94 protein-coding genes and 1 pseudogene (2 of these 95 running past the window's edge) are annotated in these 115,343 nt (G+C 43.4%); 64 read left to right on the top strand and 31 right to left on the bottom strand.

All coding sequences use genetic code 11. From position 1 onward, the window contains the following. Positions 1–388 carry the 3' end of a hypothetical protein gene (locus CSH93_RS02315; RefSeq protein ID WP_100641567.1) on the top strand. It extends 797 nt beyond the left edge of the window, so the window shows 388 of its 1,185 coding nt (coding positions 798–1,185); its start codon lies off the left edge, out of view; the stop codon is at positions 386–388. An 85-nt stretch (positions 389–473) separates the two neighbouring features. On the opposite strand, the gene CSH93_RS02310 is transcribed toward CSH93_RS02315, so the two are convergent. From CSH93_RS02310 to CSH93_RS02300, 3 genes are all read right to left on the bottom strand, one after another. Beyond that, positions 474–1,337: a type 2 periplasmic-binding domain-containing protein gene (locus tag CSH93_RS02310; protein WP_100641565.1), complete on the bottom strand. Its 864-nt coding sequence runs from the start codon at positions 1,335–1,337 to the stop codon at positions 474–476. A 269-nt stretch (positions 1,338–1,606) separates the two neighbouring features. Continuing rightward, positions 1,607–2,263, bottom strand: a complete 657-nt coding sequence (locus CSH93_RS02305) for a CoA transferase subunit B (RefSeq protein WP_100641563.1) — start codon at positions 2,261–2,263, stop codon at positions 1,607–1,609. Positions 2,264–2,274: 11 nt separating this feature from the next. Beyond that, positions 2,275–2,973, bottom strand: a complete 699-nt coding sequence (locus CSH93_RS02300) for a CoA transferase subunit A (protein WP_100641561.1) — start codon at positions 2,971–2,973, stop codon at positions 2,275–2,277. A 108-nt stretch (positions 2,974–3,081) separates the two neighbouring features. Here CSH93_RS02300 and CSH93_RS02295 point away from each other — a divergent pair, with 108 nt between their 5' ends. Beyond that, positions 3,082–3,957: a LysR family transcriptional regulator gene (locus CSH93_RS02295; RefSeq protein WP_100641559.1), complete on the top strand. Its 876-nt coding sequence runs from the start codon at positions 3,082–3,084 to the stop codon at positions 3,955–3,957. Between the two features lie 35 nt (positions 3,958–3,992). Here the strand turns inward: CSH93_RS02295 and CSH93_RS02290 are convergent, their stop codons facing one another. Both CSH93_RS02290 and CSH93_RS02285 read right to left on the bottom strand, forming a co-directional pair. Further along, a complete protein-coding gene (locus CSH93_RS02290) occupies positions 3,993–4,760 on the bottom strand; it encodes a hypothetical protein (RefSeq protein ID WP_100641557.1) in 768 nt (255 codons plus the stop codon). Positions 4,761–4,826: 66 nt separating this feature from the next. Further along, on the bottom strand, positions 4,827–5,510 hold the full coding sequence (locus tag CSH93_RS02285) for a sensor histidine kinase (protein ID WP_100642316.1): 684 nt from the start codon (positions 5,508–5,510) through the stop codon (positions 4,827–4,829). Between the two features lie 180 nt (positions 5,511–5,690). On the opposite strand from CSH93_RS02285, the gene cysB reads away from it, so the two are divergent. Beyond that, a complete protein-coding gene (cysB, locus tag CSH93_RS02280; RefSeq protein ID WP_100641555.1) occupies positions 5,691–6,665 on the top strand; it encodes an HTH-type transcriptional regulator CysB in 975 nt (324 codons plus the stop codon). Positions 6,666–6,674: 9 nt separating this feature from the next. On the opposite strand, the gene CSH93_RS02275 is transcribed toward cysB, so the two are convergent. The 3 genes from CSH93_RS02275 to pabB form a co-directional block, all read right to left on the bottom strand. Further along, positions 6,675–8,048, bottom strand: a complete 1,374-nt coding sequence (locus CSH93_RS02275) for an L-serine ammonia-lyase (protein ID WP_100641553.1) — start codon at positions 8,046–8,048, stop codon at positions 6,675–6,677. 129 nt (positions 8,049–8,177) lie between these two features. Beyond that, positions 8,178–8,753, bottom strand: a complete 576-nt coding sequence (locus CSH93_RS02270; RefSeq protein ID WP_100641551.1) for a CoA pyrophosphatase — start codon at positions 8,751–8,753, stop codon at positions 8,178–8,180. Next, positions 8,750–10,123: an aminodeoxychorismate synthase component I gene (pabB, locus tag CSH93_RS02265; protein WP_100641549.1), complete on the bottom strand. Its 1,374-nt coding sequence runs from the start codon at positions 10,121–10,123 to the stop codon at positions 8,750–8,752. Before pabB ends, CSH93_RS02270 begins: the two co-directional genes overlap by 4 nt. Positions 10,124–10,241: 118 nt before the next feature. Here pabB and CSH93_RS02260 point away from each other — a divergent pair, with 118 nt between their 5' ends. From CSH93_RS02260 to CSH93_RS02245, 4 genes are read left to right on the top strand one after another with little or no spacing between them, the layout of a single operon-like run. Further along, positions 10,242–11,771 carry a fumarate hydratase gene (locus tag CSH93_RS02260; protein ID WP_100641547.1) on the top strand — a complete coding sequence of 510 codons (1,530 nt, stop codon included), beginning with the start codon at positions 10,242–10,244 and terminating at the stop codon, positions 11,769–11,771. 57 nt (positions 11,772–11,828) lie between these two features. Then, complete coding sequence (locus CSH93_RS02255; protein WP_240615467.1) at positions 11,829–13,247, top strand: DNA recombination protein RmuC; 1,419 nt, start codon at positions 11,829–11,831, stop codon at positions 13,245–13,247. 41 nt (positions 13,248–13,288) lie between these two features. Then, complete coding sequence (locus tag CSH93_RS02250; protein ID WP_100641545.1) at positions 13,289–14,188, top strand: prenyltransferase; 900 nt, start codon at positions 13,289–13,291, stop codon at positions 14,186–14,188. After that, on the top strand, positions 14,173–14,898 hold the full coding sequence (locus CSH93_RS02245; protein ID WP_100641543.1) for an SOS response-associated peptidase family protein: 726 nt from the start codon (positions 14,173–14,175) through the stop codon (positions 14,896–14,898). Before CSH93_RS02250 ends, CSH93_RS02245 begins: the two co-directional genes overlap by 16 nt. Positions 14,899–14,970: 72 nt before the next feature. Here the strand turns inward: CSH93_RS02245 and CSH93_RS02240 are convergent, their stop codons facing one another. The 3 genes from CSH93_RS02240 to cysK form a co-directional block, all read right to left on the bottom strand. After that, the gene (locus CSH93_RS02240) at positions 14,971–16,146 is read right to left on the bottom strand and encodes a hydroxymethylglutaryl-CoA reductase (protein ID WP_100641541.1); all 1,176 of its coding nucleotides are present in this window, start codon (positions 16,144–16,146) and stop codon (positions 14,971–14,973) included. A gap of 109 nt (positions 16,147–16,255) precedes the next feature. Then, entirely contained in the window at positions 16,256–16,714 is a 459-nt protein-coding gene (locus CSH93_RS02235; RefSeq protein WP_100641539.1) for a nuclear transport factor 2 family protein, read from the bottom strand. Positions 16,715–16,808: 94 nt separating this feature from the next. Next, on the bottom strand, positions 16,809–17,774 hold the full coding sequence (cysK, locus tag CSH93_RS02230; RefSeq protein ID WP_100641537.1) for a cysteine synthase A: 966 nt from the start codon (positions 17,772–17,774) through the stop codon (positions 16,809–16,811). 187 nt (positions 17,775–17,961) lie between these two features. Here cysK and CSH93_RS02225 point away from each other — a divergent pair, with 187 nt between their 5' ends. The 4 genes from CSH93_RS02225 to CSH93_RS02210 all read left to right on the top strand — a co-directional run bounded on the left by CSH93_RS02225 (position 17,962) and on the right by CSH93_RS02210 (position 21,706). After that, a complete protein-coding gene (locus CSH93_RS02225) occupies positions 17,962–18,798 on the top strand; it encodes an AAA family ATPase (RefSeq protein WP_100641535.1) in 837 nt (278 codons plus the stop codon). Next, the gene (locus CSH93_RS02220; RefSeq protein ID WP_100641533.1) at positions 18,798–19,979 is read left to right on the top strand and encodes a vWA domain-containing protein; all 1,182 of its coding nucleotides are present in this window, start codon (positions 18,798–18,800) and stop codon (positions 19,977–19,979) included. The genes CSH93_RS02225 and CSH93_RS02220 overlap by 1 nt, the downstream gene beginning before the upstream one ends. A gap of 201 nt (positions 19,980–20,180) precedes the next feature. Then, positions 20,181–20,897, top strand: coding sequence for a rhomboid family intramembrane serine protease (locus tag CSH93_RS02215; RefSeq protein ID WP_100641531.1), 717 nt, complete (start codon positions 20,181–20,183; stop codon positions 20,895–20,897). Positions 20,898–20,971: 74 nt separating this feature from the next. After that, positions 20,972–21,706: a pseudouridine synthase gene (locus CSH93_RS02210; protein ID WP_100641529.1), complete on the top strand. Its 735-nt coding sequence runs from the start codon at positions 20,972–20,974 to the stop codon at positions 21,704–21,706. A 20-nt stretch (positions 21,707–21,726) separates the two neighbouring features. On the opposite strand, the gene CSH93_RS02205 is transcribed toward CSH93_RS02210, so the two are convergent. The 7 genes from CSH93_RS02205 to cmoA form a co-directional block, all read right to left on the bottom strand. Next, complete coding sequence (locus CSH93_RS02205; protein WP_420807237.1) at positions 21,727–23,091, bottom strand: MATE family efflux transporter; 1,365 nt, start codon at positions 23,089–23,091, stop codon at positions 21,727–21,729. 74 nt (positions 23,092–23,165) lie between these two features. After that, complete coding sequence (locus CSH93_RS02200; RefSeq protein WP_100641527.1) at positions 23,166–24,938, bottom strand: sugar phosphorylase; 1,773 nt, start codon at positions 24,936–24,938, stop codon at positions 23,166–23,168. A 2-nt stretch (positions 24,939–24,940) separates the two neighbouring features. Beyond that, entirely contained in the window at positions 24,941–26,164 is a 1,224-nt protein-coding gene (locus CSH93_RS02195; protein WP_100641525.1) for a glycosyltransferase family protein, read from the bottom strand. A 12-nt stretch (positions 26,165–26,176) separates the two neighbouring features. Next, positions 26,177–27,010, bottom strand: a complete 834-nt coding sequence (locus CSH93_RS02190) for an HAD-IIB family hydrolase (protein ID WP_100641523.1) — start codon at positions 27,008–27,010, stop codon at positions 26,177–26,179. Beyond that, the gene (locus CSH93_RS02185) at positions 27,007–27,888 is read right to left on the bottom strand and encodes a kinase (RefSeq protein WP_100641521.1); all 882 of its coding nucleotides are present in this window, start codon (positions 27,886–27,888) and stop codon (positions 27,007–27,009) included. Before CSH93_RS02185 ends, CSH93_RS02190 begins: the two co-directional genes overlap by 4 nt. Before the next feature lie 119 nt (positions 27,889–28,007). After that, the gene (gene cmoB, locus CSH93_RS02180; protein WP_100641519.1) at positions 28,008–28,988 is read right to left on the bottom strand and encodes a tRNA 5-methoxyuridine(34)/uridine 5-oxyacetic acid(34) synthase CmoB; all 981 of its coding nucleotides are present in this window, start codon (positions 28,986–28,988) and stop codon (positions 28,008–28,010) included. Beyond that, on the bottom strand, positions 28,985–29,713 hold the full coding sequence (cmoA, locus tag CSH93_RS02175) for a carboxy-S-adenosyl-L-methionine synthase CmoA (protein WP_100641517.1): 729 nt from the start codon (positions 29,711–29,713) through the stop codon (positions 28,985–28,987). The genes cmoB and cmoA overlap by 4 nt, the downstream gene beginning before the upstream one ends. A gap of 120 nt (positions 29,714–29,833) precedes the next feature. On the opposite strand from cmoA, the gene add reads away from it, so the two are divergent. Both add and CSH93_RS02165 read left to right on the top strand, forming a co-directional pair. Further along, positions 29,834–30,832 (top strand): adenosine deaminase, encoded by a 999-nt coding sequence (gene add, locus CSH93_RS02170; protein WP_100641515.1) that lies wholly within the window; start codon positions 29,834–29,836, stop codon positions 30,830–30,832. Positions 30,833–30,853: 21 nt separating this feature from the next. Next, positions 30,854–31,219, top strand: coding sequence for a VOC family protein (locus CSH93_RS02165; protein ID WP_100641513.1), 366 nt, complete (start codon positions 30,854–30,856; stop codon positions 31,217–31,219). A gap of 58 nt (positions 31,220–31,277) precedes the next feature. On the opposite strand, the gene CSH93_RS02160 is transcribed toward CSH93_RS02165, so the two are convergent. Together CSH93_RS02160 and CSH93_RS02155 are read right to left on the bottom strand one after the other, a co-directional pair. Next, positions 31,278–31,619 carry a hypothetical protein gene (locus tag CSH93_RS02160; protein WP_100641511.1) on the bottom strand — a complete coding sequence of 114 codons (342 nt, stop codon included), beginning with the start codon at positions 31,617–31,619 and terminating at the stop codon, positions 31,278–31,280. A 509-nt stretch (positions 31,620–32,128) separates the two neighbouring features. Then, positions 32,129–37,000, bottom strand: a complete 4,872-nt coding sequence (locus tag CSH93_RS02155) for a S8 family peptidase (protein WP_100641509.1) — start codon at positions 36,998–37,000, stop codon at positions 32,129–32,131. Between the two features lie 423 nt (positions 37,001–37,423). Here CSH93_RS02155 and CSH93_RS02150 point away from each other — a divergent pair, with 423 nt between their 5' ends. From CSH93_RS02150 to rmf, 29 genes are all read left to right on the top strand, one after another. After that, the gene (locus CSH93_RS02150) at positions 37,424–38,611 is read left to right on the top strand and encodes a thiamine pyrophosphate-dependent dehydrogenase E1 component subunit alpha (RefSeq protein ID WP_100641507.1); all 1,188 of its coding nucleotides are present in this window, start codon (positions 37,424–37,426) and stop codon (positions 38,609–38,611) included. After that, positions 38,611–39,588: an alpha-ketoacid dehydrogenase subunit beta gene (locus CSH93_RS02145; protein WP_100641505.1), complete on the top strand. Its 978-nt coding sequence runs from the start codon at positions 38,611–38,613 to the stop codon at positions 39,586–39,588. Before CSH93_RS02150 ends, CSH93_RS02145 begins: the two co-directional genes overlap by 1 nt. 10 nt (positions 39,589–39,598) lie before the next feature. After that, positions 39,599–41,194 (top strand): dihydrolipoyllysine-residue acetyltransferase, encoded by a 1,596-nt coding sequence (locus CSH93_RS02140; protein ID WP_100641503.1) that lies wholly within the window; start codon positions 39,599–39,601, stop codon positions 41,192–41,194. Positions 41,195–41,296: 102 nt separating this feature from the next. Beyond that, positions 41,297–42,139, top strand: a complete 843-nt coding sequence (locus CSH93_RS02135; RefSeq protein WP_100641501.1) for a 23S rRNA (adenine(2030)-N(6))-methyltransferase RlmJ — start codon at positions 41,297–41,299, stop codon at positions 42,137–42,139. 2 nt (positions 42,140–42,141) lie between these two features. Next, positions 42,142–43,962: a serine/threonine protein kinase gene (locus CSH93_RS02130; protein ID WP_100641485.1), complete on the top strand. Its 1,821-nt coding sequence runs from the start codon at positions 42,142–42,144 to the stop codon at positions 43,960–43,962. 13 nt (positions 43,963–43,975) lie between these two features. Continuing rightward, positions 43,976–44,842 carry an acyl-CoA thioesterase gene (locus CSH93_RS02125; protein WP_100641483.1) on the top strand — a complete coding sequence of 289 codons (867 nt, stop codon included), beginning with the start codon at positions 43,976–43,978 and terminating at the stop codon, positions 44,840–44,842. Next, complete coding sequence (locus tag CSH93_RS02120) at positions 44,839–45,363, top strand: gamma carbonic anhydrase family protein (RefSeq protein WP_100641481.1); 525 nt, start codon at positions 44,839–44,841, stop codon at positions 45,361–45,363. The genes CSH93_RS02125 and CSH93_RS02120 overlap by 4 nt, the downstream gene beginning before the upstream one ends. A gap of 399 nt (positions 45,364–45,762) precedes the next feature. Then, positions 45,763–46,896, top strand: coding sequence for a pyridoxal-phosphate-dependent aminotransferase family protein (locus CSH93_RS02115; protein WP_100641479.1), 1,134 nt, complete (start codon positions 45,763–45,765; stop codon positions 46,894–46,896). 63 nt (positions 46,897–46,959) lie between these two features. Then, positions 46,960–48,189 (top strand): nucleoside recognition domain-containing protein, encoded by a 1,230-nt coding sequence (locus CSH93_RS02110; protein ID WP_100641477.1) that lies wholly within the window; start codon positions 46,960–46,962, stop codon positions 48,187–48,189. Positions 48,190–48,280: 91 nt separating this feature from the next. Then, a complete protein-coding gene (locus CSH93_RS02105; protein ID WP_100641475.1) occupies positions 48,281–48,958 on the top strand; it encodes an SIMPL domain-containing protein in 678 nt (225 codons plus the stop codon). A 7-nt stretch (positions 48,959–48,965) separates the two neighbouring features. Beyond that, a complete protein-coding gene (locus CSH93_RS02100) occupies positions 48,966–49,418 on the top strand; it encodes a GAF domain-containing protein (RefSeq protein ID WP_100641473.1) in 453 nt (150 codons plus the stop codon). Beyond that, positions 49,415–49,702: a hypothetical protein gene (locus CSH93_RS02095; protein WP_100641471.1), complete on the top strand. Its 288-nt coding sequence runs from the start codon at positions 49,415–49,417 to the stop codon at positions 49,700–49,702. Before CSH93_RS02100 ends, CSH93_RS02095 begins: the two co-directional genes overlap by 4 nt. 20 nt (positions 49,703–49,722) lie before the next feature. Next, positions 49,723–50,376 carry an RNA chaperone ProQ gene (gene proQ / locus CSH93_RS02090; RefSeq protein ID WP_100641469.1) on the top strand — a complete coding sequence of 218 codons (654 nt, stop codon included), beginning with the start codon at positions 49,723–49,725 and terminating at the stop codon, positions 50,374–50,376. Position 50,377: 1 nt separating this feature from the next. Next, a complete protein-coding gene (gene prc / locus CSH93_RS02085; protein ID WP_100641467.1) occupies positions 50,378–52,414 on the top strand; it encodes a carboxy terminal-processing peptidase in 2,037 nt (678 codons plus the stop codon). A 112-nt stretch (positions 52,415–52,526) separates the two neighbouring features. Continuing rightward, positions 52,527–53,861: a sodium-dependent transporter gene (locus CSH93_RS02080; protein ID WP_100641465.1), complete on the top strand. Its 1,335-nt coding sequence runs from the start codon at positions 52,527–52,529 to the stop codon at positions 53,859–53,861. 12 nt (positions 53,862–53,873) lie between these two features. After that, complete coding sequence (gene nhaC / locus CSH93_RS02075) at positions 53,874–55,358, top strand: Na+/H+ antiporter NhaC (RefSeq protein ID WP_100641463.1); 1,485 nt, start codon at positions 53,874–53,876, stop codon at positions 55,356–55,358. A 9-nt stretch (positions 55,359–55,367) separates the two neighbouring features. Then, on the top strand, positions 55,368–57,917 hold the full coding sequence (gene pepN / locus CSH93_RS02070) for an aminopeptidase N (protein WP_100641461.1): 2,550 nt from the start codon (positions 55,368–55,370) through the stop codon (positions 57,915–57,917). Positions 57,918–57,921: 4 nt separating this feature from the next. After that, positions 57,922–58,161: a DUF2835 family protein gene (locus CSH93_RS02065; protein WP_100641459.1), complete on the top strand. Its 240-nt coding sequence runs from the start codon at positions 57,922–57,924 to the stop codon at positions 58,159–58,161. 168 nt (positions 58,162–58,329) lie between these two features. Continuing rightward, positions 58,330–60,426, top strand: coding sequence for a DUF1302 domain-containing protein (locus CSH93_RS02060; protein WP_100641457.1), 2,097 nt, complete (start codon positions 58,330–58,332; stop codon positions 60,424–60,426). Positions 60,427–60,437: 11 nt separating this feature from the next. Beyond that, positions 60,438–61,805: a DUF1329 domain-containing protein gene (locus CSH93_RS02055; protein ID WP_100642313.1), complete on the top strand. Its 1,368-nt coding sequence runs from the start codon at positions 60,438–60,440 to the stop codon at positions 61,803–61,805. Positions 61,806–61,874: 69 nt separating this feature from the next. After that, positions 61,875–62,900 (top strand): WD40/YVTN/BNR-like repeat-containing protein, encoded by a 1,026-nt coding sequence (locus CSH93_RS02050; RefSeq protein WP_100641455.1) that lies wholly within the window; start codon positions 61,875–61,877, stop codon positions 62,898–62,900. Positions 62,901–62,908: 8 nt separating this feature from the next. Further along, positions 62,909–65,245, top strand: a complete 2,337-nt coding sequence (locus tag CSH93_RS02045; protein WP_100641453.1) for an efflux RND transporter permease subunit — start codon at positions 62,909–62,911, stop codon at positions 65,243–65,245. A 200-nt stretch (positions 65,246–65,445) separates the two neighbouring features. Beyond that, positions 65,446–70,293, top strand: coding sequence for an NAD-glutamate dehydrogenase (locus CSH93_RS02040; protein WP_100641451.1), 4,848 nt, complete (start codon positions 65,446–65,448; stop codon positions 70,291–70,293). 69 nt (positions 70,294–70,362) lie between these two features. Then, the gene (pyrD, locus tag CSH93_RS02035; protein ID WP_100641449.1) at positions 70,363–71,370 is read left to right on the top strand and encodes a quinone-dependent dihydroorotate dehydrogenase; all 1,008 of its coding nucleotides are present in this window, start codon (positions 70,363–70,365) and stop codon (positions 71,368–71,370) included. 29 nt (positions 71,371–71,399) lie between these two features. After that, entirely contained in the window at positions 71,400–73,511 is a 2,112-nt protein-coding gene (gene rlmKL, locus CSH93_RS02030; RefSeq protein WP_100641446.1) for a bifunctional 23S rRNA (guanine(2069)-N(7))-methyltransferase RlmK/23S rRNA (guanine(2445)-N(2))-methyltransferase RlmL, read from the top strand. Beyond that, positions 73,502–73,732, top strand: a complete 231-nt coding sequence (locus tag CSH93_RS02025) for a glutaredoxin family protein (protein WP_100641444.1) — start codon at positions 73,502–73,504, stop codon at positions 73,730–73,732. The genes rlmKL and CSH93_RS02025 overlap by 10 nt, the downstream gene beginning before the upstream one ends. Continuing rightward, on the top strand, positions 73,729–75,666 hold the full coding sequence (uup, locus tag CSH93_RS02020) for an ATP-binding cassette ATPase Uup (protein ID WP_100641442.1): 1,938 nt from the start codon (positions 73,729–73,731) through the stop codon (positions 75,664–75,666). Before CSH93_RS02025 ends, uup begins: the two co-directional genes overlap by 4 nt. A 20-nt stretch (positions 75,667–75,686) precedes the next feature. Continuing rightward, the gene (locus tag CSH93_RS02015) at positions 75,687–77,396 is read left to right on the top strand and encodes a DUF3466 family protein (RefSeq protein ID WP_100641440.1); all 1,710 of its coding nucleotides are present in this window, start codon (positions 75,687–75,689) and stop codon (positions 77,394–77,396) included. A gap of 318 nt (positions 77,397–77,714) precedes the next feature. Beyond that, positions 77,715–77,888 (top strand): ribosome modulation factor, encoded by a 174-nt coding sequence (gene rmf, locus CSH93_RS02010; protein WP_100641438.1) that lies wholly within the window; start codon positions 77,715–77,717, stop codon positions 77,886–77,888. A gap of 55 nt (positions 77,889–77,943) precedes the next feature. On the opposite strand, the gene fabA is transcribed toward rmf, so the two are convergent. Continuing rightward, entirely contained in the window at positions 77,944–78,465 is a 522-nt protein-coding gene (gene fabA / locus CSH93_RS02005; RefSeq protein ID WP_100641435.1) for a 3-hydroxyacyl-[acyl-carrier-protein] dehydratase FabA, read from the bottom strand. A 161-nt stretch (positions 78,466–78,626) separates the two neighbouring features. Between fabA and CSH93_RS02000 the strand changes: the two are divergent. Beyond that, positions 78,627–78,893: pseudogene (locus CSH93_RS02000) on the top strand (hypothetical protein); the annotation flags it as partial. Between the two features lie 99 nt (positions 78,894–78,992). On the opposite strand, the gene CSH93_RS01995 reads toward CSH93_RS02000, so the two are convergent. Both CSH93_RS01995 and CSH93_RS01990 read right to left on the bottom strand, forming a co-directional pair. Continuing rightward, positions 78,993–80,513, bottom strand: coding sequence for a cryptochrome/deoxyribodipyrimidine photo-lyase family protein (locus tag CSH93_RS01995; protein WP_100641433.1), 1,521 nt, complete (start codon positions 80,511–80,513; stop codon positions 78,993–78,995). Beyond that, positions 80,510–81,808 carry a DASH family cryptochrome gene (locus tag CSH93_RS01990; RefSeq protein ID WP_100641431.1) on the bottom strand — a complete coding sequence of 433 codons (1,299 nt, stop codon included), beginning with the start codon at positions 81,806–81,808 and terminating at the stop codon, positions 80,510–80,512. The genes CSH93_RS01995 and CSH93_RS01990 overlap by 4 nt, the downstream gene beginning before the upstream one ends. Before the next feature lie 113 nt (positions 81,809–81,921). On the opposite strand from CSH93_RS01990, the gene CSH93_RS01985 reads away from it, so the two are divergent. From CSH93_RS01985 to CSH93_RS01940, 10 genes are all read left to right on the top strand, one after another. After that, positions 81,922–83,349 (top strand): cryptochrome/photolyase family protein, encoded by a 1,428-nt coding sequence (locus tag CSH93_RS01985; protein ID WP_100641429.1) that lies wholly within the window; start codon positions 81,922–81,924, stop codon positions 83,347–83,349. Between the two features lie 2 nt (positions 83,350–83,351). Then, positions 83,352–84,890 carry a cryptochrome/photolyase family protein gene (locus CSH93_RS01980; protein ID WP_100641427.1) on the top strand — a complete coding sequence of 513 codons (1,539 nt, stop codon included), beginning with the start codon at positions 83,352–83,354 and terminating at the stop codon, positions 84,888–84,890. Beyond that, the gene (locus CSH93_RS01975; protein ID WP_100641425.1) at positions 84,877–85,023 is read left to right on the top strand and encodes a DUF2256 domain-containing protein; all 147 of its coding nucleotides are present in this window, start codon (positions 84,877–84,879) and stop codon (positions 85,021–85,023) included. Before CSH93_RS01980 ends, CSH93_RS01975 begins: the two co-directional genes overlap by 14 nt. 69 nt (positions 85,024–85,092) lie before the next feature. Further along, positions 85,093–85,425 carry a zinc ribbon domain-containing protein YjdM gene (locus CSH93_RS01970; RefSeq protein WP_100641423.1) on the top strand — a complete coding sequence of 111 codons (333 nt, stop codon included), beginning with the start codon at positions 85,093–85,095 and terminating at the stop codon, positions 85,423–85,425. A 131-nt stretch (positions 85,426–85,556) separates the two neighbouring features. Then, the gene (locus CSH93_RS01965) at positions 85,557–86,213 is read left to right on the top strand and encodes a GntR family transcriptional regulator (RefSeq protein WP_420807233.1); all 657 of its coding nucleotides are present in this window, start codon (positions 85,557–85,559) and stop codon (positions 86,211–86,213) included. Between the two features lie 9 nt (positions 86,214–86,222). Further along, positions 86,223–87,101, top strand: a complete 879-nt coding sequence (gene prpB / locus CSH93_RS01960; RefSeq protein WP_100641420.1) for a methylisocitrate lyase — start codon at positions 86,223–86,225, stop codon at positions 87,099–87,101. A gap of 34 nt (positions 87,102–87,135) precedes the next feature. After that, entirely contained in the window at positions 87,136–88,260 is a 1,125-nt protein-coding gene (prpC, locus tag CSH93_RS01955) for a bifunctional 2-methylcitrate synthase/citrate synthase (RefSeq protein ID WP_100641418.1), read from the top strand. A gap of 6 nt (positions 88,261–88,266) precedes the next feature. Then, the gene (gene acnD / locus CSH93_RS01950) at positions 88,267–90,867 is read left to right on the top strand and encodes a Fe/S-dependent 2-methylisocitrate dehydratase AcnD (protein ID WP_100641416.1); all 2,601 of its coding nucleotides are present in this window, start codon (positions 88,267–88,269) and stop codon (positions 90,865–90,867) included. Then, positions 90,867–92,054 carry a 2-methylaconitate cis-trans isomerase PrpF gene (gene prpF / locus CSH93_RS01945; protein ID WP_100641414.1) on the top strand — a complete coding sequence of 396 codons (1,188 nt, stop codon included), beginning with the start codon at positions 90,867–90,869 and terminating at the stop codon, positions 92,052–92,054. Before acnD ends, prpF begins: the two co-directional genes overlap by 1 nt. Positions 92,055–92,378: 324 nt before the next feature. Next, positions 92,379–92,846: an Lrp/AsnC family transcriptional regulator gene (locus tag CSH93_RS01940; protein WP_164078271.1), complete on the top strand. Its 468-nt coding sequence runs from the start codon at positions 92,379–92,381 to the stop codon at positions 92,844–92,846. A 165-nt stretch (positions 92,847–93,011) separates the two neighbouring features. Here CSH93_RS01940 and CSH93_RS01935 read toward each other — a convergent pair whose 3' ends face one another. Then, complete coding sequence (locus CSH93_RS01935) at positions 93,012–94,460, bottom strand: methyl-accepting chemotaxis domain-containing protein (RefSeq protein ID WP_100641412.1); 1,449 nt, start codon at positions 94,458–94,460, stop codon at positions 93,012–93,014. Between the two features lie 225 nt (positions 94,461–94,685). Between CSH93_RS01935 and CSH93_RS01930 the strand changes: the two genes are divergently transcribed. After that, positions 94,686–95,633: an alpha/beta fold hydrolase gene (locus tag CSH93_RS01930; RefSeq protein WP_100641410.1), complete on the top strand. Its 948-nt coding sequence runs from the start codon at positions 94,686–94,688 to the stop codon at positions 95,631–95,633. Here the strand turns inward: CSH93_RS01930 and CSH93_RS01925 are convergent. The 3 genes from CSH93_RS01925 to CSH93_RS01915 all read right to left on the bottom strand — a co-directional run bounded on the left by CSH93_RS01925 (position 95,630) and on the right by CSH93_RS01915 (position 98,767). Then, a complete protein-coding gene (locus CSH93_RS01925) occupies positions 95,630–96,589 on the bottom strand; it encodes an alpha/beta fold hydrolase (protein ID WP_100641408.1) in 960 nt (319 codons plus the stop codon). The two genes, CSH93_RS01930 and CSH93_RS01925, sit on opposite strands and share 4 nt — an antisense overlap. A 28-nt stretch (positions 96,590–96,617) precedes the next feature. After that, positions 96,618–97,757 (bottom strand): acyl-CoA dehydrogenase family protein, encoded by a 1,140-nt coding sequence (locus CSH93_RS01920; protein ID WP_240615464.1) that lies wholly within the window; start codon positions 97,755–97,757, stop codon positions 96,618–96,620. A 311-nt stretch (positions 97,758–98,068) separates the two neighbouring features. After that, a complete protein-coding gene (locus CSH93_RS01915) occupies positions 98,069–98,767 on the bottom strand; it encodes a TMEM175 family protein (RefSeq protein WP_100641404.1) in 699 nt (232 codons plus the stop codon). Between the two features lie 252 nt (positions 98,768–99,019). Between CSH93_RS01915 and CSH93_RS01910 the strand changes: the two genes are divergently transcribed. The 4 genes from CSH93_RS01910 to CSH93_RS01895 all read left to right on the top strand — a co-directional run bounded on the left by CSH93_RS01910 (position 99,020) and on the right by CSH93_RS01895 (position 102,060). After that, positions 99,020–99,946, top strand: coding sequence for a tetratricopeptide repeat protein (locus tag CSH93_RS01910; protein WP_100641402.1), 927 nt, complete (start codon positions 99,020–99,022; stop codon positions 99,944–99,946). 107 nt (positions 99,947–100,053) lie between these two features. Then, complete coding sequence (locus CSH93_RS01905; protein ID WP_100641400.1) at positions 100,054–100,776, top strand: hypothetical protein; 723 nt, start codon at positions 100,054–100,056, stop codon at positions 100,774–100,776. 325 nt (positions 100,777–101,101) lie between these two features. Further along, positions 101,102–101,401, top strand: coding sequence for a hypothetical protein (locus CSH93_RS01900; protein WP_100641398.1), 300 nt, complete (start codon positions 101,102–101,104; stop codon positions 101,399–101,401). Positions 101,402–101,457: 56 nt separating this feature from the next. After that, a complete protein-coding gene (locus CSH93_RS01895; RefSeq protein WP_100641396.1) occupies positions 101,458–102,060 on the top strand; it encodes a CBS domain-containing protein in 603 nt (200 codons plus the stop codon). Positions 102,061–102,097: 37 nt separating this feature from the next. Here CSH93_RS01895 and CSH93_RS01890 read toward each other — a convergent pair whose 3' ends face one another. Further along, positions 102,098–104,653: a sensor domain-containing protein gene (locus CSH93_RS01890; RefSeq protein WP_100641394.1), complete on the bottom strand. Its 2,556-nt coding sequence runs from the start codon at positions 104,651–104,653 to the stop codon at positions 102,098–102,100. A 163-nt stretch (positions 104,654–104,816) separates the two neighbouring features. After that, the gene (locus CSH93_RS01885; RefSeq protein WP_124748923.1) at positions 104,817–105,236 is read right to left on the bottom strand and encodes a response regulator; all 420 of its coding nucleotides are present in this window, start codon (positions 105,234–105,236) and stop codon (positions 104,817–104,819) included. A 407-nt stretch (positions 105,237–105,643) separates the two neighbouring features. Between CSH93_RS01885 and CSH93_RS01880 the strand changes: the two genes are divergently transcribed. Beyond that, positions 105,644–107,773, top strand: coding sequence for a response regulator (locus tag CSH93_RS01880; protein WP_100641390.1), 2,130 nt, complete (start codon positions 105,644–105,646; stop codon positions 107,771–107,773). Positions 107,774–107,796: 23 nt separating this feature from the next. Here CSH93_RS01880 and CSH93_RS01875 read toward each other — a convergent pair whose 3' ends face one another. After that, the gene (locus CSH93_RS01875) at positions 107,797–108,798 is read right to left on the bottom strand and encodes a Gfo/Idh/MocA family protein (protein ID WP_100641388.1); all 1,002 of its coding nucleotides are present in this window, start codon (positions 108,796–108,798) and stop codon (positions 107,797–107,799) included. A 23-nt stretch (positions 108,799–108,821) separates the two neighbouring features. Then, complete coding sequence (locus CSH93_RS01870) at positions 108,822–110,462, bottom strand: FMN-binding glutamate synthase family protein (RefSeq protein ID WP_100641386.1); 1,641 nt, start codon at positions 110,460–110,462, stop codon at positions 108,822–108,824. 101 nt (positions 110,463–110,563) lie between these two features. Between CSH93_RS01870 and CSH93_RS01865 the strand changes: the two genes are divergently transcribed. The 5 genes from CSH93_RS01865 to bfr all read left to right on the top strand — a co-directional run. Further along, the gene (locus tag CSH93_RS01865) at positions 110,564–112,036 is read left to right on the top strand and encodes a flavin-containing monooxygenase (RefSeq protein ID WP_100641384.1); all 1,473 of its coding nucleotides are present in this window, start codon (positions 110,564–110,566) and stop codon (positions 112,034–112,036) included. A 57-nt stretch (positions 112,037–112,093) separates the two neighbouring features. Then, complete coding sequence (locus tag CSH93_RS01860; RefSeq protein ID WP_100641382.1) at positions 112,094–113,011, top strand: alpha/beta fold hydrolase; 918 nt, start codon at positions 112,094–112,096, stop codon at positions 113,009–113,011. 67 nt (positions 113,012–113,078) lie between these two features. Then, positions 113,079–113,462: a hypothetical protein gene (locus CSH93_RS01855; RefSeq protein WP_240615463.1), complete on the top strand. Its 384-nt coding sequence runs from the start codon at positions 113,079–113,081 to the stop codon at positions 113,460–113,462. 87 nt (positions 113,463–113,549) lie between these two features. Beyond that, a complete protein-coding gene (locus CSH93_RS01850; RefSeq protein WP_100641380.1) occupies positions 113,550–115,136 on the top strand; it encodes a cation:proton antiporter family protein in 1,587 nt (528 codons plus the stop codon). Between the two features lie 123 nt (positions 115,137–115,259). Continuing rightward, positions 115,260–115,343, top strand: the start of a protein-coding gene (gene bfr / locus CSH93_RS01845) for a bacterioferritin (RefSeq protein ID WP_100641378.1). 393 nt of this gene lie beyond the right edge of the window; the window shows 84 of its 477 coding nt (coding positions 1–84); its start codon is at positions 115,260–115,262; its stop codon lies beyond the right edge, outside the window.

Genomic DNA, 115,343 nt, shown 5'->3' with positions numbered 1-115,343 from the left:
CTATGAGTTTGAGTGGAAAAATAGAAAGATAGGCACTTATCATAGTTTTGAAATGCGTTATTTTGAAAAAGATGGAAAGCAGTATTGCCCTGACAATCATGTGTGTGTAACACGCTATGAAACTGACAGTTTTGGCGATTACAGTGCGCAATCTTTTCATCAAGTTGACGGTGCTTTGGTGCTAAATCCCGACGTAGGTTATGCAAAGGTGACTATAATTAGAGACGGCAGAGGGCGCAGGATCGAAAGTCGATACTTTGGTGCAGATGGTCAGTTACGAACTGCTGATGTTGCGGTTCGTCGATATGAATACAAGCCGGATGGCAGCGAAATAGTCGTCGAATACGATGCCAATATGAATCAGATCTTAACCAACGATCCCCGTTAGTTTATGTTCAATAATCATAATAGAAGTAATTAGATTGTTGGCAAAGCATAGCGAGCGAAAAGCATTGGTCGTGAACATTTCACGATTAAAAGCTTTTTAAATTGACCCAATATTTGTCGTCACCAGGAGATGAGTCGGGGAGAGTGGGATTGCGCAGTGTGAAAATACGCTTTTCTTGCCATTGCGAGATAGGGTGAAGATATTTGAGTGAAACATGGTTGTTAAAGAGGTTTTCGTAACTTCCGTCAACAATGGCTGTATTCAGCGCAATCTCTAGCTGTCGAGCAAACGCGTGATCAGACTTGCGCACAAATAAGTAGATAGGTAGCTGATAGGAAAACATTACGCCTTCTACCAGTCGCAGATCGGGGTATTTATCTGCCAGCCATTGGATTTCATTTAAACCTTCATATATTGCGCGAGGAAAGTAGTCGCATCGCTTTTTGTTAGTTAGTTTAACTAACTGAATAAACTGGTCGGTAGTCGCCACAGTGTAACCATTACTGCTGAGTATTTCTGTGTCGGGCCAAGCAGTACCCTGACATGCGACAAGCTTTTTTAATGAAGACTCGCTGATATCGTTGAACCGGTGTAGGTTGTCCTTGTGCGTTAGAAAAACACGATACCCCAATAGACCGCGAAGAAGAGGGATGCGTACAGGTTCATATTCGTCTTCTCGTTGTTTAGACGTGCCGTCCCAGAAAATATCTATGATCTCTCTGTTCAACAACGATAAGGGATTAGCTTCTCTACTGTATAGATAATGAATATTTTTGAGTTCAGTTCCTTTTAGTTGGTTGTGCTTAGTAAACGCGAGTTGCAATGCGTCGGTGACAAATAACGAAGTATCGTGATCGGCGGCAAAGTATTTGATCGTTCGAGGCGGTTGCTCTGCGACACTAAACAGTGAGGTAAATAAAAGTAGGCAGGGGCACAATCGATACAGCATGTAATTGGGCGAACAACAAAGTTGTAGAATTATTGTTTTGGTATAGACAATAAAAGGCTAATTTTCAAATTACTTTACCTGTTCCTATCGGACAGTGTGAGTGTTGGTCGCAGATAATGTGCTATTTCAAATTAAATTACCACTCCAACATTAATCCTTTAGAAAATGGTCTTTCTGTGTACTTTATTGAAAGTATTTTGAAAATATAGAAATGAAAAGTGACGGCCATAAGACTTCTAACATTACAGCCGTCGGGGACGCAGGGGAGATTAGAACTGCATTTCTGGAACGTGATCAGGCACGATCAATTTGCCCGCTGTTTTTTCTTGTATTTCTTCGATGCTGACGCCAGGCGCGCGTTCAGTTAGATGGAATGCACCATCTTCAACTTTCAAAACGGCTAAGTCAGTAATGATTCGAGTAATACAATTCACGCCAGTTAAAGGCAGTGTGCATTCAGACAGAAGTTTTGAGTTACCGTGCTTGTCAGCGTGCGTCATGGTGACAATGATATTCTTTGCGCCAGCCACTAAATCCATAGCACCACCCATCCCTTTAACTAGTTTGTTTGGGATCATCCAAGAGGCTATATTGCCATGAACATCGACCTCAAAAGCACCAAGTACGGTGAAGTCAACATGTCCGCCCCGGATCATGGCGAAACTTTCAGCTGAACTAAATATGGAAGCGCCTTTGATGGCGGTGACCGTTTCTTTGCCCGCATTGATCATGTCTGGATCAACTTGATCTTCAGTCGGGTAAGGCCCCATACCCAACAATCCATTTTCAGATTGAAGCATGACGGAAATATCATCTGGGACATAGTTTGCGGCGAGTGTAGGAATTCCAATGCCAAGGTTTACATAGTCCCCATCTTTAAATTCACTGGCGACGCGCATTGCTATTTGATCTCTGGTTAATGCCATTTGCTTATCTCCTATTTAGCCAGTACGCGGCGTTCGATACGTTTCTCAAAGTCGCCTTTGATTACGCGTTGTACATAGATCCCAGGGGTATGAATTTGCGAAGGCTCTAACTCACCCGGCTCAACAATTTCTTCCGCTTCAACAACGGTAATTCTTCCTGCAGTTGCAGCCATTGGGTTGAAGTTCTGTGCAGTATGGCGGTATATACAGTTGCCATAGCGATCGGCTTTCCATGCTCTGACAATCGCGAAATCGCCCGTAATTGATTCTTCAAGAATGTAAGGACGACCATTAAACTCTTTTACTTCTTTCCCTTCACCGACCGGTGTGCCGTAACCGGTTGCCGTGTAAAACGCCGGAATACCTGCGCCGCCAGCACGCATTTTTTCTGCCAAGGTGCCTTGTGGCGTAAGTTCAACCTCCAGTTCACCATTGAGTAACTGCTGCTCGAACAGGGCGTTTTCACCCACATATGAAGAAATCATTTTTTTGATTTGTTTATCTTCTAACAAAATACCCAAACCAAAGTCATCGACTCCGCAGTTGTTCGAAACGAAGGTAAGTCCTTTTACACCCATTTTTTTGATTTCGGTGATCAAGCCTTCTGGGATACCACACAAACCGAAACCACCGGCGATAACCGTCATGTCATCGGTAAGCCCTTGCATGGCTTCCGCGTAGCTGTTTACTACTTTATTAAATCCGGACATTGTTCTCTCAATTGTTACGATAACGTTAATGCAGTATCGAACAGCTTGTTAACAAAGTGAAATTAATTTAATGTCTCAATTAATAAATAATATTTATTAAAAGTCGATATGCTCAATTTAAAAAGTATTAATGCCTTTATTACATTGGCTGAATCCAAAACCTTTGCTGAGGCGGCTGATAAATTACATATCACGCAACCGGCGCTTTCTAGCAGTATAAAAAAACTTGAAGAGTCGCTAGGTGGAAAGTTATTTTCGCGCAATACCCGTAACGTAAGCCTAACCAATGAAGGAAAAGTTTTTCTGCCAGAGGCGAAGCGATTGTGGGGGGATTGTGATAATGCGATGGCGGATATGAAGCGTTTGTTTGCGGTCAAGCAGGGCAGTTTGACGATTGCGGCGATGCCTTCTTTTGCTGAAGGCCCTCTGCCCAAGTTACTTCAGCGTTTTAATGCCGATTACCCCAATATTCGTTTCCGTATATTAGATGTGGTTATGGAAGCTGTAATTGAGTGTGTGTTAAGTGGTAGAACTGAAATAGGGTTCAGCTTCAAACCTGAACGTGATGATGGCCTTGTGTTTAGTCCTTTATTTGAGGATAAATTTATTGCAGTCGTCGATAACTCTCACCCTCTAGCAAGTGAGTCTGAACTGAGTTGGCGAACAATACTTGCTGAACCCTTTATTGCGATGAATCGAGATTCGAGTGTTCGCTTATGGTTACATCAAATCGCTGAGCAGTTAGATATGCCACTCAATCTAGTCGCAGAAGCCAATCAGCTTAGTACGGTCGGCCAGCTGGTAACAACTGGTATGGGAGTTTCTATTGTGCCTATGCTATGTCGTCCACAGATGCTGTCGAAGGGACTTAAGTGCATAGGGTTAGAGGAAGATCTATTGGTGAAACCTGTAGGTATAATAAAAGCGAAGAGACGAACGTTATCTGTGCCAGCTCAGGAGTTCTGGCACGCTGTGCTGGATTAAGCCGTCACTATAAATTGCGGTAAAAAAGCTCAATTTTACCATTTCTTCTTAGGAGCAAAGAGTTCGTCCAGATCATCTCTTTCTTGTTCTTTCTTCTTCGCTCTGTCTTGAGCATTAACATTTTTCAGGTTGTCCTGAATTTCTCTCAGCATTTCTTTGAGTTCTGCATGACGCATTTGCATATATTCGTCAGGTTGGTTTTGAGCTTCCAATGCGCCAATGGCTTTCTCGAAATATTGGCGTGCAGAGCCCAGCATGTTTGAACTTAGTGCAGCTCGGCCTCTGCGGGCGAGAGTTTCGACATTAACCCGCAGTTGCAGGCGTTCTAATGTGCGGTCTTCATGCATATATGTTTGTGTGTCGACCTTGCCTTTGCTGTGTTCAGAGCGCAGCAATATGCGAAGTTTCTTAATGGCCTGGATCATTTGAATGATCATCTTGTCATTATCAGGCAGGTTGAAGTTACTTTGATCGGGGGCGCTTGCGTTTAGATCGATGGATTGAACCCGAGATTCTGCATCTTTAACACGTTGGCGAATTTCAGGCATGGTGGGGTTGAGTTCTAGGATGATCCTCAGCGCATTATGAACACGCTGGTGCATAACCCACACAAGCTTTGTAGAAATAGGAAAGTGAGACGACGCCATTAATACATTTTCGGTCTCATCAACAATGGCTTTCTGTTTAGCTATTTCAGTGCGCTTCTCAGATTCAAGTTTTTCTTTATGCTGCTGAAAAGCATTAATCACGATGGCTATGACCACAAGTGTGACTATTAACCCAACAATAATTCCAAACGTCATATGCTCTCGTACTTTATCATTTTAGTGCACTTACACAGCGGTGCTTTATTATTCTAATGCGACAGTTTAGGGCAATTTTACTTGAAATACACTACCCCCGAAACGTCCACCATTGCTTAATTGAATTTCACCGCGGTGCTCTTGATTTTGATGAGCGTGAGCAATCATTCTTGCGAAAAATATACCCAGTCCTGTACGTCCTTGACTAACACTCACTTTGGCTAGTTCTGAAAGGCTTTGTTCAAGCATGTTTTCAGGGTAGCCCGGCCCATCATCTTCTATGGTTACGATTAACTTGTTATCGACCACATTGGCAGATAGATGAATATGCTTGTTGCCATACCTCATCGCATTGATCAGCACATCATTTAACAATAAGAAAACTAAGTCCTTATCAAAGAACCAGGTTAATGATTCATCATACTCTGTTGTTATTTCTATTTTACGTTGCTGGCTGTAGGTTTGGTTTGCCCCCACCAGCTCAATGATGAGATCTTCAACCACATGTTCGTCGATATTTAACGGAAGGCCATTAATTTCAGCACGGTACAGCGACAACATTTGTACAAGGCCTGTGTTTAAGCGCGCAGACTCGTAGTGAACTTGCGACAAATATTCTCTCGATTCCTTGTTTTCTTTTGGAATGGTGTCATCAAGCGACTCGAGTGTCTGAATCAGAAGATTCAGAGAGTTTTTCATGTCGTGCACAGCGGCTGCGAGTACAGATGAGAAATCAATTTCTTTAGACATGGTAAGGCCTTTTGTCAGCATTGCTTATTCTAGTATCTTCCAAATTCATATGTTTGCCTAATTTTTTTGCATATAGATAGAGTTTTTAACTACAATGAATTTCTGCGCTGTTTAAAAATGCTCATTCATCGTTTTCGCCAGTGCATACAATCAAGAATAACCCAACCATGGACAATGCCGATGAAGTTGCAACAACTACGTTATATCGTTGAAGTGCAGAATAACAATTTAAACGTGTCAGCAACGGCCGAAAGTCTATTTACCTCACAACCGGGCATCAGTAAGCAAGTCAGAATGCTGGAAGATGAGCTGGGCGTACAAATATTTGGGCGCAGTGGAAAACATTTAACCCACGTTACCGACGCCGGACAGGATGTCATTGGCATTGCGCGTCAAATACTCGCTAAAGTAGAGAGTATTAAGGCGGTTGCACGTGAACATACATTACCGGATCAAGGTAAGCTGAACATCGCAACCACGCATACGCAAGCGCGTTATGCTTTGCCTGAAGTGATCCAAGGCTTTATGAACAAGTTCCCGAAGGTGTCGTTGCATATGCATCAAGGCACGCCTTCGCAAATCAGCGATTTGGCAGCAAAGGGCGAGGCTGATTTTGCTATTGCCACAGAAGCCCTTCATTTGTACAACGATCTTGTCATGCTTCCGTGTTACCACTGGAATCGCTCTGTCATTGTAAACAAAGCCCACCCACTGGCGAAAAAGGCATCTATCGGTATTGAGGATATTGCCAAATATCCTTTGGTGACCTACGTATTCGGCTTTACCGGTCGTTCAGAGTTAGACCAAGCGTTTGAACGAGCGGGTTTAACACCTAAGATTGTATTTACCGCGACTGATGCGGATGTCATCAAAACCTATGTCAGACTGGGCGTGGGGATAGGCGTCATTGCATCAATGGCGGTTAGTGAAGAGCAGGATGATGATCTGGTAAAAATAGATGCGAGCCATCTATTCCAATACAGCACCACCAAAATTGGCTTTAGGAAAGGCTCATTCTTGCGTAGTTACATGTACGACTTTATTGAGCGATTCGCGCCACACCTGACTAAAACGATGGTTGAAAAGGCAATGATGCAGAAGAATAACGATGACGTAGAAAAGTTATTCAAAGACATTACATTGCCTGTTAAATAAAGACTTGCGTTAGCACTCGATGATATTAACCGCCAGCCCACCTCTGGCAGTTTCTTTATATTTGGTTTTCATATCATTCCCGGTATCGCGCATGGTTTTGATAACCTTATCGAGTGAGACTTTGTGTTCACCCGTTCCTCTAACGGCTAGTCGTGAAGCATTTATGGCCTTAATGGCACCCATGGCATTTCGCTCAATACAAGGCACCTGAACTAATCCTCCGACCGGATCACAGGTTAAACCTAAGTTATGCTCCATTCCAATTTCGGCTGCGTTTTCTACCGCATCGACGGATCCGCCTAGTATTTCTGTTAGTGCACCTGCCGCCATCGAGCACGCAACGCCCACTTCTCCCTGACAGCCTACTTCAGCACCTGATATAGACGCGTTTTTCTTGTATAGAATACCGATGGCAGCTGCAGTTAGCAGATAACGCGCTGCTGTTTCATCATCAACGGGTTGTACAAATTTATCATAGTAGCTAAGTACTGCCGGCAATATGCCTGCTGCACCATTGGTTGGTGCTGTGACGACTCGGCCACCGGCCGCATTTTCTTCATTGACCGCCAATGCAAATAAATTGACCCAGTCCATCGCTTGCATGGGGTCTGCTGATTTTTCATTTTTTAAGCGTCGATATAGTGCTGGCGCACGACGCACTACTTTAAGACCGCCGGGTAAAATTCCCTCGGTTTCAATGCCTCGTTTTATACAAGCCTGCATTACACGCCAAATTTCAGCTAATTTGTCTTGTACTTCTTGTTTGCTGGCATGCACCATTTCATTCCGCCACATAAGTGAACTGATTGAAATGCCGTTGCTTTTCGCTTGTGTGATCAACTCTTCAGCCGTACTGAATGGATAGGGGACCGGTGTCTCATGTAGCTCTATAGCTTGTTGTTTCACTTCAACAAACTCTTCTTGAGTAACAATAAACCCCCCACCGATGCTGTAATAAGTTTGTTGGTGTAACAGTGTTTCACCACTGTAGGCAAAAAGAGTCATTGCATTGGCGTGTAAAGGTAAGGTTTTCCGGCGGTGAAATACGATAGCGCCGTTGCGCGGAAAGCTAACCGAATGTGACTCAGTCACTGGTAGGCGCTCTGTTAATTCAACTTGTTCAAGCATCGAGTCTATATTTTCTACGGGAATGCTCTCAGGCGTTTCGCCATGTAAGCCTAAAATAACAGCTTTACCTGTACCGTGACCTTTACCCGTTTGTCCCAGAGACCCATATAATTCTGCGACGATACGATCGACATTATTGATGATGCCACTTTCTGTTAGATACTGAATAAATTGATTTGCCGCGCGCATTGGTCCCACTGTGTGTGAACTAGACGGACCTATACCAATACTGAACATATCAAATACACTAATCATCGAATTGCCTGAGTCATTTAAAAATTGCCGCTATTATGCGCTCAATGGTAGCTGTCACAAATTAAAATACCTAATGCTTAAGATTAGAATGGTTAATCAATTGTAAAGAAAACTTTATGTTTTATACATTCACTCGGGATCAAAGTGATTTGAGAGGTTACGTAGAATTGCTGCTGTAGCGCCCCAAATATATATGTCTTGGTAAGGTATAAAATAAATCGGCATGCTACGTCCACGACGTTCAACCCAATGGATCAGGTAGTTATTTTTATTTAGCACGTGGCTTAAGGGTACTTCAAACGCCTCACACACTTCATTTTCATCTAGCGTCAATGACAGGTTGGGAGGTAATAGGCCAATGAAAGGTTCCATGGCATAACCGCTTATTGTTCTATAAGTCGGTAATTGACCCACTATTTCGATATGTTTGCGCTGGATACCGATTTCTTCAAAGGTTTCGCGCAAAGCCGCATCAGCGGCGGACTGATCGCTAGGTTCTTGTCTGCCGCCGGGAAAGCTTATTTGTCCAGGATGATGACGTAGGTGCAGCGCTCTTCGCGTGAGCAGCACATTCAACCCGTTGTCGTGTTTAACTAACGGAATTAAAACGCCCGCGGGCTTACCTGCATGCTTCAACGGATAATCTGCTTCCGTTTTAACTTGTTTGGCATGATGAAAGCGGGTAAGAAATTCATCTTCTGTCATAGCAATACCGGTAGGATCTTATTCACCTTATCTAAGCATTCTTGATACTCATCTCGAGCATCTGAATCAATAACAATCCCACCACCTGCCCAGCAATGAAGCTGTTTATTTTCAGCGAGGATTGTCCGGATACAAATACTGGTGTCCATGTCATTTTTAGCTCCAATATAACCCATACTACCGCAATATATATGTCTGGGCGCAATTTCAAGCTCATCAATGATTTGCATGGCCCTAATTTTAGGAGCACCCGTGATTGACCCGCCGGGGAACGCATCACGTAACAGGGTAAAAGGATCTGAGTCATCATCCAGCTCACCGGTTACGGTGGAGACCATGTGATGTACTGCTGCATAGCTCTCTAGTGCAAATGGGCTTGGTACGTTCACGCTGTTGGGGCGGCAATGTTTACTGATGTCATTTCGTAGCAGATCGACGATCATAAGGTTTTCAGCCCGATCTTTTTCAGACTCTAAGAGTTCGGCTGCTAGCTTTTTATCCAGTGTGGGGTCGGCACTGCGAGGTCGAGTGCCTTTAATCGGCTTGGTCTCGACATGTCCATTTTTGACGGACAAAAAGCGTTCTGGCGAAATACTTAAAATGCTGCAGCTCTCAAGGCGCATAAACGCGGAATAGGGCGCTCGATTTGCTTCGCTCAATGCGCGATAGGCTAAGTATTCATCACCACTGTAAGGTGCGCTGAAACGTTGGGCAAAATTAACCTGATAGCAGTCACCATCGATAAGGTATTGGCGGATCCTAGCCAATTTTTCTAAATAGGTTTGCTCACTGGTATTGGCTTGCCAACTATCGGTTAACGTAAATGGCAAAAAGGATTGGGCAGTGTCTTTTATCTTAAATGGTTTAGACGATTCCGGGCGACACTCAAATAATTGTTGATTGTGTTTATCGAAGATCAAAGAGCGATCATACAGGCCAAGCGCCATATCGGGGCAGTTAGTATCGGTATCGAAGGGCGAAGGTAAATGTTCAAAGTGCCGGCCAAGATCGTAACCAAACATTCCCGCTATACCGATCAAAAAAGGTAGCCGGTTCGCTAATTCTTTTTGCTTAAATTCGACATTATTGAGCAATTCACGATGTGTCCTTTGTGCAATCTCAATGGGATCGTCGTTTAGAATGGTTTCTTCGCCACTTAGCCTATCGGTAACAACTGAATGCTGAGGATAGGTTACGATGGTTTTGGCGGGTGAGTGCAGCAAAATATCAAACTGGTTATCTTGAGCTGAATCGCCCGCACTGTCGAAAAACAACGCCCAAGGTGTTTTAGAAAGTTCTTCGAAAATATCCTTCGCTGATAACGAGTTAGGTAGTGTTGCGGGAGTAATTGTGTAGCTTATTTTTTCCATTATCTACTTTAGTCTTAGGTCAGGTTAGTGCAAAGCGACCAATGTCGGTAGTATACTGTTACACACATGCAATACACTATGTAATTTTGTGGTTTAACCACTTTCAGCAGAGGAACACATGACTGTAATTCGTCAACAAGATTTGATCGACAGCATCGAAGACGCGCTTCAATTTATCTCTTACTACCACCCGCTAGACTACATTAAGGCCGTTGAAAAGGCCTATTTGAATGAAGAAAGTCAGGCGGCAAAAGACGCAATGGCGCAAATCCTTATAAACTCTCGTATGTCAGCTGAAGGCAAACGACCCATTTGTCAGGATACCGGCATTGTAACCTGTTTCGTTAAGATAGGTATGGGCGTTACATGGGATAAAACCGATATGACGGTACAGGAAATGGTAGATGAAGGTACTCGTCGAGCGTACATGAATCCAGACAATCCATTACGAGCGTCAATTGTGGCAGACCCGGCAGGCGCGCGTAAAAATACCAAGGATAATACGCCTGCGGTTGTACATATTGATATGGTACCTGGTGATAAAGTTGAGATCATGATCGCGGCCAAAGGTGGCGGCTCTGAGAATAAATCAAAAATGGTAATGTTAAACCCGAGCGATGACATCGCTGAATGGGTGGTTAAAACGTTACCGACCATGGGGGCCGGTTGGTGTCCGCCTGGCATGTTAGGAATAGGTATCGGCGGTACAGCAGAAAAAGCCGCGGTGTTAGCGAAAGAAAGTTTAATGGATCCGGTTGATATTCAAGAGTTGATAGATCGTGGTCCTGAAACTACAGAAGAAAAGTTACGTGTAGATATTTTCAATAAGGTAAATCAATTAGGTATCGGTGCGCAGGGTCTTGGTGGTTTAACCACGGTTGTGGATATCAAAATCAAGTCAATGCCGACGCATGCTGCCTCTAAGCCAATTGCCATGATCCCTAATTGCGCAGCTACGCGTCATGCTCATTTCACGCTTGATGGTAGCGGACCCGCAGAATTGCGCGCGCCTAAATTGGAAGAATGGCCGGAAGTTACTTGGGAAGTCAGTGAAAACACTCGACGTGTCAATCTCGATACAGTGACTAAAGATGATGTGAAGGAATGGAAAGTTGGTGAGACCATTCTATTGTCAGGTAAGATGCTTACGGGTCGAGATGCGGCGCATAAACGTATTCAAACCATGTTGGACAGTGGTGAAGGGCTTCCTGAAGGTGTCGATCTTACCAACAAGTTCATTTATTACGTCGGCCCAGTGGATGCTGTAGGCGATGAAGTGGTCGGCCCAGCAGGTCCCACGACGGCAACTCGCATGGATAAATTCACTGATATGATGCTCGATAAAACGGGTATCTTGGGCATGATTGGTAAAGCTGAACGTGGTGAAGCCACGGTTGATAGCATTGCTAAGCATGAGTCTGTTTATCTAATGGCAGTAGGTGGTGCAGCCTATCTTGTGTCAAAAGCGATCAAAAAAGCGCGCGTAGTCGCGTTTGAAGATCTGGGTATGGAAGCGATTTACGAATTTGATGTTGAAGATATGCCGGTAACCGTTGCAGTTGACAGTGCTGGTAACAATGCACATAAAACCGGCCCTGCAATTTGGAAAGCGAAAATTGCGGATTTGGACAGTAAACTAAAAGCTTAAGCAAATAAATTATTAGGGCAGGTTAATACTTGCCCTTGTTTTTTTAAGGGATTTTTCGTGCTCGAATTTACCCAAGTGCATGCACTTGTCGCTATTAGCGTAGCGTTCGTTTTATTTATCAGTTTGTTGGTTTTGTGGTTTCGCACTCGTGCGGCAAACGAGAAGGCTTCGTGGCAGATCAACAGCCTACAGACACAAATTGACCAGCTCTCACTGCAACAAGACGAACACAATAGACTTCAATTACATAGTAAGCAGCTTGAACATCAAGTGATTGAACTTGAACAACGCTGTTTGAGTTACGAGCGTATTGAAAAAGAACGTGACCAACTCGCACACCAATTACAATCGGCTAGAGAGCAAGCTGCTCAGCAACAAGCGCAGTATGAATCTCGAATAGCAACGTTGGTGGCAAACGAGAAGGCGTCTTCTGAAAAGCTTGAATTGCTTCAACAAGCCGAGCAGCGAATGCAGGTTCAATTTGAAAATCTAGCCAATAAGATTTTTGAACAAAAAAGCGAGAGTTTTGCCAAGGCAAATAAAACCGGGCTAGATGGTTTACTTGCGCCGCTGAAGGAACAAATTGAAGGCTTTAAAAAGCAAGTCTCTGATGCCTATATTAAAGAAGGTCAAGAAAGAGCATCACTGAAAACCGAAATTCTCAGCTTAAAAGCGCTGAACCAACGCATTACTGAAGAGGCCACCGCACTCACCAACGCGCTTAAAGGCGACAATAAGCAGCAGGGGAATTGGGGAGAGGTCGTGTTAGAGAAGATCCTTGAGCAAAGCGGCCTGCGCGAAGGGCATGAATTTGATACTCAGGCATCTTTGGCAAATGAAGAGGGGCGACAACGTCAGCCCGACGTCATAGTGCACCTTCCCAATGAAAAAGACATTATCATTGATTCAAAAGTGTCATTGGTGGCCTACGAGGCATATCACAACACCGATGAAGAGCAACGTAAGAAAGAGCACTTAAAGCAACATGTTAACTCCATTCGTACTCATATCAAAGGATTAGGGAAGAAGGACTATCATAATCTTAAAGGGGTTAAGACGCTCGATTATGTGTTGATGTTTATTCCGATTGAACCAGCATTTCTACTAGCTGTAGACAGTGATCCTGAAATGGTTAGTTTTGCATTAGCCAATAATATTATGTTGGTCAGCCCAACCAATCTTTTAGTGGCATTGCGTACAATCAATAATATCTGGCAGTACGAGTATCAAAATCAAAATGCGCAGGCTATCGCCGAGCGCGCGGCAAAGCTTTATGACAAATTCAGTGGTTTCGTTTCTGATATGGAAAAACTGGGGAAATCATTGGAGACAACCAGCAAAACCTACGATGCAGCGTTTAATAAACTGAGTTCCGGAAAAGGCAACCTGCTTAGACAAGTGGAACAGTTCAAAGCAATGGGGGTTCAACCGAGTAAACAGTTGCCGAAGCATTTGCTGACTGATACTGAAGAATAGGCCATGCAGCAACAGGTTAGCGTTTAAGTGGAGATAGTGTAATGGCTGCGTTCAGTACTATTGCATCGGTGAGTCGCCCGCCATTTCTCCTGCTTGTTGCAAGCGTTATGACATTGTTAGCGGGCCTCTTGTTGAATACGCAAATCACATTCGATTGGTCGAAGTTCACGCTTGTATGCGTGTCTGCGTTATTGGCACATATTGCCGTTAATGCGCATAACGAATTAAGTGATCATCGGTCAGGTTTAGATTTTCACACCGATAGAACACCATTTAGTGGCGGAAGCGGTGCGCTGCAGGCTGATCCTATTGCGGAATCTGGAGTTGCCTATTTTGTATTCGCATGTTTAACAATTACTGTTGTTATCGGATTGTATCTGGTTATCACATCAGCATTCCCGCTTGAACTTGCGGCTTTAGGTATACTGGGCTGTGCGATCATTGTGAGTTATACGCCTTTACTCAATAAATTTCCTATATTGTGCTTGCTGTCTCCCGGTATCGGCTTTGGCATCATTATGTTATACGGCGGAAGCCTTGTATTCATTTCTGAGCATTCAATCATAATTTTTATTGCGGCGCTTGGAATGACGGCTCTGGCAAATAATCTTTTGCTGTTAAACCAGTTCCCCGATCGCGAAGCCGATAAGTCACACGGCCGCTCGCATTGGGTTGTGCGCTACTCGTTATCCTCTGCACGATGGGTTTACACACTTCAGTATGGGTTAGCCGTTGTATGTTTTGCCAGTGTGATATTTCGTTTGCACCTGTCGCCTTTTTACTACCTTTCATTGTTCCCTTTAACCTTTGCTGCTGTTGTAGTGAAACGCTTGTTCGAACAACGTGATTTCAAAATTGCCGAATCCGTATTAGGAGCAAATGTAATGAGTACTGTGTTAACGCCACTATCCATGGGTATTGCGTTATGTGTGGCCGCTTAAACATTATTGATGATACTGGCGTGCAAAGCCTGTGTGAACAATTGGGGATCGATTTTTCACCACAATCCCATCCCGCGCGTTTTGTGCGCGCGACTTCTCAGGTTGGCATTTTAATTTGGGATGAGCAGGGAGCTCGATGGGTTGATGCGACTTGGTGGTTATTACTGGATAAATCCGTATTACCTGATGGGCAAATAACGTTTAGTCCATCAAAATATACGTCTTTCAATACACGTTGGGATAAAGTCAATGTAAAGCGCAGTGCTGGTTATCATAGCTTTAGACATCAACGCTGCATAGTTTTGGTTAAAGGGTTTGGAGAAAGCCAAAAGGTAGCAAAAGGAATGCAATATACTGACTTTGAAGCGCAAGAGGGCGAATGCATTGCGCTGGGTGGTTTATATCGCAAGTGGCCTAATCAGCAGTATAGTTTTTCTATTATAACAACGCCTGCACATGAAAAATTAGACCAATACCACAGCAAGGCCAGTCCGTTAATGTTAGCGCAAACGAAGAACATGATATTCGATTGGCTTAATCCGGATGTTACTGACGTTTCTCAATTTGATCAGCTTTTGCAGGAGCCGCTTTTACCACAGGACCTAAATGCTGTGCCCATAGCAAAACCAAGTTTACCTGAGCCAATAGGACAAACAGTGTTTATAGGCAAAGACGAGGTGAGGTTCAATGTGGGCGGCAATGTTCAATGAGATGGCGTCTATTATGCTTGACGCAACAAAAAGGCCGGTAAAGATACCGGCCTTTTAGATTTTAAACGAAAGTTAGGTGCGATTTCGACCGTACTTGTCGTGACTTGATACCCAGTGACCAGCAATAACCGCACAGGCTAGTGAAATATCACCGGCAAGAACAGTCGCTGCCACGATTTCCGCCAGTTTATTGGCTTTACCTTTACCGTAGCAGCCGAGTAGTTCTAAACACTCTTTCTGTGTAGGTAAGCCAGTACCACCACCGTAGGTTGCACAAATCAATGACGGTAACGTAACCGCCATATAGAAATCACCGTTGTCTAATAATTCATGTGAAAGAAGACCAGCATGAGATTCAACTACGTTTGCTTCGTCTTGTCCTGTCGCGATAAACAAAGAGGCAATACCATTAGCACTGTGAGGGCCGTTGTATGCTGCACCCGCCATCATCGCGCCAGTGTTGGCAAGAACAGACGCTTTGGCCAACGTTTTGGTATCGACTTTCATAACTCGCTCTAATACTTCTTTTTTCAGCGTGATTTCAGCAATAACACGTTTTCCACGGCTGTGTAGTACGTTTAGATGCGAATGCTTTTTGTCGGTATCCATGTTGCCTGATAACAGATATAGGCATTTGCCTGGATAGTTCGCCTTGATCCATTCACAGGCGGCTAGTGTGGCTTTACCTACCATGTTTTGACCTGCGGCATCACCTGTCGTGTAGTTAAAGCGTAAGTATCGTACGCGTGCAACGGACCATTGATGGATATGTTTGAGTTTACCAATACTGGTAGTGCTTTCAGCTGCCGCGCAAATACCGTCCATGTTGTCGCAAACCCACTGACCAAATTCGCGAGCTTCTCGCGCATCAGCGAAGATAAAAGCGGGAGCACGTTGCATAAACTGTTCAACGACAGTGGTTTTTACACCGCCACATTCGTTGATAACGCGCATACCACGGCTATAGCTTGCGACCAATGTACCTTCAGTGGTTGCAAGCGGTACATAGAATAAACCATTGGCGTGTTCACCATTGATTTGAACCGGACCGGCAACGCCCACAGGCATTTGTACGATACCAATGAAGTTCTCAATATTACCGGGTAGGGTGTCGGTACCGATCGAATATTGGCCGGTATGGGTTAGTTCCGCGCCCGTTTTTTCTTTTAGAAATTCCCGGCGTTTTTGTGCCCATTCATCACTGTAGTCGTTATCCGCACTGCGGGGAATACGAAAATCGTCGCTCATCTAATGCTCCTACATACATCGTGTTAATGAAATGTTAAATTTGCATTTTTATACTAAAAATACAAGTAATAATCGTCCTGATTTGTATAAGATGATGGCGATATTTCCGTTATAAGAAGGGATCTGCCATGATCTTGTCGACTTTCCAGTCACCACGTACTTTCATGAGTTGTACAGTTCGTAACTCATCAATTTTATCGTCGTTGTAAAAACCGGTTAAAAATAGCGTGACTTCTGCGCTATCAGCAAACTCTGTTCGACCAACACTATCACTGCCCTCAGGGCTAATCTCGACAGTGTCATACATCAGGCCGACAAGGTTGCGTTGAACGTTACGGTTGGTGCGATAATTATTGATCAATCGGGTCATTCGTTCAGAGCTTAACTTGAGAGCTCCATCTAAGTTTTCTTCATTATAGATGCTATTCATGAACATGACGGCTGCATATTCAGGTGTATTATCGGCCATCATGCCGTATTTACCTACACCTTCACCCTGTTTCACTTCACTGCATGCAAAAAGCGAAACCGCTGCAACCATTATTAATACTGCTCTGAAAAAATTCATGTCGAGTTCTCTATTATTCTTATACCTTATTGTAGACACAAAAAAAGGAAGGTGTCAGCCTTCCTTTTAAAATCAATAACTTTAATTGTTGTGCTTACTGCACTTCTTCCGCATCAGTAAACTGACCAGCAAACAATGGGCTACTTAGGTAACGCTCTGTACCGCTTGCTAAAAGTACAACAACGGTCTTGTCTTTATTTTCTGGACGCTCGGCGTATCGCTTTGCGGCAACAACGGCTGCACCAGATGAAATACCCGCTAGGATACCTTCTTCTTGCATAAGTCTATGCACCATTTCCATACACTCTTCATTGGTCACTTGTTCGACTTCATCGATCAAATCCAAATCTAGGTTTCCAGGAATAAAGCCAGCACCGATACCCTGGATCTTGTGTGGGCCAGGGGTTAACTCTTGGCCAGCTTTTGCCTGAGTGATAACCGGTGAATCAGTGGGCTCTACAGCAACAGACGTAATCGCTTTGCCTTGTGTGTTTTTGATGTAGCGGCTGACACCCGTAATCGTACCGCCAGTACCAACACCTGCAACGAACGCATCAATTGTGCCGTCAGTATCGTTCCAGATCTCAGGGCCTGTGGTTTTCTCATGAATTTCAGGATTGGCCGGATTGTCGAATTGTTGTAGCAATACATACTTGCTTGGATCTGAATCAACAATCTCTTGTGCAGCCGCAACAGCGCCTTTCATACCTTTTGGCGCTTCTGTTAACACTAAGTTAGCACCTAACGCCTTAAGTAATTTACGGCGTTCTAGCGACATGCTAGATGGCATGGTTAAGGTGAGTTTGTAACCGCGTGATGCAGCAACAAATGCTAATGCAATACCTGTGTTCCCGCTCGTTGGCTCGACGATCTCTTTACCCGCGGTGAGAACGCCACGCTTTTCTGCGTCCCAGATCATATTGGCGCCGATGCGGCACTTGACACTGAAGCTCGGGTTACGTGATTCTATTTTTGCGTAAACGTTTCCGCTGGTTACACGGTTGAGTTTAACCAGTGGCGTATTACCAATGGATAATGAATTATCTTCATAGACTTTCATAATTTACCTTTGTACTGGATAGACAGTTGATCTTGGTTAACACCGTGTTTATTCAAAAAGTGAACAAGGTATTAACACTTTGCGTAACATAATAACCATATGATTGGTATGATGGCTAAAAAAGCTACGTGCTTTTTTGCTATAAGATATAGACATTTTGACATCAGCGAGAGAGAAGAGGCACCGAATGGGGTTTACGGGAACACAGAATTACATTGCAAGTGATGAGTTGCAACTAGCGGTTAATGCCGCAATGACGTTAGAGAAACCCTTGTTGATAAAAGGTGAGCCGGGCACGGGTAAAACAATGCTAGCTGAGCAATTAGCCACAAGCCTAAACACTCAATTGATACAGTGGCACATCAAATCAACCACAAAAGCGCAGCAAGGGCTGTATGAATATGACGCGGTATCTCGCTTACGTGATTCACAGCTCGGCGATGAGCGTGTGCATGACATAAACAATTACATTGTACAGGGAAAGTTATGGCAGGCATTCACCGCGGATAAACGTCCCGTTTTATTGATCGACGAAATCGATAAAGCCGATATTGAGTTTCCGAATGATTTGTTGTTGGAGCTCGATAAAATGGAGTTCTTTGTTTATGAAACGCAACAAGTGATCAAAGCGAGTCAACGCCCCATTGTTATCATTACGTCAAATAACGAGAAGGAGCTGCCTGATGCGTTTTTACGTCGTTGTTTCTTCCACTACATCCAATTTCCAGATGCGGACGAAATGAAGCAAATTATTGATGTGCATTATCCCGATATCAAGAAGCGCTTGATTGATGAAGCTCTTAAGGCATTTTTTGAGTTAAGAGAAATACCAGGCCTTAAAAAGAAACCATCAACCTCTGAACTATTAGATTGGCTTAAGCTGTTGGTGGCGGAGGATATTCCACCAGAAGCGTTGCAAAGCAAAGATGGTAAATCATCAATCCCACCTCTTTACGGTGCTCTACTGAAAAATGAACAAGATATTCACTTGTTCGAAAAGTTGGTCTTTATGGCGAGACGCTAGTGTTAGTCGACTTCTTTTTCACACTCAAGAAATACCGTGTTCCGGTCAGCCTGCGTGAATTGCTCGATTTGATCAATGCGCTGGAGCAGCATGTTGTGTTTGCTGACATGGAAGGGTTTTACCATCTTTCACGCATGGTCATGGTAAAGGATGAAAGCCAGTTCGATAAGTTCGATAGGGCGTTTGCTGATTATTTTAAAGGTGTCGAAAATATCGATTTATTTGACAGCACAATACCAGATGACTGGCTAAACAACGCGCTGAACCGGTACTTCAGTGAAGAAGAAAAACAAAAAATCCAAGCGATGGGTGGTTTGGATAAACTAATGGAAACCTTAAAGCAGCGTTTAGAAGAGCAAGAAAAACGTCATCAAGGCGGTAATAAGTGGATTGGCACCGGCGGGACATCACCTTTTGGAGCCAATGGTTACAACCCTGAAGGCATTCGAATTGGTCAGAAAGGCAACAGGAACTTCTCGGCTGTAAAAGTCTGGGATAAACGTGAGTTTAGAAACCTATCGAATGACACGGAACTGGGTACGCGTAACCTTAAAATGGCACTTAGAAAGCTTCGCAAGTTCGCGCGAACGGGTGCCAGTGAAGAGTTAGATGTCAATGAAACAATTGGTGCTACGGCTAAGAATGGTGGCCTGTTGGATATTCACATGGCGCCAGAGCGACACAATGCAGTCAAGGTATTAATGTTTTTTGATGTGGGTGGCTCTATGGATGCTTACATCCAGCAATGCCAAGAACTTTTTTCGGCGGTCCACACTGAATTTAAACATTTGGAGTATTTCTACTTTCACAACTGTGTTTATGAAGATGTGTGGAAAGACAATGCAAGACGAGATAAAGAGCGAATTTCTATTTTTGAAATCCTGCATAAATACGGGCGAGATTATAAAGTGATTTTTGTCGGTGATGCGACGATGGGTCCCTATGAAATAACCTATCCAGGTGGAAGTATTGAACATTGGAATGAAGAAGCCGGTGCAACCTGGCTTAATCGTATCACTCAGCACTTTAGTCACTGCGCTTGGTTGAACCCTCAGTCGCAGCCGCACTGGGGATATTATGCGTCGGTGCAAATTATGCGAGAGCTTATGGATGACAGAATGTACCCACTCACAATTGAAGGGCTTGGTGAAGCGATAAAATTACTTAGCCGTAAACAGTAGAAAGCGTTCTGAGCTATTCCTTTCGTGTACGCGCTCAGCAGCGATAAGTTTTTGTATATATTCAATTAAATCAATTGCATGCCAGCATTAAGTTTCCCTATTGCCTAAACCCTGAAGTGTTTTACTACACATAGAAGGGGTTGTTTAATCATCAGCTGTCATCATATTACTCAACATGAAGACAGTATGTGGAACACCTAGATGAAAAAAGCGATTGGCATTGCCGTGCTATTTACTGCGTTATTGTGGGTAATCCAATCTGCAGCAGTGCTATTTCATTTCAATCAAGCGATGTTTGGATTACAGCCACTCAATGTTGCGTCTTTGTGGGGCATTTTTACCGCGCCGTTGGTACACGGTGGTTATGAGCACTTGTTTAACAATACATTGCCTATGATCATTTTGTTGGCCATGTTGTGGTACGGTTATCCCAATACACGTGGACGCGTGTTTAGCGTCATTTGGATTGTATCAGGTGTAGGGGTTTGGTTGTTCGCACGAACTTCAACGCATCTCGGTGCCAGTGGTTTAACCCATGGTTTGTTTTTCTTTTTGTTTACCGTTAGTTTGTTTCGTCGAGACAAGCGCTCTGTTGTACTGATGATGATCGCGTTTTTCATGTATGGCGGTATGGTAATGACGATTTTTCCGCGTGAACCCGGCATCTCATATGAGTATCATTTCTTTGGTGCACTTGCTGGTTTTATTTCTGCGTTAATATGGCATCGTCAGGATCCAAAGTTTGTTAGCAAGCAATATGCGTGGGAAACCGAAGGGTATGAAGATGATGATATCCGTCGCATCGGTGATGAGTGGAAGATTGATCATCAACATGCTCACGGGCACGACGAACGCCATGGGCATAGTCAGGGTCACGGACATCGACATGATCACCACCATCAACGTCATCATCATTGATGTATTTGACGAATCAGTAAAGCTCGCGCAGAATGCCTGCGCATTTAGTTATGTTAACATGATAGGACAAGTCCTTGGAGCAGAAACGCCTCAACAAATTTATCAGTGATTCAGGTTTTTGTAGTCGTCGAGAGGCCGATGCGCTGATATCTGCAGGTCGAGTGAAGATCAACAACAAAGTACCTGAATTAGGCACCAAGGTCGTTGAAGGCGATGTTGTCAGCGTTGATGGCAAACCAATCCATGCGGTGAAAAAGGACAAGAGCGATAGGGTTTACATCGCCTACCATAAACCTGTCGGTGTAATATGCACGACTGAGAAAAATGTTAAAGGGAATATTATTGATGCAGTGGGTATCAAGAAACCACGCATTTTTCCAATTGGACGTTTAGACAAGCCATCAGAAGGTCTGATATTGCTGACCAGTGACGGCGATATCGTGAATAAGATCCTGCGCGCTGAAAATGCGCACGATAAAGTATACCGAGTCACGGTTAACAAACCGATAAACCCTCGCTTTATCGCGCGCATGTCACGTGGTGTACCGATTCTGAACACTGTTACCAAGCCATGTAAAGTCACTGCGGTTGGCCAACAAAGCTTTGAAATCGTATTAACCCAAGGGCTGAATCGCCAAATCCGGCGGATGTGCGAGTATTTGGGCTATGACGTTACGCGATTAGTGCGCAAGCGTATTATGCACATCAACCTCAAGGGCTTGGCAGTCGGGCAGTGGCGTCATCTAACTGAAGACGAGTTATCGGTGCTGCAAAAAGCGGTTGAGAGTTCATCTAAGGTAGCGCAATAGGTAAACGGCTTGGGTTAAATCTATGATTGGGCTTGGATCCGACGCTGAATAACTTTGACCCGAAAACCGAGCATCACAGCAGCTGTGCTTAGCCCAATAATGAATCCCATCCAGAAGCCGCGTGCTTGTAGTGCCGGTACTATCCAGTCAGTTAAAGCCAGGATTAACCCCATCGGTAAGCCAATTAACCAGTAGGCCGTAAACGTAATTAAAAACATTGCGGTGGTGTCTTTGTAGCCTCGTAATGCATTTGCAGAGATCGCCTGGATCGCATCTGAAAATTGAAATAATGCGGCTAACAGGAGGAGGGGGGCGGCATAGTCAATAACGGATATATCCGATGTATATAAAGTCGGAATGAAGTAACGCAGTAGAACAGTTAATGAGGCGGTGAATATCGCAATGCATAGTCCTAATAATACCGCTGATTTCAGTGCCAAACGCGCGTCTTTGGGGTGGTCGTGCCCAATCAAATAGGCAACACGGATTGATACTGCCATACCAATACTGAGCGGGAACATAAACATAAGTGAGGAAAAATTCAGGGCAATTTGATGGGCCGCGACAGTGACAGCACCAAATGGGGCTAACAATAATGCCACTACCGAGAAAAGGGTTACTTCAAACAGAATTGTCATTGCAATTGGAAGGCCGAGTTTAATCGTTGTTTTTAACTCTGCCATTTTGGGGAAGTACAGTACGTCAAAAAGTTTCGCAAAGCGCAGGGTACGACTAACATTGGCATATGTTAGCGTTGCAATCATCATGCACACAAACACCAATGACGTTGCAAGACCACAGCCAGCGCCGCCCATCGCCGGTACGCCAAACTCGCCATAAATTAATACATAGTTTGCTGGAATATTTACTAATAAGCCCAGCAAGGTAATGATCATTGTCGGGCGGGTTTGACTAAGTCCTTCACAGAAATTTCGTGCGCCCTGATATAGTGCAAAGGCAGGGGCTGACCATAGTACATAGGTTACGTATTCAGTGGTGATTGTGCGTAAACCATCTGCCATCGGAAACAAGTGCAGCAGCGGCTCAATAAAATAAAGCAAAACATAAGCGAATAGGCTGATCAGAAGAACACACCACATGGCTTGTTGCGTCGCAAAGGCGATCTGATGGTGTTTGTTAGCGCCGTTGAGGCGCGAGATGATCGGTGGTATCGCTAGAGCAATCCCTTGAATAAACATCAAAATTGGGGTTGTAATACTAAACCCGATAGCAACGGCCGCCATATCATTTGCTGAATAGCGACCTGCCATAATGGTATCTGACACACCCATCAACATTTGTGTTAATTGCGCGATCAGCAAAGGCCAGGCGAGTTGGATCACCTGACGCAATTCTGTTGTTAACGTACGTTGCTGTAACAATATTCCGGCTCGCGCAATCAGTAATATGCGCGCAAGTCTATCTGAATCACTAGGTTAGGTCGATGGATGTTATTATTCTATACGTTTACTCGGATCTCATCTCGGTTGCTAATCCATACAGTTTGATAAGGGGCAAGCGTTAATACTACATCGGTTAAATTTATGGCGTCGCCGGTGATCAAATCAATCCAGGTGTCAGTGCCAATCAGGTTAATATCTGAAAGCGTCACCGTCTGAGGTTTGTCCATGATATTGGAAATACAGAATATGCTTTGATGGCGCTTAATGCTTTGTCGCCAATAGCCAAATATTCCATCACCTAACTGTAAAGTAAATTGTGTTGCATTCGGGTGAAATGCCGGTTGCGCTTTGCGAATACGAATTAACTGAGACAGGCGAGTTAATACTTTGTGATGTTGTGTCATTGGGTCATCTAACAAAGCTTTTAACTCATTGAATTGCCAACGACGACGATTAATAGAACGATTCTGCCCGGTGTTTTCGACCTTTTCATAGTCGTTAGAGGTGGCGAGCAAGCTATGCACATAGATACCGGGTATTCCTTCTAGGCCAAGCATAATGGCATGTGCACAAATGAAACGATCGATCTGGTAGCGATCAGGGCCTTTTATCGTGCCTTGTAGCGCGTCAAACAGCGTTATATTGATCTCATAAGGTTTTTGTTGGCCTAGATCCGAAGTACGCCAACTCACTCGCCCACCAAAGTTCTGCATGGTTTGCACTAGCGAAGCGATTTCCATGTCAGTTAGCAATCCTTCAGCTGGCCTTAAACCGATACCGTCATGTGATGCGATAAAGTTAAAGTACGTCGTGCCGTTTTGTGCCGGCGGCATCGTCATCAACCATCCTTTTAAATAGCGACAATCACCGGTAACCAGTGTGTTGACTAACAAAGGGGGTAAAGAGAAATTATAAATGGCATGTGCCTCATTCGCATTGCCGAAATAGGTCAGGTTTTCTCGGTTTGGAATATTCGTTTCGGTGATGATGATGGCGTCAGGAGCCACATTTTCAATCAATGTACGCAGTAAGCGGATCACTTCATGGGTTTGCGGTAAATTAATACAGCTACTCCCAATCACTTTCCAGAGAAAAGCGACGGCATCGAGACGAAAAAGTGTTGCACCTTGGGTTAAATAGTCACGAATAATCCGAACAAAAGTCAGTAATACTTTGGGATTCCTAAAATCGAAATCGACCTGATCGTGAGAAAATGTGCACCAAACGTGAGAAATACCATCCGGTGTTTCCGTTTCACGCAATAAGGGGGATGTTCGCGGTCGCACAACCTGAGAGAGGTCATCTTCTAAGCCTGCGGTAAAAAAGAAGTCGTGACCGGGTCCTTCGCCACGAACGAAATTTTCAAACCAGATACTGCGTGCTGAGCAGTGATTGATCACAAGATCAAACATGAGCCCATAGTCTTCAGCTAGCGTATTGATGTCTGACCAATCGCCTAAGGATTGATTAACCGTGGAGTAATCAATAACGGAGAAACCATCATCAGAACTGTAGGGGTAAAAGGGTAGAATATGGACTTTATTGATCGTGTTGACACAGTATGTTTTTAAGAATTTATTCAGTGTATCCAGAGGCTTATGATCTTCCTCAATGATGCTGTCACCATAAGTGATCATCATAACATCACTTTCGTCCCACAGATTGCGATAGGCTTCTGGCTGTAGCGGTGGGTTATCAGCGCTGATCCCTATCTCAGAAATCAACGCATCAGCTAACTCATCGTAATTGTGAACGCTATCAACTTGTTCATATATACAGCACAAATGATGAGTAACTTTCTCTTTTAATGCCTCATATGTCGTTTGCATCGCTAGGCTCCAAATTCTTGTGCGTCCTTCTCTACGGCTTCCAGTAAACGCGGGAATATATCGGGCATTGCACTATTTACCCGGTTCCAACTAGGAATAAATGGTGTCTCCATCGGGTTCTCAAGAAAACTTTGCCCAGCTTTCATAATGTTTTGTGCAAACATTTCGACCGCTTTTTCCTCGTTATGGATGTCTAATTTAAGGCCATTCATAACCGCATCATTGTGATACGTTTCAATAAAATCCAGTGCAATCCTGAAATAGGTCGCTTTGATTGAGCGGAACATTTCAGTACTAAAGGTATGCCCTTGGGTCGCTAATTTTCTGAAAAGTGCCTTAGTGATGTCGATGGACATTTTAGACAGCCCACCAGCATCATTGTTTAAACTCAGATCTTGGTGTTTGTGATCATAAACTCGTGCAATGTCTGCCTGACACAGCCTATTGTGATTGTAGTTTCGGTGCATTTCAGACAGAACGCCAATTTCGAGACCCCAATCGCTGGGAATTCGAATATCATTGAGTACATCTCGACGGAAAGAGAATTCGCCTGCTAACGGATAACGAAAACTATCCATAAATTGTAGATATTCGTTGTATCCACAGGTGCGTTGTAGCGCACGAATGAGCGGTGTTACAAGTAGCCGAGACACGCGCCCGTTAATTTTCCCTTTAGCAACTCGCGCGTAGTAGCCCTTACAAAATTCGTAGTTAAATTGCGGGTGGGCAACAGGGTATATCAGTCGTGCTAAAAGGGCTCGATCGTAGGTTAGGATATCGCAATCGTGCAAGGCGACACTTTCCGATTTACCTGACGCTAAAATGTACCCCATGCAATACCAAACATTGCGGCCTTTGCCCATTTCTTTTGGTGCTAGTTCGAGTTTCTGCAATTCTTCATCTAGTGCTTTTAGACGAGGACCGTCATTCCACAATATACGGTGGTGCTGAGGTAGTTTGCTGAAGAACTTAAGTGCGTGTTCATATTGCGCTTTATCGGCTCTGTCGAGTCCTATAACGACCTCATTGAGGTAAGGGACATCACAAAGATGATTGATGATATTAGGTAATGCTTCCCCTTCTAATTCTGAAAACAATGAAGGCAGGATCAGCGCCATGGGACGTTGTTTACTGAACTTGATGAGCTCTGCTTCTAGCTCTTCAATGGGACGTTCTGATAGATTGTGCAGTGTCGTGACTATCCCATTTTGATAAAAGTCAGCCATAGTAACTCCAGATTATTCAAGCAATAAGATTGACGACAAAGCTTCAGCCCAGCCTTCTGGGCCGAATTTTGTCGTGGTATATACGTTATTATTTTTATTCAGTGTAGGGGGTGAATGAACGGGTGACAGTACTCTCACTGATATATCCGCAACTTCTAACATTGCGATATCATTTTTACCGTCACCTAATGCGATGGTTTTGGTTTGTTGAGACGAAGCCAACATTCCATTGTATTGCGCAGCGAGCCATTGCATGGCAAGGCCTTTGTTACAAGCACCGCAAACGTGGATAAAGCGACCACCTTCAACGGGATCTGCACCAGCATCTTTAAGTGCCTGTAAAAAGGCCTGTTTTTGTTCATCGTTTCCTTTCCATGCGACGGGCTCACCAAATTCCCGCATGGACGCCTTTTCGGCTTGCTCTGCTGACAAGCCCGTAAGTTCTTGAATGCCTGTAACGCCTAATTCAGTAAAACTTTTATAAAAACCACCAAATGTATCCGATAATGAATTAAGTATATCTAGCCAATGAAAATGTGGCTGAGTAAATGTTTTGCGGTCGTATCCGGCATGAGGCGATGGCATGATGTCATTGCAATTAAAAGAATCGGAAACCCCTTTAGGGAAGTAGCAGGCAGCGCCATTTTCGGTAATTAATGGCGTGTTAAGAGCCAGTGTGTCGGCAATATCTTTTACTTCGTGGAATGTTTTGCTGGTATTAATGATAATGGGGAACGACAAGGCTTTTAATTGCCTTATCGTTTTCTCTGCTGGCGCAGTTGAGTAGGTGTAATGGTCAAGTAAAGTGCCATCTAGATCGGTAAACACGAGATAATGACTATTCACTTCATATACTCCGCGACGACACCGGTGATGTGACGTTTATTATCTAATTCGAACACGCAATTGGCTCGTTCAGGTAAGGTATCTAAGATGTGTCGAGTAAGCCTCTCAAAATAACTTACAAACGCTTTAACTTGAGTTTCATCCATCAGCGTAGTGGCTTTCTCCGGCGAGACTTTTTGACGCAACTTATTTTCTTGTTCTAAGCGCCACGTAGACACGCAGTCAAAATCAGGGGCTTTCAACATTACCCAATAATTCATCATATTTTGTAAAGGCACATATTGCTGACGTAGCGCTGAATTTACATATTCACGCCAAACACCGAGGCCATCGTGCTCTTTTTCTAATGAATTTACAGCATAAGCCAGTGCGGTAGAGGGTTGCGGCTCTGCACCCCAACACCAACCCTCGAATATGACAACATCTACAGGGGCATTAACGACCGGCCATTCAAGCACGGAATAAGGATCATCCGTAGACTTGTCAAATTTTGGCAATGAAACAGTGCCATATTCACCCAGTTGTTTAAGCGTTTTTTGCAATAGCGATACATCATGAGTGCCAGGAACACCTCGTGTTTTTAGCAGCGGGTGGATTTTTACTGACATAGCCAGACGGTCAGATTTGGACAAATAAAAGTCATCCAGTGATAAGGCGACGACGGATAATTGTTTTTCTTGGCTTAAATACTCCACCAAATATTGTGATAACGTCGATTTCCCAGAGCCCTGCGCGCCGTTTATGCCAACGTAAAATGGTCGCTGCGCACCCTTTTGGTGCATCGCGATTGCGTCACCTAACGGGTTGAACCATTTTTGTGCATGCACTAAATAGTCAGGCGTGAGTAAGTTAGATTCCAGAAAAGCGCTGTAGTCCATATATCTTCCACGTTTACCGAGCCAATGGCTGTTGCTTTACTTATAGAAGGTAAACAACTAGTGTGCCAATTGGACGGCGTTACATGGTTATGAAGCATTAAACAGCGCTGAAGAGCTTATTATCGTTTAACCGCAGTGATCACTGAACGTAATGGTGCAGCGTATCCTTCAATCGTTTTGCTGGGATCCGATGGGTCAAGAAAGTCTTGCAGTGATTGATTTTGCATCCATTCAGTGGGTCTTTGTTCTTCTATGGTTGTAGTGCACGTATCAACGACCTTGATGTCGGTGAAACCTAACCGTGATAACCACAACACTAATGCTTCATTGCTGGGCAAAAACCACACATTGCGCATTTGCGCGTAGCGGTCAGTCGGCATCAATACCGTTTGCGCATCCCCTTCAACAATGAGTGTTTCAAGTACTAATTGTCCGCCTGATTTAAGTTGGCTTTTTAATTCCGTTAAAAACGCAATCGGATCGCGTCGATGGTATAACACGCCCATAGAGAACACACAGTCAAACCCATTGAGAATCGGCATTTGCTCTATACCCAACGGGAGCATGTGTATTGGTGCTTTGCCGTGAAAGTGTTTAATGGCATAAAACTGAGCATTAAACAGGGGGGTAGGGTCAATACCGATAACCAATTTGGCTTCTTCGCCGAGCATACGCCACATGTGGTAACCGCTGCCACAGCCAACGTCCAATACAGTTTTATCTTTTAAGGAGTCAATATGCGGAACTACACGTTCCCATTTCCAGTCTGAGCGCCACTCTGTGTCAATATCGATGCCAAAAAGAGAAAATGGTCCCTTGCGCCACGGCATGAATTTTTTAAGCAGCGAACGCGTTCGGGCTTCATCATTTTCAGCCAAGTCTCCTTTTTCACCTATATTAACAGTATGTTTTAAGTCAATATTTGAAGGTGTTAATACAGGAAGTTGTTCGATCAAACGCCCCAGTTTAATAGCCTCTTGACTATGATGAGAATCAAGCCATTCATCTAACTGGTGAGGAAGAGTGTTTAACCAATGACTAACAGAAGAGTCTATTAGGTCGTAATAGCATTGTTTAAACCATTGTTGAGGATGACTCATGCTTTGATCGCTACCATTGAACAGAAGTTAAATTGCTGCTGTGTAATCACAACAGAATGAAAGCCGGCCCCCAATAGACGAGACTCATGCTCAGAGAACGTATTGAGCTGCATAACATTTTCCAATGCCGCTCTTTTCTGACTAATTTCGAGTTCACTGTAGCCGTTGTCTCGTTTGAATTGATGGTGTAAGTCGACTAACAATTCATTGGCTTGAGCATCAGGGTGCCTGATCTTTTCGCTCAAAATTAGAATCCCACCGGGTACTAAACCATCAGCAATTCGTTGGATCAGGGCCTGTCTTTTTTCTCGTTCAACAAATTGCAGCGTAAAATTCATGATCACGACGCTAGCATCTTCGATTTCGATTTGTGTTATGTCATTTTCAAACAATGAAATGTGGGCGGCATGAGAAAATTGGCGAATATAGCGCTGACATCTTTGCAACATAGCGGCTGAGTTGTCTATGGCAAAAATGGGATTGGCATGTTGGCTGCCATGCGCCGCTGCTAGACTGGCAGCGCCTAAAGAGCAGCCCAAATCATAAATTCGAGTGTCTGGTTGTGCATAACGCTCACTTAGCTGTTCAATGGTTTTTAAAATGCGGTCATATCCTGGCACTGAACGCGAAATCATATCAGGGAATACATCAGCGACCTGATCATCAAATCGAAAGTCTTCAACTTTGTTTAACGGTTGAGAAAACAGCTTATCGGTTTTTTCCATTATCGGCTTTAGTGAGTGTCAAAACGTTTATTTTACGCCAAATTATGCGTCTTCCAAAGCATGCATTTATAAACAAGCTCTGGTAGTTTAGTTATATCGTGAATATACCCGAGTCTTTCTATGTTTAATCCTGCGTTACCTGTTATCGATCTTCACCGACACTTAGACGGCAACATTCGCCCTGCGACTATACTTGAGCTTGGCTCACAACATGGGATCGCGCTTCCGGCCGATTCGGTTGAAGGCTTGACCCCGCATGTGCAAATCATCGATAAAACCAGTGATTTGTTGGCCTTTTTACAAAAGCTAGATTATGGGGTGTCTGTTTTAGCTGACCTTGATGCGTGTTACCGCGTGGCGTATGAAAATATGTTAGATGCCCAAAACGAGGGGATTGATTATGTTGAGCTTCGATTCTCGCCTTATTACATGGGGATGAATCATAAGCTAGCCGTGGGTGATGTTGTAGAGGCGGTTATTCAAGGCGTTAAAGATGGCAAAAAAGAGACTGGTGTTGATGCAAATCTTATTGGCATTTTGAGCCGTACATTTGGTCAGGCTTGTTGTGAAGCAGAATTAGATGGTTTATTGGCACACAAGCAGCACATAACTGCACTTGATTTAGCCGGTGATGAATTGGGATACCCTGCTGAATTATTTGAAACTCACTTTAAAAAGGCGCGACAAGCCGATTGGTATATTACGGTGCATGCCGGTGAAGCCGATGGTCCTAGCAGTATACGCCGTGCAATCGACCTATTAGGGGCCAGTAGGATAGGGCATGGTGTGGCAGCGGTACAAGATGAAAAGTTGATGGCGGAGTTAGCTCAAAAGGCTATCCCGATAGAGTCTTGCCCTACCTCAAATTATCAAACGGCGACGGTCGGTGATTTAACGCATCACCCTCTTAAAACATTTATAGAGCACGGTATGCTGGTTACCTTGAATACTGACGACCCTGGCGTTTCCGCGATCGATTTAGCTAACGAGTATGCGGTGGCGAAAGATGTTATTGGCCTATCTGAAGACGAATTAAATACGATCCAACTAAATGCGGTAAAAGCGGCTTTTTTATCAGAGAATTCGAAGCGAGAGCTGTTAGCCAAGAAAGCCAAGTAGCAACATAAGGGAGCAAGTTCTGTGACGGAAAATACAATTGATTACATAGAGTTTCCTGCTTGTAATTTGCAGGAAACGAAGACCTTTTTTCAATCGACCTTTGACTGGCAATTCACTGACTATGGGCCAGACTATACAGCTTTTATTGATGGGCGATTAAATGGCGGCTTTTTTAAAGCTGATATGGCGTCTCTAGTAAGCCATGGAGCGGCACTTGTGGTGTTATATACGGCTGACATTAATTCAACGCTTCGCAAGGTCAAATCAAACGGTGGTGTTGTTACCAAAGATGTTTTTGAATTTCCGGGAGGCTGCCGCTTTCATTTTACCGAGCCCAGTGGCAATGAGTTAGCTGTGTGGTCGGATATAGTGCCAGACACCAAATAAAAAAGGCTCGTCACGAGCCTTTTTTGCAATCTATTGTTTATAAAGTCAATGGTCGCATTTAATGACCGAACGCAGATGTATTTACTCTTTCTACATTCCCTTCAGCCCAATGTCCTTGTGGCATCTTTCTGACCAATAAAGTTCCAGCCACTATAGAACTGTTTAATTCGTTTGAACGGGTGGACAGTTCGTTTCCACAACCGTTTTCGGTTGCATTGCTAGTAACACTGGTAAATACAGAGTTGTTAACAGCCTTATCTTTTTTACGCAAAACGGTTTGCTCAGCATAAGTGTAAGAACAAGCACCATCTTGTATTTGATTTGAATTAGCATGTACGTAGGGTACAAGGGTGGCAGAACAACACAGTATCGCTAATAAATATTTGGCTGATTTCAACATGACAAATTCCTTTATACGGATGTCAGTATTCAACCTCTAAGTGATAGTTCAATAAATGGCAGGTTTGATACGTTGGTATAAATTTTTATACCATTTGGATATAGGCACTAAATAATCTTCTCTGTCAGGCAGTATAAGCCTCGAACCTATATTGAATAAACTCAGAGCGATACTTCGGCGAGTAGAGAGGTCTAGAATTCTTAAATTAATCAAGCGTAACTTTAACCGAGTTTGCTTTGACAATAATTAGGAGAAATAAAAGATTGGTTACCTGAATTAACGTATTTTAAAGATATGAACCACCGAGATACTCTTAAATCATTTTTCGACAGGTAATACCAACAAGCGAATAATTGGTAAATGAATAGCAATTCAGTACATGAAAAGAAGCATCAAAAGCTAATACTATTTCTGCGTCTAATAGCTCACTTTTCTCAATCCGCTATTCACTCATAACGTAAAAACAAAAAGGGCCACAAAAGTGGCCCTTTAAATTAAGTCGTTAAAACTTAGTGAAGTTTTCTTCTACGTAACCATACAACTGGAACTAGCAATAATGCTAACCAGCCAAGGCTACCTGCTTTCTTATTCGTCACTCGAACAGTTACAACTTCAGTCGTTGTATTTAAACCGTCCGTAGCAACAACTTCAAAAGACACTGAAGTATCAGCATTGGTGGCTGGTGCAACAGTAGTATAAGAAGTGCCTTCTACACCATTGATTGTTACTGATACAGCGTCACCTTCATTGTCTGAAGTCGAAACAGTCACACGGATAGTGTCACCTTCAACAACAGATGATGGAGCTGAAACAGATACAACTGGTGGCATGTTGTTCTTAACCATTACGTTTGCCGTAGCAGTTACTGCATTTCCATTACTGTCAGTTGCCGTCATCTCTAGAACAATCATAGAGTCTTCGTCTACTTCTGGTGCCATTAGAATCGCTTCAACAAGACCGTTGCCTGCGATTACCGCAGCAGGACCAGATACTTGCTTCCACAATACTTCTACTTCGTCACCGTTTGGCTCAGTAACCGTTGCAGGAAGGTCAAGTTCAGTTAACTCAACTACTTCTAGGTCAGCAACCGTCATACCATCGATAAGCGCAACCGGTGGGCCTTCGACTTGAACGTCAGAGAAGACTTCTGATGCAACAGACGCTGTTCCAGGGAATGCTTCGTCTGTACCAGGTACGAATACCTGAGACATTGCAACCATCTGGATAGGACCACCAGCATTGTCTGCATCAACTGTTACGTCGAATGACAATAAAGTAGGTTCGTCAGCAACGTCTTGTAGCCAGAAACAGATTTGAGCACCTGAAACTGCATCAGCGCCGATGTCACCTATTGGCGCTTCGCTTCCAGTGTATGATACAAAATGAGTGTTAACACCCGCTGTACCCGTCGCATTCTCGAAGCCGATGGTTGTCGGAATCGCATTTGCGTTGTAATGCTCAACATTATCGTATGCAAATATAATGTTTGGCGTACCAGGCGCTGCGTCATTATTTACAACGATCTGGAAGTCAGCAATGTCCGGCACACCGTACCATGTCAACATGTCTTCCCACTCAATGATAACCAAACCATCACCACCAGTTGAAGCCACTGTTACACCACTGCCATTGGCAACGTCAAACAACATGTCTCTCCAGTATGGTGCGATAACCGCATTCGGCGCATCGCTGTCAGGGAACAATTGGTTGACCCAAGGCGTAGAGCTAACGTCTGTGCCCAAAGTAATGAAGCCATCATCTGTAACTGTGAAGCCGTTATATTCTTCACCTAAGAATTGGATTCTATTACCGAATACACCCGTAGTAGTATCGCCATCGATATTTGAGTTAATTCCAATACCGAAATCTGACAGGTTGATGTAACTGCCGTCACCAAATGGAATTGCACAACTTGCATCTACCGCATTGCTTGTAACCGAATATGTGGGTTCAACACCTAATAGAGAAGGTTGTGTCAAAGTCCATGTGAGTGTGTCACCATCTACTTCAGCACTTGTGCTTGCAGGATCCAACGTAACACCCTCTGGAAGCGTTAAGTTAACCTCATAGCCTCTGTCTTCACTTGTGAAGTTTGCATCAACTGCAACAGAGAAGGTGAGTGTGTCGCCTGGGTTTAAGCGATCATTTGATGGTGCTACTACGTATACATCATCTTGACCTCTTTCAACATTCACTGGGATCAAGCCAAGGTTTCCTGCGTCTTCAGCAGATGTACCAAGGTCAACTGCACCGAAGTACATATCACCCTCTGCGCCGTCTGCTAAGTCCCAAGTGAAACGTACTTCAAATGGTGTTAACTGAGCGACTGAATCAGGGCCTTCAACCATTAGGTTGTCGCCTGCGTCACCATCTACTACTGCATATGACAAATCAAACGTGTCTGTTGCATCTTCAGCAGAAGCAGCCCAGTTTTGAACGATTAACCAATAGAAGCCAGCTTCCGGCATTTCAAGGTCAACGGTTTCATCTGCACTACCAGTTGCACTAAAGCCAACGATTTCGTCTGGAGTAGGGACACCATCGGCATTTCTGTCGATAACTACCCATAGATCAAGATCAGGAGACGTTGAGTTCGTTGTCATCGCAACAAGACGTTTAGCTCCTTCAGGTACATCTACCGTAGTGATAGATAAACCATCTGTTAAATCGTCAAGGAAGTCTGAGTTGTCGCTGTCTTGAGCTACTTCACCATTTACAACAGTTGCTTTGGTTAAGCCGTAAGACGTTGCAGTGAAATCAGTGATTTCAACAGCTAACAAATCTTCAACCAAGAATGAATCTTGATTACGATTAGCTTCGAAGCTTAGCTCACTTGGAAGGTTACCGTTCGACGCGACTACGGACACTGGCCAGTGAAGGTCAGGTGAAGCGTCTGACGTAAAGTTAACAATACCAAATGACCAAACATCGCTTGGCGAGTTGAATGCGTCAATAGTGACTGTTACTTCCTGAGATTCACCTTCAGCCAACGTAAATTCAGCTGGTGAAACTGTGATGCCTAGATCCCCTGCGATTGAAGCACCAGATGCACTCCACGTACCTGCTTTAGTCGCAGTTACTGTACGAGTCCATGAACAGGTACCGACACAGTTATCGTCTGTGATACTGGGTAGGTTAAGCGTTCTTGGCTCACCACCAATGTTAGGGTTGGCGTCAATGTAGTTTTGAGCCGATTCGTCCATGACTAGGCCAGTTTGCACGGCTTTGTCAACTTGAACACGACCTGAACCCATATCAAACCAGTCACCTGCAGTTGTTCCATCTTCTTTGATAACTGTCGGAGTAGCAGTCATCGCTAGAGCAGATCGAATGTTGTCTGGTGTCCAGCTAGGCTTAGCACTCTTAACAAGCGCAGCAGAACCCGCTATGTGCGGTGAACTCATTGATGTACCTGATAAGTAATCAAAATCGCTCGCTGCAGGATCATGACCATCATGGCCAAACTGCTGATCGGCATATGCTGCATAGATATTGACACCTGGGCCAGTGATGGTTGGTGTCAGTGTAGAGAATGATGTGTTAGGGCCTTTAGACGAGAAGCCTGCCAGCACGTCTACACGACTATCATCAATCACTAAAGTACCTTCAGATGCTGTAATCGTAGCCATGTGGCCTTCGCCCGACGCTAGCCAATCACGAAGTAGGGCACCTTGATCTATGTCAACGTGGATACCTGGGATAACATATATATCACTGTTAAGTGTATTTGAACCACCTGCTACATTCGCTAGAACATAACCACCTGCACCACCATCAGCAACGTTAATGGCTTTTTGGACACGTGCAATAGAGCCACGATCACAAACTACGATTTCGCCGTTAAAAGTGCCTGCTGGGAAAGGCTCTAAACATTGTGCAGGATCGTTATCAGGATCATTTGGGTTTTCAAAATCGCCCGCGTAAACGATAGAGGCAGTGATAGCTCCAGAATTGCTTACACCGGTAATATCTGCAAGTTCAGAATCACCACCAGTGAAATCACCAATTTGTTTTGGATATTCTACTGAACGACCATGCTCAGCAGCCGCAACAGCTGTATACCAAGGAGCATGCTTCGGAGTAGTCGCAGCGCCCGGGCCGCCGTTACCGGCAGACGTTGCCACGAAAATACCTGCATTTCTGGCTGATAGATATGCTAATTCTGTTGAGCTGTTCCAAGAAAAGCCACCGCCGCTGATTGAATAGTTGATAACATCAACGCCATCAGCGATTGCAGATTCAATGCCCGCAGCAATTGCCGCTCCAGGACAGTCACCATAAGTATCGCCTGCAGAGCTTCTGCCGCCGAAACAAACTTGGTACGAAACAATATTTGCACGTGGTGCAACACCAGAAATGCGATCAAATACGAAGCCGGTCTCTACACCAGAACTATCATCCGAGCCTAATTCAGGTAGTGATTCAGGCACATCATATAAAATGTTACCTGCAGCAGTACTAGCTACGTGAGTACCGTGACCGCCGTAATCTTCACCGTTTTTTGGAAGACCTGGAGGGAACACGTCAGTATCATCATAGTTGTCAGTGATGACTGGGTAGCTGTATACACCAATAAGTTTGTCATTACACAGTTCAGGGAAATCCCCCGCACAATCACCTAAATATACACCTTCACCCAATGGGTTAGTGTGGTCATATCCATCGCCCGAAACATCTGCAAATGAATCATGATCTGTGTTGATACCACTGTCGATGATGCCTACAACAACACCTTCACCAGCTGCCTCGTTACCATTATTAGCAGACCCGTTCCATACTGACGGTGCACCAATCAGACCTGGGCCTGTGTCAGTATCAACAGTAAACAGTTGATCGCGCTCGACATACTTAACGCCAGGAAGTTTTGAAATAGCTTCTGCTTCGCTTGGCATCACTTTTATCGCCATACCATTGAGCGCGTATTTATATTGAGCTAAAACTTTTGCGCTTCCTGCAACCTGTTTTACCTTAGAAATGGTTTCGGCTTGTCTATTCTCCAAAAATGAAGCGTACGCCACTACCTCAGGAGCATTTACATCTAGCTTTGTAGATGTTTTTGCTTCAGTAAGGGTACGAGCCTTTTGATTAGGATTTGTTGCTTCTAGTCCTTCTATTCCGCCGTTGTAGATAGCAACAGGGTCATTCTCTAGATGAACGATGTAGATGTAAGGTTTATTTTCTAAGCCTTTTTCTACAACAAATCCGCGTTTGTTTGCGAAAGAGCTTTTGTCTAGCCCTTTATTCACGGAAATGGCTTGAACTGCACGCAGTTCGTTGGTGTTGAGGCCAAATTCACTGTTAGCGTTACCTAGCTCGCTAGCAGAATGAACTGACATCGACATCAACGCTGCTGAGACAGCTAATGTCACTTTATGGTTCACAGGTTAACCTCCGTCTTCCTGGTATGGGAAATAAGTCCCTGGATTAATGGTTATTTTTATAATTTTTGAGCAGTTAGGTTTAATAGCTCAAGGTCGCGCCAAAAAAATGGCGATTACATAGTAGTAGCACAAAAAAATCACTCCTGTCATGTAAATTTGGGTTTAAATTTACAACTGAGTAGAGGATTGAAAAGATCATTAATTAACGTAAAAAAATAGATTTATTCAAATCTTAAGGATTTTCACAATTATGTTTTCGTGATGGCGACTTCATAGGATGATTATCCTGTTTATGTTTACATTTTTGAAACAATCACACTTTTCTAACATATGTATTACAAATAAAAAGCAACGCTAAGATTTAAATATTGGCGTAGACTTTTGCCACATAATTAAACCCTACAAATACAACGCGGAGTTTTTATGAACGACCGTAACCACTTGTCAAAGGTTGGCTCGACGCAAACCGTCAATGTTATAGCAAACGGAATCGTCGATATTCCCATGCTTCAGCTATTAGATGAGCAAGGCAAATTGATTGCTGATGCCGAAGCACCTCAGCTTGATGAGGCTGAATCAACCAAGATATTGCGTACTATGGAATACATTCGTTTACTCGATGAGCGAATGATTGCGGCGCAGCGTCAAGGCAGAATCAGTTTCTATTTAGCCTGTACAGGCGAAGAGGCTGCAACTGCGGCTAGTGCTGCTGCACTTAAACCCCAAGACATGATCATGTCGCAGTACAGAGAACAGGCTGCATTAGCCTACAGAGGGTATAAAACTGAGCAATTTATGAATCAGATGTTCAGTAACCGACTAGACCCTAATAAAGGTCGTCAAATGCCAATCCACTATGGCGATAAAGAACTTAACTTTATGACGATATCTTCACCGTTGGGTACACAAATACCTCAAGCGGCAGGCTATGCATACGGTCAGCGCTTACACGGTTTAGACGCAGTGACTATTTGTTATTTTGGTGAAGGTGCAGCGTCTGAAGGTGATTTTCATGCGGGTCTCAACATGGCTGCCGTTTTGAATTGTCCAGTCGTGTTCTTCTGTCGTAATAATGGCTATGCCATATCAACGCCGGCTGAAGAGCAGTTTGCTGGTGACGGTATCGCCTCCAGAGGTATCGGTTATGGCATTAAAACGATTCGTGTAGATGGTAATGATGTACTTGCGGTATACACAGCGACCCAAAAAGCCAGAGAAATAGCGTTAAGTGAACAATGCCCTGTATTAGTTGAAGCGATGACATATCGATTAGCTGCGCACAGTACATCTGATGACCCAACGGGTTACCGCTCTAAAGATGAAGAGGCTAAATGGCGCGAACGCGATCCAATCAATCGCTTCAAACAATGGGTAATAGCGCAAGGTTGGTTTGATGAAAAATTACACGAAGCCTACATTGCGGATTGTCGTCAAGAAATTCTAGCTGCCGTAAAAGTGGCAGAAAAAGTGCCGGTATGCCCGCTAGATGACATGGTTAATGATGTTTACGACACGGTTCCTTGGCATTTGCAAGAGCAATTAGACTCGCTTAAATCTCATATTTCTAAGTACCCAGAAGCGTATCCCAAGACTGCGAAGGAGATTAAATAATGGCTAAGATGAATTTGCTGCAAGCCATCAACAATGCGTTGATCTTGGAAATGGAACGCAATGATAAAGTTGTAGTGTTCGGTGAAGACGTTGGGCATTTCGGTGGCGTATTTAGGGCAACCAGCAACCTACAAGAAAAATTCGGTAAACAGCGTTGCTTCAATTCACCGTTGACGGAGCAGGGAATTATAGGCTTTGCGAACGGCCTCGCATCTCAAGGTTCATTCCCTGTTGCTGAAATTCAGTTTGCTGATTACATTTTCCCAGCCTTCGACCAAATCGTAAATGAGACGGCTAAATTTCGTTATCGCTCTGGTGGTCAATTTACTTGTGGCTCGTTAACTATCCGCACACCTTATGGTGGCGGTATAGCGGGCGGGTTATACCATTCTCAATCACCAGAAGCGTATTTTGCACATACACCAGGAATTAAGATTGTCGTTCCAAGAAACCCATATCAAGCAAAAGGCTTGTTATTGGCGGCGATACGTGACGATAACCCTGTATTATTTATGGAGCCCAAGCGCTTATATCGTGCATCGGTTAGCGAAGTGCCTGAAGAGGATTATACGTTACCATTGGGTAAAGCTGACGTGGTTGAAGAAGGAACGGATATTACTCTTTTAGCCTGGGGCGCGCAGATGGAAGCGGTTCAACAAGCTGCTGAAATGGCACGTGAAGACGGTATAAGTTGTGAAATCATCGATTTACGCAGTATTTTGCCTTGGGATGCCGAAACGGTAGCACAATCAGTGATGAAAACCGGTCGTTTGTTGATAAACCACGAAGCACCTATTACAGGTGGTTTTGCCAGTGAAATAGCGGCAACGATCCAAGACAAGTGTTTCTTATATCTTGAAGCTCCTATTGCGCGAGTGTGCGGTTTAGATACGCCATATCCGTTAGCGCATGAGAAAGAATACATGCCGGATCACTTGAAAACCTATGAAGCTATTAAGCGTACAATGAACTACTGAGGGTAATGTGATGAGTAATGATTTTATTTTACCCGATATCGGTGAAGGTATTGTTGAATGCGAATTGCTTGAGTGGCTAGTAAAAGAAGGTGACCTGATCGAAGAAGATCAGCCAGTTGCTGAAGTAATGACTGATAAAGCAACCGTGCAGATCCCAGCTATGCACTCCGGTAAAGTTGAAAAGCTTTACTATCAAGTCGGTGAGATAGCAAAGGTTCATGCTCCATTATTTGCTATGAGCTATGCTGACGATAATGTGGTTGTTGAAGCTACACCTGAGCAGGACGTGCAAACCACTGATAGCGCTGGCGAAGCGTCAACTTCGACTGAAGACTTTATCCTACCTGATATTGGCGAAGGCATAGTTGAATGTGAAATAGTTAAGTGGCTAGTTGCTGAAGGTGAGGCGGTTGAAGAAGATCAGGCTATCGTAGAAGTGATGACTGACAAGGCTGTAGTCGAGATCCCCGCTAAAACAGGTGGGGTTATCGTCAAGCAGTATCACAAAGAAGGCGAGATTGCGAAAGTACATGCGCCATTGTTCGCGCTGCAAGTTGAGGGCGCAGACGTTAGCTCCAATGCTGTCTCTGCTTCTGCACCTACTCAGGTTGAGAAAACCATACAAAATAATACCGCAGCAGTAACCCCCAGTACTGCATCAGGCAAACAACAGGGGGGAGAGTTTGAAGCTCCTGTCGCTATCCCTGGGAAAGTGCTGGCAAGTCCGGCTGTTCGCAGGGTTGCGCGAGAAAAGAATATTGACCTATTGTCGGTAACAGGCAGTGGTAAAAAAGGTCGTATTTTAAAGCAAGATGTTTTGACTATGACTGCTCCTTCCTCATCGACTTCGGCGACAGTGACACAGAGCAACAAAGCAAAGCACATTGTTGAATCATCACGCTCTGACAAAACAATAAAGGTTAAAGGAATACTAGCGGCGATGGCGAAGCAGATGACAGAATCTGTTAGCACTATCCCGCACTTTACTGTGAGTGATGATTTGGACATGGGCGCACTCATTGAGCTGCGTAGTCAATTGAAGCCATTGCTGGCTAAAAAAGAGATCAAATTGTCGTTTATGCCATTTTTCATCAAAGCGATGTCAATGGCATTGTCTGAATTCCCGATTATCAATAGTCGTTTGTCAGCTGACGGTAGTGAGTTGACGTATGTAGCAGACCATAACATAGGTCTTGCGGTTGACAGTAGAATTGGTCTGTTGGTGCCTAACATCAAGTGTGTTCAGGATAAATCAATTGAGCAAATCGCGATTGAGCTGAACTCGATTATTGATAAAGCGCGTGAAGGAAGACTTACTAGTCAAGACCTCAGTGGTGGCACGATTTCTATATCGAACATTGGCGCTATTGGCGGCACAATCGCCACTCCCGTTATTAACAAACCTGAAGTGGCAATTGTTGCATTAGGTAAGACGCAAAAGTTACCACGGTTTGATGATAACGGTAATGTTTATGCCGCAAACATCATGCAGGTGAACTGGTCTGGTGATCACCGCGTAATCGACGGTGCAACCATGGTCAAGTTCAACAATAGATTTATGGAATTGCTGCAAAATCCATCATTGATGTTGTTAAACCTGCGCTAAAATCAGAATAAGCAGCTGCATCAAAAGGTGCAGCTGCTCTCACTATTTACGCGGCCACCGCGACATGGTTAAATGCCCACAAATCAGTGGTCGGAATAACCCTTGTTAAGTTATAAACACGCCTTTCACAGCGGTAATCATGCAGACGTGCTTAAACACGTTATCTTGCTCTCTACCATCAACAAGTTTTCTCAAAAAGCAAAACCCTTTTGCGTGATTGATACTCATGCTGGTGCCGGGTTGTATGCTATGTCTGATGAGCAAGTGCAATTAAACAAAGAGTACGAGTCGGGCATCGCAAAAGTGTCAGACTATTCATCACAGCTTCATGACATCAAGCAATATGTGGAGATAATCAGCACTTATAAACAACAAGGTTTGTTACCTGGTTCTCCTGTTATTGCGGCTGATGTTCTGAGAGAACAGGATGAATTGACGCTAATGGAGCTTCATCCTAATGAGTATGAAAAGCTCAAGAAAACAAAACGGCTAGCGTCTGCTCATATTCACAACCGTGACGGATTCGAAGGTTTGCTTGCAATAACTCCACCGCGAATACGACGCGGTATCGTGTTAATTGACCCTCCATACGAGCAGTTGGAAGAGTATCAAAAGGTTGAGGAATGTATTAGCGCACTGCTAACACGTTGGCCAAACGTATGTGTGTTGTTATGGTATCCATTGTTATCAGCGAGGGCTAAAGCTAAATCTGGCCGTTCTGAGAAGATGCTCCAAAAATTAGCTGACAACGCAACCAGCGGTGCTTTTTATGCACAGTTACTAGTGGATACCAAAACGTCTGATACTGGAATGTACGGTTCAGGTATTTTAGCGCTAAACCCTCCGTGGCAGTTGTTTGAAACGGCAAGAGATATCACTGCAGAATTATCACAACAATTAAACGCGTGTGAGCATACGGTGGAGTGGCTCATTCAGCCAGACTGACTATGAGTGAAGGCAAGCAACTAAAGCATTTCTACATTCCTGAAGAGCAAAGCATTTATTTGCTCTCTCACGCCGATGCTAAAAAGCTAAAGGACTGGTTTGCACTGTGCTCACAGCAACTGACGCAGTTGGGCTATACCGATGTGGAAATGATCGGAAAAGGGGCTTTTGGATTTGCATTTGCAGGTATAAACCCTTTTGGTCAGGAGCATGTGTTTAAGTTTTCTCGCATCAATTTGCCGCAACATGTACAAGATCGTCTTGAAGAAGAGGCTTTTATGTTGGGACAGGTTAAACACCGCTATGTTCCAAGTCTCATTGAATTCCAACAAATTAGACGTCAATCCATACTGGTGATGGAAAGAGCTAAGGGGGATGATCTAGAGCGCGTTTCATTGAGAGAGGGGCCGCTTGGTGCTGAAATCGTATTGCGTATTGCTGTTCAGATCGCAGAAATATTGATCGCTCTACGCACGAATGTTCACGGTGATGATCTTAAACCTATTGTGCATGGTGACATTAAACCATCAAACGTTGTTTGGGATGAAGAATCACAAACGATAGGGCTTATTGATTGGGGCTCTAGTGTGTACGCTCAACTTGATGAGAAAGGACAGCATATCAACCAAAATGTGATGGATTTGATGTCAGGCGACTTACAACAAACCAACGCACGCTTAGGTGATGTGTACTTTATCGGTGATGATCAGTTAAACGGCGCATTATCGTCACCGCGTTTTGATGAGCAGGGCTTAGCAAGCACTTTATATGCGCTGGCTTCTGGCCAATCATGTCGTTTTGGACGCCATGTCATACCACCATCCTCGCTTGGGCTTCCCAAGGTGTTTTCAGATATTTTAACAGGGATGTTAAGTGACGATGACAAGACACGGAGAGCAGCCGGTGATGCGTTCTTCAGTAACTTATATTTACTTAAGAATATTAAGTTATCCGAACATCATCATGGGCCAATGCCCGCGATGATACCCAGTTGGTCAAGTGCACACGAAAAAGAAATAGAAACTGTTGTGTACAGTTCACGAAAGTCATATCTAAGGCAACAGGCGGATCTTACTGAATGCGAGCTGAAATATATCAACGATGCGCAGTTTGAACGCTATTACAAAAACTACATGCAGGGGATGGGGGAGACTGAAAAAGCCTTTATCGCAGCGGTTTCACGACTAGGTAAATACCCTGTAGTTGGTGGACTTGTGGTGCGTTGGCAGGCGGAAGGCGTGTACATCGATTCCAGCCTTAATTTGTTCGAAGCTGAGCTTAAATATGCATTTGATATGGCAGTGAATGTGGTTGTTACACTAGCTCGCGCCATTCACCGCGAGGGCATCTTTAAAAGCTGTATGTTCAATGCAAAAGATACCTTGCATATTGAGCGGACATCTGAAGACGAGCCGTTTACGCCTGAGCCTCATCTGAGAATTCCATTTGAGAAAAGTAAATTGTCAGTGTTTGAAGATGAGAGCCGTATGCATTCTTATTTTGAGGACGGTGAAGACCCTGATGAGCTTTTAAAGTTACCGGCTGCGTTGCTGTCAGTGATCACCGAACTTAATCAAATCCACCATACGGGTTGTATAATTTTTGAATCACTACCGACTCACCTTAAGATCCACAATTACTATAAGTTATTGGATCATGCACAAGAATCGCGCTTTACTGCTTTATTAAATCAAGTCATTGAGCTGATCCCTACGATTGAAGGTATTGGTATTTCTGGCTTTATGAAATTGCCATACAAAGACACGCGTTTCTTTGAGCATCAAGCAACTGCAAAAACGTATTATTATCCAAGTAAACAATAGGCTTACGACAACTATGATAAATGCTTCTTTAACAGAGCTAATGACATTAGAAACTTTAGACGCATCATTGTACCGCGGACAAAGTTGGGATTTAGGGTTTAGGGCGTTATTTGGCGGTCAGGTATTAGGCCAGTCGTTGGCCGCAGCGACTGCCACAGTGCCTGATGATAGATTTTGTCATAGTTATCATTCTTATTTCTTATTGCCGGGGGATGCCAGTAAACCTGTCATTTATGATGTTGAAAGCGTCCGGGATGGGGGAAGTTTTTCAACGCGTCGTGTTAAGGCCATTCAAAACGGTAAAAACATCTTTTATATGACGGCTTCATTCCAGGTGGAAGAGCAAAATCTCACACATCAATATGCTGAAATGCCGACAGTACCGAGTGAACATGAAACAATCAGTGATGTGGAGTTTTATGAGCAAAACCCTCACTTAGTTGGGCGAGGAGTGAGAGATGCGATTGAATTTCACAAAGCAATCGAACTGCGCACCGTTGAGGCCATGAAACCTTACAATACCGAAGTAACAGAGCCTAAAAAACAGGTTTGGTTGCGTGCATCAGAGTCAATGCCAGATTCAATTCTAATGCAACAAGCAGTACTGTCCTATGCTTCGGACTTTCACTTTTTAGGTACGGCATTGCAACCGCACGGCGTTGCTGTGAACAACCCCCAATTACGTATAGCTACTATTGATCATTCGATTTGGTTTCATCGCAAATTCAATATGAATGAATGGCACTTATACGATATGGAATGCCCAGTCACAGGGAATGCGCGAGGGCTGGTAAACGGGAAGATTTATAATAAACAGGGTCAGTTAGTCGCTAGCACCGCACAAGAAGGATTGGTGCGTTTGATTGGAGAAAAGAAGTGATTTATCAGTTAAACGACAAACAACCGGTAGTCGCTGACGACGCATATATAGCCCCCGGCTCACATGTAATCGGTGATGTTGAGCTTAAAAGTGGCGCTAGTGTTTGGTTCAATGCGGTTGTTCGCGGTGACTGCGATACTATAACGATTGGTCAAAATAGTAATATCCAAGATGGTAGCGTGTTGCATACGGATTACGATATTCCGTTAACAATTGGTAAAGGTGTTACGGTTGGACATAAAGTGATGCTACACGGATGCCACATTGGGGACTATAGCCTAATCGGGATAAATGCGGTGATACTCAACAATGCGAAGATAGGCAAATATTGTGTTATCGGCGCGAATGCGTTGGTGACAGAAGGAATGGAAATCCCCGATCACTCAGTGGTGATGGGATCGCCTGCGCGTGTGGTGAAACAGGTCCCTACAGAGATGGAAAAGAAACTCGAAGCATCAGCGCAACATTACGTGAAAAACGCAAAGAATTTCAAAACATCACTCATAAAATTGGGTGACTAAAATAAAAAATGCCCAGAATTATCTCTAATTCCGGGCCTAGGGGAATGGCTCATTGCTGAGCCGTGCGCTAACTTTTCCTTTAAGGGAGAAATGTACTACAAAAGTCCGAACGTTAATAATAGAACAGTATTGATTAAATTATAAACATTTTTTTGAAAATATTTTTTTAACATGCGGATCAGACTTTGTATTAATGTACTAAATGCCTATATTCAAAGGGAAACCGGGCGCGATATTACCATCTAACTTTGCAATCACTGAGTAAAATTTTACTCTTTAGACCAGTCTATTTGGGTATATGTCGTTCATCTCATAAAAGTTGTGAATGTTTATCATACTCAATTGAATTCACATGAATGTATGAAACAATAGAAGTCTGTTAATTAAGAGCGTTTAACTATGGCCAGCCAATCACATTACTCTACTTTTATTCCTCATCAACGTACGTTGATGGGGCCGGGCCCATCTGATGTCAGTGCTAGGGTATTAAACGCATTAGCGCGGCCTACACTCGGACACCTGGATCCCCAATTTGTCGGTTTGATGGATGAGATTGGTGATCTGCTACGGTATACATTTAGAACGCAAAATAAATTGACGATGCCGATATCTGCGCCAGGTTCCGCCGGCATGGAAGCATGCTTTGCGAATCTTGTTGAGAGCGGAGATAAAGTTGTCGTATGTGTTAACGGTGTTTTCGGCGGTCGCATGAAAGAGAATGTCGTACGCTGTGGTGCTGAGGCGATCATTGTTGAAAGCCCATGGGGTGAACAAACCGATCCTACTGCACTTGAGCAAGCCTTGTTGGACAATCCCGATACAAAGGTTGTTGCATTTGTGCATGCGGAAACCAGCACCGGTGTTGAAAACGACGCTAAAACGTTGTGTGCCATAGCGAAAAAACATGGTTGCTTGACTATCGTTGATACGGTTACTTCGCTGGCAGGAATACCATTAGAAATAGATGAATGGGATATTGATGCAGCATACTCAGGCTCTCAAAAATGTTTAAGCTGTGTGCCTGGCCTGTCGCCAGTGACCTTTAGTGAAAAAGCATTGGATGTTATACGTGGGCGTAAAACGCCAGTTCAAAGTTGGTTCTTAGATATTAATTTGATCCTCGGATATTGGGGAGAAGGAACAAAACGCGCCTACCACCATACTGCACCCGTCAATAGTTTGTACGCCTTGCATGAATCATTGCTTATGGTGCACGAGGAAGGCATTGAGAACGCTTGGCAGCGTCATCAGCATATGCATCAACTGTTAGTTAAAGGGCTGAATAGCATCGGCATAGAGTTTGCCGTTGACGCCAAGTATCGTTTGCCACAATTGAATGTTGTTAAAATCCCTGAAGGTGTCGACGATGCCAAGGTTCGTACACAATTACTCAGTCGTTTCGGGCTCGAAATAGGCGCGGGTTTGGGCGCGTTTGCAGGCAAAGTATGGCGCATAGGTCTTATGGGTTCTGCCTGTACAGAAAAGAACGTTCAGCATTGTGTTGCTGCTTTGGACTCAGTATTGAATCAATAAAATCAATGTATTAACGTGAATTTGGTGTAACATTATTGCCATTAAGGGAACAGGAATGGTTTGATGTTACACCGCATTTGGTTGTTCTTTATTGTTGCGGCTTTCCTCGCAACAACTTGGCAAGTTCTGATTGCCGGTGATCTCGCTGCGTTTGAAAATACCATGTCGTCTATCACGGCGATGGCACGCCTTAGTGTTGATATTGCAATTGGCTTAATAGGTCTGCTGGCTTTTTGGTTAGGGATATTTAAAGTCGCTGAGCATTCAGGTCTGATTGCTAAATTCTCAAAGGTTTTAGAACCATTATTATGCCGGTTAATGCCTGATATTCCGCGCGGTCACCCCGCTATAGGCAGTATAACCATGAATATGTCTGCTAACGTGTTAGGCCTCGATAACGCGGCAACTCCCTTTGGGATAAAAGCGATGCAAGATATGCAAAGCTTAACGCAAGTAAAAGATACGCTCACCAATAGCCAAATATTGTTTCTGGTGTTAAATACTTCGTCCGTTACCTTGTTTCCCATTGCAGTATTTTTATACCGAGCAGAGCAGGGGGCAGCGCAACCAACGGACGTGTTTATTCCCATTTTACTAGCGACCAGTGCTTCTACGCTTGTAGGCTTATTGGTTACCTGTGCAATACAACGGATCAATCTATTTAATAAGGTTGTATTGATTTACCTTGTAGGTATCTTCAGTCTGCTATTTGCGGTGATTTTGTATTTTTCAAAATTAGCCTCAGAGCAATTAGCTCAACAGTCGTCAATTGTCGCGAATTTTGCCTTACTTGTTTTTATTGTTGTTGTGTTATTAGCCGGTTGGCGAAAAGGGCACAACACATACGAATTATTCGTAGAGGGTGCCAAAAAAGGATTTGAGGTTGCGATTTCTATCATTCCTTTTCTATTGGCAATGCTGTTTGCTATTGGCATGCTTAGAGCCAGTGGCGTGTTAAATATGACCGCTGATTTCATAGCATCAGGCATAGCCGCCATGGGGTTTGATACTCGCTTCGTTGAGGCACTTCCTACAGCCTTGATGAAACCTCTGAGTGGTTCAGGCGCAAGAGCGCTTATGATTGAAACCATGCAGTTCCATGGAGCCGATTCTTTCGTTGGGCGTTTAGCGTCGGTCATGCAAGGATCCACAGAAACGACGTTTTACGTGCTAGCCGTATATCTAGGGGCTGTTGGTGTTAAACATAGCCGTTATGCCGTTGGGTGCTGTTTGGCCGCCGATGGTGCCGGGATATTAACTGCCATTGGCGTTAGTTATTGGTTTTTCGGATGAAACATTCTTAATGAATGGTTTATTACTGTTCAGACTTCATTAATGAACGATTCGCTACACTGCAGCCATATTTTCAATAGAGAGTTAAAACATGAAATTTTATAACCTTTTACTTCTTTCGGTGTTAAGTCTGCCTTTATGGGCGCAAGAAGCAACAACACCATCTATATCAGTTCAAGGGAACGGGCATGTAGTGGCTGTACCTGATGCGTTTTCGATTACGTTTTTGGTCGAAGCTAAAGGTGAAACTGTTTCAAAATTGAACGCTGAAGTACGCCAAGCAACCCAACAAATTATTAGTTTTTTGCGCGGTCAATCTGTGGATGAGCAGAATATTCAAACCATGCAAATACGGCTTTCACCAAACTATGAACGTTTTAACAATGGTCAGCGAGAGCAAAATGGCTTTGTTCTGAGTCGCTCTATTAAAATTAGTCATAGTGAACTGGATAGTTATGACAAGATTATTGATGGGGTGTTGCGAGCTGGGGCTAATCGAATTGAGCAATTTGATTTTGTCGTAACTAATCAAAGTGAATTGTATGAACAAGCGCTTGTTGCAGCGGTAAAAGATGCCAAAATGAAAGCGACGTTAATGTTAAAACCAGCAGGTGCTGAGCTTGGCCCCTTGATTTCAGTGAATGAACATTCTATAAATCCGCGTATTAACTATAGCAAAATGATGATGGCCGAGGCAGATACCAGTACGGCGCTGCCAGGCACTGAATCGATAACGGCACAAATTTCTGTAACTTTTGCCATTCAATAAGGTAAATATGACAACCAATTACGATATTCTGAACGCTCAAGCCAAATCATTAGTAGAGGGCGAAACTGATCTAATCGCCAATATGGCCAACATCAGCGCATTGTTGTTCAACAACATGACTGACCTTAACTGGGCTGGTTTTTACCGCGTAGTAAACAACGAGCTAGTATTAGGGCCATTTCAAGGTCAACCAGCCTGTATTCGCATTGGTATGGGTAAAGGTGTATGTGGAACGGCTGCGTTGAGACGAGAAACAATGGTTGTTGAAGACGTGCATCAATTTGATGGTCATATCGCGTGCGACGCAGCCTCTAATTCAGAAATCGTTATCCCAATTATTCTTAATGAAGCGGTTATTGGTGTATTGGACATTGATAGCCCTGTTTTTTCTCGTTTTAACCAAAAAGATGCAAAAGGCCTACAAGGAATTGTGGATGCGTTGGTGGATTCAATAAAATGAAAGAACTTATTGATATCCATACTGTGTTATCAACGCCAGAAGATCTCGATGATTTTCATGATGATGCGGAGCAAGCCAGTGATAGTTTAAATCTCTTGCTGCACGCGGTTTACTTGAAAACAGAAGATGAAATTCCGCTATATCGATTAGAGAAAATGTTGCAGTACACTTGGGAATTTTGGGTAAATGAACCGCAACTCGTCGATATTGACGACGATGATTTGACGGATTGGGTTGACCAAATGCTAGCAACTTGGGATGATTCGGATCACGAAGACGATTAATACAAAGCAACTCAACTTAAATGGAAAGTACTGAAAAGTTCGCAAACAGCAAAGAAGTCATTGCCTTTTTAGCTCAAACATTCCCGGATTGTTTCACAGTTTCGGGAGCAGCCAAGCCGCTTAAAATTGGGATATTTCAAGATCTCGCAGAGGCTCTAAAAGAAGAAAGCCGCCTCAGTAAAACCTTGTTACGTTCATCATTAAGACACTACACCAACAGCTGGCGCTATCTTGAATCCATCACAGAGGGTGCACACCGTGTAAACCTTCAGGGTGAGCAAGACGCCGTAATTGAGGCTGAACACGCAGAACATGCACAACAACAGTTGTCAGAAAGTAAAGCGGCTGCAGCAGAAAAACGTAAAGAACAAAAGAAAACTCAAAACAAGCGACGCGGTGATAAGCCACGTCAAGCGAAAACGGATAAGGGACCTAGTAGTAAAAAGCACGGAACTAATCCTAACAATGCTCGCTCTAAACAACCTGCACCGCAGAAATTAACGTCTGAAGATATCTCTGAAGGTACAAGAGTGACGGTTAAATTGGGTAAAGTCCCAATGCCTGCCGTTATTACAGAGGTGGCGAAAGACGGCATTCATGTTCAGCTAGACACCGGAATGGTGGTCAAAGTTGCTCAGGATGCATTACGTTTGGCGAGTCCGAAGAGGTCGTAATATGAATAAAATGCTTCGTCTATCTGTACTATCAACTTTTGTTACCGTTGCCTTAGCCAATGCGGCACCGACAACAGAAACTGTTGATTCATTACCCATTCTCAAACAAGAATCACAACATGAAGCCGCTGCCAAACGAGTGTCACGAATGTTCACTCGGGCGCATTACTCAGAGGTAGTACTAGACGATGCATTGTCAGCCAAGATATTCGATCGATTCCTGCGCATATTAGACAGCAATAAAAACATTCTGCTCAAACAGGATGTTGATGCCTTTGAGGCGAATAAAACACGCTTTGACGAGGCTATCAAACTCGGCGATCTCGGCATGGCATACGATATGTATACCCTGATGCTGGAAAAGCGTATTGAGCGATTCGAATATGCGTTAACACTGTTGGATAAGCCATTTGATTTTACTGTCGAGGGTGACAAGTTTCACTATCGACGCGATGAAGCGGATTGGCCTGTTACCACAGCCGAACTCGATGAATTATGGCGTCAGCGCGTTAAATACGATGCGTTGAATCTGAAAATGGCTGATAAAACGCCAGAAGAGACTAAATCACTACTTGAAAAGCGTTATTCTCGAGCGATTAAACGCTTGCAACAAACCAGTAGTGAAGACGTATTTCAGACGGTTATGAATGCGTTTGCCAGAAGCATCGAAGCCCACACAAGCTATCTTTCTCCGCGCAATGCCGAACGATTCCAAATGGAAATGAATTTGTCGTTTGAGGGTATTGGTGCGGTCTTGCAGAGTGAAGATGATTACACGGTGATTAAGAGTATCGTGGCTGGCGGCCCTGCTGATTCGTCTAAAAAACTCAAGCCCGAAGATAAAATCGTTGCAGTGGGTCAGAACGACGAGCCGTTAGTTGACGTTGTGGGCTGGCGCTTAGATGAAGTTGTGGATCTGATAAAAGGTCCTAAAGGCAGTACGGTTCGCCTTCAGGTCATGAAGGGCAGTGGTGATAGTAAATCGCTTGAATCAATTGAATTGGTGCGCGACAAAATCAAGCTTGAAGATCGCGAAGCCAAATCAAAAGTGATTGTTCCTGACTCAGGCCCTAACGAGGGCGAAAAAGTCGGTGTTATTGAAATTCCCTCATTCTATAACGCGTTACATGAAGACGTTGAACGCGAGATCACGGAATTACTTGAGCAAGACGTTAAAGCCATGATCGTTGATTTGCGTGGCAATGGCGGTGGGTCATTGCCTGAAGCAATCATGTTATCGGGTCTGTTTATCGATAAAGGGCCTGTTGTGCAAATACGATACGGTGAAGGCCGTGTCAAAGTTGACAAAGACACTGATGGTAAGGTGTTTTACGATGGTCCGTTGACTGTGTTGGTTGACCGCTATAGCGCTTCAGCGTCTGAAATCTTTGCCGCCGCTATGCAAGACTATAATCGTGCCTTGATCATTGGTGAGCAAACATTTGGTAAAGGAACAGTGCAACAGCATAGACCGTTAGGACGAGTCTATGACCTATACGACAATCCGCTTGGCAGTGTTCAGTTCACCATTGCCAAATTCTATCGGATTAATGGCGGTAGTACTCAACACAAAGGTGTCGTGCCTGATATCGCTTATCCAAGTGCAGTAGAGCCGGAAGAGTGGGGTGAAAGCCAAGAAGAAAATGCGCTTCCTTGGGATAGCATCAGCCGTGCAAACTACATGACTTTTGGTGATAGTCAGCAAGCAATCGACATTTTGACTGCAAAGCATAAAAAGCGCGTGCTGCAAGATCCTGAGTTCCAGTATCTATACGAAGATATCGCCGAATATAAAGAATCTAAAGATGAGAAATTTGTATCTTTGGTCGAGTCAGAACGTCTTGCTAAGAAGGAAGAAGCAGATGCAAAACGATTGGCTCGTATGAACGAACGTTTATCGCGTTTGGGTATGGATCCAGTTACATCAATTGACGATGTGCCTGAAGACATCGAATTCGACGACCCTTTCTTGATGGAAGCCGCGAACATTACTGTTGATATGATAGAAACAGGACGTTACGCGATAAGAACAAATTAATCCTACACAGTAGGTTAAAAAGTGATATCTTTCACACATTGAACGGGCTTATACAAGCCCGTTTTCTCGTCTTTAGGCGAATGCATAACAATAATAACTAAGAGGAATATGCATGAGTGCTCGCGGAGAATTTTCGTCTCGCTTTGGCTTTATATTAGCGGCCGCAGGATCGGCTGTTGGTTTGGGCAATATTTGGGGCTTTCCCAACCAAGTTGCAGAAAACGGGGGCGCAGCCTTCGTATTGGTTTATCTACTATTAGCGTTTGTCCTAGCTTACCCTGTATTGATGGCTGAATTGGTCATTGGTCGTGCTAAACGCGCCAATATGGTTGATGCATTGGGTAAGATTTCCGGTAATAGAGTAGGGCGCATGGTCGGCCTATGGGGTTGTGTTACCGTGTCGTTGATCCTTGCCTTTTACGCCATTGTCGGTGGTTGGATGATCGCCTATTTTGCCGAGTCATTAACACGTTTCGCTGGGGCAACGAGTACCGCTGATTGGATGATAGGGTTTTCGTTGGAACGCAACTTACTGTTTGCTGCGATGTTTTTCGGATTGACGGCTATGATCGTAACGGGTGGGGTCAGTCAGGGTATTGAGCGCTGGTCTGTCCGACTCATGCCAACCTTGATCATCATCATATTGCTATTGATTGTCTATGTAAGTACTCAACCAGGCGCAATTGAAGGTTGGAAGGTTTACCTCGTACCCGACTTTTCAAAAGTATTCCATCCGGATTTATTGATCAGTGCCATGGGGCAGGCATTCTTTAGCATGTCTTTAGGTGTGGGTACGATGTTGGTATATGGCTCTTATGTCAGTAAAAAAGAAAACTTGCCGACGTTAGGTGTATCCGTAGCATTAGTGGATATAGGTGTTGCTATCTTAGCTGGTATGTTGATTATTCCTGCGATGTACGTGGCACTTCATAATGGTGTAGAAATATTCACTGAAGCGGGCGCGTTAATTGGGGAAGACCAATTGATTTTCACCGTATTACCTGCTTTGTTCGATTCGATTGGAGGCGTTGGGCCGTTTATAGCCTTTGCCTTTTTTGCCCTAATGGTAATCGCTTCCCTGACGTCATCAATTTCGATGTTAGAAGTACCAGTTGCCTACCTTGTTGAAAGTCATAATGTATCGCGTACCAAAGCAGTGTGGATTTTGGCCGTATCAATTTTTGTGTTGAGCGCAATTATCATTTTTAATTTCTCTTCGTTGTTTGGGCTAGTTATCGCGGCAACAACCCAATATAGCCAGCCTCTGTTGGGTATGGTGTTGTGTATATTTGCTGGTTGGGTTTGGAACCGAAATGGGTTGCTAAAAGAATTGACTGAAGGCTCACCAGAAATTGAAAGCACTATGTTTTGGAAGATTTGGCCACTGTATGTGAAGTTCATTTGTCCGGTGGTGATTTTCTTTATGTTTATTCGTTCTGTGCTGTAGGGAAGTTTTTAGATGACTCAGACTCATGTAAAACAGCCATCTTTGTTGGATGCACTTATTCCGGTCGTTTTGCTTGTCGTTATGATGGGCGCTGCTGTCTATATTTTTGGTGATGGATCGTCATATGGTCCCAATCAGGTAGCGCTGCTTATTGCTACAGGTATTGCAGGCATTATCGGTCTTAAAAATGGCTATACGTGGCAGGCCATTGAAGAGGGAATAGTTAACGGCATTTCTATGGCGTTGGGTGCGGTACTTATCCTTTTAGCCGTTGGTGCGCTTATCGGTACTTGGATGTTGGCAGGAACCGTTCCTACACTGATTTATTTCGGCTTAGAACTGTTAAACCCGGCAATTTTTTATGTGGCTGCTTGTGTTATTTGTGCTGTAGTGGCCATGAGTATCGGCAGTTCCTGGACCACAGCCGCTACCGTAGGGGTGGCCTTAATGGGCGTGTCTGCTGGCATGGAGATGTCAGCTGCAATTACAGCCGGTGCGGTTATTTCAGGTGCTTACTTTGGTGACAAGATCTCGCCATTAAGCGAAACAACTAATTTGGCTCCTGCTGTTGCTGGAACACAGCTGTTTGATCATATTCGTTATATGCTTTGGACTACGATCCCAAGTTTTGTGTTGGCCTTGATTTTATTTTTAATTCTTGGATTTAATCAGGACTTAAACGCCTCTTCTGAACGCATTCAGCAAATGCAAACCTTGCTTGAAGGTTCTTTTGAGATGGGATGGCACCTGTTAGTACCTCTCATTGTGCTGCTTGTATTAGCGGTCAAAAAAGTCCCAGCATTTCCTGCGGTTTCAATCGGTGCACTTTTAGGAGGTGTTTGGGCACTGCTATTTCAACCAGATGTCGTGGCTTCGATGAATACATCTGCTTTCGATGGTTTACTCGGTAATATTACTGTTGTGTGGACTGCGTTGTTTGCAGGCGTGACATTTGAAACGCCAGATTCAAACCTGAATGATTTACTCAGTCGAGGTGGTATGGAGAGTATGCTCAATACCATTTGGCTGATTATATGTGCAATGTCATTCGGAGCTGTTTTAGAGAAAATAGGATTACTGAAACGAGTTGTAAGTACAATCCTTAAAGGCGCAAAGAGTGCAGGAGATATGGTATCGCGTACGATTTTGACCTGTATTGGCACAAATTTGGTGACTGCTGATCAGTATATGGCGATAGTTATGCCAGGTCGTATGTATAAAGAAGAGTTTGAGCATCGTGGGCTCGATCAATTAAACCTCTCACGGAGTCTTGAAGATGGCGGTACTTTAACTTCTCCGTTAATTCCTTGGAACACGTGCGGCGCCTATATGCACGGTGTATTAGGCGTTCACCCCTTTACTTATTTTGCTTATGCTTTTTTCAATTGGCTAAGTCCGATCTTAGCGGTTATTTATGCGTATCTCGGCATAAAGATTCTACGCATAACACCGCCTAATATGGATGAGCTTTTGGCAACAGAACAATCCAAAAATTAAAGTAGATTTATGAAAGTAGCGAAACGTTTATGTGATTATCTACCACCTGCGTTTAGTGTTAAAACCCTAACGTTGGATATTGTACTTGATGAAGTAACCACACGCGTTATCGCTACTAGCACTGTGCAACGGGAAAATGATAACGCGTTAGATCTAAAGCTGGATGGTGAAAATCTGGCGCTTCTTTCATTATCCATCAATGGTGAAATGTGGTCTGACTATGATGTTAGTGAAACCGCTTTAGTCATTCATAATGTTCCACAACAATTCTCTCTTCGCATAGAAACAACCATTAATCCGAGCCAAAACACATCCCTAGAAGGACTATATTTATCAAATGGCGCGTTTTGCACGCAGTGCGAAGCAGAGGGGTTTCGTAAGATAACCTATTTTATGGACAGACCTGATGTATTGGCTGTTTATGATGTAACCATCACCGGCGACATTAAAAAGTATCCTCAACTACTATCCAATGGCAATAAAGTGGGTAGCGGTGTCAATAACGATGGTTCACACTGGGTTCGGTGGCATGACCCCTTCCCAAAACCGTGTTACTTGTTTGCGTTGGTAGCAGGGGATCTAGAGTGCATCAGAGATACCTACACAACTAGTGGTGGGAAAGAAGTTTCGATCGAATTGTATGTTGATAAAGGTATGGGGGCGCGCGGTTCTCATGCTATCGAATCATTAAAACGAGCGATGAAATGGGATGAAGAGACGTTTAACCTCGAATACGACCTAGACGTTTACATGGTCGTAGCTGTTGATTTCTTCAATATGGGCGCGATGGAGAACAAGGGTCTAAACGTATTCAATAGCAAATTTGTACTCGCTAACGAAGAGACCGCAACCGATGATGATTACTTTAATATCGAATCGGTAATTGCACATGAATACTTCCATAACTGGACAGGTAATCGCGTCACTTGTCGAGATTGGTTTCAGTTGTCGCTCAAGGAAGGCTTAACCGTTTTCCGAGATCAATACTTCAGTGAAACCTACAACGCAGCATTGGCAACCCGTATTAAGCAGGTAAATGTGATCAGGGAGCATCAATTTGCAGAAGATGCGAGCCCCATGAGTCACCCTATACGACCGCAAGAAGTTATCGAAATGAATAATTTTTACACGGTAACGGTTTACGATAAGGGGGCTGAAGTTATCAGGATGCTGTGGACCTTGCTTGGCGAACAGGGTTTTAAGAAGGGAATGAAATTGTATTTTAAACGGCATGACGGACAGGCCGTGACCTGTGATGACTTTGTCAATGCGATGCAAGATGCCAATGAAGTTGATCTGTCGCTGTTCAAGCGTTGGTATGCACAATCGGGAACGCCTCGTGTGTCAATGTCACAAACCGATAATGGTTTGGTAGTGTTTAAGCAACAGACACCACCTACCGCCGATCAAGCAGACAAACAACCATTATTGATCCCGCTTGCCATTGAAGTTATTGGTAAAGAGGCTGGCAAACATCAAGGCGAACAAATAATTTGGTTGAATGAAGAGTCGTTAACAACCGATATTCGCTTAGAAGATTGTTCAGCTATTGTGGTCAATAGTCATTTTAGAGCCCCGGTGGCCGTGGACTACAGGTATTCGTTAGACGAGTTAACGACTATATTGCAGAGTGCATCTACCGATTTTGATCGCTGGGAAGCAAGCCAAAAACTGTTTAAAAGAAGTGTCAATGATTATGCCGCAGGCAATACCGAGCAGTTAACTCAAACAGCCAAGTTATTTGCATCCTTCATTGAGAACAATACCAATAATATTGAACTACTGAGTGAAGTTATTGCACTGCCAAGCATAGAATCGGTTATCGCAGAACTAGAAAGTGTTGATTTGAATAGGCTTTTGCCAGCATATCGCGCTGTAATTGAGGCGATAGCCAAAAGCAGTTCAGCAGTGCTAGACGTATTGATAACGCAGCTGACGCCTCGACCAGAATATGCTTATACCGAAGAGCAGATAATACAGCGCAAATGTTTGAACTCAGTAATGCGATTATGCGCGTATTGCAATATGGATCTATCGCGCATTCAATCTGTATATGATTGTGCAGATAACATGACTGACACCTTAACTGCGTTGCAGTGCGCACAGGCAGCTGATGCGTCGTTGTTTGAGCGCCTTATGCAACATTTTGAAGAACGCTGGTGTGATGATCCACTCGTCCTTGATAAGTGGTTTGCACTACATGCCACAACTGAACGTAAGGACATACTCGCACGCATTCAATTGTTAATGGAACACAAACAGTTCAGCGTTAAAAATCCCAATCGTATACGCTCAATTTTAGGTAGCTTTGCTTTTTACAATACTGCTGGACTCCACAATGCTGATGGCTCCGGCTATAAATTTTTGGTCGACCACCTTCTTAGTATTGATGCGGTAAATCCTCAGGTAGCCGCTCGCATAGTGACACCGCTGATCAGTTGGCGTAAATTTGATGAAAGTCGTCAAACACTGATCCAGAGAAATTTAATACGTATTCTGGACAATCCAAATGTGAGCGCAGATTTGTACGAGAAGGTAAGTAAAAGCCTATCCCAATAACATTATGGCCAATAATGAATATGAATTTTCGTTATGTGTTTCCTACAAGCAGTGTGAGCAGCTATACATGCAAGGAAACAACTCTGTTGTGGTGTTGAGTACAACAGGGGTTAGAATTAGTCTACCCGCTAAGAATTTGCGGCCATTCGTTAGTACTAATGGCATTCATGCCCGGTTTCGCTTAGTAACGTCGGCGCAAAATAAAATAATCAGTCTTACTCAAATTTCAACTCACCAACACTAGTCGTTTGTCTATAATTTAGACGGAATTAGAAACGACAGTACAAATGTGCTCCAACTGGTACGATTTGTCCTTGCGATTGCGTACAAATGATGTAATCATTTTGTTAATCAGTCTACATATGGTCTTAATGCCGTTAACTTTTGTTAAAGGCTCAGGAGAATAAAAACGATGACAAACAGGCCTAGTGCATTCAAAAGAACACCTCTCGCCATTGGTATCGCTGCTCTTATAGCGGGTTCCAGCACGGTAAGTGCGAAAACATGGGAGTTAGGTGACTTTGAAATCAATCTTGATTCAAACTTTACGTTAGCAACCAGTATTCGTGCTGAGAAGCGAGACCGCTCACTTATTGGTAATAGTAATTTACCTATGTTTGATTGGAGCGGATACAACGCAGCCACTAACGTAATATATCCATCTGCTGACGTATGGGCGATTTCCAATGGCATGGGGTCGTACAGCACCAACGGTGATTTGGGTAACTTAGCGTTTGACCAAGGCGATGCATTCTCTACTCAGGTAAGCGGCCTACACGAACTCGATATTAGAAACGGCGATTACGGTTTCTTTGCGCGTGGTTTCTATTTTTATGATTTCGAACTACTGAACGGTAGTCGTTCATGGTCAAACCCAATCACGGGTAAAGAAGTTGATTTATGTGGTGACCCAGAAGCGCGTAATGAATTATGTGCAGACATTCGTTTGTTAGATGCATTCGCCTATGCCGATATTTGGGTTGGTGACATGCCTTTATCTCTTCGTATTGGTGACCAGGTTGTAAGCTGGGGTGAAAGTACATTTATCCAACATGGTATTAATACGACTAACCCTGTTGACGTTACACGCGCACGTGCACCAGGTGCTGAGTTAAAAGAAGTATTTATTCCGGTAGGGATGGTGTTTGCATCTTTGGGTGTGACGGACAATCTAAGTTTGTCGGCCTACTATCAATACGAGTGGGAAAAGAGCTTACTGCCTGTTGCTGGAAGTTATTTTGCTACGACTGACTTTGCCGGCGAGGGTGGCCAGAAAAATAATATTCAGTTGGGCTTTACTGGTAACCCAGACATCGATCTAGACCACTTACTGACCGAAATGAATCGTTTAGGTGACGCGTTGAGATCAGGTGTTAACCCTGCAGAATTAACTGGTGCTTTGTTGTCTTATAGTACCAAAGTGGGGCTTCGAGGCTGGAGTGACGATGCGCATCAGGACGCAGATGATCAAGGCCAATACGGTATAAAAATTGGCTATTTTGCTGAAGAGCTTAATGGTACTGAATTAGGTTTATACCACATTAATTACCATAGCCAACGTCCTCTGATTAACGGTATTGCTTCTGACTTTACCGCTGCAGGAATTCAGCGAGATCTAGCTTATTTAGCATCGACGCCTGAAATCAACCGCCATAACGTCACAAACTTGAACACATTTGCAGAAGCAGTGTTCGTGTATCCTGAAGACATTAAATTATACGGTTTTAGTTTCAATACTAACGTAGGCACAACAGCGTTGGCGGGTGAGATTGCTTATCGTCAGGATGAGCCTTTGCAGATGGACGATGTAGAGTTGTTGTATGCTGCAATGCCTGAGCAATTAGCGGCTGCTGGTGTTCCATCTCAGGTGGCACGCCCTGACTTGGCAGGCATTTCACAATACGCCAATACTGGTCGCACAGTCGCACCTGGTGGCATTGTAGATGCTGTTTTATATTCAGACACTGTACAGGCGCAGATGACGGCTTCACATGTATTCGGCCCAGTGCTGGGTACAGACAACTTCATTCTTTTGGGTGAAGTGGGTGTTGTGAGCATTTTGGATATGCCTGACCAAAACGTTATTCGTTTAGAAACGCCTGGAACAGCGCGTACCCCTTCACTAGAGCCTACTTTTTATCCTGATGGTTCTCTAAACTATCGTGAAGGTTTGCACATTGGTCTTTCTAATGGTCCTGAGACGAATGAGTTCGCAACATCTACTGCTTGGGGTTACCGATTATTAGCGGTAGCTGACCATAATAATATTTTCTCAGGTGTTAACCTGCGTACGCGCGTTACGTTCTCTCACGATGTAAATGGTACTACGCCGAATCCATTATTCTTATTCACTGAAGATGTTAAATCGGCCAATGTGACCTTTACCTTTGATTATCTAAATCGCTGGTCATTTAGCGCAGCTTACAATGCGTTCTGGGACGGTTCAGGTACTGCGAACCCGCTATCGGACCGTGACTTCGTGTCTTTCAATATTAAGTACGCAATCTAGGAAGAAGTATGATGATGAAAAAATTTGGAATGCTAGCAGCGGCAGTGGCACTAACTCTGTCCAGCCACGCAACGCTAGCCAAAGTCAGTGCAGATGAAGCTGCCAAACTTGGCGATTCATTAACGCCGCTAGGTGCAGAAAAAGCAGGTAACGCTGATGGTTCTATCCCAGCTTGGACTGGTGGTATAACGACTCCACCGGCAGGCTTTGTACCGGGCGGTTTTCACATTGATCCGTTTCCGGAAGATAAGCCCTTATTTGAAATAACGGCAGCTAACTATCAAGAATACAGCAGCATGCTGAGTGATGGTCAAAAGAAAATGTTTGAAACGTATCCTGATACCTACAGGATGCCTGTTTATCAAACACGTCGAACGGCTTCTAACCCTCAATCGATTTACGATGCAACTAAGGCCAATGCGACTCGCGCAGAGCTTTTAGACGGTGGTAACGGTCTTACAGGTGCTGCTATCGGTATTCCATTCCCAATTCCTCAGGATGGTTTGGAAGCCATTTGGAACCATATTTTGCGTTATCGTGGTGAAGCGGTAGCACGTTTTGGTGGTCAGGCAGCGGTAACTGCAAGCGGTGATTACAACGTTATTGGTTTTGACGAAGAGTTATTGATCAACTATTCAAAACCGGGCATTACGCCTGAACAGTTACTTGAACAAAATATTTTGTTTATGTTTAAACAACAGGTTACCAAACCAGCTCGTCTGGCCGGTACTGCATTGTTAGTTCACGAAACGGTTGACCAAATAAAAGAACCGCGTAAAGCATGGACCTACAATACTGGGCAACGTCGTGTACGTTTGGCGCCTAATATTGCTTATGACACGCCGGGAACTGCAGCCGATGGCCTAAGAACCACTGATGACTTCGATATGTTTAATGGTTCACCTAACCGTTACAATTGGGAATTAAAAGGCAAGCAGGAGCTGTTTATCGCATACAACAACTATAAGTTGCATAGCGATAAGGTCAGCTACGCTGATATTCTTTCGCCAAATCACGTTAACCCTGATTTGACTCGCTTTGAAAAACACCGCGTTTGGGTAGTTGAAGCGACGTTAAAAGACGAGTTTAGACATGTTTATCAAAAACGCGTTTTCTACATTGATGAAGACAGCTGGCAAATCCATGTGGCTGATATGTATGATAACCGTGGCGAACTTTATCGTGTCGGGTTAGCATATGGTGTAAATTATTATGATGTTCCAACACATTGGTCTACGCTTGATGTATATCATGACCTTAACTCTCGCCGTTATTTGGCAATTGGACTAGATAATGAAGAGCGTATGTATGACTTTACAATTCGTCCTGACGAGAAAGAGTTTACAGCTTCTGCATTACGTCGCGAAGGCAAGCGTTAATAGTCGTTTCATTTAAGACGGTTGGTGTTGTGAGAGCAGCACCAACCGTTTTTTTATAAGTGGTAAATTATGATAAAGAAACGTTCGGTAATTTGGGCCGGAATATTACTCCAATTCAGCGCCTTTACACAGGCAGATACATTTCAAGCACCTCTAGTAGAGCAATCGCTTTTACTGGATGCTTCTTCTAAGGACTTTGCAGTTGTGGTGGGCGAACGAGGCCACGTATTAATTGCTTCGTCTCCAACGGTTCCTTTTCAGCAAGTTAACATGCCTTTGACGACAACATTGACCGCAGTGGATACGATTGGCGACAGTGTTTACGTGGCTGGTCATGATGCCACAATAATGTTTAGTGCTGACAAAGGGCAGTCTTGGAAGGTTCAGTTAAATCAGCCTGAGTTAGAACGTCCGTTTCTTGATATTTTGTTTTTTGATGAAGCACATGGCATATCTGTCGGTGCCTATGGCTTATTTTACCGTACTGAAGACGGTGGTGATACATGGACAAGTGAACTGCATGCGTCGCTTTTGAACCCACTGGACATTGAGTACTTAGAAGAAATTAAAGCGGAAGACGAGAGTTTTTATGAGCAAGAATTAAACTCGATCCTGCCACACATTAATCGTGTGTATTTAAATAACGGTAGACTCTACGCCGCAGGGGAGACAGGCCTGCTAGCGTACAGTGATGATCAAGGCCGTTCATGGCAGAGATATGAATTAGATTATGCTGGCTCATTTTTTGATATTCGTCAGCTTTCTGATGATTTATTGATAGCGGCAGGGCTACGCGGTGCGGTGTATGTTCACAATGGTGATAACGCGTGGACAGCGGTTGATAGTTGTACCACAGCTACATTGAACTCAATAATACCGACAGATGATGGCAATGTTCTCATTGTTGGGAATAATGGTGCCGTTTTAACCGTTGATATTGCTAGACTTCAAGCGAATAGTTCCGGTGCTTGCGGAGAAAACGGTGTTAAATATCAGCAGATCCCTAGCAAAAGCGCCATAGCAACTGTGATTTCCAAAAATGAATCAGCCACTGCAGTCACTGCAGATGGGTTGTATCCGTTAACTCTGAAGTAGGAAGCCTTATGTCAGCAATTAGTCACTTCCTTGAGCGCCTGGTTTTTAATAATCGAGGCGTAGTTATTGCCATTTTCTCATTGATAACGGTAGGGCTCCTGTACAGCGCAACCCAGTTAAAATTGGATGCTGGATTCGAAAAAAATATTCCGTTAAATCATGAGTACATGAAAACCTATATGGAACATCGAAAGGATTTCGGTGGTGCCAATAACATATTGGTTTCTGTGTGTGATAAAAACGGCAACATTTTTAATACAAACTTTTTCGACACACTTAAAAATGTCCATGACCAACTGTTTTTCATCAATGGCGTTGATCGCTCATTGGTGGTTTCCCTATTTGCGCCCTCTACGCGTTTCACTGAAATAGTCGAAGGTGGTTTTGCGGGCGGCCCAGTGATTCCCGCGGATTTTAACTCTAAGAATCAATCTGCTTTGGATCTCGTTGCTGCAAATATTGAGAAAGCAAAAATTGTAGGCCGTCAGGTATCTGATGATTACAGTTGTGCCATGGTGACGGCTCAACTATTAGATCTTGACCCTGAAACAGGGGAGCCACTGGATACACTCGCAATTGCAGGAGAGCTAGAAGAAAAGCTCAGAGGGCAATATGAGAATGATAAGATTTCTATTCATATCATCGGCTTTGCGAAGATGATTGGAGACGTAGCGGAGGGCGCAAAAGATGTATTGTTGTTCTTTGCTATCGCTATCGTCATTACTGCGTTTATGGTTTATTTCTTCTGTAAATCACTAATGCTGACATTTTTACCATTGCTGTGTTCAATCATTGCCGTGATATGGCAATTAGGATTGCTAACGGTGCTTGGGTTTGGCCTAGATCCAATGTCGATTTTAGTACCATTCCTGGTATTCGCGATCGGTGTTTCTCACGGCGTACAAATGATTAACTCTGTGGGTAAGGATGTTGTTGCTGGTTTGTCTGTGTTCCAAGCCGCAAAAGACGCATTCAGAGTATTGCTTATTCCTGGTGGTATTGCTCTGTTATCAGATACCGTTGGGTTTATGACTTTGTTAGTCATTGATATCGGTATTATTCGAGAGCTCGCGATTACGGCCAGTATGGGCGTAGCCGTTATTATCTTCACTAACTTGTTATTGTTGCCGGTATTGATGTCGTATTTAACACTAGGTGATAAGTACAAGCAAAAATTTGCTGGGAAAGAAAATAGAGCCGATCGTTTTTGGAATGCTGTTGCATCTTGTTCTCGTAAAGGCACGGCAATTTCGATTGTGTTAGTGACAGCGCTGTTATTTGTATTGGGTTATGTTCAGTCGCAAAATATGAAAATTGGCGACCTACATGCCGGTGCTCCAGCCCTGCATGAGTACAGTCGATACAATCAGGACACATTTTTAATTACCGACCGCTACGAAATCACGGTCGATTATATTTCCGTTATTGTAGAGACCAATCCTGAAGCCTGTACCTCTTATGAGGTAATGTCAGCCATTGATGACTTCCAATGGCGAATGGAAAACGTTAATGGTGTTCAGTCGACAGTATCTTTGGCGTCAGTAGCGAAAATAGTAAACTCTGGTTATAACGAAGGTAATATTAAGTGGCAAACATTACCGCGTAACCAACAAACCTTGGTTCAGGCTATTAGCCGTGTACCAACGTCATCTGGCTTACTTAATGGTGATTGCTCGGTGATGCCTGTCATCCTATTTATGGAAGATCACAAAGCCGAAACGATTTCTCGTGTTGTAGATGCGGTTAAAGCCTATGGCCAAGAATTTGAAACCGATGAGCTTAAATTTAAGTTGGCATCAGGCCCAGTCGGTGTAATGGCGGCAACGAATGAAGCGGTTGATGCGGCACAAGATCCTATGATGATTTATGTGTTTGGCGCGGTTATTTTCCTGTGTCTGTTGAGCTTTAGGTCATTGAGGTCAACACTTTCAGTGGTAATTCCGTTGTACGTTGTGTCGGTTCTTGCGCAAGCGTTAATGACATTGCTTGAAATTGGCCTAACGGTTTCGACTTTGCCAGTCATCGCATTAGGTGTGGGTATTGGTGTCGATTATGGCATCTACATATTGTCTACCATGAGTGCACGATTGAAGCAGGGCGCTTCAGTGGAAGATGCGTATTTAGATGCATTGAAAGAGCGCGGCAGTGCCGTTTTGTTCACCGGTATTACGTTAGCGGTTGGCGTTAGTACATGGGTGTTCTCAGCGCTTAAATTCCAGATGGATATGGGAATATTGTTAACCTTCATGTTTGTCGTGAATATGCTTGGGGCTATTGTGGTACTCCCTGCCATTGCTCGCTTACTGTGGTTTAGTCGCAGCAAAGAGTGCGATACCAATGGATAGACCAGTTTTTTAAGCATAAATAGATAAGAAAAGGGCATAATATGCCCTTTTTTATTGCTTAATTTGCATAGTTATCTAAAGTGTAAATTAATCGTTAAATTATCGCTTTTCAAAGCGTCGAGATTTAGTGAAAATAGGCGCCTAATGCGTTGTATTTAAACATGATCTCGCGCTAGCGAGACAATAATAAAGGTTAACGAATGACATTCGCCACAAAGCCTCACTCTGTACTCCTCGAAAATGTTTATAAATTAATCGACAAAAACGTCGACGCTGCGTTTTCTAAATTGGTCAAGCAATTCGCGCAGCGCTTGTACTCAAATATGGCGGCCGACGACCTAGAAGACCGCAACGATAGTGATTTATATGGTGCTGCACTTAGCCTTTGGCACCAATTTGAGCGCTACGACGCTGTGAAGCCTACTATCCGAGTATTTAATCCTGAGATTTCAAAACACGGTTGGCATAGCAGCCACACGATTGTTGAAATCATTGTCAATGACATGCCATTTCTAGTTGATTCAGTGCGGATGGCATTAAATCGAATGGAAATTTCTGCGCACTTGCTATTACACAGCCCAATCTCATTGCGAAGAGATGCGAATAACTGTGTTACAGAATTCTTTGACAATCCGCCCAAGGCTAAAAAAGACAGCGCTGTTAAGCAAACCGTTTTACTGATTGAAATCGATAGGCAAAATTCTCAACAGGCCGTTAAAGCATTAACTAACGAATTGCACTCTGTTGTTGATGAGGTTTTCTTAGCCGTAACCGATTGGCAACCTATGCGCGATAAGATTGATACCGTCATAGACTTGATAGCGAATGGTAAGGCGGGAATTAGTAACACGGAAGTAAAGAAACAAGCGTTAACGTTCCTTGAGTGGTTAGGCGATCACAACTTTACTTTGATGGGGTATCGCTATTACCAAGTTAAAGCGATTAAAGGTGATCATCGCTGGGTGCCAGAGAACGACACCAGTTTAGGGTTAATGAAAAACTCTAAGACAGAGCGTGAGCGTTTGATTTCAAAAATGGCTTCTAGTGCACAACGTGCTGCATTGAGTCAGGACCCTTTTATTCTGACCAAAACCAATACACGTTCGCGCGTTCACCGTCCTGCTCATATGGACTATGTAGGCGTAAAAGAATTTAACGATAAAGGTGAGGTGGTAGGCGAGCACCGTTTTATCGGTCTCTATTCGGCATCTTTCTACAATGCAAGTGCCACTCAAATTCCGGTACTAAGAGAAAAGATCCAACGCGTATGCAGCTTGTCTGGTCTTGAGCCGGGTACCCACGCATATAAAGCGTTCGTTAATATTATCGAGACCTACCCGCGCGATGAAATCCTACAGAGTACGGACGCTGAATTAACCAGTATTATCCTGGGCATTTTCCAAATGCAGGAACGCGGTATTACGCGTTTGTTTATGCGCAAAGAAAGTTTCGGCCGCTTTATTTCTTGTATGGTGTTTGTACCGAGAGAAAAGTACAACACGGCATTGCGTAAGGAAACACAGGCACTATTGAAACTAGCGTTTGGTAGCGAGGAAGACGTGGAATTCACTACGTATTTCTCTGAGTCAGTTTATGCGCGTACGCATTACATTACGCGAGTAAAAGATAACAACGTGGAATACGATGTGAAGGAAATTGAAAATAATATTATAGAACTGACGAAAACCTGGAATGATCGTCTAGCAAGCGCAATTGTATCTGCCCATGGAGAGGCGGCAGGTAAAGCGTTACAGCAACGTTATGCAAACGCTTTCTCGCGTAGCTACACAGAATCAAACTTACCTAGTGCTGCACTTGTTGATATTGAGCGACTCGAATTGTTAGGCGATGACAACAAGCTCGATATGTTGTTCTATCGACCTCAAGAAGAGCCATCAAACAGCGATGTGGTTAAATTAAAGCTTTTCCATAAGGATGAGCCTATCCACTTGTCTGACGTATTACCGATGCTAGAAAACTTCGGTCTTCGTGTTATTGATGAAAGCCCCTATCGTGTGACGTGTGCTGAAGGTAACGTTAACTGGATTATGGATTTCAAAATGTTGCATAAACGCGTGCAAGATTTTGACATGGAAACAGCACAATCATTATTCCAAACTGCATTTTCTCAAGTGTGGAGTAATCAGTTAGAGGATGATGGCTTTAACCGCCTAATTCTGGGCGCGAATCTAACGGGCCGTAAAGTAACGATTTTGCGTGCTTATGCAAAATACATGAAGCAAATAGGGACGTCCTTTAGTCATGACTATATTGCGAGTACATTGGCAGCGTATCCAACGATTGCTGAATGTCTGGTTAATTATTTTGATTTACAGTTCAATCCGGCCATTAAGCGCAACGCGAAAAAATCAGAATCATTGTTAGCGGATATTGAAACGCACTTGGACAAGGTTTCTAACCTTGATGATGATCGTATTATCCGACGCTATTTAGATTTGATAAAAGCAACCTTGCGGACTAATTTCTTCCAGAGTGACGAACAGGGCAAACCAAAATCCTATGTGTCGTTCAAAATGCTGCCAGAAATGATCCCAGACATGCCGCTTCCATTGCCGAAGTTCGAGATCTTTGTTTATTCACCTAAAGTTGAAGGTGTTCATTTACGCGGCGGTAAGGTCGCTCGTGGTGGCTTGCGTTGGTCTGACCGTCAAGAAGATTTTAGGACTGAAATTTTAGGTTTGGTTAAAGCACAGCAGGTTAAAAATACCGTTATCGTCCCTGTCGGTGCAAAAGGTGGTTTTGTTTGTAAAAACTTGCCAACGGATCAAGGTCGACAAGCTATTTTCGAAGCGGGTCAGGATTGTTATAGAACCTTCATTCGCAGTTTATTGGATATCACCGATAACATTGTTGATGGGAATATTGTGCACCCGAAAGATGTGGTACGCCTCGATGAAGACGACCCTTACTTGGTGGTCGCAGCCGATAAAGGCACCGCAACATTTTCAGATATCGCGAATGGGATATCAGAGGAATACAACTTCTGGCTAGGTGATGCGTTTGCATCAGGTGGCAGCATCGGTTACGACCACAAGAAAATGGGTATTACTGCACGCGGTGGCTGGGAATCAGTGAAGCGTCACTTCCGTGAGATCGGGATTGATTGCCAAACGACAGACTTTACCTGTATCGGTGTCGGTGACATGGCTGGTGATGTGTTCGGAAACGGCATGTTGTTATCTGAACATACGCGGATCATTGCTGCATTTAACCACATGCACATCTTCTTCGATCCAGACCCAGATGCTGCATCTAGTTATAAAGAGCGTAAGCGATTGTTTGAAAATCCAAGTCTGTCATGGGATGACTATGATCGCAGTTTAATTTCTAAAGGCGGCGGTATTTTTGAACGTTCAGCTAAGTCAATTAAGCTGACGCCTGAAATGAAAAAGTGGTTAGGTACTCGCCAAGTAGCCATGCCACCGAATGAGTTGATCCACAATATCTTGAAAATGGAAGTCGATTTACTCTGGAATGGTGGTATTGGAACTTACGTTAAGGGCAGTAAAGAAAGTCACAGTGACGTAGGTGATCGTGCTAATGATTCGTTACGCGTGAACGGTAAAGATCTGCGAGCTAAAATTGTCGGCGAGGGGGGAAACCTGGGTTTAACGCAATTAGGCCGTATTGAATTTGCGTCGAATGGTGGACGCGTCAATACTGACTTTATCGATAACGTCGGCGGCGTTGACTGTTCAGATAACGAAGTTAACATTAAGATTTTACTTAATGCGTTGGTCAACGATGGTGAACTGACGGTTAAACAGCGTAATAAGTTGCTTTACGATATGACCGATGATGTCGCGAGCATTGTACTGCAGGATTGTTATCGCCAAACGCTTTCGATATCGATTACAGAGCGCGCAGGCGGCAGTTTAATTAAAGAGCAGTTGCGCTTTATTCATGGTCTTGAACGAGAAGGTGCCTTGAATCGTGAATTGGAGTTTATTCCAAATGACGAAGAGGTGTCTGATCGTTTAGCGCAAGATCGAGGCTTCACGCGCCCAGAGCTTTCGGTGCTTATCGCGTACGGCAAAATGGTTTTAAAAGACCAGTTGAATACGCCTGACATCACTGAAAATCCATACTATGACCGTCTTCTGGTCAACGCATTCCCACTGGTGTTGCGCAAGAAATTTGCTAAGCAGATGCAGAACCACCCGCTACGCAGGGAAATTATTGCGACTAAGCTCACCAATGAGATAGTCAATGACATGGGCCTTAACTACATGTTTAGGATCCAGGAGGAAACTGGTGCAACCGTAGCGGAAGTGGCGATTGCATATTCTATTGTTAAATCGATATTCGGTATTGGTGATCTGTGGCAAGCGATAGAACAGCTGGATAACAAAGTCCCGGCAGATGTACAACTCGGCATGCTTGAACAAGCACGCAGAACTATACGTCGTGCATCTCGTTGGTATTTACGTCACGGTAACATGGGCCTTGGTATTGAAGAAGCTATTGCGCAATACAGTGATGTGTATAAAGACTTGCGTGAAAATCTACCAGAGTACTTAGTACCAGAAGAATATAAACAAGTAGAGCACGCTGCTGAGAAATTGATTGGGCAGGGTGTTCCTGAAGATATCGCGCGTTCTGTGGCGAGTTTCAGTAACATGTTTTGTGCACTTGATTTGGCACAGATTGCGCAAACCGACAAACGTGGTAATGCTATTGCGGCGAAGTTGTACTATCAGCTTGGCTCTGAATTGGAACTGCACTGGTTCTTGGAACAAATCAATAATCAGTCAGTGAGCAACCATTGGCAGGCACTCGCAAGAGCTTCATATCGTGAAGAGTTGGATTGGCAACAACGTTCGATTACCAACTCTTTATTAATGAACGCACCGAATGAGAAAAAAGCTGAGGTTATTTTGCAACAGTGGATGGATGCAAATGAAGTCCTATTGCAACGCTGGTATCACATGATGTCTGAGTTTAAAACCAGTACAACTCACGATTTTGCCAAGTTTTCTGTCGCTTTACGCGAATTGATGCTGTTAAGCGTGAAGGCAAACCATTAAAATAGCGCTCATTGCGAAAAGTAAACGCCCCGCAATGCGGGGCGTTTTTGTTAGGGGATACCTAATTTTATGTACGGACTCGTGCAAAATGCGCTATTAAATTGCGAACCTGAAAAAGCCCATGATTTAACGATTAATTGGCTGAAATATTCTCAATCTAATTTACTTAAGTGCACATATTCTCAACGTGTCGCGGAAAAGCCCGTGACTGTTTTGGGTATGAAGTTTAAAAACCCAGTGGGCTTGGCCGCGGGTTTAGATAAAAACGGTGAATGTGTAGATGCCTTTGGTGCAATGGGATTTGGTTTTGTCGAAGTCGGAACCGCAACACCGCTAGCGCAAGCCGGTAATGAAAAGCCGCGGCTGTTTCGTTTGCCGGAAAAGTCGGCGATAATCAATCGTATGGGCTTTAATAATAAGGGAATCGATTATTTAGTTGATCGGGTAAAACGCGCTTCTTTCGACGGCATAGTCGGGATTAATATTGGTAAAAATAAGCAAACGCCGGAAGCAGACGCATTGTCTGACTATATTATCGGTATTAATAAAGCCTACGATGTAGCCGATTATATAACGGTCAACATTTCATCACCGAATACACCTGGCTTGCGTAACCTTCAGTATGGTGAGGCCTTAGACCATCTGCTCACTGGTTTGAAACAGCGTCAATCAGAACTGGCTGAGGCCAGCGGTGCATACAAACCTCTACTTGTTAAGATTGCGCCTGATTTAACCGACGAGGAAATCCGCTCTATTGCCCAATCTCTTGTCAATGCTGGAATAGATGGTGTAATCGCGACCAATACAACACTCGATAGAAGTCAGGTTGAAGGGATAGAGTTTGCGAACGAAGCAGGCGGTCTATCTGGTTCGGTCTTGACTGACAAAAGTTTGCATGTAACCAAAGTGTTGGCAGATGCATTAGAGGCGAAAATGCCGATTATTGGTGTCGGGGGAATTGATAGTCCTGAAGCCGCAAAACAACGCTTAGCCGCCGGAGCATCTTTGATTCAGGTGTATTCAGCTATGATTTATCAAGGACCTAAGTTAATCAAAAATATTATTGATTCTCTTTGAGCCACTGACCAAAAGAAAACGTCCATATTATGAGTGTAAACACAAACACAGTGATCATCACCACAAGCCGAGGCTTAGATGAGCTGTTAAAACAAGAAGTAGAGTCTATTTGTCCAGGGATAGAGGTTAAACTCAAGCCTGGTCAGGTCATCGTACAAGCTTCTCTTGCGGATGCCTACAGACTGTGTTTGTGGTCCAGATTAGCGAATCGCGTGATTTGGGTACTCGTCGAAGGCAATTCTGATAATGAGCAACAGTTATACGATACGGCTGCAAGCATTGAATGGCCAGCGCACTTCGCACCAGCCGATTCATTTTTAGTTAATTTTAGTGGTACTAATCGCGCATTAAAGAACAGTCAATTCGCAGCCCAACGCGTTAAAGACGCGGTTGTGGATAGCTTTACCGAACGTGGTTTTGCTCGCCCCAACGTAAGTAAAATTGCACCGTCTGTGATCATACAAGCACGCTTGTGGCGAGACAAAGTGACTCTGGGAATTGATCTGTCCGGAGGAAGTCTTCATCAGCGTGGATACCGCACTGAAACCGGAGAGGCGCCGTTAAAGGAACATGTTGCAAGTGCAATACTTATGCGCTCTGGCTGGAGCAAAGACATGGAAAAATGTCTTTTTGATCCCATGTGTGGCTCAGGTACGATTGCAATTGAAGCGGCCTTAATGGCAACTAACCGCGCTCCGGGTCTATTGCGCAAGCAGTGGGGATTTAGTCAATGGCAAATGCATGATGAGCGTTTGTGGACTTCAATCGTGGAGCACGCTAAGTCATCGATTTGCGAGTATAAAGGCACCATTATCGCCAATGATTCCCAGCAGTCACTCGTTAGTATTGCAAAGAAAAATGCGGATCAGGCTGGCGTTTTTAGCAATATTCAATTCTCACGTAAAGACGCGACTCAACTTGCGTTATCGAATATTGAAGCAGGATTTATTGTCTCAAATCCTCCGTATGGAGAAAGATTGAGTGATCTCGCTTCTCTAGTACCCCTGTTTAATAAATGGGGGGAACATTTAAAGCAACATTTCGCCAATTGGCACGTCAGTTTACTGACTTCGGAACGTGATCTGCTGCGTCAGTTAAAGCTAAGAGCTCGCAATGAATACACGATAATGAATGGTAAATTAGAGTGTAAGTTGGTTAATTTTGAGCTTGATCCAGCAAACCTAACAACGAAGAGTAGTGGCGGCAGTGAGGAATTTGTCAATCGCCTCAAGAAAAACCTTAAACAATTACAGCGTTTCCTAAAGCAGAATAATACAAACGCATACCGCATTTATGATGCTGATTTACCCGATTATAATGTGGCGATTGATGTTTATAATGACTGGCTTATTGTTCAAGAATACGCCCCACCCAAAAATATTCCTGCTGAAAAAGCTAAACGACGTTTAACTGATATTATCATTCAATTACCCAGTATTACTGGTGTTGATCCAAAGAAGATTGCGCTAAAAGTACGCGCTCAACAAAAGGGCACTGCGCAATATGAAAAGGTTGATGCGCAAGCTAACCGAATCATCGTTGAAGAGAATGGTGCCCAATTTTACGTTAATCCTACTGATTACCTAGATTGCGGTCTGTTCTTGGATCATCGTATTACTCGTCAGCTCGTAGCCCAGCAATCGAAAGGCAAGGATGTGCTAAATCTTTTCGCCTATACAGGAAGTGTCTCTGTTATGTGTGCGTTACATGGTGCGCGTTCCGTAACGACGGTCGATATGTCTAAAACCTATCTACAATGGGCTAAAGACAATTTCAGATTGAATAAACTTCAAGGCGCATATGAGTTTGTTCAGGCTGATTGTGTTGCTTGGTTAAAATCACATAATAAAAAATACGATGTGATTTTCATTGATCCACCGTCGTTTTCCAATTCCAAACGAATGGAAAATACCTGGGATGTACAACGTGATCATGTAGCGTTATTGACTAATGCGGTTCAGCGATTAAATCAACAAGGTAAAATAATTTTTTCTAATAATTTGCGTAGTTTCAAACTGGATCAAGAAGCACTTACCGCTTTAGGATTGCGTATCGAAAATTTATCGCAAAAAACATTACCAGAAGACTTTAAACGAAATCCGAAGATACATCAGTGCTGGATGCTAACGCTATGCAGCTAACGTTGTTTACTGGCCCAGGATGCCATCTGTGTGATGACGCAATGCAGGTGATAAATTCACTTGAGCGGCGCGAGCTGATCATCCAATCAAAAAATATCCGCGACGATCATGAACTTTATCACCGCTATGCGGTGTTGATCCCCGTCCTGCGCCGTGATGATAGCGGGAGCGAATTACGCTGGCCTTTTAATACAGAAGATGTAGAGCAGTTTTTACTATGAGTTTAATGCAATTAAAGCAGGCATCCGTCATATATGGTACGCCGCCTTTACTTGATAATGTAGAGTTCACGCTTCAGCCTAAAGAGCGCGTTTGCATCGTTGGCCGAAATGGAAGCGGAAAGTCGACACTAATGCGTGTGTTAGCAAATGAAATAACGCTTGATGATGGTGTTAGAGTTGTCTCAAACGATGTGAAGGTTGCTCGCTTGCCTCAGGACCCGCCTGAGAGTGTTGACGTTACCTTGTTCGATTACGTGGCAGAAGGCCTCAGTGATGCAGGTGATGTATTGCGAGAGTATTTTAAGCAAGTACAAGTTGTCAGTGAATCTCCATCGGAGGCGGCGCTTAACAAGCTTCAGCATCTGCAGGAAACATTAGAAACACTTGATGCATGGCAATTGGAACAACAAATTGCCAACGTATTAACAATGCTTGGTTTAGATGCTAATCAATCATTGGCGACGTTATCCGGGGGATGGCGCCGTAAGGCTGCTCTGGCGCGCGCGTTAGTCGGTGGGCCTGATGTTCTATTACTTGATGAACCTACAAACCATCTTGATATCGACATGATCCGCTGGTTGGAGCAGCACTTAAAGGCGTTTAATGGATCAATTGTATTCATCAGCCATGACAGAGCATTTATACGTAATCTAGCCACTCGTATTGTGGACTTGGATCGTGGCAATTTGACCAGTTATCCCGGTGATTACGCAGGCTACTTGATTAAAAAGGCAGAAGATCTTGAGATCGAAGCACGACATCAAGCTGAGTTTGATAAAAAATTAGCGAAAGAAGAAGTTTGGATCCGCCAGGGTATCAAAGCTAGACGTACACGCAATGAAGGCCGTGTTAGGGCGTTAAAAGCATTGCGTGAAGAGTTTAAAGCCAGACGCAAAGTGGTGGGGAACGCTAGCATTAGTCACAATGTCAGCAATCGCTCAGGAAAGCGCGTATTTGAATCACATGACTTAACCTATCATATTGATAACAAGACAATCGTTAGTCATTTAGACGTTAACATTCAACGTGGTGACAAAGTTGCCATTATTGGACCGAATGGCTGCGGTAAAAGCACATTGATCAAGTTACTTCTAGGGGAGCTAGCGCCTAAAAGCGGTAGTGTCCAGCAAGGTGTTAACCTAGAAATTGCTTACTTTGACCAACATCGTAGTGCGTTGGATTTGGATAAAACGGTTATTGATAGTGTGGGCGATGGTAAACGTGATTTGGTGGTTAATGGGCAGCCGCGTCATGTGATGAGCTATCTACAGGATTATTTATTTAGTCCTGAGCGCGCTAACGTGCCGGTAAGGGCTCTCTCTGGAGGTGAAAAGAACCGTTTGATGTTAGCGCGCCTAATGTTAAAACCTAGCAATGTGCTGATATTGGACGAACCAACCAATGACCTTGATGTGGAAACGCTCGAGTTATTAGAATCACTCCTTGTTGATTATCAGGGTACGTTACTGTTGGTTAGCCACGATAGGGAGTTCGTCGATAACGTTGTAACGAGTAGCCTATATTTTGCCGGTAACGGAGAAGTCATCGAATTTATTGGTGGGTACACCGATGTTAATCAGTGGTATGAGGAAAATTCTGCTAAACAAAAAGCGGTTTCAGAAGCCAAGAATAGCAAAATCGATGAAACTAATACGATTACTGCCGGTCATAACGACGGAAATAAACGTGAGGCTTCTCCCAAACGAAACAAAAAGTTATCATACAAGGATCAGCGGGAACTCGACTCACTTCCTGCGTTAATACAAGAATTGGAAGAGCGACAAGGGCAGTTACAAGAAAGTATCAATAGTCCCGAGTTCTTTAGTCAGCCAGCAGAGCAGACAACCCCAATATTAAATCAGCTCGCTGACGTTGAGCAGCAGCTTGAAGGGGCTTATTTGCGCTGGGACGAACTAGAAAGTGCGCTAGAATAAACACAATAACAGGACAATTAATGAAGTTAACCAAACTGGCCATTGCATCGGCGTTGGCCCTGTCAGCTAACCTATCTCAAGCTGCACAATACCGTGTGGAATTGCTTCCCGTAGATGCTATTGGAGTCAATAATTTTGCTCAAGCACTTACCAACGACGGGATGATGTATGTCACTGTTCAGGATGAGTTTAATCCTCCTGTAGACATTAGTTTGCTCGATTTTGAAAGCGAAACGTTAATCAATGCATTGACTGATATTGATGCTGCAAAAGCAGGCAATTTCAATACTGAAGATCTCACGACAATTGTGAATATCCTTATTCAAGCTCGTGCGGCGAACAGCGTTGTAGTGCAAAGATTGGCGCAATACAGGAGCTATCGCACTGACGGTGTTGATATGGATTTAATCCCTGGCTTTGATGTTGTAACCGATACGTTTAATGATTACACGCAAAGTGCCAACACAATCGTTCGCGATGCTATCGATGGCTCTATTAGTGTTGGACGCGGTGTTGGTCCTTATAGCACATTGGACTACGTCAACGAATCTGGTGATACCATTACCTATGTGTTGAATGAGCATATTAATCGTGCGTTCGCAGACGTTAATGGACAGACGACCCCGTTGCTATCTGTTGAGACGCGTCTGGGTGGATATAGCGAAGCGGTAGCCATAAACAACAATATGCAGGTTGTCGGTTTTGGTGCAACATCGCTTGCAGACTCAAGTGTTGAGTTTGTTGACAGTTGTGCTGATGATGAGTCGCGTGGTGATTTGCCAGTTGAACTTTGCCTACGTAATTTAAGAGAGTCTGGCGGTGGTTTAGCGGATGTGCTCCGTCGCACAGCCCAAACCCGACCTCACATATGGCAATTAGATGCATCTGGGCAAGTTGTTGATGTGACCACTTACGGCTTAGTTTTTGAGCCTGATGCGGATGATTCATTTAGCTATACCAGTCGCGCGTTTGATATTAATGATGCGGGTATGGCAGTGGGTAGTTCAATGACGGGTGATGGAGTTACCATCACACGACCTGGTGCGTCCTTTGGACAAGTAGAAGCTGAACTAGTCGCCGTAACTTATAGTAATGGCGCTGTAACTGAATTACTGCCAAGAGACGAAAACCAATTAAGCAGTGCAACGTTGATCAACGATGACTACATTGTGGGAACCGTGACCCGTGAATCGAATGGCGTATCAAGAGAAACGATGTTTGTCTACGATATGAACAGTGATACAGCCACCTATCCGAGAGGTTTTTTTGCCAGTGCAGGCACTACGCCAAGAGCAATTAACTCGAATAACGTCGTTGTAGGTGAAAGCGAAATTGAAGCTTCAGCAGAGCAAGTCAGGGAAAAAAATGCTTTTATGTATGATATTTCAGCTGACACGTTAACCAATCTAAACACGCTCATCGCATGCGACAGCCCTTACACGTTGGTTGATGCTGTCGATATCAATGACAAGAATGAAATTATCGCGAATGCGCGTCTGCGTGCTGAGGCAAAAGATGTAACTGGAGAAATTTTCCTGGATGAGAACGGTGAGCCTGTTATCGAGGATATGGTGTATTCAGTTAAATTAGTTCCAATCGCAAATGGTGAAATCGATGATTGTCAGTTGATCGATGAACCTGTTGAGCGTAAAGGCGCTGGCTTAGGTTTTGCGACCGCATTATTGTTGGTGATCGCCGGGCTGTCTCGGCGTAAAGTCGTTAAGTTGTAAGACTTAGTACGTAAATTATCATTTTAAAAAGCTGCTTTTGAGCAGCTTTTCTTATGTCAAAAATCACTAACTAATTGTATTAAATCGTTATATTTGAGAGCAGTAAAAATGCATATTTTTATAACGATTTAATGTAATAAAAAATTCATAAAACTTTCATTCATTTAACGAAAGTCAAGTGCTGACTGTCGCAAATTAACTTGAACCAAATTGAGTGATCCACTATCTCTATATATGTGAGCAAACACATTTTCTCAATGCGACAGCTCCTAACATTTGTGTTTGCTGACATATGATCAATTCAACCGAGGTAACTCAATGAAAAGACAAAAAAGAGATAAGTTGACACGTGCACATGCCAAAGGATACCAAGCTGGTATTACAGGCCGTTCGAAAGAGTTATGTCCATTCCAGACCTCTGATGCCAGGTCGCAATGGTTAGGAGGATGGAGAGAGGCCGTTGAAGATAGAAACTTAGGATTTAGTCGCTAGTTTTATTTGCAATGATTGAGGAAAAACCCCGCATAAGCGGGGTTTTTAGTATGCATTAAAAGTTACTGGTATCTTGGAACAAGCCAACTTTTAAATCTTTGGCTGAATAAATTTCGCGACCGTCAACTTTAACCACACCATCGGCTAAGCCCATAAATAATTTGCGTTTAACAACGCGTTTCATATCAATGTGATAAGTTACTTTTTTCGCAGTAGGTAATATTTGACCGGTAAACTTAACTTCGCCAACACCTAATGCGCGACCTTTACCTGGACCGCCACTCCAGCCTAAGAAAAAGCCAACTAGTTGCCACATCGCGTCTAAGCCTAAGCAACCAGGCATTACAGGATCACCCGGGAAATGACAGTCAAAGAACCACAGATCCGGTGTTATATCCAATTCCGCAACAATTTGTCCTTTATCTGCGCTACCACCGGTTTCTGTAATAGACACAATGCGGTCCATCATTAACATATTCGGGGCAGGTAATTGGCTGTTACCTGGGCCGAATAATTCTCCACGGCTACAGGCTAATAACTCTTCTTTGGTAAAACTATTTTGATTAACTAGTGACATATCAACTCATGACTTTAATTAAATTGCGCGTAATTTAGCGAACACTTGTAAGCTAAACAACTCTGAACAGTGTTTTTCATCAATAAAAGGTAACGCATAACCCTATTTGTATTTCGCTATGCTAGACTAACAAAACAATATGAGTCATTGGAGCATTCCTCATGAGTGGTTCGGCAAAAGTTAAAACAAAAAAATCCCCCTCAGCTAATGCACTCAAGCAAAAGCGTTTTCGCGAAAGGCAAAAAGCTCAGGGTAAAAAGCTGGTACGTGGATACATCACTCCGCAAGCAATGAATAGTTATAAAGAAATTAGCAATGTCACCAATTGGAGTGACAGTGAAGTGTTGTCAAATGCTTTGCGACTGACCTATGCCGCATATAAATGTGGTCAGATTGGGCTGTTAACTAAGTGGCTAAAGGACCATGAGCCTGAAGCACCGAACAATGCACATGAGGCGAAATCCGAAGAGCCAAAAATCGACAGCAAAGCGGTTCTTACACAAACTGAAGTGAAAAAAGCGTCGTAATTAACGCGCTTGTAATGAGCCAGGATTAGTGTGTCGCCACAATATCCTTTCAGCCTCATGTTTAACATCATCGCGTTCTCGGTAAGCCCACAGTCGCTCGCGAGCTTGATTTGACGCTTTTTCAACGTCGATAATGGGCGTTGGGTAATCTTTATTCAGTTCGATATTGAACATCGCTTGTTCCATCGGGGACAACAGCCATGGCGTATGAATAATAGGGTGTGGCAGGTTAGATAATTCAGGTAACCAACGACGAATAAACTCCCCATGAGGATCGTGCTCAATCGATTGCTTTATCGGGTTATACAGGCGAATAGTATTGGTTCCCGTTACCCCAGCTTGCATTTGAATTTGTGGGTAGTGAATGCCAGGTTCAAAATCGAGAAATTGTCGCGCTAGAAAATGAACGCCGGATCGCCAATCTATATTGAGGTGATGGGTTAGAAAGCTAACAACCATGGCCCGCATACGAAAATTTAAATAGCCGGTCGCTACAACTGCTCTCATGCAGGCATCTATCAGCGGAAGTCCCGTCTTTCCACTTTCCCACGCATTTAAAAGTTGTTCACTACATGCGTAGGGGTAATGTATATATGCACCATTCACGGGTTCATGTTCCATGCGGCATTCACTTTCGAACTTTTGCATAAAATGACTTCGCCATTGTATTCGGGATAAAAAAGCCCGTTTAACCCCTTTCCATTCGCTCGATAGTTGTTGTGCAATCGTGTATTGGTGGACCTGCCGGCTACTGATATTCCCCCATGCGAGATAGGGGGATAATCGAGAACATGCAATGCGAGCTAAAGCGGGTTTAGAAATGTGTTTTTGGTAATGCTGACCTCGACCTTTAAAAAAGTCTTTTAGTGCTTGCCATGCTCGTTTCTCACCCCCAGGCTGAAAATGAGGGGCGGGCACATCAGCACGGTCCATAAACGATGTCTGGTTGGTTTGAGTGATATTTATCACGCGGGTGTGGCCGTATTGTGTGTAGGGCAAATCAAGCGGTGTGTTTATGGTCTGTAGTTGTGTAAGCTCGGGATCTGCAACGGGGGCTTTTACAAATTCATGATAGCCTTCGAGCCAGGATATTCTATTGTTCAGCCCTCGAACAATGCCTGCGTCAGGAAATTCAATCCAGTTTACTTTATGTTGCTCGCACCAATGTGTTACCGCACGATCGCGCGCGAACGTTTTACTTATACCAATTTCTTCATGGCTTACAATTGAACTAATAGGAGAAATCGCGTTTATGCTATTCAATACCGGTATAGCTTCACCGATATAAACCTCAATAGAGGAGCCGTACGAAGCGAGTTGCTGATTAAGATCATTGATGGATTCAAATACAAAGCGCCAATGGCGAATGTCATAATGATTATCTTCAATCAAGCTGGGCTCAAGAATATAAATCAGTCGACACGGCGATGCCGTTGAACAGGCATACGCCAAGGCTTGATGATCGCGCAAGCGTAGATCACGCTTAAACCAAAGAAGTGTTGAAGTTGTCTGTTCTGTCATAGCCATCGTGCGCGAAATGAGCCATCCTCATCGTATTGCTGGGTTTGTTTGGCTAGATTGAATTGTCTGTGGCCTCTTGGATCACTACCTACACCCGCTAAGTACTGCCAGTTTCCCCAATTGCTCGCGACATCATAGTCAATCAATTGTTGTTCAAAATAAGCCGCGCCATAGCGCCAATCTAGTCCTAATTCGTGAACAAAACAGCTGGCCACCAACTGACGACCACGATTGGACATAAAGCCGGTTTGATTTAACTGGCGCATGCATGCATCAACTATTTCATAACGGGTTTCACCATGACACCAACGGGTAAACGATTCTTGGTCAAATTGGGTTTGGGGTTCGCGTTGTTGTATTCCGGAAAACGTAAACAGTTGCTTGTTATGTTTGTATGCCTGCCAGTGGAAGAAATCGCGCCATAACAATTCGAAATACAACCAATACGTTGAGTCGTTAGCACAAACTTCCGTTTCATAACGTTTTATAGCATCGTAGACCTGCCTTACGCTTATGCATCCCAGTGCTAACCACGCTGATAATTTAGACGAAAAAGACCACCCCTCTAAGCCGTTTCTCGTTTGCTTGTATTGTTGAATATGATGAGATTGAACAAGATAGTAGTTTAATTGTTTTTTAGCTGCTGCAGAGCCACCTCTTAGGCGGGCATCGAACGACTTTTGCTGGATCTGTTTTAGTTCGAAGCTCGTATTTACTGAATCAAATACAGCGCTATTGATTTGGATCTGAGGCGGGAGTTCAAAAGATTCTGCTTTAGGCGGGAGAGGCGAAATAGCTTTTTCAATTTTTTTACGAAATGGAGAGAAAACATTTGGCATGTCTTCCAAATCAAACGGTAATTGCTGCTCGCTAAAAAGGCATTCGGCATTGGTGTCACAATATTCAATACCAAGATTATCGACGAGTTGTTGTATTCGTTGCTGTTGCTCTAGTTCATAGCTACCACAGTGTTTAGCCATGCCGATGATGCGCGGTTTTACAGCGTCTATCATAGACCCAATACATTTGTCGAAATCGCCCTTTATGACCAGCAATTCATGCCCATGCTTTTGTAGTGAGTGGTGCAGGTCGTCCAGCGACTCAAGTAAAAAACGGTAACGATGCTCGCCCATACGTTTGCTTTGATAATGGGTCGGCTGAAACCAGCAGTCTTCAATCACATAAACACATAACAACGCCTCACACTGCGCTGAGACATATTCTAAACAGGGGTTATCGTCTAAGCGCAGATCATGACGAAAAATATACAGACCATTGGATTGAATGTCGTTCATCGCATACTTAGTAGTCAATCAGTTCGAGATTAATAGTTTTATTCCGTTTAAATGGATCGAAATGACGGGAAAATAAGTAAGAATAGATGTTTTAATGTAATCAAGGACTCGTCATGTCAGCAGGCAAAACAATTGTCTGGTTTCGCCAAGATCTTCGCCTTAACGATAATCCTGCATTGATTTGGGCAGTAGAGCAGGGTCACATCATTCCTGTGTATATTGTTGATAACGTTACTCCAGATAGAGTGGAGTTGGGTGGAGCATCACAATGGTGGTTACATCATTCGTTAGTGGCATTGAATAAAAGTTTAGATAAACGTCTTCATATCTATGTGGGCGATCCACAGAAGATTTTACTGTCCTTGATCCAAGAGACTGGCGCTAAGGCTGTCGTATGGAATCGTTGCTATCAACCCTGGCAACGAAGCCGAGATGAGACTATTAAATCTGAAATTAAGTCTACGGGAATAGAAGTTCATAGCTTTAATGGTTCTTTGTTGTGGGAGCCGATGAAGATCACCAAGCAAGATGGCGGTGTATATAAAGTCTTTACACCCTATTACAGGAAAGGCTGCCTAAATGCGACTGCGCCACGTTATCCAACTTCAAGGCCTGACAACATGCGGTACGCAAGCTCACCAGCAGGCAGCACATCAATTGATGATTTAGCGCTATTACCCAGTATTAAATGGGATGAGGCTTTCTATGCCCATTGGACACCCGGCGAGAAAGGGGCCGCAGAGAAATTACAGTCGTTTATCGCTAACGCAGCGTTATCCTATAAGTCAGACCGCGATATTCCATCAGTTGTTGGTACATCCAAACTATCAACGCATTTGCGCTTTGGGGAAATTTCACCCAACCAGATTTGGTATGCATTGCTCGATCAATTCGGTGGAGCCGATAATGAACACATTGATACTTATTTGTCTGAATTGGGTTGGCGCGAGTTTAGTTACTACCTGCTGTATCACTGGCCTAGTATTCCGACAGAAAACTTTAATGACAAATTTAATCGTTTCCCATGGAATAACAATGATGCTGATCTAAAAGCTTGGCAAAAGGGGCTAACCGGTATTCCTTTTGTTGATGCTGGCATGCGCGAACTATGGCAAACCGGTTATATGCATAATCGAGTACGCATGGTTGTAGGTTCGTTTTTAGTAAAGAATTTGTTAGTCGATTGGCGCAAAGGCGAGCGCTGGTTTTGGGACTGTCTACTCGATGCAGATTTAGCAAGTAATTCTGCAAGCTGGCAGTGGGTTGCCGGTTCTGGAGCTGATGCTGCGCCGTATTTCAGAATATTCAACCCTGTGCTACAAGGCGAAAAGTTCGATAAACATGGCGAGTATGTCAAAACCTACTGCCCAGAATTGTCGAAGCTACCTGCAAAATACATTCATAAACCCTGGGAAGCACCCAGTGAGGTTTTACGTGCAGCGGGTATTGTGCTGGGTAAGGATTATCCGAAACCCATCGTTGATCTTAAGGCATCACGGCAAAAAGCACTACAAGCCTATGACGTAGTAAAAGCAGGATAAATATGGGGGCACTTAGACTGATTTTGGGTGACCAGCTGTCTCGTGATATGAGCAGCTTGGACAATGTCGACGTCGCAAACGACCATGTCTTAATTGCCGAGGTTCGATCTGAAGCAAGCTATGTAAAGCATCATAAGCAGAAAATAGCCTTCTTGTTTTCGGCAATGCGGCATTTTGCGGCTTCGCTTCAAGAAGAAGGTCTGCGTGTTACCTATATCGATTATGAGCATCCAGAGAATCAAGGCAGTTTAAAAGACCAAACTAAGTGGATGCTAGAGCGCTATAACTTAAATAAAGTAATTGTTGCGCAGCCCGCCGAGTATCGCTTACTTGAAGACATGAAAACATGGCAGTCTGATTGGGATATAGGTGTCGAAATCACAGAAGACAATCGCTTTTTGATGCCACAGTCCTTTTTTGCAAACTGGGCTGAGGGTCGGAAAGAGCTGCGTATGGAGTACTTCTATCGAGAAGTTCGCAAAAGAACAGGATACCTGATGGAGCAGGGTAAACCTGTTGGCGGAAAATGGAATTATGACCATCAAAATCGTGAAGCGATGCCGCAGCATATGCAAGTTCCGAAGCGCACGTTACATCAATCAGACCGCGTAACGGCAGAAGTGCTAACACTGGTCGAGAAACACTTCTCTGATCACTTCGGTTCGCTTGATAATTTCGCATTTGCGGTTACGCGTGACCAAGCATTAGATGTCTTGAATGCCTTTATTGCTGAGCGCTTGCCCGATTTCGGACGCTATCAAGACGCGATGGTGTCAGGTGAGCCTTGGATGTTTCATTCGCACATTAGTTTTTACCTAAATTGTGGCATGCTAAACGTTAATGAAGTCGTCGATGCTGCCATTCAGGCCTATTACGCAGGTCAGGCGCCACTGAATAGTGTGGAAGGGTTCGTGCGTCAGGTCATAGGATGGCGAGAATACATTCGAGGATTCTATTGGCACTTCATGCCGGAGCTGGCTGACCGCAATCAGCTTGAAGCCTACAGAAAACTACCTTCGTTCTTTTGGACAGCTGACACTGACATGAATTGTTTGCATCAATGCATCAGTGAAACGCGTGATAATGCCTATGCTCATCACATTCAGCGATTGATGGTAATCGGTAACTTCGCATTGTTAGCGGGTATTGACCCGAAATATGTGAATGAGTGGTTCTTGATTGTTTACGCAGACGCCTATGAGTGGGTCGAAATGCCCAATGTGTCGAGCATGATTTTATATGCGGATAGTGGAAAACTCGCCAGTAAACCTTATGCAGCAAGCGGAAGTTATATTCACAAGATGTCTAATTACTGCCAGTCCTGTGCATACAATGTTAAAGAGAAAACCGGGCCACAAGCGTGTCCGTTTAATTATTTGTATTGGGATTTTGTAGCACGCAATCAAGAGCGCCTGGGTAGCAATAGGCGGATGAGCATGATTTACAGTACGCTGTCCAAAATGGACCCTAACAACGTGTCAATGATGCGTGACGACGCAGACGTGTTTTTGTGTCGATTAGAGGATGATGAAAAAGTCTGAATTACCCGAGAAAATTTGCGCAGTGTGTGAAAGACCTTTTCGCTGGCGCAAAAAGTGGGCGCGTGATTGGGACAATGTTAAGTATTGTTCAAAGCGGTGTGCGTCAAATCGTAATAAATGCATGGATAGATAAACATAAATTACAGCGGCATGAGCGTTTAGCTAATGTTACAATGCGCGTTTATGTCTATAGGAAATGTTAATGTCTGCTTTACCTCCATGCCCACAATGCCAATCTGAATATACCTATGAAGACCAGCAGTTGCTTGTCTGTCCTGAATGTGGACATGAATGGCAAGCCGGTGATAGCGCTGAGGACGTACCCACCCGAAAAGATGCAGTAGGCAATACCTTGTATGAAGGCGATACAGTTACGCTAGCTAAGGATCTTAAAGTTAAAGGTTCATCCAGTGTCATTAAGATTGGCACAAAAGCCAAAATTAACCGTATCGTCGATGGCGATCATGACATCGACTGCAAAGTTGATGGTATGGGTGCGATGATGCTTAAATCTCAATTCGTTAAGAAAGCCTAAGCGCTTTTATAAATAATTTGTCTTAAATCAACATTCTTGTCTAAATTGTCGACAATTAAGCCATAATAACTGGAAATATTTAAAATAGGCGCTATTATTGTCGACAATGTTGTTGGGCAAGAGTGATCTCCGTGCAAGTAGAACCTGCTATCACATCGTCAGATAAGCTGTTTTATCAGTTACGTCAGGACATTGTCGAAGGCGTCATATCGGCAGGCAGTAAACTCAGCGAAACTGAATTGTCGACAAACTATCAAGTAAGTCGAGCGGTTGTGCGAGAAGCGATTAATCGGTTAGCCTCTTGCAACCTTATCGAACGTAAGGCAAACATCGGCGCGCGGGTAGTAACGCTATCCATTGAGGGGCTTATTGAGCTTTACGAAGTCAGAGAATCACTTGAAGGTATGGCTGCGCGATTAGCCGCCCGAAATATGAGTGAAGCCGATATTGCTGAGTTGCACGCTTTGCTTAGTCAGCATGCGAGCAGCGTTAAAGATGGTGAGTCGTACTATCAGGAAGCGGGAGATGTTGATTTTCATTACCGTATTGTACTTGGCAGCAAAAACCAACAATTAATCCACCTTTTGATCAACGGGATCTACCATTTGGTGCGCATGTATCGCGTGCAACTTGGTATGGCTGGTCCTCGTGTATCTACAGCGTTCAACGAACACCAACAAATCGTTAATGCAATCAATCACCGAGATGAAGAACTGGCAGAAATGCTAATGCGACGCCATATTCTTTACTCACGCAATAATATTGAATCTAAATTAAAGCAATCATAAGAGGCAATCATGACTCCAGGTAAACGCTTTCGCGAAGCGCTCGCTCAAAATAACCCCCTTCAAATTGTAGGTACGATAAATGCGTATGCAGCCATGATGGCTGAGCAAATTGGCCACAAAGCGATTTACTTATCTGGAGGAGGCGTTGCCAACGCATCTTATGGTTTACCTGACTTGGGTATGACATCGCTGAACGATGTGTTAGTGGATGTTCAGCGCATCACTGCTGCATGTGATCTTCCGTTACTGGTTGATATCGATACCGGTTGGGGCGGGGCGTTTAATATTGCGAAAACCGTTAAGGATATGCAAAAAGCTGGCGCTGCAGCTGTGCACATGGAAGATCAGGTGGCACAAAAGCGTTGTGGACACCGTCCCAACAAAGCCATTGTGTCAACGGAAGAAATGGTCGATCGCATTAAAGCAGCCGTAGACGCTCGTACGGACCCTGATTTTTTCATCATGGCAAGAACTGATGCATTTGCACAAGAGGGCTTAGAAGCCGCTATAGCGCGTGCAAAGGCCTATGTTGCTGCCGGTGCTGACGGTATCTTTGCTGAAGCTATTCAGACAGAAGAACATTATCGCGCGTTTTCTGAAGCGTTGGACGTACCAATCTTGGCTAATATTACTGAATTTGGCAAAACTGAATTATGGAATGCAAAAGAGTTGGGTGAGTGGGGCGCCGCGATGGTGCTGTACCCATTAAGCGCATTCAGAGCCATGAATAAAGCGGCTGAAACCGTTTACGAAGCAATCCTACGAGACGGTGACCAAAAAGCCGTGGTAGACATGATGCAAACGCGCATGAAATTGTATGACTATTTGGGCTACCACGATTACGAGCAAAAGCTCGATGCCCTGTTTGCTGAATCGAATAAAAATTAATTTTACTGAACGAACCTAATTGGAGAATAAACGAATGGCTAAAGTGTTAAGTGGCGCAGGACTTAGAGGTCAAGTTGCTGGGAAAACCGCATTATCGACAGTAGGTAAGTCAGGATCGGGATTAACATACCGCGGATATGACGTTAAAGACTTGGCAGAGAACTGTCAGTTTGAAGAAGTGGCTCATTTGATCCTTAAGGGGCATCTGCCAACGCAACAAGAATTAAATGATTATAAAGCTACATTGAAAAGCTTACGTGGTTTACCGCAAGCGTTGAAAGATGTACTAGAACGCATTCCCGCCGATGCACATCCTATGGACGTCTTACGTACCGGTTGTTCAATGCTGGGAAATTTAGAAATGGAAGAAAGCTTTGAACAGCAGCAACACGTTACAGATCGCATGCTGGCGTGTTTCCCAAGTATCATTTGTTACTGGTACCGTTTTTCACACGATGGCGTCCGCATTGATGTTGAAACTGATGATGATTCCATTGGTGGTCACTTCTTACACCTGTTACACGGCGAAAAGCCTAAGTCACTGCACGAGCAGGTTATGCATGTGTCGTTGATCTTGTATGCAGAGCACGAATTTAACGCATCAACCTTTACTGCGCGTGTATGTGCATCAACGTTGTCTGATATGCACTCGTGTGTAACCGGAGCGATAGGCTCTTTGCGTGGTCCACTGCACGGTGGTGCAAACGAAGCGGCAATGGAAATGATCGAGCGATTCACCTCACCTGAAAATGCTGAAGAAGAAATGATGGGCATGCTGGAACGCAAAGAGAAAATCATGGGCTTTGGTCACGCGATCTACTCGGAAAGCGATCCACGTAACGAAATTATTAAATTGTGGTCTGAAAAATTAGCCGCTGATGTTGGCGATACGGTGCTATATCCAGTATCTGTGCGTTGTGAAGAAGTTATGTGGCGTGAAAAGAAATTGTTCTGTAATGCTGATTTCTTCCACGCATCTGCCTATAACTTCATGGGCATTCCGACGAAGTTATTTACGCCTATTTTCGTTATGTCTCGCCTTACAGGCTGGGCTGCGCACGTCATGGAGCAACGCGCAGACAACCGTATTATTCGTCCTTCAGCTGAATATACCGGTGAAGACCTACGTCCGGTTGTTCCTATTGCACAACGCGGGTAAGCCAGTATGAATCACGACTATAGAAAACCATTACCGGGAGCGGGAATCGATTTTTTCGATACCCGCGAAGCCGTAAATGCTATTGAAGCCGGTGCTTATGAGAAACTCCCCTATACATCACGTGTATTGGCTGAAAACCTCGTTCGTCGGTGCTCGCCCGAGACCTTAACGGCCTCGTTAAAGCAAATCATCGAACGTAAGCGTGATCTGGACTTTCCTTGGTATCCCGCGCGTGTGGTTTGTCATGATATTTTAGGGCAGACGGCATTAGTTGACTTAGCGGGTTTACGAGATGCTATAGCGGCTAAAGGTGGCGATCCGGCAAAAGTTAACCCTGTTGTACCAACACAACTTGTGGTTGATCACTCGTTGGCAGTGGAACATGCTGGCTATGAAAAGGATGCGTTTGAAAAGAACCGTGCGATTGAAGATCGCCGTAATGAAGATCGTTTTCACTTTATTAACTGGACCAAAACAGCATTTAAAAACATTGACGTGATCCCACAGGGTAACGGGATCTTGCACCAAATTAACCTAGAGCGTATGTCACCTGTGATCCAACAACGCGACGGTGTTGCTTTCCCTGACACGCTTGTTGGCACTGACAGCCATACCCCAATGGTTGATGCGCTAGGCGTTATTGCGTTGGGTGTTGGTGGCCTAGAAGCTGAAAGTGTTATGCTAGGCCGAGCATCTTATATGCGCTTGCCTGATATTGTAGGTGTTGAATTAACCGGCAAACCAAACCCTGGTATTACTGCAACCGATATCGTTTTAGCCTTAACGGAATTCTTGCGCCAAGCGAAGGTCGTTTCGACTTATCTAGAATTCTTTGGTGAAGGCACGAAGCACTTAACCCTAGGTGATCGCGCCACCATTTCCAATATGACGCCTGAATACGGTGCCAGTGCGGCAATGTTCTACATTGACCAACACACCATTGACTACTTGCGTCTAACGGGACGTGAAGATGCACAAGTGGCGCTTGTTGAGCAATACGCAAAACACACAGGTCTTTGGGCAGATGATTTAGTCGCGGCTGAATATGAGCGCGTATTAACGTTTGATTTATCGTCTGTGGTGCGCAATATCGCTGGCCCCTCGAATCCGCATAGCCGCGTATCGACAGCAGATTTAAAAGTAAAAGGTATTTCAGCACCTGTGCCTCCTCACGCACAAGATGAGATGCCAGATGGCGCAACGATTATTGCTGCGATCACTAGCTGTACCAATACCAGTAACCCTCGTAACATGATTGCGGCAGGATTGATCGCTCGCAATGCAAATGCCAAAGGGTTGGCGCGTAAACCATGGGTTAAAACCTCATTGGCACCTGGTTCAAAAGCCGTGCAGCTGTATTTGGAAGAAGCTGCCTTGTTACCTGAGTTGGAAAAATTGGGCTTTGGTATTGTCGCGTTTGCTTGTACCTCGTGTAATGGTATGAGTGGTGCGCTGCGTCCTGAAATCGTTGATGAAATTAAGCGACGTGATCTATATGCAACAGCTGTTTTGTCGGGCAACCGAAACTTCGATGGCCGTATTCACCCTTATGCCAAGCAAGCGTTCTTAGCGTCTCCGCCATTAGTCGTGGCGTACGCTATCGCGGGAACAATTCGTTTTGATATTGAGAAAGACGTTTTGGGACTAGACAAGGATGGTAACGAAGTCAGATTGGCTGATATCTGGCCGAGTGATGAAGAAATTGATGCGGTTATCGCGCAAAGCGTTAAGCCTGAACAATTCAGAAAAGTCTACAACCCTATGTTTGATCTCAGTGTCGACTATGGTGAAGACAACGACCCGTTATACGCATGGCGTCCTCAGAGTACCTACATTCGCAGACCACCGTATTGGGAAGGCGCACTAGCCGGTGAGCGCAGTCTATCGAAATTACGTCCCTTGGCCGTACTTGGTGACAACATAACGACTGACCACTTGTCGCCATCTAATGCCATTATGGCTGACAGCGCGGCGGGTGAGTACTTGGCGAAAATGGGCCTGCCTGAAGAAGACTTTAATAGCTACGCAACGCACCGTGGAGACCATTTAACGGCACAACGTGCGACCTTTGCGAATCCGCGTTTACGTAACGAAATGGTACTGGACGAACAAGGCAAGGTTAAAGAAGGTTCACTTGCGCGTGTTGAACCTGAAGGTACCGTTATGCGCATGTGGGAAGCGATCGAGACCTATATGGAGCGTAAACAACCGTTGATCATCATCGCCGGCGCTGATTATGGTCAGGGATCGTCACGTGATTGGGCTGCCAAGGGCGTTAGATTAGCTGGCGTTGAAGTTATTGTTGCTGAAGGATTTGAACGTATTCACCGTACTAATTTGATTGGTATGGGGGTTTTACCACTAGAGTTCCTGCCAGGCACAGACCGAAACACGTTAGCGATTGATGGAACTGAAACTTTCGATGTTTCGGGTGATATTGCGCCAGGGGCAATTTTAACCTTAACCATTAACCGTACGAATGGCGACACCGTTACAACGGATGTCAAATGTCGTTTGGATACAGCCGAAGAAGTCTCTATTTACGATGCGGGCGGTGTATTACAGCGTTTTGCTAAAGACTTCCTTGCAGCTGGTGAGGCGAACTGATGAGTGCGCATAAACCACAGATCCGGATCCCTGCTACGTACATGCGTGGCGGTACCAGCAAAGGTGTGTTTTTCAGTGTCGATGACTTACCTGAATATGCCCAAACCGCTGGCTCATTGAGAGATGCTTTATTGCTACGCGTGATTGGAAGCCCGGATCCTTACGGGAAACATACAGATGGCATGGGCGGAGCGACATCGAGTACCAGTAAAACGGTACTATTGAGTAAAAGTACCACGACTGACCATGATGTAGATTACCTATTTGGACAGGTTTCAATCGACAAAGCATTTGTTGATTGGAGTGGGAACTGTGGGAATTTAACCGCTGCGGTAGGTGCTTTTGCGATAGAAAAAGGTCTGGTTAAAGACCCGTTGCTGACGCAAAAAGGCTCCGGTACCGTTACGGTTAAGATTTGGCAGGTCAATATACAAAAGACCATCATCGCGCACATTCCTGTCACCAACGGTGAAGTGCAAGAAACCGGCGATTTTGAACTTGATGGAGTTACATTCCCGGCAGCTGAAGTGGTCGTTGAGTTCCTTGATCCGGGGGACGGCGAGGGCGCTTTATTTCCTACGGGTAATGTTGTTGATACGCTTTCGTCATCCGTTTTCGGTGACATTCAAGCCACCATGATCAACGCAGGGATCCCGACCATTTTTGTTAATGCTGAATCATTAGGCTATGACGGCACTGAGCTTCAGCCGGTGATCAACGAAAGCCCTGAAGCGTTAACAAAGCTTGAAACTCTAAGAGCCGAGGGTGCTTTAGCGATGGGGTTAATTAACGATCTCTCTGAAGCTCAAGCGCGCCAACACACGCCTAAACTGGCATTTGTAGCACATTCTAAAGGCTACACCTCATCAAGCGGTAAAATTGTTGACGAAAACGATATTGATGTTTTGGTGCGGGCACTATCAATGGGTAAATTGCATCACGCGATGATGGGTACGGCTGCTGTTGCCATTGGAACCGCTGCAGCAATACCGGGTACTTTAGTGAACCTTGCAGCTGGCGGAGTAGAGCGCGAAAGTGTGACATTTGGTCACCCGTCGGGCACGCTTAAAGTAGGTGCCGCAGCAGAAAATGTAAATGGGCAGTGGCAGGTAAAAAAAGCCATTATGAGCCGCAGCGCCCGCGTTCTCATGGAAGGGAATGTTCGGATCCCAGATCCGAGAAGCTAAATAATAGTACAGCTGGGGCATTGTGTCCCAGCGCTTTTCATTTATCGTTCGCTCTCAATTTCTCTCAAAATCGCACTAACACTTCTTTCAGGCATTAAATAAGTCTCATTTGACGGGTTTAAATGCACAAAAACATTCAGCGTTTGGTTTTGATGCTAATTGCCCTTTATTGCCAATAGAGTGCTTACAACACTAATGGTTTGCGCCTTATATTGCGTCTGAGTATTCATTCATCGAGTATAATTGACTGATGTCGATTGCGCTGCAATTGTGTTAATCTGTTAGCTAAACTATTCTGCTTAATGCGCATATTGAGAGTAAATTATGCTGGCAATTGATGCTATAGATAAAAAGATTTTACAAATTCTCCAAAGAGACGCCAATTTGTCTACTGCAGAAATCGCTGAGTCTATCGGATTAACCACGACGCCTTGTTGGCGCCGTATTCAACGACTTCAGGAATTGGGTGTGATCGATAAGAAAGTGACGTTGTTAAACCCTGAAAAATTAAATCTCGGGTTAACCGTATTTGTTCATATCAAGACATCTCATCATGATCCTAAATGGTTAAAGCAATTCGCTAATCACACCACATCGTTTGAAGAAGTTGTTGAAATATACCGATTGAGTGGAGAGTACGATTACATGTTGAAGGTGTTAGTTGCAGACATGAAAGGCTATGACCATTTTTATAAGCGCTTTATCAGTGGGATCCAGCTTAGTGACGTCACGTCTAGTTTTGCCATGGAGCGGATCAAAGATAGCACCCAATTACCACTAAACATGATTTAGTCCTCGGGCCGGATCATTCCTCGTTCCAGCGTTCTTTTATCTTTAAAATGTCAGTTAATGACTAAACGAATAAGTCGACAAGAGTAAGATCAAATGTCGTGCCGGTGTTGGGGCAATTAGACTCCGAATTCAGCTATCTTTTTACGCAGAGAAACGCCAAAGTCCTTAGTAGGCTTTGCTCCATAAATTTTGGTTCTTTTTCAATGAAAAGTAATCATGCGGTAGCCAACAGGGTGGGATTAGATTTTCGATATGTTCTTCATTAAACTCGTGTTTAAGCTTTTCTAGGATTTTAATTAGTTTTTCTTTGTCGACTTTAGCCAGTTTCTTGCGCGCTTTTGGGAAAAACAAGTTCACGCCACGCTTAATTGTCATGTTAGGGCCTGACGCTATGTAGGTTAGGTTACGCGTTACCACTCTGCAGGACGGTTCAAAGGGGTCATCAGGCTTAAGGCTCGATACAATTGCGTATTCGTAACGATCGAGTTCTTCTCCTTGGTCACTAAGCGGTATGTAGGTAATGCCATAGCCTTGCGGGAAGTGCCCAACCAATCTGGTGAAGTATTTAGCAACGACTTTATTGATACTGCCTTTTTCAGCTAGTTGCTCAATCAAAATACATCCCTTGGGCAGTTCAGCTGCACGATAATCACGTTTTGTTGATAGCACAACAGAGGCATAAATTTGCGGAATCTTTATTATTTCACCCAGCCCATGCTGAGGTTTGACAATATCTCGGAGAATTAATTTGATGAAAGAGAGTGCATTGGTCTGTTCTTTCATAAACACATCTCTTTCTTCTCGACTATTTCCGATATATTTACGCATCCCTAAGCCATTTTCGATGTAGTCAAGAGTATGCTGATAAGTGAGCTTGAGCATTTCTTTGCGATCTTCAGGATCTAGCACTCGATAGGGATCCAGTTTCTTATCAGAACCCTTCAAAATTTTCTGAGCATCGGGATGTTGCATGCCAATATCTTGGAACATCGCAGCGAACATAATAGGATAAATAACCGTAGATAACTGAACATCTTGCTCGTCATCTTTGAAACGTTTCTCGCTGTCATAGTGTTTAACCAGGTATTGATTTTTGACGCTTTGCTCATTCATCAATTCATCAAGTAGTCTTACACTCAAAACAGCTTTATATGCAGGTTTTAATCTTTGATGGACCTCAGGAAGTCGCTTTCCCTCCATTGGTGACAACAAAAGTACTGTACCGAGAAACTTAGCACTTTTATCTAGTGTCTCTTCGGCGTCTTTTCCTTCACTAAGAGACAAAATCTCGTCACAAACAGCGATGACTTTTTCTAAACGTGCTTGGCGCTCTTCCTCTTGTGTACTTGTTTCATTTTTTAATGATTGCTCAATATTCTGTAATTCAGTACTGATTGTTTCAGCTGCTTTCTTACCTGAATTTGCGAGCTCATTATTCTTTTCAGCGTAACGTGCTTTGATGGTAGTAAGCTTATTCTTTTGAAAAGCAGCAGTTTCGAAATAAAGAGCAGCATCTTGCACTAAGCTATCCATTTGCTCAGACGAGTTTTCAATCTTATTAATCAATTCCATTACAGCACGGGTGTAACCAGATTCGTGTTGAACTTTCGCCATAAGAATTAAAACTCACTCCTCAGTATGAACAACCTATTAAAGCAAATAATATAGGTACGTTTGAATGGCATTTTCTGCCATATTTCAATAATTTGTAAAAGACGATACGCTTAAATTGTGCTGATTACCAGAATGAAACGTATACCTTTAGATAGTAATTTATAGTTGCTTTTACGTTTATAGAGTGGGTTAAGCATAGTCTAGTATTCTTTGAGGAGTGGTGTTTTGGGTCTTTTAAAAGTGTTTTTATGGGTACTTGCCTCATTAATAGTCGTAATTGTAAGTTTTATTCATTTTAATAAAGTATCTGATATCCCCGTTGAAACACTAAAAGAACAATGGATGACCAAAGGCTCGGCTTTTATTGATGTCGACGGTTTTCCTATTCATGTTCAGGAACTCGGTCCTGATAATGACAAAACACCTATCATATTGTTGCACGGTACCGGGGCTTCACTGCACACATGGTCGGGGTGGGTAGAGGAATTATCAACGCAACGGCGAGTTATTGCTTTTGACTTACCCGCATTCGGGTTGACAGGCCCAGAACCCAATAGCAACTATACGATTGAGCGTTATGTAGACCTATTGATAGGCCTTATGGACAAGCTCAACATAGAAAGGGCAATCATTGCTGGGAATTCACTGGGTGGCTATATTGCGTGGGCGAGTGCGGTTCTATCACCAGAGCGAGTCGAAAAATTAATATTAGTCGATGCTTCGGGTTACCCTTACGAGTCAGCATCCGTGCCCATTGCATTTAAACTGAGCCAAAACCCGTTGGCAAAAACACTTTTACATAATTTTTTGCCACGTTTTATTGTGCGCAACAGTATTGAGAACGTATACGGTGATCCCTCGTTGGTGAATGAGGCTTTGGTCGATCGCTACTATCAATTAACACGCAGACAAGGGAATAGGGCTGCGTTGAAAGAAAGGTTTATTCAGACTAAACCTGGCCCGTTAGTCAAGAGTATCGGCACTATCAACGTGCCGACACTCATATTATGGGGCGCTAAAGACCAGTTAATTCCGCAAAAATTTGCGCAAAAATTTAACCAAGATATAGCCAACAGTACACTAGTTGTTTTTGAAAATTTAGGGCATGTGCCTCAGGAGGAAGCGCCTGATGTCACACTCCAGCCCGTGCTGGAATTTTTAGCAAACCATTAGTCCTTGTCAGGCTTGTTTATCGTTTTGGCTTGAATATCGTCGATCAACTCTATGCACTCATCAACTGTTGTAATTGGCAGCATGTGACCTCGATTTTCCAAGATTCTGATGTCAGCATTGGGCAAAGCTTGTTTGATTGCCGATGTGTGTTCGCTGCATGAAAGTACGCGATCACCGTCACCGTACAACACACCGACGGGGCAGGTGATCTTATCGTAATATTTCATTTGTTGTTTTAAGCTTCTCTGAGCCGAAGCTAAATCACCACTTGCCGCTAGAAAAGCGGTTGAAAGCATCGACAGCGCACCGCCATATCGATACCCAAAATCAGGAGTAGGGGGCTCAGGTTTAAATATAATATTGACCTGTTTGCGCCCAATTTTCCGATTGATAAGCGGTGAAAATCCTCTTGCAACGACATAGCGCAATTTAGGACTACGAAAATACCAACGCGCAAACAATGATGGTTTTATATTCAAAGGTGCAGTCAGCGGTGCAATGAGTGCAAGACCTTTGACTTTTTCTGGCGCTTGGATCGCGATGTTCAGTGATATGGCGCCGCCCATTGAATGACCAACAAATAAAGCGCTATCAATATGTTGTTTATTCATCCATTCAATCAGCATTTTAGCCTGATTGTCGAAGCTGGCGTCAGTGCTGAGTCGTCTAGATGAATGCCCACTACCAGGGCGGTCTAGACAGTACACCTTGTAATGTTGCGCTAATCGCTTTTCCATGGCTGAGAAGTTATGCATGTTGCCCGCTAACCCATGGACAAGAATTACGGTTGGCCCTTCACCGCTAACTGTCCAATGAACAGAACCACCAGATACCCGCGTTACTTCACCACTGGAAGGGTAGGAACGTTTAAGTGACCGATCCCACAGTCGAGTAAGCAATAAACTTACAATCAGTATTAGGGCCAATATTGCTATAAATGAATAAAGCCAAATCATTATCAAATAAACGCTCTTGTTGTTTGGTTTAACGGCCTAAAATGCCACGCGCCACAACTTCCTTCATGATCTCTGAACTACCCGCATAAATGGTTTGCACCCTTGCGTCGCGGTAGAAGCGAGATATCGGATATTCTTCGGTATAGCCATAACCACCGAATAATTGCAGACACTCATTCACCATTCGTAATTGCATTTCTGTTGCCGCTAATTTTAACATCGCCGCGTCAGTCACCGTCATTTTATCTTGCTTGTATTTTTCGGTATGTTTTTCGAACATAGCCCGGCAAAGCTCTAATTCAGTTTGACACTCAGCTAGTTTAAAGCGGGTATTTTGGAATTGACCGATTGATTGACCAAACGCCTTGCGTTGAGTTACGTAATCAATAGTAAGCTCTAACGCTCCTTGTGCATGACCAATCGCTTGTATTGCACAACCTAATCTTTCTCTAGGTAACTCCTGCATTAAATATGCGAAGCCTTTACCCTCTTCGCCAAGCAATGCGTCAGCTGGCACACGAAGGTTTTCGAAAAACAGTTCTGCGGTATCACTGCTGTGTTGTCCTATCTTTTTAATCGGTTTCCCAGTATTGAACCCGGGTAATGACGTGTCGACTAAAAACAACGAGATGCCTTTCGCCCCGGCTTTCGCGTCTGTTTTAGCACAAACAATAATCATGTCTGCCATATTGCCGTTTGTGATAAAAGTTTTTGACCCATTAATGACGTACTCATCACCATCTTTTTCTGCAGTTGTGCGCATATTGGCTACGTCACTGCCGGCACCTGGCTCTGTCATAGCCAAAGCTGTTAATACGTCCCCCGTGACCATTGGCGGTAACCATTTTTCTTTTTGCGCGTCAGTGCCAATGTTTAGGATGTACGGGGCGACTATATTTGCATGAATATTGTATCCAGTAGCCAGCGCGTGCAGTCCAAGGCGGCACATTTCTTCTTGGATCATCTGGGCGACGTCGAAGCTTGCTCCCGCTGAACCGTATTTTTCTGGCATATCAACCAATAATAGTCCTGCTTCACCGAGGGTATTCCAAACGTCTCTAGGGGTATGGTGGTTTTCTTCCCACTCTTCATAATGGGGGATGATTTCTTGTTCCAAAAAACGCAACACCATGTCACGAAACAATTGTAATTCTTCAATATCGCTCATGTGCATCAACTCCAGATCGAATGAAATTGTATTAGTGTAGACTCACTATAATACTGCGCATCGAAATAGTGCATTATTCTTCTTTTTAATACTTTTCAATCAATAACAGAAATCTGTGCAATCCGGAGATTTGATAAACAAACTTAGGTTCAGATATTTGCAGCATTATTACAGGTTCAGCATTCAGCCTCACACATGCCAAGAAAGTAGGGGGCAACAATCATTTTAACGATTACATGATTACGCCAATAAGGCAATAAGGCAATAACGTAACTTAATAGGTCTAGTTCAACTTAGTAAATGTTTTAAGATCATACTGGATTCCTCTTTTTCCGTATTGCTCCGTGTATCCATAGGAGCGGAAAGAGTAAGAAAAAGGCGTAACCCGCGTATCCCACTTTGTGTATCGGGAGAAGTGTCGCTAATGCGAAAGATGCTCCCGACACGCAAGCAACAATGGTCCATGCTTGAACCTCACCGTAGATAGAAAATCGTTCATAACTACTCAATGCTTTGTCGTAATGAGCCCTCAACGCGTGCACATACAAAGCAATAAAATTGATGCCGAGAAGCAGAAACCCAACAGCAAAGAATTGAAAAGTGAAACGTACCTCTGATGAGGAGGAGTAGCTCAATTCATGTGGTAAATACCCGCCACTTAGAACAGAAAAGAGTCCCTGCATCATAGCTCTGAGAGGGTATATGTATACTAGAACAACAAAAACAAGAAAGGCACTTAACACTATGGCCGCTGTATCTTCAAGGCCATATCGTCGGCACCAATTTGCATGGCTAGCCCATATCCACACTACGACTGAAAAACTGGCAGCAAAACTAGGAATGAGCTTAGCTGCATAGATAAATTCATCGAATGAAGTGGGAACATTATCAACTGATATAACGAGCATTGTGACTGCAAAGGCAAGTGCCGCGGCAACGAATGTTTCGAGCCGATCCATTGTTTGACCGCGATAGATAGCTTCTGCGTTTCCTCGTTGTTTGGTTTGCATAATGAAACTTTAAAGATGAAAAATTAAAGTGTAGCTGATTTTAGGTTTAAATTGCTTTCTAGTGCATGGATCTGATTTGACCTAGTTTACAAGGTTGATTACAGAACATTTATCCAAAACGGTTCTAGCATAGGAGTACAGCGCAGAAGCAAGCATTATTTATTAACCCCCAAAAATAGTGACTTATGGCACTACCTAGCACTCCCGACGGAAAACATAATCAGGAAACGTCAAAATTAGTGGTGGTATGAAATGATGAAAATAACGTTGGGAATATGTTTTGCCTGCTTTTTAAGTAATAGCGTAGATGCAGGCGTTTTAGAATCATTGGACACTGAGTTGGTCCGTGCTAGAGAGGCTATCGATGAAGATCTTGATAGCGCTGAAAACATAATTACAAAATTGCTAAAAAGTAAGCCAGACCACCCGGAAGTTAACTTTTTGTGCGGCCGCATTATGGGCAAGCAAGCGGAAGAATCGGTTATCTGGGCGCTTAGTTATGCGTCTAAATCATTATCATGCCTAAAAACAGCGGTGAAACTAAGCCCACATGATATTCGTTATCGATTAGGGCTTATGCATTACTATATTGGCGCCCCCAGCATTGTTGGCGGAAGTGAGAAGTTAGGGCTAGAGCAAATAAGTGAAATAAGTAAATTAGATCCAATAGCGGGCGCTAAAGCGCAAGTCAGTTTTTTATCCGCATTATCCCGTGATGATGAATTAAGTAAAAGGTTAAACAAATTTCGCAGTGACTATAGCGATGTACCTGATTTTCATTATCGTCATGGTTTGCTATTGCAGAAACATCAACAGTACGAGAACGCATATCAGGCATTTAAGCAAGCTGTTGACACTTATAAAACAAGTGCATTTGTCCAAGGTAAAGTACCGAACAATAATCAGAATGAATCCGTAACTTACTTAAATGCTTTGTACCAAATAGGGCGAAACGCTGTTTTTTCAAAAAAATATTTAGAGGAGGGGACAGTCGCACTAACATTATTTATCCAACTTCAAAACATTTCTTCAAATGAAATCCCACCCATTGAATGGGCATATTTTCGGTTAGCACAACTCTACAAATTATCCAGTCTTGAGTACAAAACTGAAATTTACTTAAATAAAGCTAAAACTACGGATGACCCAGAATTAATAGCCGTACTGCAATCGTTTTAACATTGATGACCTTATCCATAGTGCAAAGGTTCACGTTATTTTACCATGGCTTCACCGTTATTTTATTAGGCTCAACATATACATCTATTTAACGAGTGCTTTTATCTATGAGCAAAATCAACGGTTTACTACTGTTACTAATGCCTTTGATGTTATCAGAGACCTTTGCTTCTGAATTGCGACCGAAAAATATCAATTCATACAAGGCGCTGGTAATTGAAGCTTTAGAGCGGATAGAAGCATCTATGCATGATGAATGGGAATTTAAGGTAAAACGAGAATCTATAGAGGATGGAATACCAGAAAGTTCAATTGAGCTATATTCACCAAATCTCTCATATGAAGAACGCTGGAAGCTTTTAAGAGTTAACGACGCTAAACCAACAAAGAAACAACAGCAATCGTTTCAAAAGCGAATGGGAAAGTACTTGCAGCAAAACAATGGAGTGCAAAATAATCTAGGACTCAATATCTTTGAAGTCGTCAATATAGACACGTTAACCTTGACCTCAAAAACAACAGCGTTAGCTAGTTTTTCATTTGAGGTTAACTACCCAGGTTTTGCAAAAGAAGCAAATCGGGCACTTATTGGAACGCTTTTTTACGACATTAACCGTCAATATGTATCTTTTATCGAAATAAAGAATAGACAAGATTTTTCTCCAGCATTCTCAGTAAGCGTTTCTTATCTTTATGTAAGGTTTGATTTCGCGCTGTTAGATGATGCGATTGTTAACAAAGAAAACTATTTGGAAATTGTTGGAAAAGTTGCATTCATTAGTCGATTTGAAGAAATCTCTAGAGATAAATACTACGGGTATAAAAAATAGGAATTCAGGTTAGAGTTTTCTAATTGAGCTGAAGCTATAGGTGTAAAATGCCGATAAGCTCAGGTGAATTATTAGCGTCGCCGTGGAAGGTTCTAATAACGAACCTAGGCGTGTATATCACACGGGCTTAACGTATCCTCTGTAGCATAACCACCCAATACACAATTGCGCATAATGTATATTATGTTAAATAAGGTATTCGCATAACGCTGTACAAGTCATTAAACGCAAATCTTAATGCATTGGTAACAATCCCCTGTCTTTTTCAAACTTTCACTGACTATTATTGTCTTAAGTTTATAGCGAGGTTAATGCAGTCTTCTTTATGTTACGTATCTTGTTTGTCACATTACTGTTAGCATGTGTAAGTACATCATCCGTTGCTTATAACAGCGCATTTGATGCACTTGCTGACAATGGTAATGGCGCAAAGGCTTTCGTTATAGTCGACGGCTCTGACCTTGAGCCTGAAGTATTAGACTCTGATCCTGACACTCATCCTATTACGTTATTCGCACTGGAAGGATTTCCGCAGTCTTACAGTGTTATTCCTTTAATTGAAAACGCATGGGTGCTTCCCATTGCGAAAACGAACAATATACGAGCTCCGCCACAATTTTCCTAAACCAAAGTCGTTGTTGTTTACATGAACAACATTAAGCCACTTATGAGGAAAATATTATGTCTCAGTTTAAAATCACAAAATGTAGTGAAGTTACTGGTTTTTGTTGGCCAGAAGATAAAACGTATTTAACCCTACGCTCACCTGCGAAAGCGTTACTAACCGACTTCGATATTCAACGACCACTGGTCATAGATGCCAATACAAAGGCCGTTGAAGCAGCCTATGTAATGAAGAAGGCCCATGTTCGATTGAGATTTGTAGTCGATAGACAACTGCAGTTTGCGGGAATTATTGACGGTGCAGATTTGAGCCAGCAAAACATTATTCAGCGTGTCGCCGATGGGTATGACCGACATGAATTAAAGGTCTCAGATTTTATGCGTAAAAAGTCTGAACTGTTGTCGATTACGTTTGGAGAATTGCAGCGTTCATCAATCAATAGGTTGCTTGGCAGCTTTAAAACGCATGAAGACCCTTTTATTTTAGTGACGACAGATGATCATAAAAAAATAAAAGGGATCGTAACCTTACACGACCTGTCACGTCACTTTCATCTACCAGACGGTATGGCAGAGCCCTCTACATTTAGAGGATGGTTAGAGCATTTAACTGGCCTAGAGGATAGACAAAACAATCAAGAACAAAAGATTTCAGCGTAACGTTGACCAATAAAAAGGAGCTCATTGAGCTCCTTTTTTATTCACTTTTTAGTTTAGCTAACGCCTCAAACCAGGCTTGTTCTTCCAGTGGTTTAGACAACAAATACCCCTGCACTGCGTGGCAATTTTTACTCTGTAGATAGTCATATTGGACTTCGGTTTCCACCCCTTCTGCAACTGTGGATACATTCAAGACTGCTGCCATATCGATAATCAAATTAACGATGCTTGTAGAGGTCTTTTTATCCTCATCAATCATATCGATAAACTGCTTGTCAATCTTAAGCTCATCGATAGGCAAACTTTTGAGGTAAGCCAGACTTGAATAACCAGTACCAAAATCATCAATAGAAAAATAAAAGCCTTGTGCTTTCAACTCTGTCATCATAGTGGTTACTGCATCAATGTTAGTGATTAAAGCCGTTTCTGTTAACTCTAATATCAGACTACTGGGCTCAATATTCCATTTGTAAAGGGTTTTAATCAAAGACGATTTAAATTCGGCATATAATAAATGCTTGCCACTAATATTTACGGCGATCTTTGTTTCAATTCCCTTATTCTTAGCTTCCGATATAAGTCGGCAGGCTTCGTTGATAACCCACTCTCCGATATAAATAATGGCATTAGACTCTTCAGCGAGAGGAATGAATTCCATAGGACTGACAAAACCATACTCTTTTGATTGCCAACGTATAAGCGCTTCTGAACAATTAAACGTTGTTCGCGAGGTGAATTGTGGCTGCATTACTAAGCGCAGTTCGCCAGACTCCGTTAGTTTTTCCAACGCACTTCTTAAACCGGTCGTCCGTTGGTATTCAATCAAATTATCGCCAGACAGTAAAAAACTCCCTTTCGGTGACAGCAATTTGGCTTTGCGTTTAGAGTACTCAAGATAGCTAACGAGTGTTTCTACAGAAGCGTTTCTCGCAGATACAATGATGCTGGCAATACTCACAGTAACTGAAATCAACCCAGACAAATGTTGTATTTGGATACCCGATTGACTATGCAGTAAGTCTTCTATGGTTTGAACATGGGTCTGCAGGGATTCTTCATTCTCACTACTTCGCACTGACAGCACGACGAAGGAATCCTCGCCAGTTTTATATACATGGAAATCAGAACTGTTCAATTTAGATAAGGTTTCGGCTATTGCTTTTATCGCTTTATTTCCAGCCTGCATACCAAAGCGTTGGTTTATACTGTTTAGCTTGTCTATATCAACGATCGTGGCAAACACGTAATGATCTTTGATCGATGCGACAGATAATAAACTTTTAACCTCACGTTCAAACCAAGAGCGATTTTTTAGACCCGAGGTTGGATCTGTAAATGCCATTTTATAGATCGCATCTTGCGCTTTAATGCGTTCGCTGATATCGCGAATAACCCCTATATATTGGCACTTTCCCTGGAAATAAAACTCCGTCAGAGATAACTCCATTTGGAAGATACTTTGGTCTTTGCGTTTAGCCGGTAATTGGCGCCCCACCCCAATGATTTTACTGTCACCTGAATCTAAATACTTTCTGATATAAGTTTGATGTTCGGATGCATAGGGTTCAGGCATTAACACTGAAACATTTTTTCCGATAAGCTCTTCGCTAGCGTACTGGAATACATCACTTGCTGAATTATTAACGACTTGAATGATGCCCTTGGTATCTGAGATAACAACAGCGTCTTTAAAACTGTTTAGAATATTATTGAGATAGCTAACACGATCGATCTCTATGTCGATGCGTTCTTTTTCTACGGTTATATCTTCAATTGCGCCAAATACTCTTACCACGTTACCTTCGCTATCAAAGCTGGCTCGCCCTGTGGTTTTAATCCATTTAGGTGTTTCGTTAGCGTCAATGATTTGGAGTGTCAACTCATAGCCAGTGCCATCGCGCAATAAGGTTTCAAAGGCTTCGGTTATTAGCGGAATGTCTGAGGGCTGATAATAGGCTATTGCAACATCAGGTGTTATCACCGTATTCAGCGGAATTGAGTGTATATAGTAAACCTGCTTCGACCAAAACAAAGATTGTTTTACGACATCAAACTCCCAGGCACCAACGTTGGATATCTCACAAATTTCTTCTAATAATAGAGTTTGGTTTTCCAGTCTTTCAGCCCGGTATTCTGCGTCAAAAAGTAAGTTAATATTGGTCGCAAAAAGTTCGAATAAATATTCGAATCGCTCTATAACCTGAATCGGCTCCTTAAACAGACCTACGATTAGACCTATCGGGATCCCATTGACCAATATGGGATAACCTACATACCCCTCAAACGCCATATCAATGAGCATTTTATCGTTGGGATATGCTTTAGTGACATTGTTCGTATGCACACAAGGCGTGCCTGATAATACATCCTCACATGGACTTTCTGACAGAGAGTAATTGAAGTTTTTGATAATTGAATTGTTTGAAGTGGCGCACAATGTAGATGCGATACTCGAATCATTGTTAACCGCTGCAACAAACAGTAAATCGGCCCTAGCGGTATGGTTCAGACCTAACAATAGCTGCGAAAAATAGGCCTTATTCCGCGCAACAAAATCTTTAAATACATCCTGTAAATTCACCTTAGTATCCATGCGTACTACGTATTCCTTTTTTTCATAAAACACAGACCTCTGCTTCTTTGTATGGCGCGTCTGTTAAATATGACTCTACAAAGCCTGTTGTCTGCACTGTTATCTAAACTCACTTATGTGACGAATTAATAAAATCGTCGATGACGATTTATTCCACATTAAATCACCGCGAGAACAACATCGCTTGGTTTTCGTCTTGATTCGAAAGCTTATGTAATAAATCAAACGCTAATTTAAGTTTTACGTGCGAAGCCACTCTATGTCTCAAAGTACTCGCTTCAAATGGTTTTGTGACAAAGTCTGAGCACTGTGCTTCCCAAAATTGTTGTTCCAATTGACGGTCGTTCGTGCCGGTAATAATAATAATTGGCAGGACACGCTGAGAGAATTGTCTGCGAATACTTTTACACAACTGTAAACCTGTAGCGTCAGGCAAATGGTGGTCAAGAAGCACAAGATCGAAGGATTTTGTTTTTAATAGTGAAATCGCTTCTTTAGCCGTGGCTGCCGATTCACACGACCCTCTTTCTGCCAGCATGGTTTCATACATAGCTGTCATTACTGGGCAATCTTCAATAATCAAGATCTTTGCATTGCTAGATTGCGTTTCTATAAGCGACTCTAAAGATTTATCAATAGCATCATGTGACTCTTTATTGTTCGCCTCATTGTCTGGATCTTTAATACTGAACTCCTCAGACCATGCTTACTTGAAGATATTTTCTATAGCACTAATAAATTGAATGTAGCTCTTGTTTTAAACTCCTTCAAACCAACGAGACAAATAAAATCTATCTTATTGTAACTTTTGTGCATAGAAAGCTATTCGAAAGTTATACGAATAGGTTTCATTAACTTAGTTTTAGAAACGCTTCTAAAAAAAGGTATAAAAAATTTATCCTTTAATTCTCCAGTAGTCTACGCTCGTATATATGTTCCGTTAAATACTTCAGTATCTAATGGTGTGACGTATGGAATAGATTTCTTTAGATGCAAAACCTTCGACTCAAATATTTTATCGCTGTAACTATAATTGCTTGTTTGGTCACCTTTACGTGGGGGTGGTTGAGCTATTTGATTGATCAGCAACAAGATGATGCATGTATCATTAACATCGCAGGCCAGCAGCGCATGTTAAGCCAGCGAATTGCCCTGCTCTCATTTAAGCAAATTGATAACGGGAACTTCATTGAGCCGCTTACAAGAGCCGTTGAGACATTTGAATCAAACAATCAATTTTTAGTGAATATAGAATACCTTCCTGAACGCGTGTTAGAGCTTTATTATGGTGACGCCAATCTTCAAAGTAGAGTAAAAACCTATATCGAAGACGCATATGCATTCATACAAAACCCCACTTCATCGCAAATCCAATCTCAAATTCTTAAACAGAATGATGTAGACACCTTGTTGTATGATTTAAACGCCGTCGTTGAGGCTTTTGAATATGACGCTAGCAAGCGCACAGAAAAACTGTATCGACTAGAAACTATGGTGTGGTTAATTACTTTGTTAGTGTTGCTCTTAGAAGTCGTGTTTATCTTTGAACCAATGCGCGCTGCGTTAGTGAATTACATTGCAAAACTTAAGGAATCAGTCACTGCAGCGCAACAATCCGAACAAAAAGCGATAGAAGCTAAACAAGTAAAGTCGCAATTTTTGGCCAATATGTCGCATGAACTTCGAACACCAATGACAGGCATGTTTGGCATGCTCGATTTAGCCGAAGCCAATCCTGAAAAAGCGCAATCCTATATCAGTAAAGCCAAACGTTCCGGACAACAACTGCTTGATCTCATTAACGATATTTTAGATTTTGAAAAAATTGAATCCGGTAAAATGGTGCTGAGTCTAACTGACTTTTCACTGTTGGAAGTAATGGATAATATTTGTACCAATACTGATATATTATGTCGACAAAAAAACATTAGGTTTGTCTACGATTGCCCAAATGAATTGCCGCATTATATCTATTCTGATCCCGGTAAACTGTCACAAATTTTAACCAACATTGTAACCAATGCGATAAAGTTTACTCACCAAGGTGAAATACGATTATCCGTAGCAGTAACCGTTAAAAATAAAGCTCATCATTTGGATATCCAAATCCAAGATAGCGGCATTGGCATGACAGTTGAGCAACAAAGCAAGATATTTCAGGCATTTACTCAGGCTGACAGTTCAACATCGCGAAAATTCGGCGGGACTGGATTAGGACTGAGTATTGTGTCAAAACTTGTCGAACTCTTTAACGGCACCATAAGCGTTGAGAGTGAAGTAGACCGAGGTAGTACTTTCAGCGTATCCATTCCAATTAAAATAGGCCAAGCACCTCCGGTAAATGTTAGTGATCTCAATACTGGGCGCAAGCTAACCTGTGCTGTTGTAGATGACTTGGAAGCAACCAGGGAGTTTGTCTATGCCCAAGCGGTAGCGCTCGGCTTTGAAGTACAACAATATGAATCGGGTGTGAGATTCCTCGAACAATCTCCGTGTGTAGATGTGCTTATAATTGACTTGTTCATGCCTGATTTAGATGGTTTTGATGTTGTAAGGCAGTTGCAACAGAGCTGTAACTCCTGCCCTCTTCAGACTATTATGATGACCGCTGCCTATGATCAAGTTGAAATTCCCGACGATCTGAAATCCAGCATAAAACGCCTAACCAAAAAGCCATTAGAAAAGCAGCAAGTACGTCAACTGCTTATTAATGCGCGAGATAAAGTACTCAATCGGCGCAACGTTGATGGTCAAGGCAAAGTTATTCTAGTGGTTGAAGATAATCCGATTAATGCTGAAATCGTGACGACAATTTTAGCCGCTGAACAGTATAAAACGTTAGTAGCTGTAAATGGCCAAGAAGCAGTTGAGATTATCAATAAAATAAAAACTAAACCCGATCTAATTTTGATGGATATGCAAATGCCGGTTCTAGACGGGGTTTCGGCTACCGGTATTATTAGAGACCAATTCAATGTAAATATTCCTATTATTGGATTGACCGCTAACGTTCAAAAATCTGACAGAGCTGTATGCATCGAAGTCGGGATGAATGATGTTTTGACGAAGCCAATAGACAAAACACTCCTATTAGAAACACTAGCGGAATATCTCAGCTAGGACATGATTCTGTAGTCAAAGTGCTAAGTGGATTCGATGTGTGCTGGGTAATTAAAATGCCATTGGTGTCGCAGTTCATCCATAATACCTAACGCTCGTAACGTGTGTTGCTTGCTGGATAAAGGACATTCTATTTCCCCAGTATTTAGGCTTTTTATAAACTCTTCTATTTGTGCACTAAACTCTCGTCCATAGCGAAAGGGATATTCCTTTTTGGTTTTACCTGCTTTGGTGTAAACGATGTAGTTCTGCGCCGCTAAAAAATTAGGGATTTCTATATATCCCTTCGTACCACTTATTTTGGCCTCTGTTGGCATCGTACTGGCAAAGCTTGATGATAGTTTTGCATATCTTTCGCCTGAGTATACAAGCGTAAGGTTGTTGGACTCATCTACGCCGGTATTACAAAATTTTGCATTCCCACTGACTTCAACTGGATCCGTCTCAAACACAATATCAGCAAGTGTTAAGGGGTAAATACCTAAATCTAATAACGCTCCGCCGGCGGTCTGCATATTTTTCAGCCTATGCGTATCATCGAAATGCCCATTAAATGAAAAGTTTGCCTGTACGCTGTTAATATCTCCGATAACGCCCGACTGTAAATCGTGTTTCAGTTGTCGTATCGCGGGTAAGAAACGCGTCCACATGGCTTCGACTAATAAAACGTTATGCTCTCGAGCAAGAGCAAACAAACGCTTAGCCTGGTTACCATTAACCGTTAGCGGCTTTTCACACAGCACCGCCTTACCTGCGGCTAGACAAGCGGCCGCAGATAAATAGTGTGCGTTATGAGTATTGGCAATATAGACCGCATCAACCAAAGGGTTATCAATCAGTGATTGATAATCATCGTACGCATATTCTAATGTATATTTTGATGCAAAAAGTTGTGCCCTTTCTGCGCTAGTCGAAGCGCACGCGATGACCTGGGTATTGGCAACGGGTTCGATACTTTTCATAAAGGTTTGTGCAATATGACCACACCCAAGAACGCCCCACTTCACTTCATTTTTTTGCTTCATCAATGATCAATCGCTCTTTATTGCTATACACGTCTAATAGGGATAGCTTCCCCCTGCGTTACATGTGCCAATTCTTCATTAGGCAGGAATGATGCAGCGCTCGCTTCTTCGATTTCAATTTTATAGCGTTCAGGAATGTTTCCACTATTGAAAGACCCTCTAGGTACAAGCGGAAATATTTCGTCATAGCGTTTAACATTTTCTTGATTCACGCGGCGATATATATGTGTACGGTTCAGATCGGTAGTGTGTTTCAAACCGGTAGAGGAAAGAATATCAGCGGTCACATGAACCGTTTTTTTGTGAAATGAATGAACCCGCTTATATTTATCTTCTACCACTAATCCTTTTGCCATTCGTTTGTCTTGGGTTGCTACACCTGTAGGGCACTTATTGGTATTACAGGACAATGATTGAACACAACCTAACGCTAACATCATGCCTCTTGCGCTGTTACAGGCATCTGCACCCAATGCAAGATGTTTAACTAAATGGAAACCCGTGATAATTTTGCCCGATGCTATAATTTTAACGTCATCTCGTAGGCCGAAACCGGTCAACATATCATCTACAAAAACTAATGCCTCTTTAAGTGGTGTACCTATCGAGTTGGAATACTCAAGTGGGGCAGCGCCTGTACCCCCTTCTCCACCATCGACCGTGATAAAATCGGGTGTTATCGATGTTTCTAACATGGCTTTACACATCGCAACAAATTCACTTCGCCGCCCTAGCGCGAGTTTAATACCAATTGGTTTGCCGCCTGATAACTCCCTTAATTGAGCGATAAATGCCATCATTTCGAGTGGTGTTTTAAAAGCCGAGTGTCGAGCAGGGCTATCGACTTGCGTGAACGGCTCAACCCCACGTATATTGGCTATTTCTGGAGTGTTTTTGTCTGCAGGTAAAATGCCGCCGTGACCCGGTTTTGCGCCCTGAGACAGTTTGATTTCAATCATTTTAACGGATGGATTGTTCGCGTTCTCAGCGAACTTACTAGGATCGAATTTACCGTCACTACTTCTGCACCCAAAATACCCAGTACCTATTTGCCAGACAATATCCCCACCATGCGCTAAATGATACGGACTTAAACCGCCCTCCCCCGTGTTATGGTAGAAACCGCCTTCAGCAGCCCCTTTATTGAGTGCTCTGATGGCGTTTTCACTTAATGCCCCAAAGCTCATCGCTGAAATATTTAATACACTGGCGCTGTAGGGTTGCGTACATTGTTTACCACCAATGGTCACTCTTGGGTCGCAGTCTAACTGCTCCACATCCCGTGCCGATAAAGAATGACCAATCCACTCATAGCCATCACGATAGGTGTTAACTTGAGTGCCAAAAGGAATGGTCTCGCGGCTGTTCTTGGCTCTTTGATACACTATATTCCGAAACATCCTTTCAATGGGAGCTCCGCCGGTGTCTGGCTCAATGATGTACTGCTGAAGAAATGGGCGCATTTTCTCAATCAACCATCGGCCTCTGCCAAGCAACGGGAAGTTACGTAGAATGGAATGTTTGTGCTGAAAGCGATCATAGATAGCTAAACAAAGTAGAATGGATAACAATCCAACCAACCATAGTATTGGTGTTATCCAATAACTGACGAGCATTGCCGTAACCAATAATATGCTTAATATTAAAATTACACGCTGCTCCATACACACTCCGTTATTATTCTTGTTAGACTCCTACTTTATATTATAGGTATAGCACCTATATCTTTGCCTGAGTAGCGTTAACTGTATTATGAAATCTGTGCATGAATGATTTAGAAGCGCCTTTATATACTGTTGTTATCATCGGAAGTGGCTTTGGCGGTCAAACCGCAGCGATAAACCTATTAAAACAAGGTGTCGATGATTTTATTATGCTTGAGCGACGTTCTTTTGCGGGCGGAACCTGGAAGCAAAATGCCTATCCTGGTGCAGCGGTAGACGTTCAATCTCCACTGTATAGTCTTTCATTTGAACCCTATGATTGGACAAGGCTCTATGCAGAGCAACCAGAATTGGAAGCATACACTCAGCATATATTTAACAAATATCAACTAAAAAATAAGTTACGTTGTAACGCGAACGTGACGGAAATACGCTGGAATGATGTTGATAAGCATTGGACGGTTAAATTAAATAACCAAGAGCATATAAAGACGCGATTTGTTATCAATGCCACCGGGCCACTCAGTCAGCCAGTTACCCCCCCATTTAAAGGTCTAGATTCGTTTGCTGGCGCTAGTTTTCATACAAACCAGTGGGATCATCAGGTCGAATTACACAATAAACGGGTCGCCATAATCGGCAGCGGTGCGAGCGCGGCTCAGGTCATTCCCGCCATTGTAGATAGTGTTAAAACGCTACATGTGTTTCAAAGAACGCCACATTGGGTTATACCCCGAAAAGATGTGACGTTTAAACCGTGGCAGCGCTGGTTACTAAAATTTAAGCCGGTAGCGTATTTGTTACGATGGTTTATTTATTGGATGCTTGAGTTTCGTATCATAGGATTTAAATATTCGACTAGATTGCTAGAAAGCATTGGTACAAGGCCTGCGAAACGTCATTTAAATAGGCAAGTGAAAGATCCAGACCTACGGCAAAAACTTACTCCAGACTTCACTATAGGATGTAAGCGAGTCATTATCTCTAATACGCTTTATCCAGCACTTACAAATACCAATACGGTCTTTCATGACAAATATGATGGCGTATCTGAAATAACGCCAACAGGTATCATTACCCAAAAAAATGATTCAATAGACTTAGACGTTATTATTTATGCGACGGGTTTCGATGCTACAGACGGTTTGATTTCATACCCTGTCTTCGGCAAAAACGGGGCTAAATTAAGCGATTTCTGGCGTGATTATCCACGTGCATATCTTGGGACAAGCGTACCTGAATTTCCCAATTTATTTATTGTGACAGGACCTAATACGGGGATTGGCCATACTTCAGCACTTTTTGTGATTGAGTCACAAATGAAGTACATAATGAAAGCGATAAAAATAGTGCTAGGCTCGAAATCAAACGCTATTGAAGTTACGCGTGACGCAGAGGCGCGCTATACCAGCATGGTACATAGAGAAATGCAGAGTACTGTATGGCATACTGGTGGCTGTCAATCTTGGTATAAAAGCAAAAGTGGTAAAGTAATCGCAATGTTTCCTGGTTTTAGTTTTAGTTACCGCCGATTATGTTCTCGTTTTAGAAAAAACGATCACTTTACTAGCTGATAAATCACAAAAATCACTCCGTTTTCAGCGCTCTTTCTCATTTTAAAGGAATAAATCATGTCCATTTTGTTTGTACTTGTTCTGCTCGTTATTGTGGTTTATTGGAAAACCTATCCTCGTTTTGGCCATTGGTTATATGATTTCGCAAATGACCTTGAAGAAAAGCTTTATGGATTCAAAAAACGCACTGCCATGTTAGATGGTATTGAATATCATTTTTGGCAAAACGCGAATGAATCAAAGCCTCTTCTCATTTTATTGCATGGCTTTAGCGCAGACCATACGGTTTGGTTGCGTTTTGCCAACAATCTGAATGAACACTTCTTTGTGGTGATCCCTGACATGGCTGGACATGGTGCAACGGGATTTGATCAACGCTGGAGCTATACGCCAAAAGCCCAAGCCGATCGCATTGCGCTGTTAATAGAACAACTGGGCCACACCAAAGCACACATCGTAGGTAACTCTATGGGAGGCTTGATTGCCGCTCACTTAGCCTGTCATACAGCAAAATGTGCGTCTGTGACTTTAATTGATCCCGCAGGACTTAAAACGCCAATCCCAAGCACTATGGATAAACTAATTAATAACGGCGAAAACCCTTTTTTCATCGATAATAAAGCAGCATTCAAACGTTTTTATAATATGGTAATGGCACGCCCACCTTTTATCCCTTCTGTTGTTAAAGACGCGGTTTGTGAAAAATATATGGCTAAAGAGCAAGAGCTTCAGCAAATATGGGGTGACTTCAATCAAAACGAAGGTTACCTTAAAGCCGATTTGCCTAACTGTCATTGCCCTGCACTTGTTATCTGGGGCGCAAAAGACGAGTTGATCCATGTCTCAGGCGCTAATGAATGGCAGCAAGGATTAAACTGTACTGCACACATTTGGTATGATTTAGGGCACATGCCGATGGTAGAAGCACCAAGCAGGACAGCTTACGCAGTAAAACAATTTGTCGGTGCAGATTAACCTCGAAACATTTTAGCTGACTGGCCGATAACAAGTAGATAAAGAAGTATATAAAACGAGGCTCTCATTGAAAGACGATAAAGTGGATTTGGTCAAACGACTCATCCGCGCCAATAACTATCGCCAGTATGATAAGACACTAGAGCAATGTCATGAGCTGGGCATTAATATTAATCGAGTCGCCTTAACTCGTTTTGCTGACAAGCTAGAGCTTATAGATAGAGCTGAGCGAAATAAGGCTCGTCGTGAACAACAATCTATGGAAAGCTCTGCCCCCTCGGGGCAACAAACAAATCCCTCCACGCCATTAGCCACACGTGACATGACATACGAGCAAGTTAAACAACGCGAGGCTGAGATAACGTTTGAATTAGGTGCATTGAGAATTAAAGAAAATGCCTTGCTTATGGAGTTAAATGCATTGTCTGAACGCTTAAAAGATAAGCATTAGATACGTTTTTTATTTACATATACCCTATCATTCCACCAAAATCAGCTCTGAAACGCGATAATATTTTTTCATTAGGGAAACCTCGCCATGGAATATATCTTTCTTCTTTTTGCTTTCATTTGTGGGCTTGGCGTCAAGCTAATCGGTATTCCACCGCTAGTTGGCTATCTAGCGGCAGGTTTCATTCTTCACTTTTCAGGATTCGAAGCCAGTGCGTCGTTAGACCAAATTGCGTCGTTAGGCATCACAATTATGTTGTTCACCATTGGTCTTAAGTTAAACATGCAAGATCTAGCTAAACGCGAAGTTTGGCTTGGCAGTGTGCTACACACTGGGATTTGGATGGGGCTTGCAGGCGTCATTATAGCGGCACTGTCAATGTTAGGTGTTTCTTATATTGCTGATATGCAAGTCAGTACCGTGGCACTAATAGTATTTGCTCTGAGCTTCTCTAGTACAGTGTGTGTGATGAAGGTCTTAGAAGAGAACGGAGAAAGTAAAACCCGTCATGGTAAGGTCGCAATGGGTATCTTGGTTATGCAAGATATTTTTGCCGTCGTATTTCTGGTTGTCGCCACTGGTAAGCTTCCGGATGTCTGGGCCATTGGACTGCTACTTTTGCTACCGTTAGCCCCTATATTTGGCAAAATTGTTAATGCGTCCGGCCACGGTGAATTGCTGCCGTTAACAGGGTTTATATTCGCACTGGGCGGCTATCAGTTGTTTGAACTTGTTGGTGTTAAAGGCGATCTCGGTGCTTTGGTCATGGGGTTACTACTTGCGACCCACGCAAAATCTGCTGAAATGGCCAAAGCATTATTAAGTTTTAAAGATCTATTTTTAATCGGGTTCTTTATTAGCATTGGTTTAACAGCCCTACCCACATGGGAAATGTTAGGTATTGCAGTAATCATCGCATTACTACTGCCACTTAAATATTTTATATTTTACGTTTTATTGACTGTGTTACGTCTACGCGCTCGCACAAGCTTCCTTACCGGCTTGGTAATGACAAATTACAGTGAGTTTGGACTTATAGTTGCTGCACTTGCGGTTAGCTTAGGACTGATGACAACGGAATGGTTGGTGATTATTGCACTGGCAGTTTCGATATCGTTCGTACTAACCAGCGTGGTGTATCGTTCTGCGCACAAACTCTACAGTCAATACAATGCCTCCCTTAAGAAGTGGGAAAAAGCTACACGCTTGCCTGAAGATCAGTACCCTGTCATGGAAAAAGGACGTTTTTTGATTGTTGGTATGGGGCGCGTCGGTATGGGAGCCTTCAGTTCATTGAGTCATTTAGCCGGAGATGCAGTCTGGGGTATGGATGCCGATAGAAGTAAAATTCGCAAATTACAAAAACAGGGACTGCAGGTTATTACCGGCGACGGTGAAGATGCCGATCTTTGGGAAAGCTTGGACGTCAGCCAAGTGGAACTTGTCATGCTAGCGTTGCCTTCAATAGATGACGCCATAAACATTACTGAACAATTAAAAGCGGTAGATTTTAAAGGCAAAATAGCCGCAATTGCTCGCTACGAAGATGAAGTGTCAGCATTGCAGGACAGTGGCGTAGACAAAGTATTCAACTTCTTCAAAGAAGCGGGCCTTGGTTTTGCAGAAGAAAGCTTAGCTTTTGTTGAAGATCGTATATGTGTTACGGACCAATAGAATAAGAATAGTAGACGAATTGAGAATCGTTATCACTTTGTATCTGTATGATATTTAAAGAAAAATTGAATTTCGGTGAGTTTGCGCTATACTTTTGCCTAATTTCTTTTGGCGAGACACCCAATGCAAGGTAATAAAAGCGTTATTGCAATTCTCAATGAAGTATTAACTTCAGAGCTTACGTCCATTAACCAGTATTTTTTGCAT

It is taken from the genome of Neoalteromonas facilis (genome assembly GCF_002807665.1).
Classification (GTDB): Bacteria; Pseudomonadota; Gammaproteobacteria; order Enterobacterales; family Alteromonadaceae; genus Alteromonas_E; species Alteromonas_E facilis.
The sequence above is the reverse complement of the archived record's forward strand: the minus strand, read 5'-3'. Positions and strand labels throughout refer to the sequence as shown.

Coding starts and splice junctions, on each gene's coding strand:
- CSH93_RS02310 (WP_100641565.1), bottom strand. CDS start 1,337: ATGCTGTATCGATTGTGCCCCTGCCTACTTTTATTTACCTCACTGTTT.
- CSH93_RS02305 (WP_100641563.1), bottom strand. CDS start 2,263: ATGGCATTAACCAGAGATCAAATAGCAATGCGCGTCGCCAGTGAATTT.
- CSH93_RS02300 (WP_100641561.1), bottom strand. CDS start 2,973: ATGTCCGGATTTAATAAAGTAGTAAACAGCTACGCGGAAGCCATGCAA.
- CSH93_RS02295 (WP_100641559.1), top strand. CDS start 3,082: ATGCTCAATTTAAAAAGTATTAATGCCTTTATTACATTGGCTGAATCC.
- CSH93_RS02290 (WP_100641557.1), bottom strand. CDS start 4,760: ATGACGTTTGGAATTATTGTTGGGTTAATAGTCACACTTGTGGTCATA.
- CSH93_RS02285 (WP_100642316.1), bottom strand. CDS start 5,510: ATGTCTAAAGAAATTGATTTCTCATCTGTACTCGCAGCCGCTGTGCAC.
- cysB (WP_100641555.1), top strand. CDS start 5,691: ATGAAGTTGCAACAACTACGTTATATCGTTGAAGTGCAGAATAACAAT.
- CSH93_RS02275 (WP_100641553.1), bottom strand. CDS start 8,048: ATGATTAGTGTATTTGATATGTTCAGTATTGGTATAGGTCCGTCTAGT.
- CSH93_RS02270 (WP_100641551.1), bottom strand. CDS start 8,753: ATGACAGAAGATGAATTTCTTACCCGCTTTCATCATGCCAAACAAGTT.
- pabB (WP_100641549.1), bottom strand. CDS start 10,123: ATGGAAAAAATAAGCTACACAATTACTCCCGCAACACTACCTAACTCG.
- CSH93_RS02260 (WP_100641547.1), top strand. CDS start 10,242: ATGACTGTAATTCGTCAACAAGATTTGATCGACAGCATCGAAGACGCG.
- CSH93_RS02250 (WP_100641545.1), top strand. CDS start 13,289: ATGGCTGCGTTCAGTACTATTGCATCGGTGAGTCGCCCGCCATTTCTC.
- CSH93_RS02245 (WP_100641543.1), top strand. CDS start 14,173: ATGTGTGGCCGCTTAAACATTATTGATGATACTGGCGTGCAAAGCCTG.
- CSH93_RS02240 (WP_100641541.1), bottom strand. CDS start 16,146: ATGAGCGACGATTTTCGTATTCCCCGCAGTGCGGATAACGACTACAGT.
- CSH93_RS02235 (WP_100641539.1), bottom strand. CDS start 16,714: ATGAATTTTTTCAGAGCAGTATTAATAATGGTTGCAGCGGTTTCGCTT.
- cysK (WP_100641537.1), bottom strand. CDS start 17,774: ATGAAAGTCTATGAAGATAATTCATTATCCATTGGTAATACGCCACTG.
- CSH93_RS02225 (WP_100641535.1), top strand. CDS start 17,962: ATGGGGTTTACGGGAACACAGAATTACATTGCAAGTGATGAGTTGCAA.
- CSH93_RS02215 (WP_100641531.1), top strand. CDS start 20,181: ATGAAAAAAGCGATTGGCATTGCCGTGCTATTTACTGCGTTATTGTGG.
- CSH93_RS02200 (WP_100641527.1), bottom strand. CDS start 24,938: ATGCAAACGACATATGAGGCATTAAAAGAGAAAGTTACTCATCATTTG.
- CSH93_RS02195 (WP_100641525.1), bottom strand. CDS start 26,164: ATGGCTGACTTTTATCAAAATGGGATAGTCACGACACTGCACAATCTA.
- CSH93_RS02185 (WP_100641521.1), bottom strand. CDS start 27,888: ATGGACTACAGCGCTTTTCTGGAATCTAACTTACTCACGCCTGACTAT.
- cmoB (WP_100641519.1), bottom strand. CDS start 28,988: ATGAGTCATCCTCAACAATGGTTTAAACAATGCTATTACGACCTAATA.
- cmoA (WP_100641517.1), bottom strand. CDS start 29,713: ATGGAAAAAACCGATAAGCTGTTTTCTCAACCGTTAAACAAAGTTGAA.
- add (WP_100641515.1), top strand. CDS start 29,834: ATGTTTAATCCTGCGTTACCTGTTATCGATCTTCACCGACACTTAGAC.
- CSH93_RS02160 (WP_100641511.1), bottom strand. CDS start 31,619: ATGTTGAAATCAGCCAAATATTTATTAGCGATACTGTGTTGTTCTGCC.
- CSH93_RS02150 (WP_100641507.1), top strand. CDS start 37,424: ATGAACGACCGTAACCACTTGTCAAAGGTTGGCTCGACGCAAACCGTC.
- CSH93_RS02145 (WP_100641505.1), top strand. CDS start 38,611: ATGGCTAAGATGAATTTGCTGCAAGCCATCAACAATGCGTTGATCTTG.
- CSH93_RS02140 (WP_100641503.1), top strand. CDS start 39,599: ATGAGTAATGATTTTATTTTACCCGATATCGGTGAAGGTATTGTTGAA.
- CSH93_RS02130 (WP_100641485.1), top strand. CDS start 42,142: ATGAGTGAAGGCAAGCAACTAAAGCATTTCTACATTCCTGAAGAGCAA.
- CSH93_RS02125 (WP_100641483.1), top strand. CDS start 43,976: ATGATAAATGCTTCTTTAACAGAGCTAATGACATTAGAAACTTTAGAC.
- CSH93_RS02115 (WP_100641479.1), top strand. CDS start 45,763: ATGGCCAGCCAATCACATTACTCTACTTTTATTCCTCATCAACGTACG.
- CSH93_RS02110 (WP_100641477.1), top strand. CDS start 46,960: ATGTTACACCGCATTTGGTTGTTCTTTATTGTTGCGGCTTTCCTCGCA.
- CSH93_RS02105 (WP_100641475.1), top strand. CDS start 48,281: ATGAAATTTTATAACCTTTTACTTCTTTCGGTGTTAAGTCTGCCTTTA.
- CSH93_RS02100 (WP_100641473.1), top strand. CDS start 48,966: ATGACAACCAATTACGATATTCTGAACGCTCAAGCCAAATCATTAGTA.
- CSH93_RS02095 (WP_100641471.1), top strand. CDS start 49,415: ATGAAAGAACTTATTGATATCCATACTGTGTTATCAACGCCAGAAGAT.
- proQ (WP_100641469.1), top strand. CDS start 49,723: ATGGAAAGTACTGAAAAGTTCGCAAACAGCAAAGAAGTCATTGCCTTT.
- prc (WP_100641467.1), top strand. CDS start 50,378: ATGAATAAAATGCTTCGTCTATCTGTACTATCAACTTTTGTTACCGTT.
- CSH93_RS02080 (WP_100641465.1), top strand. CDS start 52,527: ATGAGTGCTCGCGGAGAATTTTCGTCTCGCTTTGGCTTTATATTAGCG.
- nhaC (WP_100641463.1), top strand. CDS start 53,874: ATGACTCAGACTCATGTAAAACAGCCATCTTTGTTGGATGCACTTATT.
- pepN (WP_100641461.1), top strand. CDS start 55,368: ATGAAAGTAGCGAAACGTTTATGTGATTATCTACCACCTGCGTTTAGT.
- CSH93_RS02065 (WP_100641459.1), top strand. CDS start 57,922: ATGGCCAATAATGAATATGAATTTTCGTTATGTGTTTCCTACAAGCAG.
- CSH93_RS02060 (WP_100641457.1), top strand. CDS start 58,330: ATGACAAACAGGCCTAGTGCATTCAAAAGAACACCTCTCGCCATTGGT.
- CSH93_RS02055 (WP_100642313.1), top strand. CDS start 60,438: ATGATGAAAAAATTTGGAATGCTAGCAGCGGCAGTGGCACTAACTCTG.
- CSH93_RS02050 (WP_100641455.1), top strand. CDS start 61,875: ATGATAAAGAAACGTTCGGTAATTTGGGCCGGAATATTACTCCAATTC.
- CSH93_RS02045 (WP_100641453.1), top strand. CDS start 62,909: ATGTCAGCAATTAGTCACTTCCTTGAGCGCCTGGTTTTTAATAATCGA.
- CSH93_RS02040 (WP_100641451.1), top strand. CDS start 65,446: ATGACATTCGCCACAAAGCCTCACTCTGTACTCCTCGAAAATGTTTAT.
- pyrD (WP_100641449.1), top strand. CDS start 70,363: ATGTACGGACTCGTGCAAAATGCGCTATTAAATTGCGAACCTGAAAAA.
- rlmKL (WP_100641446.1), top strand. CDS start 71,400: ATGAGTGTAAACACAAACACAGTGATCATCACCACAAGCCGAGGCTTA.
- CSH93_RS02025 (WP_100641444.1), top strand. CDS start 73,502: ATGCAGCTAACGTTGTTTACTGGCCCAGGATGCCATCTGTGTGATGAC.
- uup (WP_100641442.1), top strand. CDS start 73,729: ATGAGTTTAATGCAATTAAAGCAGGCATCCGTCATATATGGTACGCCG.
- CSH93_RS02015 (WP_100641440.1), top strand. CDS start 75,687: ATGAAGTTAACCAAACTGGCCATTGCATCGGCGTTGGCCCTGTCAGCT.
- rmf (WP_100641438.1), top strand. CDS start 77,715: ATGAAAAGACAAAAAAGAGATAAGTTGACACGTGCACATGCCAAAGGA.
- fabA (WP_100641435.1), bottom strand. CDS start 78,465: ATGTCACTAGTTAATCAAAATAGTTTTACCAAAGAAGAGTTATTAGCC.
- CSH93_RS01995 (WP_100641433.1), bottom strand. CDS start 80,513: ATGACAGAACAGACAACTTCAACACTTCTTTGGTTTAAGCGTGATCTA.
- CSH93_RS01990 (WP_100641431.1), bottom strand. CDS start 81,808: ATGAACGACATTCAATCCAATGGTCTGTATATTTTTCGTCATGATCTG.
- CSH93_RS01985 (WP_100641429.1), top strand. CDS start 81,922: ATGTCAGCAGGCAAAACAATTGTCTGGTTTCGCCAAGATCTTCGCCTT.
- CSH93_RS01980 (WP_100641427.1), top strand. CDS start 83,352: ATGGGGGCACTTAGACTGATTTTGGGTGACCAGCTGTCTCGTGATATG.
- CSH93_RS01975 (WP_100641425.1), top strand. CDS start 84,877: ATGAAAAAGTCTGAATTACCCGAGAAAATTTGCGCAGTGTGTGAAAGA.
- CSH93_RS01970 (WP_100641423.1), top strand. CDS start 85,093: ATGTCTGCTTTACCTCCATGCCCACAATGCCAATCTGAATATACCTAT.
- prpB (WP_100641420.1), top strand. CDS start 86,223: ATGACTCCAGGTAAACGCTTTCGCGAAGCGCTCGCTCAAAATAACCCC.
- prpC (WP_100641418.1), top strand. CDS start 87,136: ATGGCTAAAGTGTTAAGTGGCGCAGGACTTAGAGGTCAAGTTGCTGGG.
- acnD (WP_100641416.1), top strand. CDS start 88,267: ATGAATCACGACTATAGAAAACCATTACCGGGAGCGGGAATCGATTTT.
- prpF (WP_100641414.1), top strand. CDS start 90,867: ATGAGTGCGCATAAACCACAGATCCGGATCCCTGCTACGTACATGCGT.
- CSH93_RS01940 (WP_164078271.1), top strand. CDS start 92,379: ATGCTGGCAATTGATGCTATAGATAAAAAGATTTTACAAATTCTCCAA.
- CSH93_RS01935 (WP_100641412.1), bottom strand. CDS start 94,460: ATGGCGAAAGTTCAACACGAATCTGGTTACACCCGTGCTGTAATGGAA.
- CSH93_RS01925 (WP_100641408.1), bottom strand. CDS start 96,589: ATGATTTGGCTTTATTCATTTATAGCAATATTGGCCCTAATACTGATT.
- CSH93_RS01920 (WP_240615464.1), bottom strand. CDS start 97,757: ATGAGCGATATTGAAGAATTACAATTGTTTCGTGACATGGTGTTGCGT.
- CSH93_RS01915 (WP_100641404.1), bottom strand. CDS start 98,767: ATGCAAACCAAACAACGAGGAAACGCAGAAGCTATCTATCGCGGTCAA.
- CSH93_RS01910 (WP_100641402.1), top strand. CDS start 99,020: ATGATGAAAATAACGTTGGGAATATGTTTTGCCTGCTTTTTAAGTAAT.
- CSH93_RS01905 (WP_100641400.1), top strand. CDS start 100,054: ATGAGCAAAATCAACGGTTTACTACTGTTACTAATGCCTTTGATGTTA.
- CSH93_RS01900 (WP_100641398.1), top strand. CDS start 101,102: ATGTTACGTATCTTGTTTGTCACATTACTGTTAGCATGTGTAAGTACA.
- CSH93_RS01895 (WP_100641396.1), top strand. CDS start 101,458: ATGTCTCAGTTTAAAATCACAAAATGTAGTGAAGTTACTGGTTTTTGT.
- CSH93_RS01890 (WP_100641394.1), bottom strand. CDS start 104,653: ATGGATACTAAGGTGAATTTACAGGATGTATTTAAAGATTTTGTTGCG.
- CSH93_RS01880 (WP_100641390.1), top strand. CDS start 105,644: ATGCAAAACCTTCGACTCAAATATTTTATCGCTGTAACTATAATTGCT.
- CSH93_RS01875 (WP_100641388.1), bottom strand. CDS start 108,798: ATGAAGCAAAAAAATGAAGTGAAGTGGGGCGTTCTTGGGTGTGGTCAT.
- CSH93_RS01870 (WP_100641386.1), bottom strand. CDS start 110,462: ATGGAGCAGCGTGTAATTTTAATATTAAGCATATTATTGGTTACGGCA.
- CSH93_RS01865 (WP_100641384.1), top strand. CDS start 110,564: ATGAATGATTTAGAAGCGCCTTTATATACTGTTGTTATCATCGGAAGT.
- CSH93_RS01860 (WP_100641382.1), top strand. CDS start 112,094: ATGTCCATTTTGTTTGTACTTGTTCTGCTCGTTATTGTGGTTTATTGG.
- CSH93_RS01850 (WP_100641380.1), top strand. CDS start 113,550: ATGGAATATATCTTTCTTCTTTTTGCTTTCATTTGTGGGCTTGGCGTC.